The sequence below is a fragment of the Streptomyces sp. NPDC085944 genome (assembly GCF_040686295.1).
GTDB lineage: Bacteria > Actinomycetota > Actinomycetes > Streptomycetales > Streptomycetaceae > Streptomyces > Streptomyces salinarius.
This window is the reverse complement of the sequence record NZ_JBFBJX010000010.1, coordinates 57,219-166,059: the sequence shown is the minus strand read 5'-3', so window position 1 is coordinate 166,059 and position 108,841 is coordinate 57,219. Positions and strand designations below refer to the sequence as shown.

General features: G+C 71.9%; 96 protein-coding genes, 2 pseudogenes and 1 riboswitch (1 of these 99 running past the window's edge). Of the genes and pseudogenes, 35 read left to right on the top strand and 63 right to left on the bottom strand.

Annotated features, from left to right (window positions below):
* Window positions 1–2,621 (bottom strand): nitrate- and nitrite sensing domain-containing protein (locus AB0P07_RS21180; RefSeq protein ID WP_365552692.1); only part of this gene is annotated, 2,621 nt, incomplete at its 3' end.
* A gap of 462 nt (window positions 2,622–3,083) precedes the next feature.
* On the opposite strand from AB0P07_RS21180, the gene AB0P07_RS21175 reads away from it, so the two are divergent.
* On the top strand, window positions 3,084–3,875 hold the full coding sequence (locus AB0P07_RS21175; RefSeq protein WP_365552690.1) for a hypothetical protein: 792 nt from the start codon (window positions 3,084–3,086) through the stop codon (window positions 3,873–3,875).
* 21 nt (window positions 3,876–3,896) lie between these two features.
* On the opposite strand, the gene AB0P07_RS21170 is transcribed toward AB0P07_RS21175, so the two are convergent.
* A complete protein-coding gene (locus AB0P07_RS21170; protein WP_061442572.1) occupies window positions 3,897–4,391 on the bottom strand; it encodes a MarR family transcriptional regulator in 495 nt (164 codons plus the stop codon).
* Window positions 4,392–4,650: 259 nt separating this feature from the next.
* Between AB0P07_RS21170 and AB0P07_RS21165 the strand changes: the two genes are divergently transcribed.
* On the top strand, window positions 4,651–5,478 hold the full coding sequence (locus tag AB0P07_RS21165; RefSeq protein WP_365552688.1) for a lysozyme: 828 nt from the start codon (window positions 4,651–4,653) through the stop codon (window positions 5,476–5,478).
* A 59-nt stretch (window positions 5,479–5,537) separates the two neighbouring features.
* On the opposite strand, the gene lon is transcribed toward AB0P07_RS21165, so the two are convergent.
* Window positions 5,538–8,009, bottom strand: coding sequence for an endopeptidase La (gene lon / locus AB0P07_RS21160; protein WP_365552686.1), 2,472 nt, complete (start codon window positions 8,007–8,009; stop codon window positions 5,538–5,540).
* Between the two features lie 184 nt (window positions 8,010–8,193).
* On the opposite strand from lon, the gene AB0P07_RS21155 reads away from it, so the two are divergent.
* The 4 genes from AB0P07_RS21155 (at window position 8,194) to AB0P07_RS21140 (ending at window position 14,933) form a co-directional block, all read left to right on the top strand.
* Entirely contained in the window at window positions 8,194–8,892 is a 699-nt protein-coding gene (locus tag AB0P07_RS21155; RefSeq protein ID WP_365552684.1) for a spermidine synthase, read from the top strand.
* A gap of 113 nt (window positions 8,893–9,005) precedes the next feature.
* The gene (locus AB0P07_RS21150; protein WP_365552682.1) at window positions 9,006–9,740 is read left to right on the top strand and encodes a response regulator transcription factor; all 735 of its coding nucleotides are present in this window, start codon (window positions 9,006–9,008) and stop codon (window positions 9,738–9,740) included.
* A complete protein-coding gene (locus AB0P07_RS21145) occupies window positions 9,737–10,861 on the top strand; it encodes an ATP-binding protein (protein WP_365552680.1) in 1,125 nt (374 codons plus the stop codon). The genes AB0P07_RS21150 and AB0P07_RS21145 overlap by 4 nt, the downstream gene beginning before the upstream one ends.
* 280 nt (window positions 10,862–11,141) lie before the next feature.
* A complete protein-coding gene (locus AB0P07_RS21140; protein ID WP_365552678.1) occupies window positions 11,142–14,933 on the top strand; it encodes a multifunctional oxoglutarate decarboxylase/oxoglutarate dehydrogenase thiamine pyrophosphate-binding subunit/dihydrolipoyllysine-residue succinyltransferase subunit in 3,792 nt (1,263 codons plus the stop codon).
* 99 nt (window positions 14,934–15,032) lie between these two features.
* Here AB0P07_RS21140 and fxsT (AB0P07_RS21135) read toward each other — a convergent pair whose 3' ends face one another.
* The 13 genes and pseudogenes from fxsT (AB0P07_RS21135) to AB0P07_RS21075 all read right to left on the bottom strand — a co-directional run bounded on the left by fxsT (AB0P07_RS21135) (window position 15,033) and on the right by AB0P07_RS21075 (window position 37,746).
* A complete protein-coding gene (fxsT, locus tag AB0P07_RS21135) occupies window positions 15,033–18,479 on the bottom strand; it encodes an FxSxx-COOH system tetratricopeptide repeat protein (RefSeq protein WP_365552677.1) in 3,447 nt (1,148 codons plus the stop codon).
* Window positions 18,476–19,798, bottom strand: coding sequence for a CHAT domain-containing protein (locus AB0P07_RS21130; protein ID WP_365552675.1), 1,323 nt, complete (start codon window positions 19,796–19,798; stop codon window positions 18,476–18,478). Before AB0P07_RS21130 ends, fxsT (AB0P07_RS21135) begins: the two co-directional genes overlap by 4 nt.
* Window positions 19,791–21,767 carry a magnesium chelatase gene (locus AB0P07_RS21125; protein ID WP_365552673.1) on the bottom strand — a complete coding sequence of 659 codons (1,977 nt, stop codon included), beginning with the start codon at window positions 21,765–21,767 and terminating at the stop codon, window positions 19,791–19,793. Before AB0P07_RS21125 ends, AB0P07_RS21130 begins: the two co-directional genes overlap by 8 nt.
* A 5-nt stretch (window positions 21,768–21,772) precedes the next feature.
* On the bottom strand, window positions 21,773–22,714 hold the full coding sequence (locus tag AB0P07_RS21120) for an AAA family ATPase (protein ID WP_365552671.1): 942 nt from the start codon (window positions 22,712–22,714) through the stop codon (window positions 21,773–21,775).
* Window positions 22,711–23,082, bottom strand: coding sequence for a CU044_2847 family protein (locus AB0P07_RS21115; RefSeq protein ID WP_365552669.1), 372 nt, complete (start codon window positions 23,080–23,082; stop codon window positions 22,711–22,713). Before AB0P07_RS21115 ends, AB0P07_RS21120 begins: the two co-directional genes overlap by 4 nt.
* Before the next feature lie 185 nt (window positions 23,083–23,267).
* Window positions 23,268–26,291 (bottom strand): FxSxx-COOH system tetratricopeptide repeat protein, encoded by a 3,024-nt coding sequence (gene fxsT, locus AB0P07_RS21110; protein ID WP_365552667.1) that lies wholly within the window; start codon window positions 26,289–26,291, stop codon window positions 23,268–23,270.
* A gap of 129 nt (window positions 26,292–26,420) precedes the next feature.
* On the bottom strand, window positions 26,421–28,046 hold the full coding sequence (locus tag AB0P07_RS21105; protein WP_365552933.1) for an HEXXH motif-containing putative peptide modification protein: 1,626 nt from the start codon (window positions 28,044–28,046) through the stop codon (window positions 26,421–26,423).
* A gap of 698 nt (window positions 28,047–28,744) precedes the next feature.
* Window positions 28,745–29,902: pseudogene (locus tag AB0P07_RS21100) on the bottom strand (FxsB family cyclophane-forming radical SAM/SPASM peptide maturase); the annotation flags it as partial.
* Window positions 29,903–30,123: 221 nt separating this feature from the next.
* A complete protein-coding gene (gene fxsA / locus AB0P07_RS21095; RefSeq protein ID WP_365552665.1) occupies window positions 30,124–30,330 on the bottom strand; it encodes an FxSxx-COOH cyclophane-containing RiPP peptide in 207 nt (68 codons plus the stop codon).
* An 89-nt stretch (window positions 30,331–30,419) separates the two neighbouring features.
* Window positions 30,420–33,650, bottom strand: a complete 3,231-nt coding sequence (locus tag AB0P07_RS21090; protein ID WP_365552931.1) for an SAV_2336 N-terminal domain-related protein — start codon at window positions 33,648–33,650, stop codon at window positions 30,420–30,422.
* 208 nt (window positions 33,651–33,858) lie between these two features.
* Complete coding sequence (locus AB0P07_RS21085) at window positions 33,859–34,881, bottom strand: MoxR family ATPase (RefSeq protein ID WP_102928373.1); 1,023 nt, start codon at window positions 34,879–34,881, stop codon at window positions 33,859–33,861.
* Window positions 34,882–35,050: 169 nt separating this feature from the next.
* Window positions 35,051–37,279 (bottom strand): trypsin-like peptidase domain-containing protein, encoded by a 2,229-nt coding sequence (locus tag AB0P07_RS21080; protein ID WP_365552663.1) that lies wholly within the window; start codon window positions 37,277–37,279, stop codon window positions 35,051–35,053.
* A complete protein-coding gene (locus AB0P07_RS21075) occupies window positions 37,276–37,746 on the bottom strand; it encodes a CU044_2847 family protein (protein WP_365552661.1) in 471 nt (156 codons plus the stop codon). The genes AB0P07_RS21080 and AB0P07_RS21075 overlap by 4 nt, the downstream gene beginning before the upstream one ends.
* 179 nt (window positions 37,747–37,925) lie before the next feature.
* On the opposite strand from AB0P07_RS21075, the gene AB0P07_RS21070 reads away from it, so the two are divergent.
* A complete protein-coding gene (locus tag AB0P07_RS21070; RefSeq protein WP_014176503.1) occupies window positions 37,926–38,108 on the top strand; it encodes a DUF6104 family protein in 183 nt (60 codons plus the stop codon).
* Window positions 38,109–38,260: 152 nt separating this feature from the next.
* Here AB0P07_RS21070 and AB0P07_RS21065 read toward each other — a convergent pair whose 3' ends face one another.
* Window positions 38,261–39,199 carry a hypothetical protein gene (locus AB0P07_RS21065; protein WP_365552659.1) on the bottom strand — a complete coding sequence of 313 codons (939 nt, stop codon included), beginning with the start codon at window positions 39,197–39,199 and terminating at the stop codon, window positions 38,261–38,263.
* Between the two features lie 137 nt (window positions 39,200–39,336).
* On the opposite strand from AB0P07_RS21065, the gene AB0P07_RS21060 reads away from it, so the two are divergent.
* Both AB0P07_RS21060 and AB0P07_RS21055 read left to right on the top strand, forming a co-directional pair.
* Window positions 39,337–40,287 (top strand): hypothetical protein, encoded by a 951-nt coding sequence (locus AB0P07_RS21060; protein ID WP_365552930.1) that lies wholly within the window; start codon window positions 39,337–39,339, stop codon window positions 40,285–40,287.
* 1 nt (window position 40,288) lies between these two features.
* Window positions 40,289–41,362 (top strand): helix-turn-helix transcriptional regulator, encoded by a 1,074-nt coding sequence (locus AB0P07_RS21055; protein WP_365552657.1) that lies wholly within the window; start codon window positions 40,289–40,291, stop codon window positions 41,360–41,362.
* 95 nt (window positions 41,363–41,457) lie between these two features.
* On the opposite strand, the gene AB0P07_RS21050 is transcribed toward AB0P07_RS21055, so the two are convergent.
* From AB0P07_RS21050 to AB0P07_RS21035, 4 genes are all read right to left on the bottom strand, one after another.
* A complete protein-coding gene (locus AB0P07_RS21050; protein WP_365552655.1) occupies window positions 41,458–42,024 on the bottom strand; it encodes a Clp protease N-terminal domain-containing protein in 567 nt (188 codons plus the stop codon).
* Window positions 42,024–42,233 (bottom strand): helix-turn-helix domain-containing protein, encoded by a 210-nt coding sequence (locus AB0P07_RS21045; RefSeq protein WP_061442592.1) that lies wholly within the window; start codon window positions 42,231–42,233, stop codon window positions 42,024–42,026. Before AB0P07_RS21045 ends, AB0P07_RS21050 begins: the two co-directional genes overlap by 1 nt.
* Before the next feature lie 145 nt (window positions 42,234–42,378).
* Window positions 42,379–43,344, bottom strand: coding sequence for a zinc-binding dehydrogenase (locus AB0P07_RS21040; protein WP_365552653.1), 966 nt, complete (start codon window positions 43,342–43,344; stop codon window positions 42,379–42,381).
* A 435-nt stretch (window positions 43,345–43,779) separates the two neighbouring features.
* A complete protein-coding gene (locus AB0P07_RS21035) occupies window positions 43,780–45,009 on the bottom strand; it encodes an NADP-dependent malic enzyme (RefSeq protein WP_365552651.1) in 1,230 nt (409 codons plus the stop codon).
* 639 nt (window positions 45,010–45,648) lie between these two features.
* Here AB0P07_RS21035 and AB0P07_RS21030 point away from each other — a divergent pair.
* Genes AB0P07_RS21030 through AB0P07_RS21020 form a run of 3 tightly spaced genes read left to right on the top strand, consistent with a single transcriptional unit; the run spans window position 45,649 to window position 48,350 of the window.
* A complete protein-coding gene (locus AB0P07_RS21030; protein WP_365552649.1) occupies window positions 45,649–46,611 on the top strand; it encodes an ABC transporter substrate-binding protein in 963 nt (320 codons plus the stop codon).
* A 30-nt stretch (window positions 46,612–46,641) separates the two neighbouring features.
* Window positions 46,642–47,592: an amino acid ABC transporter permease gene (locus tag AB0P07_RS21025; protein ID WP_365552648.1), complete on the top strand. Its 951-nt coding sequence runs from the start codon at window positions 46,642–46,644 to the stop codon at window positions 47,590–47,592.
* Window positions 47,589–48,350, top strand: a complete 762-nt coding sequence (locus tag AB0P07_RS21020) for an amino acid ABC transporter ATP-binding protein (protein WP_365552646.1) — start codon at window positions 47,589–47,591, stop codon at window positions 48,348–48,350. Before AB0P07_RS21025 ends, AB0P07_RS21020 begins: the two co-directional genes overlap by 4 nt.
* A 62-nt stretch (window positions 48,351–48,412) precedes the next feature.
* Here AB0P07_RS21020 and AB0P07_RS21015 read toward each other — a convergent pair whose 3' ends face one another.
* Complete coding sequence (locus AB0P07_RS21015; protein WP_365552645.1) at window positions 48,413–49,231, bottom strand: class I SAM-dependent methyltransferase; 819 nt, start codon at window positions 49,229–49,231, stop codon at window positions 48,413–48,415.
* A 98-nt stretch (window positions 49,232–49,329) separates the two neighbouring features.
* Here AB0P07_RS21015 and AB0P07_RS21010 point away from each other — a divergent pair, with 98 nt between their 5' ends.
* Window positions 49,330–49,959, top strand: coding sequence for a CGNR zinc finger domain-containing protein (locus AB0P07_RS21010; RefSeq protein ID WP_102928404.1), 630 nt, complete (start codon window positions 49,330–49,332; stop codon window positions 49,957–49,959).
* On the opposite strand, the gene sodX is transcribed toward AB0P07_RS21010, so the two are convergent.
* Window positions 49,863–50,297: a nickel-type superoxide dismutase maturation protease gene (sodX, locus tag AB0P07_RS21005; protein WP_365552643.1), complete on the bottom strand. Its 435-nt coding sequence runs from the start codon at window positions 50,295–50,297 to the stop codon at window positions 49,863–49,865. The two genes, AB0P07_RS21010 and sodX, sit on opposite strands and share 97 nt — an antisense overlap.
* A gap of 145 nt (window positions 50,298–50,442) precedes the next feature.
* Here sodX and sodN point away from each other — a divergent pair, with 145 nt between their 5' ends.
* The gene (gene sodN / locus AB0P07_RS21000) at window positions 50,443–50,838 is read left to right on the top strand and encodes a superoxide dismutase, Ni (protein WP_003973716.1); all 396 of its coding nucleotides are present in this window, start codon (window positions 50,443–50,445) and stop codon (window positions 50,836–50,838) included.
* Between the two features lie 155 nt (window positions 50,839–50,993).
* On the opposite strand, the gene AB0P07_RS20995 is transcribed toward sodN, so the two are convergent.
* From AB0P07_RS20995 to AB0P07_RS20975, 5 genes are all read right to left on the bottom strand, one after another.
* Window positions 50,994–51,215: a hypothetical protein gene (locus AB0P07_RS20995; protein WP_365552641.1), complete on the bottom strand. Its 222-nt coding sequence runs from the start codon at window positions 51,213–51,215 to the stop codon at window positions 50,994–50,996.
* A gap of 26 nt (window positions 51,216–51,241) precedes the next feature.
* Complete coding sequence (locus AB0P07_RS20990) at window positions 51,242–51,826, bottom strand: dihydrofolate reductase family protein (protein WP_365552639.1); 585 nt, start codon at window positions 51,824–51,826, stop codon at window positions 51,242–51,244.
* Window positions 51,827–51,918: 92 nt separating this feature from the next.
* The gene (locus tag AB0P07_RS20985; RefSeq protein ID WP_365552637.1) at window positions 51,919–52,545 is read right to left on the bottom strand and encodes a GNAT family N-acetyltransferase; all 627 of its coding nucleotides are present in this window, start codon (window positions 52,543–52,545) and stop codon (window positions 51,919–51,921) included.
* Between the two features lie 216 nt (window positions 52,546–52,761).
* Window positions 52,762–53,943 (bottom strand): family 2 encapsulin nanocompartment cargo protein polyprenyl transferase, encoded by a 1,182-nt coding sequence (locus tag AB0P07_RS20980; RefSeq protein WP_365552636.1) that lies wholly within the window; start codon window positions 53,941–53,943, stop codon window positions 52,762–52,764.
* Window positions 53,944–54,028: 85 nt separating this feature from the next.
* Window positions 54,029–55,435: a family 2B encapsulin nanocompartment shell protein gene (locus AB0P07_RS20975; RefSeq protein WP_365552634.1), complete on the bottom strand. Its 1,407-nt coding sequence runs from the start codon at window positions 55,433–55,435 to the stop codon at window positions 54,029–54,031.
* Window positions 55,436–55,806: 371 nt separating this feature from the next.
* Between AB0P07_RS20975 and AB0P07_RS20970 the strand changes: the two genes are divergently transcribed.
* Window positions 55,807–56,385, top strand: coding sequence for an N-acetylmuramoyl-L-alanine amidase (locus tag AB0P07_RS20970; RefSeq protein WP_365552928.1), 579 nt, complete (start codon window positions 55,807–55,809; stop codon window positions 56,383–56,385).
* A gap of 94 nt (window positions 56,386–56,479) precedes the next feature.
* On the top strand, window positions 56,480–57,394 hold the full coding sequence (locus AB0P07_RS20965; RefSeq protein ID WP_365552632.1) for a pyridoxal-phosphate dependent enzyme: 915 nt from the start codon (window positions 56,480–56,482) through the stop codon (window positions 57,392–57,394).
* Window positions 57,395–57,423: 29 nt separating this feature from the next.
* Here AB0P07_RS20965 and AB0P07_RS20960 read toward each other — a convergent pair whose 3' ends face one another.
* Window positions 57,424–59,016, bottom strand: coding sequence for a Na+/H+ antiporter (locus tag AB0P07_RS20960; RefSeq protein WP_365552630.1), 1,593 nt, complete (start codon window positions 59,014–59,016; stop codon window positions 57,424–57,426).
* 62 nt (window positions 59,017–59,078) lie between these two features.
* On the opposite strand from AB0P07_RS20960, the gene AB0P07_RS20955 reads away from it, so the two are divergent.
* The 3 genes from AB0P07_RS20955 to AB0P07_RS20945 all read left to right on the top strand — a co-directional run bounded on the left by AB0P07_RS20955 (window position 59,079) and on the right by AB0P07_RS20945 (window position 61,085).
* Complete coding sequence (locus AB0P07_RS20955; RefSeq protein WP_059300643.1) at window positions 59,079–59,339, top strand: UBP-type zinc finger domain-containing protein; 261 nt, start codon at window positions 59,079–59,081, stop codon at window positions 59,337–59,339.
* Window positions 59,340–59,589: 250 nt separating this feature from the next.
* Window positions 59,590–60,003 carry an anti-sigma regulatory factor gene (locus AB0P07_RS20950; RefSeq protein WP_003973726.1) on the top strand — a complete coding sequence of 138 codons (414 nt, stop codon included), beginning with the start codon at window positions 59,590–59,592 and terminating at the stop codon, window positions 60,001–60,003.
* Between the two features lie 17 nt (window positions 60,004–60,020).
* A complete protein-coding gene (locus AB0P07_RS20945; protein ID WP_365552627.1) occupies window positions 60,021–61,085 on the top strand; it encodes an RNA polymerase sigma factor SigF in 1,065 nt (354 codons plus the stop codon).
* Between the two features lie 19 nt (window positions 61,086–61,104).
* On the opposite strand, the gene AB0P07_RS20940 is transcribed toward AB0P07_RS20945, so the two are convergent.
* Entirely contained in the window at window positions 61,105–61,563 is a 459-nt protein-coding gene (locus tag AB0P07_RS20940) for a hypothetical protein (protein WP_365552626.1), read from the bottom strand.
* 133 nt (window positions 61,564–61,696) lie between these two features.
* Here AB0P07_RS20940 and AB0P07_RS20935 point away from each other — a divergent pair, with 133 nt between their 5' ends.
* Together AB0P07_RS20935 and AB0P07_RS20930 are read left to right on the top strand one after the other, a co-directional pair.
* Window positions 61,697–62,665, top strand: a complete 969-nt coding sequence (locus AB0P07_RS20935) for a diacylglycerol kinase family protein (protein WP_365552624.1) — start codon at window positions 61,697–61,699, stop codon at window positions 62,663–62,665.
* Between the two features lie 320 nt (window positions 62,666–62,985).
* Window positions 62,986–63,243, top strand: coding sequence for a WhiB family transcriptional regulator (locus tag AB0P07_RS20930; RefSeq protein ID WP_003973730.1), 258 nt, complete (start codon window positions 62,986–62,988; stop codon window positions 63,241–63,243).
* Between the two features lie 211 nt (window positions 63,244–63,454).
* Here AB0P07_RS20930 and AB0P07_RS20925 read toward each other — a convergent pair whose 3' ends face one another.
* Complete coding sequence (locus AB0P07_RS20925; RefSeq protein WP_365552621.1) at window positions 63,455–64,930, bottom strand: PAS domain-containing sensor histidine kinase; 1,476 nt, start codon at window positions 64,928–64,930, stop codon at window positions 63,455–63,457.
* A gap of 630 nt (window positions 64,931–65,560) precedes the next feature.
* Between AB0P07_RS20925 and nagB the strand changes: the two genes are divergently transcribed.
* Entirely contained in the window at window positions 65,561–66,346 is a 786-nt protein-coding gene (gene nagB / locus AB0P07_RS20920; RefSeq protein WP_365552620.1) for a glucosamine-6-phosphate deaminase, read from the top strand.
* A 328-nt stretch (window positions 66,347–66,674) separates the two neighbouring features.
* Here the strand turns inward: nagB and AB0P07_RS20915 are convergent, their stop codons facing one another.
* The 4 genes from AB0P07_RS20915 to AB0P07_RS20900 form a co-directional block, all read right to left on the bottom strand.
* Complete coding sequence (locus AB0P07_RS20915; RefSeq protein WP_365552618.1) at window positions 66,675–68,165, bottom strand: glycoside hydrolase family 3 N-terminal domain-containing protein; 1,491 nt, start codon at window positions 68,163–68,165, stop codon at window positions 66,675–66,677.
* A gap of 6 nt (window positions 68,166–68,171) precedes the next feature.
* On the bottom strand, window positions 68,172–69,047 hold the full coding sequence (locus tag AB0P07_RS20910) for a carbohydrate ABC transporter permease (RefSeq protein ID WP_365552616.1): 876 nt from the start codon (window positions 69,045–69,047) through the stop codon (window positions 68,172–68,174).
* The gene (locus AB0P07_RS20905; RefSeq protein WP_365552614.1) at window positions 69,044–70,036 is read right to left on the bottom strand and encodes a sugar ABC transporter permease; all 993 of its coding nucleotides are present in this window, start codon (window positions 70,034–70,036) and stop codon (window positions 69,044–69,046) included. The genes AB0P07_RS20910 and AB0P07_RS20905 overlap by 4 nt, the downstream gene beginning before the upstream one ends.
* A 138-nt stretch (window positions 70,037–70,174) precedes the next feature.
* Window positions 70,175–71,476: a sugar ABC transporter substrate-binding protein gene (locus AB0P07_RS20900; protein ID WP_365552612.1), complete on the bottom strand. Its 1,302-nt coding sequence runs from the start codon at window positions 71,474–71,476 to the stop codon at window positions 70,175–70,177.
* Window positions 71,477–71,929: 453 nt separating this feature from the next.
* Between AB0P07_RS20900 and AB0P07_RS20895 the strand changes: the two genes are divergently transcribed.
* The 6 genes from AB0P07_RS20895 (at window position 71,930) to AB0P07_RS20870 (ending at window position 79,085) form a co-directional block, all read left to right on the top strand.
* Window positions 71,930–72,694 carry a GntR family transcriptional regulator gene (locus AB0P07_RS20895; protein ID WP_003973740.1) on the top strand — a complete coding sequence of 255 codons (765 nt, stop codon included), beginning with the start codon at window positions 71,930–71,932 and terminating at the stop codon, window positions 72,692–72,694.
* A gap of 158 nt (window positions 72,695–72,852) precedes the next feature.
* Complete coding sequence (locus AB0P07_RS20890; RefSeq protein ID WP_365552610.1) at window positions 72,853–73,140, top strand: DUF3311 domain-containing protein; 288 nt, start codon at window positions 72,853–72,855, stop codon at window positions 73,138–73,140.
* Window positions 73,137–74,747, top strand: coding sequence for a monocarboxylate uptake permease MctP (gene mctP / locus AB0P07_RS20885; RefSeq protein ID WP_365552608.1), 1,611 nt, complete (start codon window positions 73,137–73,139; stop codon window positions 74,745–74,747). Before AB0P07_RS20890 ends, mctP begins: the two co-directional genes overlap by 4 nt.
* Window positions 74,748–74,820: 73 nt before the next feature.
* Window positions 74,821–75,327 (top strand): GNAT family N-acetyltransferase, encoded by a 507-nt coding sequence (locus AB0P07_RS20880; protein ID WP_365552606.1) that lies wholly within the window; start codon window positions 74,821–74,823, stop codon window positions 75,325–75,327.
* Between the two features lie 93 nt (window positions 75,328–75,420).
* Window positions 75,421–75,518, top strand: a riboswitch (cobalamin riboswitch).
* Between the two features lie 145 nt (window positions 75,519–75,663).
* A complete protein-coding gene (locus tag AB0P07_RS20875) occupies window positions 75,664–78,072 on the top strand; it encodes a ribonucleoside-diphosphate reductase subunit alpha (RefSeq protein ID WP_365552605.1) in 2,409 nt (802 codons plus the stop codon).
* Window positions 78,072–79,085 carry a ribonucleotide-diphosphate reductase subunit beta gene (locus AB0P07_RS20870; RefSeq protein ID WP_365552603.1) on the top strand — a complete coding sequence of 338 codons (1,014 nt, stop codon included), beginning with the start codon at window positions 78,072–78,074 and terminating at the stop codon, window positions 79,083–79,085. The genes AB0P07_RS20875 and AB0P07_RS20870 overlap by 1 nt, the downstream gene beginning before the upstream one ends.
* On the opposite strand, the gene AB0P07_RS20865 is transcribed toward AB0P07_RS20870, so the two are convergent.
* Window positions 78,998–79,261 carry a hypothetical protein gene (locus tag AB0P07_RS20865; RefSeq protein WP_365552601.1) on the bottom strand — a complete coding sequence of 88 codons (264 nt, stop codon included), beginning with the start codon at window positions 79,259–79,261 and terminating at the stop codon, window positions 78,998–79,000. The genes AB0P07_RS20870 and AB0P07_RS20865 overlap by 88 nt on opposite strands.
* Window positions 79,262–79,353: 92 nt before the next feature.
* On the opposite strand from AB0P07_RS20865, the gene AB0P07_RS20860 reads away from it, so the two are divergent.
* Window positions 79,354–80,322, top strand: coding sequence for a helix-turn-helix domain-containing protein (locus AB0P07_RS20860; RefSeq protein WP_365552599.1), 969 nt, complete (start codon window positions 79,354–79,356; stop codon window positions 80,320–80,322).
* A gap of 15 nt (window positions 80,323–80,337) precedes the next feature.
* Here AB0P07_RS20860 and AB0P07_RS20855 read toward each other — a convergent pair whose 3' ends face one another.
* The 10 genes from AB0P07_RS20855 to AB0P07_RS20810 all read right to left on the bottom strand — a co-directional run bounded on the left by AB0P07_RS20855 (window position 80,338) and on the right by AB0P07_RS20810 (window position 90,941).
* Window positions 80,338–81,723, bottom strand: a complete 1,386-nt coding sequence (locus AB0P07_RS20855; protein ID WP_365552597.1) for a cytochrome P450 — start codon at window positions 81,721–81,723, stop codon at window positions 80,338–80,340.
* Window positions 81,720–82,805 carry an epi-isozizaene synthase gene (gene cyc1 / locus AB0P07_RS20850; protein WP_365552926.1) on the bottom strand — a complete coding sequence of 362 codons (1,086 nt, stop codon included), beginning with the start codon at window positions 82,803–82,805 and terminating at the stop codon, window positions 81,720–81,722. The genes AB0P07_RS20855 and cyc1 overlap by 4 nt, the downstream gene beginning before the upstream one ends.
* A 259-nt stretch (window positions 82,806–83,064) precedes the next feature.
* A complete protein-coding gene (gene def, locus AB0P07_RS20845) occupies window positions 83,065–83,715 on the bottom strand; it encodes a peptide deformylase (RefSeq protein WP_365552595.1) in 651 nt (216 codons plus the stop codon).
* Window positions 83,716–83,795: 80 nt separating this feature from the next.
* A complete protein-coding gene (locus AB0P07_RS20840) occupies window positions 83,796–84,776 on the bottom strand; it encodes a hypothetical protein (RefSeq protein ID WP_102930966.1) in 981 nt (326 codons plus the stop codon).
* 113 nt (window positions 84,777–84,889) lie between these two features.
* Window positions 84,890–86,104, bottom strand: coding sequence for a metal-dependent phosphohydrolase (locus tag AB0P07_RS20835; RefSeq protein ID WP_365552924.1), 1,215 nt, complete (start codon window positions 86,102–86,104; stop codon window positions 84,890–84,892).
* Window positions 86,105–86,714: 610 nt separating this feature from the next.
* Window positions 86,715–88,037 (bottom strand): HD-GYP domain-containing protein, encoded by a 1,323-nt coding sequence (locus AB0P07_RS20830; protein ID WP_365552593.1) that lies wholly within the window; start codon window positions 88,035–88,037, stop codon window positions 86,715–86,717.
* A 127-nt stretch (window positions 88,038–88,164) separates the two neighbouring features.
* On the bottom strand, window positions 88,165–88,476 hold the full coding sequence (gene rsrA, locus AB0P07_RS20825; RefSeq protein WP_102928303.1) for a mycothiol system anti-sigma-R factor: 312 nt from the start codon (window positions 88,474–88,476) through the stop codon (window positions 88,165–88,167).
* Window positions 88,473–89,156 (bottom strand): RNA polymerase sigma factor SigR, encoded by a 684-nt coding sequence (gene sigR / locus AB0P07_RS20820; RefSeq protein ID WP_003973756.1) that lies wholly within the window; start codon window positions 89,154–89,156, stop codon window positions 88,473–88,475. The genes rsrA and sigR overlap by 4 nt, the downstream gene beginning before the upstream one ends.
* 311 nt (window positions 89,157–89,467) lie before the next feature.
* On the bottom strand, window positions 89,468–90,124 hold the full coding sequence (locus AB0P07_RS20815; RefSeq protein ID WP_365552591.1) for an alpha/beta family hydrolase: 657 nt from the start codon (window positions 90,122–90,124) through the stop codon (window positions 89,468–89,470).
* Between the two features lies 1 nt (window position 90,125).
* On the bottom strand, window positions 90,126–90,941 hold the full coding sequence (locus AB0P07_RS20810) for an SOS response-associated peptidase (protein ID WP_102928306.1): 816 nt from the start codon (window positions 90,939–90,941) through the stop codon (window positions 90,126–90,128).
* Between the two features lie 104 nt (window positions 90,942–91,045).
* On the opposite strand from AB0P07_RS20810, the gene AB0P07_RS20805 reads away from it, so the two are divergent.
* The 4 genes from AB0P07_RS20805 (at window position 91,046) to AB0P07_RS20790 (ending at window position 94,805) form a co-directional block, all read left to right on the top strand.
* On the top strand, window positions 91,046–91,768 hold the full coding sequence (locus AB0P07_RS20805) for a M50 family metallopeptidase (RefSeq protein ID WP_125628917.1): 723 nt from the start codon (window positions 91,046–91,048) through the stop codon (window positions 91,766–91,768).
* Between the two features lie 165 nt (window positions 91,769–91,933).
* Window positions 91,934–93,250: a 3-phosphoshikimate 1-carboxyvinyltransferase gene (aroA, locus tag AB0P07_RS20800; protein WP_365552589.1), complete on the top strand. Its 1,317-nt coding sequence runs from the start codon at window positions 91,934–91,936 to the stop codon at window positions 93,248–93,250.
* 12 nt (window positions 93,251–93,262) lie between these two features.
* Window positions 93,263–94,276, top strand: a complete 1,014-nt coding sequence (rsgA, locus tag AB0P07_RS20795; protein ID WP_365552587.1) for a ribosome small subunit-dependent GTPase A — start codon at window positions 93,263–93,265, stop codon at window positions 94,274–94,276.
* Window positions 94,277–94,481: 205 nt separating this feature from the next.
* Window positions 94,482–94,805: a multidrug efflux SMR transporter gene (locus AB0P07_RS20790; RefSeq protein ID WP_030400671.1), complete on the top strand. Its 324-nt coding sequence runs from the start codon at window positions 94,482–94,484 to the stop codon at window positions 94,803–94,805.
* An 11-nt stretch (window positions 94,806–94,816) separates the two neighbouring features.
* On the opposite strand, the gene AB0P07_RS20785 is transcribed toward AB0P07_RS20790, so the two are convergent.
* Window positions 94,817–95,428 carry a TetR/AcrR family transcriptional regulator gene (locus tag AB0P07_RS20785; protein ID WP_365552586.1) on the bottom strand — a complete coding sequence of 204 codons (612 nt, stop codon included), beginning with the start codon at window positions 95,426–95,428 and terminating at the stop codon, window positions 94,817–94,819.
* 194 nt (window positions 95,429–95,622) lie between these two features.
* On the opposite strand from AB0P07_RS20785, the gene hisN reads away from it, so the two are divergent.
* The gene (gene hisN / locus AB0P07_RS20780) at window positions 95,623–96,423 is read left to right on the top strand and encodes a histidinol-phosphatase (RefSeq protein ID WP_125628920.1); all 801 of its coding nucleotides are present in this window, start codon (window positions 95,623–95,625) and stop codon (window positions 96,421–96,423) included.
* A 31-nt stretch (window positions 96,424–96,454) separates the two neighbouring features.
* Here the strand turns inward: hisN and AB0P07_RS20775 are convergent, their stop codons facing one another.
* The 16 genes and pseudogenes from AB0P07_RS20775 to AB0P07_RS20700 form a co-directional block, all read right to left on the bottom strand.
* Window positions 96,455–97,696: a site-specific integrase gene (locus tag AB0P07_RS20775; RefSeq protein ID WP_365552583.1), complete on the bottom strand. Its 1,242-nt coding sequence runs from the start codon at window positions 97,694–97,696 to the stop codon at window positions 96,455–96,457.
* Window positions 97,697–97,775: 79 nt separating this feature from the next.
* Entirely contained in the window at window positions 97,776–98,012 is a 237-nt protein-coding gene (locus AB0P07_RS20770; protein WP_365552581.1) for a helix-turn-helix domain-containing protein, read from the bottom strand.
* Window positions 98,013–98,443: 431 nt separating this feature from the next.
* Window positions 98,444–99,919 (bottom strand): ATP-binding protein, encoded by a 1,476-nt coding sequence (locus tag AB0P07_RS20765; RefSeq protein ID WP_365552579.1) that lies wholly within the window; start codon window positions 99,917–99,919, stop codon window positions 98,444–98,446.
* 2 nt (window positions 99,920–99,921) lie between these two features.
* On the bottom strand, window positions 99,922–100,773 hold the full coding sequence (locus AB0P07_RS20760; protein WP_365552577.1) for a bifunctional DNA primase/polymerase: 852 nt from the start codon (window positions 100,771–100,773) through the stop codon (window positions 99,922–99,924).
* Between the two features lie 88 nt (window positions 100,774–100,861).
* Window positions 100,862–101,116: a hypothetical protein gene (locus tag AB0P07_RS20755; RefSeq protein WP_365552576.1), complete on the bottom strand. Its 255-nt coding sequence runs from the start codon at window positions 101,114–101,116 to the stop codon at window positions 100,862–100,864.
* Window positions 101,062–101,508: a hypothetical protein gene (locus tag AB0P07_RS20750; protein WP_365552574.1), complete on the bottom strand. Its 447-nt coding sequence runs from the start codon at window positions 101,506–101,508 to the stop codon at window positions 101,062–101,064. Before AB0P07_RS20750 ends, AB0P07_RS20755 begins: the two co-directional genes overlap by 55 nt.
* 15 nt (window positions 101,509–101,523) lie before the next feature.
* On the bottom strand, window positions 101,524–101,991 hold the full coding sequence (locus AB0P07_RS20745) for a hypothetical protein (RefSeq protein ID WP_365552572.1): 468 nt from the start codon (window positions 101,989–101,991) through the stop codon (window positions 101,524–101,526).
* A gap of 207 nt (window positions 101,992–102,198) precedes the next feature.
* Window positions 102,199–104,319 carry an FtsK/SpoIIIE domain-containing protein gene (locus AB0P07_RS20740; RefSeq protein WP_365552570.1) on the bottom strand — a complete coding sequence of 707 codons (2,121 nt, stop codon included), beginning with the start codon at window positions 104,317–104,319 and terminating at the stop codon, window positions 102,199–102,201.
* A gap of 107 nt (window positions 104,320–104,426) precedes the next feature.
* Entirely contained in the window at window positions 104,427–104,744 is a 318-nt protein-coding gene (locus AB0P07_RS20735) for a hypothetical protein (protein WP_365552568.1), read from the bottom strand.
* Window positions 104,745–104,776: 32 nt separating this feature from the next.
* The gene (locus tag AB0P07_RS20730; RefSeq protein WP_239081349.1) at window positions 104,777–104,965 is read right to left on the bottom strand and encodes a hypothetical protein; all 189 of its coding nucleotides are present in this window, start codon (window positions 104,963–104,965) and stop codon (window positions 104,777–104,779) included.
* Complete coding sequence (locus tag AB0P07_RS20725) at window positions 104,953–105,519, bottom strand: hypothetical protein (protein ID WP_365552943.1); 567 nt, start codon at window positions 105,517–105,519, stop codon at window positions 104,953–104,955. Before AB0P07_RS20725 ends, AB0P07_RS20730 begins: the two co-directional genes overlap by 13 nt.
* Window positions 105,503–105,871 (bottom strand): annotated as a pseudogene (locus tag AB0P07_RS20720) (DNA cytosine methyltransferase); the annotation flags it as partial. The gene AB0P07_RS20725 and the pseudogene AB0P07_RS20720, both read right to left, overlap by 17 nt.
* A gap of 47 nt (window positions 105,872–105,918) precedes the next feature.
* The gene (locus AB0P07_RS20715; RefSeq protein WP_365552566.1) at window positions 105,919–106,809 is read right to left on the bottom strand and encodes a DUF2637 domain-containing protein; all 891 of its coding nucleotides are present in this window, start codon (window positions 106,807–106,809) and stop codon (window positions 105,919–105,921) included.
* Window positions 106,806–107,075: a DUF6284 family protein gene (locus AB0P07_RS20710; protein ID WP_365552564.1), complete on the bottom strand. Its 270-nt coding sequence runs from the start codon at window positions 107,073–107,075 to the stop codon at window positions 106,806–106,808. Before AB0P07_RS20710 ends, AB0P07_RS20715 begins: the two co-directional genes overlap by 4 nt.
* Before the next feature lie 184 nt (window positions 107,076–107,259).
* Complete coding sequence (locus AB0P07_RS20705; RefSeq protein WP_365552562.1) at window positions 107,260–107,688, bottom strand: protein kilB; 429 nt, start codon at window positions 107,686–107,688, stop codon at window positions 107,260–107,262.
* An 89-nt stretch (window positions 107,689–107,777) separates the two neighbouring features.
* Window positions 107,778–107,957, bottom strand: coding sequence for a hypothetical protein (locus AB0P07_RS20700; protein WP_365552560.1), 180 nt, complete (start codon window positions 107,955–107,957; stop codon window positions 107,778–107,780).
* A gap of 742 nt (window positions 107,958–108,699) precedes the next feature.
* Between AB0P07_RS20700 and AB0P07_RS20695 the strand changes: the two genes are divergently transcribed.
* On the top strand, window positions 108,700–108,841 hold the 5' portion of the coding sequence (locus AB0P07_RS20695; protein WP_365552558.1) for a GntR family transcriptional regulator. 671 nt of this gene lie beyond the right edge of the window; only the first 142 of its 813 coding nucleotides appear in the window; it begins with the start codon at window positions 108,700–108,702; its stop codon lies beyond the right edge, outside the window.

Sequence of the window (108,841 nt, the reverse complement as noted above, 5' to 3'; positions counted from 1 at the left end):
CGTACGGCTTCCTCCGCCGACGCCACCAACGGGTCGGCGCCGGGCACCTGCGGGTCCGAGCCCGGGTCCGTGGGCGACACGGGCGACGTGTCCGGGCCCGGTGCGCCAAGTGACGCGTCCGTGTCCACCCCGGCGCGGCGTACGGCTTCCTCCGCCGACGCCACCAACGGGTCGGCGCCGGGCACCTGCGGGTCCGAGCCCGGGTCCGTGGGCGACACGGGCGACGTGTCCGGGCCCGATGCGCCAAGTGACGCGTCCGTGTCCACCCCGGCGCGGCGTACGGCTTCCTCCGCCGACGCCACCAACGGGTCGGTGTCGGGCTCCGGGCCGGGGCCGGCGTCCTTCGGGGCGTCCGGGTCCGCCTGTTCCGACTTCTCCGCCCGCCCGTGCAGGACGTTGGAGTTGGCCTCCGCGTCGGCGCCGGGCAGGGTGAAGGAGCCGGTGCCCTCGGAGACCGGCACGGTCGGGGCCAGCGCGGCCGGCGGGGCCGCCGCGAGCAGGGGGGCCGGGAGCACGACGACGGCGGCGACGCCGCCCTGCTTCTGCTCCCGCAGCCGCACCCGCGCCCCGTGCCGGTGAGCGAGCCGGGCGACGACGTAGAGGCCGAGGCCGAGACCGCCCTCGCCCTCCTCGCCCTCCCGCTCGTACGGCGCCTCCGGGTCGAAGTCGGTGAGGCGGGCATTGAGCCGCTGGAGGCGTTCGGTGGCCATGCCGATGCCCTCGTCCTGGACGGAGAGCATCACCTCGCCGTTCTCCAGCAGCCAGCCGGAGACCTCGACGGGCAGGTCCGGCGGCGAGAAGGAGGTGGCGTTCTCCAGAAGTTCGGCGAGCAGGTGGGAGAGGTCGTCGGCGGCGAACCCGGCCACGTGGGCGTGCGGCGGCAGTGCGGCGATGCGTACCCGCTCGTACCGCTCGATCTCGCTGACCGCGGCCCGGACCACGTCGACCAGCGGCACCGGCGAGGCGCTGTGCTGGACGTGCTCGGTACCGGCCAGGACGAGGAGGTTCTCGCTGTGCCGGCGCATGACGGTGGCGAAGTGGTCGAGCTTGAACAGGGTGGCGAGCCGGTCCGGGTCCTGCTCGCGCTCCTCCAGGCTCTCGATGACGGCGAGTTGCCGCTCGACCAGGCCGAGGGTGCGCAGCGCGAGGCTGACGAAGGTGGAGCCGATGCTCTTGCGCACCACCTCCAGCTGGGCGGCGGATTCGGCGAGTTCGGCGCGCAGTTCCTCGCGGGCGTCGGCCATCTTCTGCCGCTGGCCGACGAGGTGCTTGCGGTCGGACTCCAGCGTGGCGACGCGCCCGGCGAGCGTGGCGGCGTGCGTGTGCAGGGCGTTGACCGACCGGACGACCTGGGCGAACTCGTCGTTGCGGCCGGTGAAGGCGACCGGCTCCTCGGCCGTCGGGTCCTCCGCTCCGGCGAGCCGGGCCGAGCCGCGGCGCAGGACCGACAGCGGGCGGGTGAGGGTACGGGCCAGTGCGGTGGCGATGCCGACGGCGAGCAGAATCAGGGCGCCGAGGACGGCGATCCGGATCTCCAGCGCGGTGACGTCGTCGTCGCGCAGCTGCTCCAGGGCCTTGACGCGCTTCTCGTACAGGGCGGCCTCGGCGCCGCGCATGGCGTCGACGCGGGCGGAGAGCGCGGCGTCGAGGCGCTTGGTGCTGGTGCGCAGGTCGCCGTCGGAGAGCGTCGGCTCGTCGGTGAGGCCGGCGAGGTACTTCTCGGCGGAGTTGACGTCGGGTCCGGCGACGGTGGCGTCGAAGCTGCTCCGCGCCTCCTTGGGGGCGCCCTCGCGGAAGTCGGCGAGGGCGGCGTCGGAGCGGACCCGGGCCTGCTGGGCGGCCGCGGAGAGCGCGTCGCGCTGCTCGGCGTCGGCGTCCGAGGTGGTCGACGTCTCGGTGGGCAGGCCGGTGATCGGGTCGATGACGGTCTGGGTGGTGCTGGGCACGTTCAGGGCCGCGAGCAGCAGTCCCCGGGTGGCGGCGGCCTGCTGGACGGCGGTGTCCAGCTCGGCGAGGGCGTAGGCACCGGAGCCCGCGCGGGGCGGCATCTGTTCGCCCAGCTTCTCGGCCAGGGCGTGGAGTTCGGTGATCGCCTCCGAGTACGCCTCGTGGGCTTCCAGCGCCGTGCTCTTGCCGGTGAGTGCGGCCCGGCGCAGCGCGGCGACGGCGTCGAGGTCCTCGCGCAGGGAGGCGGGCGTGTCGGGGTCGGCGCGCAGTTCCTCGACCTGGCGGTCGACGCGGGCGCTGCGCTGCTCGGAGGGCGCCTTGGACTCGGGACGGCCGGCCGCGATGTACGGGGTGACCTCGTCGCGTTCGTCGGCGAGGGAGTGGGCGAGGGTGAGCGCGCCCTGGGTCTGCTCGGCGAGCGTCACCAGTTCCTGGGAGTCGTGCAGTTGGCCGGAGGCGGCCACGACCGACGGCGCTCCTGCCCCGGCGACGGCGGCTGCCACGACCGCCACGGCGACGATCAGGCGGTTGCGTACGTGGGTGGGGCGGCCCTTGCCGACGGGGGCCTGCGGCGGCGGAGGAGGGGTGGAGCTTCCGGCGGTGCCGGAGGTGTGCTCCGCGCTCCCCGCGGGGGCCGTCTGCTTGCCTGTGCGACGAGGCCGCGTCTTCTGCACCGGTGCTCGCATTCCTGACTCGTGTACCCGTGGGCCCGGGTGGCGCTCCGTCAACTGGCCGGTCGGGGGCGCGGGCACCCTCCGCCGGACGTCGGCACGTTCCCCGGCCGGCAGCGCGTCGGGCGGGGAGACCGTGTGAGCGGGGCAGGCCCCCCACCGATTCCCGACCCTCCCAGTGCCGGTGGGCGGTGAGCGCGCATCATCCGACCCGCCACCCGAAGGAGTGAACCCCGGAGGGGAGTTGAGGGGCAAGTTCTCCTGGCTCGTGCCGCACGGTCGCGCGGCAAGCCGGTTGGACGTCTGCGACGGGCGGTGGCACTATGTGCCGCCGCGCGCCGCCGCAGGATGGAATTCCCTCCCAAATCCGGCGCCTGACCTGCGTCGCCTCGCCGATTCCGGGAGAAGTCGCGGAAGGTGCCAGCCTTTTGCGAACGCTGTGAAGGGGTCGTGCAGACTGGCCGGATGCGTACGGAACTCGTCTCGGAACCAGGCCTGGCCGACCGGCCCAACGAGGACTTCGCGAGCGTCGGACTACCGGCCTCGGGGCAAGGCGGTTCACTCGTCGTGCTGGACGGCGTGACCCCACCCCGGACCGCGACGGGGTGTCTGCATTCCGTGCCCTGGTTCACGGCGCGCCTGGGTGGAGCGCTGACCGAACTGACCGTTTCACTCCCGGATCTTCCCCTCGCCGACGCCCTGTTCCGCGCCCTCGCTCGTACCGCGGCGGCCCACGGGGAAACCTGTGACCTTTCTCACCCGCGTACACCGCAGGCAACCGTGGTTCTCGCCCGCTGGTCCCCGGCCGCGGTCGAGTACCTCGTCCTGTCCGACTCGACCCTGCTCCTGGAGGCTCCGGACGGCACGCTCACGCCCGTCCTGGACGACCGGCTGGCCCGGCTGCCCCGCTCGGCCCTGGCGACCGACGCGATGATCGACGCCCGGCTGCGCAACAAGGAGGGCGGCTTCTTCACGGCGGCGGCCGATCCCGGGGTGGCGGCGCGGGCCGTGACGGGGACGCTGCCGCGCGAGGGGGTGCGGTCGCTGACGGCGCTGACGGACGGGGCCGCGCGGTGGGTGGAGACGTTCGGGGAGGGCGACTGGGCGGACTGCCTGGCGCTGGTCCGCAAGCAGGGCGCGCAGGCCCTGGTGGACCGGGTACGGGAGCTGGAGCGCGCGGACGCGGCGGGCGGCCGGGCGTTCCTCGGGCGCGGCAAGGCGCACGACGACGCGACGGTGGTCTACGCCGAGCTGTGAGAGGGGCGGAGCGCGCCGGTGCTACTTCTCCATTCCCCGGTTGAGTTCGTGCAGCAGCCGGGCCAGTTCGGTCACCTCGCGCGGGTCCCAGTCGGCGAGCCGGCGGGCGTACCGGGCGCGGCGGGCCTCCCGGACCCGGCCGACGCGTTCCTGGCCCTCGGGGGTGAGCTTGACCAGCCAGGCCCGTCCGTCGGCGGGGTCGGGCTCGCGGGCGACGAGGCCGAGTTCCTCCAGGGCGCGCAGCTGGCGGGACATCGTGGCCTTGCCGACGCCGATGAAGGCCGCGAGGTCGGTGGCGCGCTGGCCGCCGCACTCACCGAGCCGGACCAGCAGGCCGTACGCCGACGACTCCAGGTCGGGGTGGACCTCCCGGGCCATCTCGCCCTGGTTGGCCCGGGCCCGCCGCAGCAGGACCGTCATCTCCCGCTCCAGGGCCAGGAACTCCGGTTGGTTCACACCACTGCCGGACAGGTGGGATTCAGCTCCGCGACCGCCGCCGTTCCCGTCTTCGTGCACGTCAGCCCCTGCCTCGATTTTCCGGTCCTGAAAGTTTCCGCCACCGGGCGCCATCGCCGCAGCTCGCCAAGTATTTCGCAGGCTTAGACCAACGGCGGCTCCCGGCCCCTCTTCCCACCCCCGGTTCTACGTGCGTAGCGTCTTCACCGGACCCTCGAATGGCATGTGCACGCCATCCCGGTTTCCTCCCTGTCATCCATGGGTCCTCCCCACTCGCGCATCCCCCACCGAGCACCACCGAGCCATCGGAGGGCACGTCATGCTCGTGCACAGATCCGGACCGGCCCGCGGACGGCGTTTCGCCGTCACCGGGATCCTGCTCGCCGCGTTCTCCCTCGTGTTCACCCTTCCCGCCGACGCGTCGTCGTCCGCCGACGTCCCGCCGCGTGGCTCCGCCCACATGGGCATGGGCGTCGCGGCCCACGACGGCGAACACGGCACCCCGGTACCGGGCCGCGCCGTCCAGACCGAGGGCGTCGACGTCTCCAGCCACCAGGGCAACGTGGCCTGGTCGACCCTGTGGAACAGCGGCGTCAAGTGGGCCTACGCCAAGGCCACCGAGGGGACGTACTACACCAACCCCTACTTCGCCCAGCAGTACAACGGCTCCTACAACGTCGGCATGATCCGCGGCGCGTACCACTTCGCCACCCCGGACACGACGAGCGGCGCCACCCAGGCCAACTACTTCGTCGACCACGGCGGCGGCTGGTCCCGGGACGGCAAGACGCTGCCGGGCGCGCTCGACATCGAGTGGAACCCGTACGGCGCCGCCTGCTACGGCAAGTCGCAGAGCGGGATGGTGTCCTGGATCCGCGACTTCCTGAACACGTACAAGGCCCGTACCGGCCGGGACGCCGTGATCTACACGGCGACCAGCTGGTGGACCCAGTGCACCGGCAACTACGGCGGCTTCGCCTCGAACAACCCGCTGTGGATCGCCCGGTACGCCTCGACGGTGGGCACGCTGCCGGCCGGCTGGGGCTACTACACGATGTGGCAGTACACGTCGTCAGGACCGACGGTCGGCGACCACAACAAGTTCAACGGCGCGCTGGACCGCGTCCAGGCGCTCGCCACCGGCTGACGGGCCCGCAGGCACAGACGAAGGCCCGGACTCGGCGGAGTCCGGGCCTTCCCCTTTTCTCATCCGGCCGCGCCCTCCCCCAGTGCCGAAAGCCTGCGAGGTACCCCCGTCGCCGCGACCGGAACCTCACGCTCCGCACCGTTGGTCGCCGGTGCGAGCGCCAGTTCCAGCACCTGGCGGACGTCGGTGACGGCGTGGACGTCGAGCTTGTCCAGCACCTGGGCCGGGACGTCGTCCAGGTCGGGCTCGTTGCGCTTGGGGATGATCACCGTGGTGATCCCCGCCCGGTGCGCGGCGAGCAGCTTCTGCTTGACCCCGCCGATCGGCAGCACCCGCCCGGTCAGCGAGACCTCGCCGGTCATCGCCACGTCGGTGCGCACCAGCCGGCCGGACAGCAGCGAGGCGAGGGCCGTGGTCATGGTGACGCCGGCGCTCGGGCCGTCCTTGGGGACCGCGCCCGCCGGGAAGTGGATGTGCGCTCCCCGGTCCTTGAGATCCCCCACCGGCAGTTCCAGCTCGGCGCCGTGGCTGCGCAGGAAGCTCAGCGCGATCTGCGCCGACTCCTTCATCACGTCGCCCAGCTGACCGGTCAGGGTCAGCCCCGCGGCGCCGGTCTCCGGGTCGGCCAGCGACGCCTCGACGTACAGGACGTCGCCGCCCGCGCCGGTGACCGCGAGGCCGGTGGCCACGCCGGGCACCGCGGTACGCCGCTCGGCCGGGTCCTGGGCGGACTCGGGCACGTGGTGCGGCCGCCCGATCAAGGCCCGCAGGTCGGCGTCGGTGACGGTGAACGGCAGCTCCCGCTCGCCCAGCTCGTGCTGGGCCGCCACCTTGCGCAGCAGCCGCGCGATGGACCGCTCCAGGGTGCGCACGCCCGCCTCGCGGGTGTACTCGCCGGCCAGCTTGCGCAGCGCGCCCTCGTCGACGGTGACCTCGTCGGCGTCGAGGCCGGCCCGCTCCAGCTGGCGCGGGAGCAGGTGGTCACGGGCGATGACGACCTTCTCGTCCTCGGTGTAGCCGTCCAGGCGGACCAGTTCCATGCGGTCGAGCAGGGCCTCCGGAATGGCCTCCAGAACGTTGGCGGTGGCGAGGAAGACCACGTCGGACAGGTCCAGCTCGACCTCCAGGTAGTGGTCCCGGAAGGTGTGGTTCTGGGCCGGGTCCAGGACCTCCAGCAGGGCCGCGGCCGGGTCGCCCCGGAAGTCGGAGCCCACCTTGTCGATCTCGTCGAGCAGGACGACCGGGTTCATGGACCCCGCCTCCTTGATCGCCCGCACGATCCGGCCGGGCAGCGCGCCGACGTACGTACGCCGGTGGCCGCGGATCTCGGCCTCGTCGCGGACGCCGCCGAGGGCGACGCGGACGAACGTGCGGCCCATCGCGTGGGCGACGGACTCGCCGAGCGAGGTCTTGCCGACGCCGGGCGGGCCCACCAGGGCCAGGACGGCGCCGCCGCGCCGGCCGCCGACCACGCCGAGGCCCCGGTCGCCGCGCCGCTTGCGCACGGCCAGGTACTCGGTGATGCGCTCCTTCACGTCCTCCAGGCCCGCGTGCTCGGCGTCGAGCACGGACTGGGCGCCGCGGATGTCGTAGGCGTCCTCGGTGCGCTCGTTCCAGGGCATCTCCAGGACCGTGTCGAGCCAGGTGCGGATCCAGGAGCCCTCGGGCGACTGGTCGGAGGACCGCTCCAGCTTGTCGACCTCCTTGAGCGCGGCCTCGCGGACCTTCTCGGGCAGGTCGGCGGCCTCGACGCGGGCGCGGTAGTCGTCGGACTCCTCTCCCTCCTGCTCGCCGTTGATCTCGCGCAGCTCCTTGCGGACGGCCTCGAGCTGACGGCGCAGCAGGAACTCCCGCTGCTGCTTGTCGACGCCCTCCTGGACGTCCTTGGCGATGGTCTCGGCGACGTCCTGCTCGGCGAGGTGGTCGCGCAGCTGCTGGGTGGCGAGCTTGAGTCGGGCGACCGGGTCGGTGGTCTCCAGCAGCTCGACCTTCTGCTCGGTGCTGAGGAAGGGCGAGTAGCCGGAGTTGTCGGCGAGCGCGGACACGTCGTCGATGGCCTGGACGCGGTCGACGACCTGCCAGGCGCCGCGCTTGCGCAGCCAGGCGGTGGCGAGCGCCTTGTACTCCTTCATCAGCTCGGCCACCTGGCCGGGCAGCGGGTCGGGGACGGTCTCGTCGACGCGGGTGCCCTCGACCCAGAGCGCGGCGCCGGGGCCGGTGGTGCCGGCGCCGATGCGCACCCGGCCCCGGCCGCGGATCAGGGCGCCGGGGTCGCCGTCGGCCAGGCGGCCGACCTGCTCGACCGTGCCGAGGACGCCGGTGGCGGCGTGGGTGCCGTCGATGCGCGGGACGAGGAGGACGCGGGGCTTGCCGGGTTCGGACCTGGCGGCGGCCTGGGCGGCCTCCACCGCGGCCCGTACCTCGGCGTCGCTCAGGTCCAGGGGGACGACCATTCCGGGCAGGACCACTTCGTCGTCGAGCGGCAGCACGGGCAGGGTGAGCGGTGTGAAGGCGGCGGACTCAGCAGCCATGATCTCCCCTTCGGCAGTCAAGTTGAGTTACATCGACTCAATGAAAGGGGGTCCGTGATTGTTCCCCACGGGGTGTTCGCTCTCAGCGATCAAGGCTCCGGGCCTGTGCAGGCCGGTCACCCGTCGGGTCAGCACCCGCGGACCGTCCGGCATTCCGCCGCCCGGCGGGTGCCAGGATGGGCCGATGCCCCTCACTACCCACGACTTCCCCGAGGCCCCCGAGGTGCTGGACCGGCGCGACGGTCCGTACGGCGAGGTGGTCCTGCGCCGGCACGGGACGCTGTTGCAGATCATCGCGAACGGCTGCTTCCTGATGGACACCTCCGACGGACGTTCGGAGCGGCGTCTGATCGACGCGGCGGCCGACGCGCTGGCCGCCGACGGCGGGCGGACGGGGCCGCATCTGCTGGTCGGCGGACTCGGCGTCGGTTTCTCCCTGGTCCACGCGGCCGCCGATCCCCGCTGGGGCCGGACCGCGGTCGTCGAACGCGAGGGCGCCATCATCGACTGGCACCGCACCGGACCACTGGCCGCGCTCTCCGCCGACGCACTGGCCGATCCCCGCACGGAGATCGTCGAGGCGGACCTGGTCGCGTACGTCAATGAGACTTCCGACACGTACGACGCCCTGTGCCTGGACATCGACAACGGCCCCGGCTGGACCGTCACCGAGGGCAACGACGGCCTGTACGCGCCGTCCGGACTGGCGGGCTGCGCACGGCTGTTGAGGCCCGGCGGGGTGCTCGCCGTATGGTCCGCGCAGCCCTCTTCGGAATTCGAAGAAACCTTGCGTAATGCCGGTTTCCAGCAGGTGCGTACCGAAGAGATCCCCGTTGCCCGGGGCGTTCCGGACGTCGTGCACATCGGCGTCGGGCCTGGATAGCAAAGGCGCGGTGACTCCCCGTACGCTGCTGCCCTGACGCGGATCATTCAAGCGTCAAGCGCAGTCATGGGATCACCCCACGGATTCCGGAAAGCACACCTCAGGGGCGGGCGATGGAGCAGACACAGACCTCCCACAACGGCACGGCCACCCAGGGCGCCCAGCGCCGGGTCCTGGTGGTCGAGGACGATCAGACGATCGTGGACGCCATCGCGACCCGCCTGCGCGCCGAGGGGTTCCTGGTGCAGACGGCGGGCGACGGTCCGTCCGCCGTCGACACGGCCGAGGCGTGGCAGCCCGACCTCCTCATCCTCGACATCATGCTGCCCGGCTTCGACGGCCTGGAGGTCTGCCGCCGCGTGCAGGCCCAGCGGCCGGTGCCGGTGCTGATGCTCACCGCGCGCGACGACGAGACGGACATGCTGGTCGGCCTCGGCGTCGGCGCCGACGACTACATGACCAAGCCGTTCTCCATGCGCGAGCTGGCCGCCCGCGTGCACGTGCTGCTGCGGCGGGTGGAGCGGGCCGTGGTGGCCGCCTCCACCCCGCGCAGCGGCATCCTGCGCCTGGGCGAGCTGGAGATCGACCACGCGCAGCGCCGGGTGCGGGTGCGCAGCGAGGACGTCCACCTCACGCCGACCGAGTTCGACCTGCTGGTCTGCCTGGCGAACACCCCGCGCGCGGTGCTCTCCCGCGAGCAGCTGCTCGCCGAGGTGTGGGACTGGGCGGACGCCTCCGGCACCCGGACCGTGGACAGCCACATCAAGGCGCTGCGCCGGAAGATCGGCGCCGAGCGCATCCGCACCGTGCACGGCGTGGGCTACGCGTTGGAGACGCCGACGTCATGAGCCGGGGACGGGAAGCCGCGCGGAGGAGCCCCGGCCCCCGCAGAACCGGGGATCCCTGGGGTGGCGTACGCCCGTTCTCGATCAAGACCAAGCTGGGCGCGCTGGTCGTCACGTCGGTGCTGATCACCACCGGCCTGTCGGTGATAGCGGTGCACACCAAGACCGAGCTGCGCTTCATCACGGTGTTCTCGATGATCGCCACGCTGCTGATCACGCAGTTCGTGGCGCACTCGCTGACCGCGCCGCTGGACGAGATGAACGCGGTCGCCCGCTCCATCTCGCACGGCGACTACACCCGGCGGGTGAGTGAGAACCGCCGCGACGAGCTGGGCGCCCTGGCCGTCACCATCAACCGCATGGCCGACGACCTGGAGGCCCAGGACCTCCAGCGCAAGGAGCTGGTGGCGAACGTCTCGCACGAGCTGCGCACCCCCATCGCGGGCCTGCGCGCGGTGCTGGAGAACATCGTCGACGGGGTCACCGAGGCCGACCCGGAGACCATGCGCACGGCGCTCGGGCAGACCGAGCGGCTCGGCCGGCTGGTGGAGACGCTCCTCGACCTCTCCCGCCTGGACAACGGCGTCATACCGCTGCGCAAGCGGCGCTTCGAGGTGTGGCCGTACCTCGCGGGCGTGCTGAAGGAGGCCAACATGGTGGCGTCGGCCCGCGCGGGCATCGCCTCCGGCTCCGGCAGCCACACCCGCACCGACGTCCATCTGGCCCTCGACGTCTTCCCCGCGGACCTGACCGCGCACGCCGACCCCGAGCGCATCCACCAGGTGGTCGCCAATCTCATCGACAACGCCGTCAAGCACAGCCCGCCGCACGGCCGCGTCACCGTCCGGGCCCGGCGCGGCGAGCTGCCCGAGTCGCTGGAGCTGGAGGTGCTCGACGAGGGGCCGGGCATCCCGCGCTCGGAGTGGCGCCGGGTGTTCGAGCGGTTCAACCGGGGTTCGGTGTCGCGGCCGCACGGTCCGGGCAGCGACGGAGGCACCGGTCTGGGGCTCGCGATCGCGCGCTGGGCGGTGGATCTGCACGGTGGCCGGATCGGAGTGGCCGAATCCGAGCGGGGCTGCCGGATTCTCATCACTCTTCCGGGCCTGCCGTCGCGGTCCGGTTGACGTAGGGTTCGAAGCGGAGCATCAAGATCCACCGCATCCGCGCTGGCGGACACGTGTGATCAGGCGCAGGCCCGCGTTTTCGAGGCGCCGGGCCGCGGTCTCCCCATCCCTCACGCAGCGGAACCTCGCTTGTTTCCCGCCATTTCCAGCGCCGAAACGCGGTCTGCGATGTGACTTACGCGACGATGAACGGGCCCGGTCTGACCTTCGGGGTCGTCAAGGCGTAGCCTTGATTCCCGCTGTCCACCATCTTGTGAAGCGGAAGAGGGCGGTTCTCGCCGTGTCGCCACAGTCCCCCAGTAACTCGAGCATCTCGACCGACACCGACCAAGCGGGCACCGCGGGAAAGAACCCCGCGGCCGCGTTCGGTGCCAATGAGTGGCTCGTCGACGAGATCTATCAGCAGTACCTCCAGGACCCGAACTCCGTGGACCGAGCCTGGTGGGACTTCTTCGCCGACTACAAGCCCGGAGCGGCGGCCCAGCCGACCTCCGGCGCGGTGACCACGGACTCCGGCAGCACGCCGCAGGCCGCGCCCGCCCCGCAGGCGCAGGCGTCCGCCCCCGCCCAGCCGAAGGCGGCCGCGCAGCCCGCCGCCGCGCCCGCCGCTCCGGCGGCGAAGCCCGCCGCCGCCCCGGCCAAGCCCGCCGCCAAGCCGCAGGCGAAGGCCGCCGCGCCCGCCAAGGACGCCGGCGCCGCCCCCGAGGGCCCCGAGCTGGTGACCCTGCGCGGCCCGGCCGCCGCGGTCGCGAAGAACATGAACGCCTCGCTGGAGCTGCCCACGGCCACGTCCGTGCGCGCGGTCCCGGTGAAGCTGCTGTTCGACAACCGCATCGTCATCAACAACCACCTCAAGCGCGCCCGGGGCGGGAAGATCTCCTTCACGCACCTGATCGGCTACGCGATGGTGCAGGCCATCAAGGCCATGCCGTCGATGAACCACTCGTTCGGCGAGAAGGACGGCAAGCCGACCCTGGTCAAGCCGGCCCACATCAACCTCGGCCTCGCCATCGACCTGGTCAAGCCCAACGGCGACCGCCAGCTGGTCGTCGCGGCGATCAAGAAGGCCGAGACGCTGAACTTCTTCGAGTTCTGGCAGGCCTACGAGGACATCGTCCGTCGCGCCCGCGACAACAAGCTGACGATGGACGACTTCACCGGCGTCACGGTCTCCCTGACCAACCCCGGCGGCCTCGGCACCGTCCACTCGGTGCCGCGCCTGATGCCCGGCCAGTCGGTCATCCTGGGCGTCGGCTCCATGGACTACCCGGCGGAGTTCCAGGGCACCAGCCAGGACACCCTGAACAAGCTCGGCATCTCGAAGGTCATGACGCTCACGTCGACCTACGACCACCGGGTCATCCAGGGCGCCGCCTCCGGCGAGTTCCTGCGCCAGGTCGCCAACCTGCTCCTCGGCGAGAACGGCTTCTACGACGAGATCTTCAAGGCGCTGCGCATCCCCTACGAGCCGGTCCGCTGGCTCAAGGACATCGACGCCTCGCACGACGACGACGTCACCAAGGCCGCCCGCGTCTTCGAGCTGATCCACTCCTACCGGGTGCGCGGCCACGTCATGGCCGACACCGACCCGCTGGAGTACCAGCAGCGCAAGCACCCCGACCTGGACATCACCGAGCACGGGCTCACCCTGTGGGACCTGGAGCGCGAGTTCGCGGTCGGCGGCTTCGCCGGCAAGTCCCTGATGAAGCTGCGCGACATCCTCGGCGTGCTGCGCGACTCGTACTGCCGCACCACCGGCATCGAGTTCATGCACATCCAGGACCCGAAGCAGCGCAAGTGGATCCAGGACCGCATCGAGCGCTCGCACACCAAGCCGGAGCGCGAGGAGCAGCTGCGCATTCTGCGCCGCCTGAACGCCGCCGAGGCGTTCGAGACGTTCCTGCAGACCAAGTACGTCGGCCAGAAGCGGTTCTCCCTGGAGGGCGGCGAGTCCGTCATCCCGCTGCTGGACGCGGTCATCGACTCGGCGGCCGAGTCCCGCCTGGACGAGGTCGTCATCGGCATGGCCCACCGCGGCCGGCTGAACGTGCTGGCCAACGTGGTCGGCAAGTCGTACGCGCAGATCTTCCGCGAGTTCGAGGGCAACCTCGACCCGAAGTCGATGCACGGCTCCGGCGACGTGAAGTACCACCTGGGCGCCGAGGGCACCTTCACCGGCCTGGACGGCGAGCAGATCGCGGTCTCGCTGGTCGCCAACCCCTCGCACCTGGAGGCGGTGGACCCGGTCCTGGAGGGCGTCTCGCGCGCCAAGCAGGACATCATCAACAAGGGCGGCACGGACTTCACCGTCCTGCCGGTGGCGATCCACGGCGACGCGGCCTTCGCGGGCCAGGGCGTGGTGGCCGAGACCCTGAACATGTCGCAGCTGCGGGGCTACCGCACCGGCGGCACGGTCCACGTCGTCATCAACAACCAGGTCGGCTTCACCGCCGCCCCGGAGTCCTCCCGCTCGTCCATGTACGCCACCGACGTGGCCCGCATGATCGAGGCCCCTATCTTCCACGTGAACGGCGACGACCCGGAGGCCTGCGTCCGCGTGGCGCGGCTCGCCTTCGAGTTCCGCCAGGCGTTCAACAAGGACGTCGTGATCGACCTCATCTGCTACCGCCGCCGCGGTCACAACGAGACCGACAACCCGGCCTTCACCCAGCCGCTGATGTACGACCTGATCGACAAGAAGCGCTCGGTGCGCAAGCTGTACACCGAGTCCCTCATCGGTCGCGGCGACATCACCCTGGAAGAGGCCGAGCAGGCGCTGCAGGACTACCAGGGCCAGCTGGAGAAGGTCTTCACCGAGGTCCGCGAGGCCGTCTCGCAGCCGGCGTCCGCGGAGCCCGCGGAGCCGCAGGCGGAGTTCCCGGTCGCCGTGAACACCGCGATCACCGCCGAGACCGTCAAGCGGATCGCCGAGTCCCAGGTCAACATCCCCGACCACATCACCGTGCACCCGCGGCTGCTGCCGCAGTTGCAGCGCCGCGCGGCGATGGTCGAGGACGGCACGATCGACTGGGGCATGGGCGAGACGCTCGCCGTCGGCTCCCTCCTGCTGGACGGCGTGCCGGTCCGGCTGACCGGCCAGGACTCGCAGCGCGGCACCTTCGGCCAGCGCCACGCGGTCGTCATCGACCGTGAGACGGGCGACGAGTTCACCCCGCTGCTGTACCTGTCCGAGGACCAGGCCCGGTACAACGTCTACAACTCCCTGCTCTCCGAGTACGCGGTGATGGGCTTCGAGTACGGCTACTCGCTGGCCCGCCCGGACGCGCTGGTGATGTGGGAGGCGCAGTTCGGCGACTTCGTCAACGGCGCGCAGACGGTCGTGGACGAGTTCATCTCCTCGGCCGAGCAGAAGTGGAACCAGACCTCTGGCGTCACCCTCCTGCTCCCGCACGGCTACGAGGGCCAGGGCCCGGACCACTCCTCGGCCCGCCCCGAGCGGTTCCTGCAGCTGTGCGCGCAGAACAACATGACGGTCGCGATGCCGACCCTGCCGTCGAACTACTTCCACCTCCTGCGGTGGCAGGTGCACAACCCGCACCACAAGCCGCTGGTGGTCTTCACCCCGAAGTCGATGCTGCGCCTGAAGGCGGCGGCCTCGAAGGCGGAGGAGTTCACGACGGGTCAGTTCCGCCCGGTCATCGGCGACGACTCGGTCGACCCGGCCGCCGTCAAGAAGGTCGTCTTCACCGCCGGCAAGGTCTACTACGACCTGGACGCCGAGCGGAAGAAGCGCGGCCTGACGGACACGGCGATCATCCGCATCGAGCGCCTGTACCCGCTGCCGGGCGCCGAGCTCCAGGCGGAGATCGCCAAGTACCCGAACGCCGAGAAGTACCTGTGGGCCCAGGAGGAGCCGGCGAACCAGGGTGCCTGGCCGTTCATCGCGCTCAACCTGATCGACCACCTGGACCTGGCGGTCGGCGCCGACGTCCCGCACGGCGAGCGTCTGCGCCGCATCTCGCGCCCGCACAGCTCGTCCCCGGCCGTCGGTTCCGCCAAGCGGCACCAGGCCGAGCAGGAGCAGCTGGTCCGCGAGGTGTTCGAGGCGTGAGCCTCTGACGCCGCCCACGGCCGCGACGCCGAAGGGCCCGGCCCCGGAGAGTTCCGGGGCCGGGCCCTTCGGCGTTCCCCGGCGCACGCGGGTGCCCGGTCAGGTGCGCTGGGGTTCGAAGTCCCAGAACGGAGCACGCCGGGCACGGGCGGACAGGGTGCGCGGGTGCTGGGGGCCGAGGACGGCGACCAGTCCCTCCAGGGCCTGGCTCTGCACGGCGTCGGCCTGCCCGCGCCGACCACGCACGCGCAGTTCGGCCGCGAGGGCCACCTCTGCGAAGCGCGTGAATGGATGGGTGGATCCGAGGACTCGCGCCGCCGTGCCGGCCGTGTCCCGGCTCAGGGCGAGGGCACGGTCCGCGTCTCCGGCGTCCCCGTGCAGGATCGCCGCGTTGAGCGCGCAGCCCAGCGTCCAGGGGTGGTCGCGGCCCACGGCGGCGTCCATGTCGGCCAGCGCGGCGTCGGCGAGGGCAGGTGCCCGGTCGTGCTCGCCCGCCCGGTGCAGCAGCAGGGCGTGGTTGGCGCGGGCGCCCGCGGCGTAGGGGTGGCCGGCGGTGAGCGTCTCCTCGTAGCGGCCGACGACGCGCTCGCTCAGCGCCCGGGCCAGGTCCAGGTCGCCGTGCTCCCGGGCGAGGCAGCTCCGGCCGGCGAGGAGCATCAGCACCAGCGGGTCGCTGTCGCCGAGCACCCGCTCACCCAGTTCCAGCGCCTGGCCGACGTGGTGGGCCGCCTCGCCGGTGTCGCCCACGGCGTAGTGGCACAGCGCAAGGTTGTGCGCGGCGAGCAGCGTCTGCCGGTTGTGGGCGCCCAGCGTCTCGCGCGCCAGCCCCCAGTTGGCGTCCTGCCTCGACAGGGCCTCCTCGTGGCGGCCGAGCAGTCGGAGGTCGACGGCGCACGCGGTCTCCGAACTCAGCGTCCACGGGTGCCGGTCCCCGAGCAGCCGACGGCGATCCCGGAGGGTGGGCAGGTCGACACTCAGGGCGTCTTCGTAGCGGCCCAGCAGCCGCAGTGAGACGGCCACGTTGTTCCGTGCGTTCAGGGTGCGGGTGTCCTGGTCGCCGAGGAGTTCGCGGTACGTGCCGTGCACCCGCTGTGAGATCTCCAGCGCCTCCGCGTAGTGCCCGAGGCCGCGCAGGTCGGCGGCCAGTCCGCCGAGGGCCCGCAGCAGGTCGGGGTCGCGTTCCCCGCGCTGCTCGCTCAGGTGCCGGACGGCCGCCCGCTCGATCTCCATCGTGCGGTGGAAGTCCCCGGCCGCGCGCAGCAGGTTGGCGTAGTGATAGGTCAGTTCCCAGACGAGGGGGTGCTGGTCGCCGAGGAGCGAACGCCAGATCCGGGTGGCGTGGCCGCCGAGCCGCACGCCCGCTCCGTACTCGCCCGACAGGTACAGGTAGCGCAGGCAGTCGAGGACCAGTGTCTGCACGGCCTCGTCGGTGGTCGCGAGGACGTCGGCGTACTTCAGGTGCGGCACGATCTCGGCATACCTGGGCCACTGTTCGGGGGCCGCGGGCCGGCCGCGGCCGGCCGCGGCCAGTGCCCGCCGTACGACGCCGACGAGTTCGCACCGGATCTCTTCCGGCATGGCCTGGTGCGCCATCTGGTGGACGACCCGGTGCACGTACAGGTTCTCGCGCTCCGCTTCCGCCGGGTCCGGTTCCACCCGGACGAGGGAGTGCCTGTGCAGGTGACCGAGGGCCCGGTCCCAGCGCCGCGGGTCGCTCAGCAGTCCGGCCACAGAGTCGGGCAGCCCGTCGTGCGGCATGCTCCGCAGCAGGTGGACGGGGACGAGGCCCGGGGCGAAGAAGGTGCACAGCCGGAGCAGGACGACGGACTCCGGGGCGGTCTCGCGCAGTTCGGCCAACAGGATCGACCAGGCCGTCCGGAAGGCCGGCGGGAAGTCCTCCGACACGTTCCGCGCCTCGCCGTCGGTACCGTCGCCGTCCGCCAGCAGGGCCAGGTACTCGTCCACCGAACGGTCCGAGTCGTTCAGCCAGCCCACCGTCTGGGCGAGCAACAGCGGCAGGTCGCCCAGGGCGTCGGCGAGCCGGTCGGCCTCGGCCGGTGTCGGACCGGGCGCGCGGCGGCGGATGAAGGCGATCGACTCGTCACGGGTGTACACGGGGACTTCGAGCAGTCCGCTGCCGTAGCGGCCCCACTCCGGGTTCCGCGAGGAGACCAGGACGTGTCCCGGGCCCGTCGGCACCAGGTCCTCGATCTCCTCGGGCTCGTCGGCGCCGTCCAGGACCAGCAGCCACCGGGAGCAGGGCTCGCCGCGGCGCAGCGCGTCCCGCACCGCGCGCAGCCGCTCCCCGTACTCCTGGCCAGTCCGCAGGCCCAGTCTGGGGGCGAGTTCGGCCAGCTGGCGGCGGCAGTCGGCCCGGTCCTGCGCGTTGACCCACCAGACCACGTCGTACTCGGGGCCGAGCCGGTGCGCGTACTCGGCGGCGAGCTGCGTCTTGCCCACTCCCGACATGCCGTGCAGCGTCAGCATCCCCGTGCCCGGCCGCGCACCGCCCAGCAGGTCGTGGATCTCGTCCAGCAGGGTCTCACGACCGGTGAAGCGGGTGTTGCGACGCGGCACGGCGCCCCACACCCCCGGCGCGTCCGCCGGAAACCGGGGCCCGGTCCTGGCCTCGGCTTCCTCGGTGACCGGCTCGGTCGGCAGGCCGAGCCGGTCCAGCAGGCTCCGCTCGGCCTCCTCGGCGCTCAGGCCGTGGAGGGCGACGGGCGCCAGCAGGGAGACCTCCGAGGGGAGCGTGGCCCCGGTGACCGACACGGCCGCGAACCGGGCCGGGTTGGGGGCGACGACCTCACGCAGAACCGCGTTCCACTCCTCGTGCTGGTGCGTGCCGTCGCCGAAGTAGGGGGCGTTCAGGATGAGCAGGGCCCGCCCGGGCGCGAGGGTCAGGTCGCGCAGCAGGGCCGCCGGGGGGACATCTGCCGGTGAACCACGGCGCAGCGGCACCACCCGCACCCCACGCCGCTCCAGCCGGTCCCCGATCCAGGCCGCCCAGGCCCGGTCGAGACCGGCGAAGCTGATCGTGACCGTCTGCCGGTCCGGGTCGGGACGCACGGTGGCCAGGGACGGGCGGGGCAGGGGCCTCCGGGGGAGGTTCGGCGCCGTCGGTCCGCCCCGGGCCAGTGCGGCCGCGGCGCCGGTGGCCGCGTGGATCTCGCAGCGCAGCTCCGCCTTGCGGACCGGCACGCCCCACTGGTTGCTGACGGTCAGCCAGAGCGAAGCGGGTCCGAGGTCCGTGCCCGCGGAGACCCGGAACCGCGCGGGTCCGTAGGTGCCGCCGAAGCGGTGCAGGACGACGTTCGGTTCGCCCAGGGCGGAGCAGTCCAGGTGCGGGGCACCGTCCAGGGTGACGGTGAAGGTGAACTCCTCCTCGGGGTGGGGCCACTGGGCCGGCGCGCCGTCCGCGGAGGAGAGGGGGCCGCGCAGATCGACGGTGACGAGGTAGTCGGCCCCCGCCTCCGCCTGCCGGGGCCACGCGACGACGGGCTCGATCAGCAGCGGTTGCCCGGCCGACCGTCCGGCGGCGCTCACCGGCCACCTCCCCCCTCGGTGCCGAGCGCGTCCACCGCGGTGAGCCGCAGCGCCGTCCCCGGATGCCCGTAGTAGTGGAACATGAACGCGTACAGGAGCCGCAGTACCCGTTTCTGGCCGACGACGTCGACCTGTCCGTCATCGTTGCGGACCCGGGGCAGCTCCGCCAGGGACCCGAACTCCTCCAGTGCCCGCACCCGGAAGTCCCGCAGCGTCCGCACCACCGGACGGCGCGGGTGCTCGGCCACCTCGCGCACCAGGCGCCGCGCCATCGCCCGGGCCTCCAGGTCACCGACCTTCCCGGAACTGACGATGCAGCCGCCCGCGCCCTTGCGCAGGAACAGCTCCGCGAATCCGCGCAGCGCCTCCTCCCCCTGGGCCCTGTTGTCCACGAACCGGCCGGAGTCGCAGGCGTTGAGGCAGACCAGCGAGCCGTCCCGGCGCAGCACCGACATCGACTCGCCGTTCAGCTCGGCCCAGGTGCGATCACCGAGTGTGAGGCCCGGCACGGCCTCGCCGTAGGTGCCGTGACAGCCCAGGTAGACCAGTCCGGTGCGGTCGTTCTGGCTGTCGAGGTCTCTGAGGAAGGGCGTCATGCGCGGGTGCAGCCGGTGCGCGTACGAGGTGAAGACACGGCCGTCCTCCGCCATGTCCTGGTGGAGGTAGCCGAGCACCCGGCCATGGCAGTCCCCGGTCTCGGCGGGCAGGCCGCCTTGGCTGAGGTCGCGCACGGTGGTCCAGCGGGCCACGGCGACCAGCGCCCCCAACGGGCCACCCGCCAGGCCGACCGCGGCGTCCCCGGGCAGCAGGAGCAGCTCCCAGGGCAGGTCGTATCCGGTGTCGTCCCACACGACCAGCCGCAGGCCGTCGCCGTGCCGGGCGCGGATCCGATTGATCCAGCCTGCGAGTTCGTACTGGTTGTCCGACCACAGGCGGATACCCCGCAGCACCTCCGAGGGGTAGTGCCCCTCGCCGTCCTGCCGCAGCCGGGCGAGGCTGACGGCGGGAGCGGGTCGGCGGGTGGGCCCGGCCGCGCAGCTCACCGACAGGTCGCCGCACCAGCCCTGCAGCCGGTATCCCGGCAGTCCGTCGGCCCCGTCGGCGCGAAGGACGCGCAGCACGGCGAAGCCGTCCTCCAGGCGCGCGCCGGTCCGTGCGTCGGTGCCGCCGAGTCCGGCGGGCGGCTCCTGGGCGCGGCGCAGGTTCAGCACCGAAGTGGCGGGGCGGCGGGCCACGGCCTTCAGTCCCGGCAGGGCCGCCCGGAGTCCGGCGGTGCCGTTGCCCGGGAGTCTGCGGGTCCCACGGCGCGGATCACTCACCGGCGGCCTCCGCGCCGGGCGCGTGGCGCCCGTCGACGACGATCGCCCCGAGCCTGTCGGCGAGGACGTACGGCAGGTCGCCGTACGGTTCCCGGCCCGGGTCGACGACCGCCACGTGCAGCCGCGTCCGGTCCATGGCGCCGATCCGGGCGGCGGCCTCCACCGCGTCCTCGACCCCTGCGGCGGCGACGGGGCCGGCGAGCCGTCCGGTGTGACTGCCCCGCAGCGGAACGTTGCCGCGGCCGTCGGTCACGACCACCAGCCACGCCTCCGCCGGCCCGGTGCCCTGCCTGCGCAGCAGCCGGCGCAGCGTGTGCGCCGCGAGTTCGACTCCGTGGGCGAGCGGCGTCGCCCGCCCTGCCCGCCGGTTCAGCGCGCCCGGCACCCGGGGGTCCAGGACACCGCGGGCCGTGAAGGACCCCGCGCGCAGTTCGTCGGCCGCGTCCGCCGCGCCGACCTCGATCACCTGCACCCCGGCCCGGCTCGTGTACGCCCACTGCAGGAAGGGGGCGAGGACCTCAGGCCAGTTTCCGTCCCCGGTGCCGCCCCGGCAGGTGTGGTCCAGGAGCAGTACCAGGACTCGCTCGGGGGCGGCGGCGCGCACGTTGCTGTGCAGATCGACGGGCAAGACGGTGAACCGTTCGGCGCCCCGGGCCCGTTGGTGCACGGCGGCCTCGCGCACCGTGCGGACGTGGGCGATGTCCCGCAGACCCGTGGCGCGACGGGTGCCGATCACGGTGCCTCGGGTGGAGACCGGCCCGGTGGTGCGCCGCCGGGGACCGCTCAGCGGCACGGCGTCCCGCGCCGCAGCCGGCTCGTCCTCCGGGTAGGGGCTCCCCTCGGCCGGGGAGAGCCCGGCTCCGGCTGCGGTGCCGATTCCCTCGGCGGGTCCGGTGTCCAGCAGCCCCCGGTCGCCCTCGTGCGTCCGGAGTCGCCCGTCCCCGTCGGCGGCGCGACGTTCCGGGAGGGTGCCGGGCGGCCCCGACGGTTCCGACGCCGGGCCGGACGGCTCCGGGCCGCTCTCCGGGCGGCCCGGCGCGCTCCGAGGCACGGCCACCCCGATGAGCCGGGCCGCGGCGTCGCTGTCGTCGGCCGAGGCCGACGGGCGGCCGCGCAGCGCCGCCAGTGTGCGGGCGAGCCGCAGGAGGGCCAGCTCCCGGCGGACCCCGGCGTCGGGCCCGAGCAGCTCCCGTGCCCGGACGATCGCCGTGTCGCCGACGGGCACGGGCCGGATGCCTCCTTCGGCCGCCGAACGCCAGGCGGCCGGGAGCCCCGCGAACAGTTCCTCGCGCGTCTCCCCCTCGCTCGCCACCCCCGCCTGCGGTCCCGGTCCTGGATCCAAGAGCGCCTCGCGCAGGCCGGGCAGCCGCAGCCCCGCCACCGACAGTCGCACGGCGAACCGGTCCAGCAGGTGCCGGCTGACCCGTCCCACGTCGGCGCTGCGGCATACGCCCAGCCAGCGGGCCCGGGGCCGGACCGTCCGGCGCGGTCCGCCGCGTTCGACGGCCACGACGTCGGCGCCGAGCAGCTGCACCGCGGCGCGCATCCCGGCGACGCTCAGCCGCGCGAGGTCGGGCACCACGACCAACGGCGGCGCTCCGTCGGCGTCGTCCCCCTCGGTCAAGGGGCCGGGTTCGGTGCGGACGGTGATGCCGTGCTCGCCGCCGCGGATCCTGGTGCGGGTCCACAGGTCCTCGTCCCGGTCCGAGGCACCCAGTACGAGCGGTGGGCGCGCCGGTTCGGCGGCTCCGGCGAGGACGGCGCCGAACAGCCGGGCGACCGGGTCGACGAGCCGGGGATCCAGGTCCAGGAGCAGGATCCCGGAGAGAGCCGGATCGGCCGTCGCGCAGACCAGTGCGAGACCGAGCCGCTGCGCCGGGTCGTCGAGCGGGACCGCTCCGGTGCGGGCGGTGCCGCTCTCCGGCGGTGGGTCGGGCGACGTGGGCGGGAGGGGCGGGACGGATGCCATCTTGGTCAGACCTCGAAGAGGTCCTGGAGACGGGCCTCGTCGTCCGGCTCCCAGTCGAAGGTGTCGCCGTGCACCGCTTCCGGCCGCCGGTGCCGCAGGGCCATCGGCAGGATCCGCCGCAGATGCCCGGGGGTCACCCGGTCCGCGTCCTCCAGGGCCGCGAGTGCCCGGGCCGCCAGCACGGCCACGATCTCCCCCCGCTGCCCCACCGCCTCGGTCCGTTCCGCGGCCCGGGCGCACAGCTCCAGGACCTGGTCGGGGACATCGACGTCACGCACCCGGCGCCGGGCAGCCGTCAGCCGGTCCCGGGTCCGCGCGTCGTCCCGCCGGGCGGCGGAGAGCCACGCGGAGTCCTCGCGCCCGAGTTCCTGCTCGAAGTCGAGCACCGTGCGCAGCAGCCGGTGTCGCGCTGTCGCGTCCAGGGTCTCGGCGGTGACCATCAGTCCGAAGCGGTCCAGCAGTTGGGGCCGCAGCCCGCCCTCTTCCGGGTTCATGGTGCCGACCAGCCCGAACGACAGGTACTTGGCCGTGTCCAGCCCCTCGCGCTGCACGGACAGGACGCCGGTGGCGGCGACGTCCAGGATGATGTCCACGAGGTGGTCGTCGAGGAGGTTGACCTCGTCGACGTAGAGCAGGCCCTTGTCCGCCGCGTCCTCCAACAGCCCGGGTTGCGGCCGGGGGTCGCCCCGGATGAGCGCGTCCAGGTCCCAGCCGCCGACGACGCGGTCGTCAGTGGCGTTGATGGGCAGGGTGACCGGCAGCTCGCCGTGGGCCATCAGCGCGAAGGCCCGTACGAGGGTCGACTTGGCAGTGCCGCGCGGTCCGGCCATCAGCACGCCGCCGATGCGAGGGGCGACGTGGTGGAGCTCCAGTGCCAGCTTGAGCTCGTCCTGGGCGACGACACGGGAGTACGGCAGGATGCGCGGCTCCGGCACCGCGCCGCTCACGAACCGGCCCCGTCCGCCGCGCCGGTCCCGTGGCCGTCGGGAGCGGCGGCGGGGGAGGGAGCGGGAGCGGTCTGCCAGCGGAGCGTGATCTGGAGCTGGGCCTCGGCCCCGCTCTTGACGAGGGTCGCCACCCCGGCGTCGATCTTGATGGCGAGCTGCATCTCGATCTCGTCCGGCCGCAGCCCCTCCTGCAGCTCGCCGAAGCGCCGTACGGCCTGGGCGGCGCATCTGCGGGCGAGGTCCAGCCCGTCGGTGTAGACGTCCCGGGCCACCCGGACGACTCGCTGTCCGGCGCCGGCCCGGGTCTCCTCGTCGCCGTAGACGAGGTCGAGCGCTCCGGCGGCGGACGGGTCCGGGTGCGCGTCCACCTCGACCGGTATGGGCCCGTCCCCGCCTTCCGGCACGGGTCCCAATAAGATCACCACACGCTCCCCCTGGCCCAACTCATTTGTGTTACAGGTGTGTTGAGTGGACCCGTGTTCTTCCCCGGTGCGCGGGGGGTTATGCGCCCCGGGGCAACGAACGTCACCGACCGGTCCCGCCCTTCGCGCCGTCAGGTGGTCTGGGGCTCGAAGTCCCAGTACGGACGGTTGCGGGAACGGGCGGAGACGGTGTGCGTGTGCTTGCTGCCCAGTGTCGCGTCGAGGTCGGACAGTGCCTCCTGCTCGACCTTCTCCGCCTGGCGGCGGTCCCGCAGGCCGCGCAGGTCCGCCGCGTACGCGACACGGCTCGAGAGCGTGAGCGGATGCGTCCGCCCCAGTGACTCGATGGCGCGCGCTGCCGTGTCCCGGCTGAGTTCGGCGGCCCCCTCGGTGTCGCCCACCAGATTCCGTAGCGCGGAGGCGTTCAGGGCGCAGCCGAGTGTCCAGGGGTGGTTCTCCCCGACGGCCTGCGTCATCTCGGCCAGCGCCTGCTCCACGAGGACGTGTCCGTGCTCGCGTTCGCCGACGTTGCGCAGGATCAGTGCCTGGTTGGCTCGGGACCCGGCGATGAACGGGTGCCCGGCGGGAAGCATCATCTCGTAGCGGGCGACGACGGCCTCGCTGAGTTCGCGCGCCTGGTCGATGTCGCCGTGTTCGCGGGCGTAGCAGCTCTGGCCCGTCGCGAAGATCAGTGTCAGCGGATGGGTCTCGCCCAGTACCCGCTCACCGCGCTCCAGAACGCTGCTGAGCATCGTCCCCGGTTCCTCGCCGCGAGGGGCCCGCTCGCCGAGGCGGTACCGGCACAGCGCCAGGTTGTACTCGGCCTTGAGGGTCTGTGGGTTGTCCGGACCCATGACGAGACGGTTCTCACGTACGTTCTTCGCCTGGAGGGACTCGGCGTCGGCGTAACGGCCCAGCAGGCGGAGATCGATGGCGTACGTGATCTCGGAGCTGAGCGCCCACGGATGGCGGGCGCGCAGCAGCTGGCGACGCGCCTCCATGGTGCTCCGGTCGGTTTCCAGCGTCTCCTCGTAGCGACCGAGGAGACGGAGGGAGACACCCAGGTTGTTCTGCGCGTTCAGGGTCCTGGAGTCCTGGTCGCCGAGGAGTTCGCGGTAGGCCGCCAGGACCCATTGGGACAGTTCCAGTGCCTCGTCGTAGCGGGCCAGGCCGCGCAGGTCGCCGCCCAGGCCCGCGGCGGCGCGCAGGTGGTCCAGGTCCTGCGGCCCGCGTTCCTCCCTGAGGTGCTCGACCGCGTCGCGGCTGAGGGACTCGGTGCGGGCGTAGTCGCCCATGGCACGCAGCAGGTTGGTGTAGTGGTAGGTCAGCTCCCAGATGCGCGCGTGGGTCGGACCGAGAAGGCGGCGCCAGGCGGTGAGGGCGCGCTCGCCCAGTTTGATGCCGGCCCGGTACTCGCCGGAGAAGTACATGTAGCGCAGGCAGTTCAGGACCAGGCGCTGGACCTTCGCGTCCTTGCTCTTGAGGACGTCCGCGTACTTGAGGTGCGGCACGATCTCCGCGTAACCGGGCCACAGCCTGGTCTCGGTGGGCCGGCCCGGGTCGGCAGCGGCGAGGGCGCGCCGTACGACGTCGATGAACTCGCTCCGGTCGGCGTCCGGCATGTCCTTGTGCACGATCTGGTGGACCATGCGGTGCAGGTAGAGCGACTCCCCGGCGGAGACCGGCTCGTCGAGGGAGGCCTCGTGGGACTCCAGCCGGACCACCGAGTAGGTGCGCAGCTGGTTGATCGCCTTGTTCCACAGCAGCGGGTCGTTGAGCAGTCCGGCGAGTTGCTCGGGAAGCTCGTCGACGGGCATCTCCTTCAGCAGGCGCACGGGGATGAACCCCGGTGCGAAGAAGGTGCACAGGCGCAGGAGGTCGACGGACTCCGGGACGGTCTCCCGGAGCTTGTTCAGCAGTATCGACCAGGCGGTCTGGAAGGCCAGCGGGAAGTCCGCCGACACCTTGACCACATCGCTGTCGATACCGCCCTCCAGCAGGGCGATGTACGCGTCGACCGACAGGTCGGAGTCGTTGAGCCAGCCGGCCGTCTGGTCGAGCAGCAGCGGCAGGTCGCCCAGCGCCTCCGCCAGTTGGTCGGCCTCGGCCTCCGACAGGCGGGGGGCGCGGCGACGGATGAACGCGACCGACTCGTCGCGGGGATAGACCCGGACTTCCAGCAGCTTGCTGTTGTGCTCGCTCCACTCGGGGTTGCGCGACGTGACGATGACGTGGCCGGGGCCGGTCGGCAGCAGGTCCCAGATCTGCTCCGGCTCGTCCGCCCCGTCGAGGATCAGCAGCCACCGCGAGTACGGCTCCCCGCGGCGCAGGGCGTCGCGTACGGCGCGCAGCCGCTCGCCGTACTCCTGACCGGTGCGCAGGCCCAGTTTCGGTGCCAGCTCGGCCAGTTGCCGCCGGTAGGTGACGCGCTTCTCCGCGTTCACCCACCAGACCACGTCGTACTCCGAACCGAACCGGTGCGCGTACTCGGCGGCGAACTGGGTCTTGCCCACCCCCGACATGCCGTGCAGGGTCAGCACTCCGGCGCCGGGCTCGGCGCTCTGCAGGAGGTGGTAGGCCTCGTTGAACAGCGGCTCGCGGCCGGTGAAGCGGGTGTTGCGCCGTGGCACCACGCCCCACACGTCCGGCATCGCGGCCGGGAACCGCGGCCCGCGGCGTGAATCCGCCACGCTCTCGGCGGGCGCGTCGGGCGACAGGTCGAGCCGGTCGAGCAGGCGGCGCTCCGCCTCCTCGGCGCCCATGTTGGTCAGGGCGACCGGAGCCAGGACGGCCGCGGCGGCCGGGACCGCCGCCGTGGTGACCGACACGGCGGCGAAACGGGACGGGTCCGGGGCGACGATCTCGCGCAGGGCCGCGTTCCACTCCTCGTGGGTGCGCGGTCCGAGCTGGAAGTACCACTCGCTGACGATGATGAGGACCCGGCCCTCGGCGAGCGTCAGGTCGCGCAGCAGGTCCACCAGCGGGACATCGGCCGGGGAGTCCCAGCGCAGCGGCACCACCCGTACGCCGCGCCGCTCCAGCCGGTCCCCGATCCAGGCCGCCCAGGCCCGGTTGAAGCCTGCGAAGTGGATCGTGACCGTCTGCCTGGCGGTCCCCCTCTCGGCCGTCTCGACCGGCTTGCGAGCTCCAGACATGCAGTGGCCTCCAGCACGTAGTACCACAAAATCCTAGGACTCCGGAGCGTCGCGCGTAAGTCCGTCGACCGACGGCAACACCCCCTGTACGGACGATCTTTCCGTACCCGGCACGCGGTGTGTGGGCATTCATCCGTTAGAGGGCGGGAGCGCGGAGGCGTGACGCTGGGCCCACAGTGCGCGCGCGGAGGCCACGTACGCCTGTGCGCGGGCGACATGGCCCCGGGGCGCGGGGTGTTCGGCCATCCGTTCGTGGGCTGCGGCCATTTCGTCGACGAACCGGCGCCCGCGCACCGTGAGGTCGGGCGAGCCGACCAGGGCGGGCAGGGCGGCCCCTACCTGGGCGCGGTAGCGCGCGTGCTGGGCCCAGGCCCAGTCCCGGTCCGGCAGCCCGCCGACGAGCGCCCGGCGCTGGTAGAACGCGGCCATCGCGAGGTGGGAGTACGCGCCCTGGAGCAGGCCGTCATAGGGCCGGGGGTCGGTGCGCCAGGGGGCGAAGTACCGTGCCGCGGGACCGGCCCGGTGCAGTGTCACCAGGTCGCTGAGGGCGGCGAGTTTCGCGTGCTGCAGTTCGTGGACGAGGGTGGCGGCGAGGGTCACGGCGTCGGGCGGGGTACTGCTGAGGAGGCCGCCGAACGCCTCGCGGCGGGTGGCGCTGCAACTGCCGCGGCCGGTGCCGACGTCGGGCGGCGTCTCCAGCGGGACGAGGCAGCGCAGCAGCGCACCGGCCTCGGCGAGGCGTTGAGCGCCGCCCGAGCGGAGCGCGAGGGCCGTGCCGGACCAGGCCTGGAGCCACCTCTTGCGCTCCGCGTCGTCGAGGGCGAGCGGGGTGCGCAGATTGCCGTGGCCGGGGCCGTCGGGCAGCTCGCGGTACGGGTCGAGGTCGTCGAGCGGCAGGGGCGGGGCGGTCCGGGTGAGGCCGGGGAGGGCGTGTGCGGGCGTCCAGGCGAGGGCGCCGGACCAGGCGCCGACGCCGCTCTCCAGGTGGACGGTCACGTCGGGGGCGTCGGCCTGGCGCAGGACCAGGCGGCCCTCGGCGCAGGTGACGTCGACGGGTACGTCCCCGGACCGTGCCGTGTGCAGCGCGCCGAGCGACGGGAGGGCGAGGACTCCGGCGCGGGCCGTGAGCCGGGTACGGAAGGGGATGCCCGCCCCGGCCGCGACGACCGCGGCGATCGCGCTGAAGTGCGCGAGGTCGCGCCGCAGCCGCCGCGCCCGCTCGCCGTCCGCCGGCCCCGGGGCGGCGTCGAGGCCACGCAGACAGGAGCGCGCCCAAGGGCCGGTGAGGGGATGGAACAGGCGGGCACGCGCCGGGTTCGCGGACCGAGCGTCGCCACCGGCCGGGACCGCGCCGGCTCCCGCCCGGCTACGCCGCACACCCGGCGGGGTTTTGTCGGCGGCCCCGGTGCTCCACCCGCCGGGCGGGCCGTCGGCCGCGGCGCTCGTGCCCCGCGCACCGGGCGGGTCGTCGCGGTCGTTTCGCGTTGCCGCGCGGCCGGGTCGCTGCCCCGAGGTCGGCGCACCCGGCGCCGGGAGTCGGTCCGCCTCGGTCAGCAGCGCCCAGTCCTCGCGCAGTCTCGCCTTCTGCGCGGCGGTGCAGACGGACCGCTCGGCCGCCTCGGCCGCGTCGAGCACGGCTCGCAGCAGCAGCAACCGCCGCGTGTCCTGGTCCCGTACGAGGAGGGTCAGGGTGTCGGGTCCGCCTTCGGTCCGGGCGAGTTCGAGCAGGGCCCGCTCGGGAACCACCGGAAACATCACGAAGCACCCCCTCCGGTCGAGACCGTCCCGGCGCAGGACGAACCGCTCGCGACCGGCCGTGCGGAAGCCCCACCGACCGAACCGTGACCGGCCGACGCCCCACCGACCGAACCCTGACCGGCCGACGCCCCACCGACCGAACCGTGACCGGTCGATGCCCCACCGACCGACGCCGGAGCGACCGAAGTCGGAACGACCGGACTCGAAACGGCCGACGCCGGAGCGACCGGAGCCGCACCCGTCCCGGTCGAAGCGGCATCCACCACCGGCGTGCCGCCCATACCACCTGAGCCGGCCGAGCCTACGGACCCGCCTGAACCATCGGAACCATCCGACCCGACCGATCCGACCGATCCGGCCGACCCGGCTGACCCGGCCGCTCCGGCCGACGTGGCTGGTCCGACCGAACCAACCGACCCGGCCAATCCGGCCGACCTGGCTGATCCGACCGAACCAACCGACCCGGCCGACCCAGCTGACCCGGCTGGCCCTTCCGAGGCCGGGCCGATGGCGATCCGACCGGCCGCCGCCGCAGCGGTCGCGACCGGGTCGGTCCCGGCCGGGTCGGTCCCGGCCGGGTCGGTCCCGGCCGGGCCGGTCCCGGCCGGGCCGGTCCGGGACTGGTCCATCGCGGACTGCCCCGCCCGGGATGCACCGGCCGGCCCCCTCACGGACGAGCCACCCGCACTCCCCGCACTCGCGGCCGCGGCGAGTCGCGAGGACACGTGGCGGATGAAGCGCTGGAGGTCCGCGCAGTACACCGACGGGTTCCTGAAGCCGTGCCCGGCACGGTAGCGGTGCGCGTAGTGCCCGCCTCCGCAGACCCGCAGCAGCGGGCAGGCCAGGCACTGCTCCGCGAGCGACGCGGGACCCGCCTGCCGGGCGGCCACGCCCGGGTGCCGCAGCGCATCGTCGAACGTGTGGCGGAACACGTCGAGGCCGGTCCGCGCGGCGCCGGGATAGGCCGACTTGAGCGAGTCGACCTGCTCGATCGACCCGTCGGTCTCCACCACGACCGCGTCGAACGGCGCGAGCCCCAGCGCCTCGGTGGCCGCGGGCAGCCCCAGCAGAAGCGCCACGCACTCCTCGAAGAGCCGTACCCGGACCTCGCGCCGCCCGGCGGCCCACCAGCGGTCGAAGACGGCGCACAGCCAGTCGCCGTACCGTACGCCGGTCCGACCGGGCGGCGGCGCGGACCAGTTGCCGTGCGGCAGCAACAGGTCCAGCGCGGGCGGGCGCAGGCCAAGCAGCGACTCGTACGTCTCGACCGGGTCCAGCGTCGGGTCGACGACGGTCAGCAGGCCCGCGTACGCCTTCGGGAAGCGCTCGGCGGCCAGACGGGCTCCCCGTGCCGCGGCGGGCCAGGACGGGCGGCCCGCGTGGTCCACCCGCCGTCGGTTGTGGGCGGCGGTGCCTCCGTCGAGGCTGATGCCGACGCGGACGCCGGCGTCGGCCAGCACGGCAAGGCGTTCCTCGGTGAGCAGGGTGGCGTTGGTCTGGACGGTGGCGTGGACCTGACAGCCAGGCGGGACCAGTTCCCGCACCCGTCCGGCGAGCGCGGCGAGCGGTCCGGCCCCCGCGAGCAGCGGTTCGCCTCCGTGCAGCACCACGGCCAGGTCGCGCAGCGCGTGCCGGGCGGCGTGCTCGGCGATGCGGGTGGCGGTGCGGTCCAGGACGGCGGCGGAGGCGGCGGCGGGACGGTCGCGCCAGCCGCTGTCGGGGCCTTCGTAGAGGTAGCAGTAGGTGCAGGCGAGGTTGCAGCGGCCGTGCATCTTGACGATGAACTGGCGGAAGGGAAAGGGGCCTTCGGGACCGGTCCGCAGGCCGGGAACAGCGGGAGCCGGATCGGTCATGGCTTGTTCCGACACTCCAGCACCCCCCATGCCGTATCGGTCCGGCCGTGCCGCCGTGAGTCGGCGCCACGGCCCCGTGCCGCACGGAGCCGCATTCCCGGCGCGGCGGGTGCCCGAAACTCGACGCCGCGGAAGTTGTCCTATTCACATGTCCTCAGGCACCAAGATGACCGCGGCCGCGGGCTGAACGAAGCAGACGGATCAAAGGGAATCGGAGGCAGTCAGAAGGAGTTGTCGAAGCCCCACAGCATCTCGCTCGGCTCCGCGGCGCGTGCCCTCAATTCCCCCAGCACCTCGCGCAGCACCGGATGCTCGATGGTGCCCAGCTGTGCCAGGTCCAGTTCCAGCAGGTCCGGCAGGGGCTCCCCCGCCGGCTCCCCGGCGCCCGTGAGCGCCTGCTCCGCCCCGGCCTCGTCCCGTGTGTCCATCCCCGTTCCTTCCTTCCGCCGCCATGCAGCTGCGCTGCCCCTTCAGATCGGGTCTGCGGCCCCCTCGTCCGGCTTCCGGGCGTCCGCCCTCACTCCAGGTCGGCGAGCCGCTGCGCCGTCTGCCGTGCGGTCGGTTCCCCCGTGGCCAGCCGGTCGTCCGGCAACCGGTCCCACTGCGCCCGCGCCGCCGCGTAGGCGTCCCGGGCCGCGCGGGGCCGGCCGGCCGCCTCGAAGGACATACCCCGCCAGTGGTGCGCCTGTGCGGCCAGCTCCACGGCTTCTTGGCGCCGACGCTCGGTTTCGGCCTCCTCCTCGGCCCGGCCGGACGACTCGGCGGCCGCCCGGAAGGCGTCGACCGCCACGTCCAGGCGTGCCGCGCGGCCGAGGCTCTGGAACGCCTCGAACTGGGCCTGTCCCAGCTCCAGTCGGCAGCGCGCCGCCAGCAGCGGGTCCTCCGCGTCGGCTGCGGCGAGTCCGAAGAGATGCTCCGCCTCCCTGAGGTCGACCCGGTCGCCGCGCGCCTGGTACCGGAGCATGAGCGCCTGTCCGAGGAGCAGCAGCCGGTGGGCGACGCGCGGGCTGCCCGCCGGGGTCTCCATCCGGCAGTCCCGCAACACCCGTATCGCGCGGGACAGCCGGTCCTGGCGCCGGTGGGCCGGCTCCAGCGTGGCCAGCCGGAGCAGTACGCTGCCCCACTCGGCGAGGACGTCGGCGTGCGCGGGCGCGTCCCGTGACATCCAGTGCGCCGCCTGCGCGAAACGATCGGCGGCCCCGTGCAGTTCGGGCGGCTCCCCCGACTCGGCGTAGCGTGCGAGGGCCACCCGCCCGGCGCGGACCAGCAACGCCGCGCGCTGCGCCTGCTCGCGTACGCGGCCGAGAGCCTCGTCGGTCCGGGCCTCGGCCTCGGCCAGCGGGCCGCCCGCCGACAGCAGCGCGTCGACCAGGTCGATCAGCACTCGTACCCGGTCGCGGACGGACTCGGCGGTGTCCTGTTCCGGGCCGGAGTCCAGCCCCCGGCGCAGCGACCGCGCCGACTGCTCCGCGTACAGCCGGGCCTGGGCCGGGTCCGCCGTCACCTGCGACAGACGCAGCAGGGTGCGGCCGTGTGCCAGCAGCAGCTCGGCGGGGCACTCGCTCCGGTCGGGCCAGGCGTCGGCGAACGCCTCCAGCATGCCGACGGCACTCTGCAGGAGCGCGCTGTCGCCGCCCAGGCGCCACTGCGTCTCCAGGGAGGCGACCCGTTCCAGGGTGAGCCGCAGCGCCTCCCCCTCGTCCAGGCCGGGTGCCGCGCACGCGACCGCGTACTCCCGGTCGGCGCGGCGCAGCAGGTCGAGCGCGCCGGACCGGTCTCCGCGCCGTCGCGCGTCGGTGGCGGCGGCGTGCAGCACGCGCGCGAGGACGGCGCGTTCGCGCAGGGCGTGCGGGGGCGCGGCGGCCCGTTCGGCGGCCCGGGTGGCCTCCTGCAGCAGTGCGGCACCGCCCTGCACCTCCCACAGTCGCAGGGTGCAGCGTGCGTACTCGCCCCACAGCTCGGGGTCGGCGCCGGCCGGCCGTTCCTGCTCGGTGGCGCCGCGCAGCAGCTGCACGGCGTCGATGACGTCCTGGACCATGCCCTCGCCGTCGAACCGGGCGAGCAGGGCGCGCGCCCGGACGACCGCGCGGTGCGTGGGCCGCTCCGCGTTGATCTGCACGCCGGTCCGGCCGTCGTAGGTCGCGAACTGCTCGGGCAGCGGCATGAACCGCTCCAGGATCCGGGCCGCGACCTCCGCGAAGGGCTGCGGCACCGGGGCGGCCCCGCCGTCGCCGCCGTTGTCGCCCGCGTACCCGGGCTCGGCGCCGGAGGCGTGCGGGTGCGGGCGTGCGGGGCCGTCGTCGCCGAGCTGGGCGAGCGCGAGCGCCGGGAAGTTGGGTCCGCCCTTGCCGAAGTGCTGCTCGATGTACTCCGAGCAGTGCTTGAGGACCAGCATGGCCTCGTCCCGGCCGAGTCGGGACAGCAGGGCCTCGCGCACCTCGGGGTCGATGTCGTACCACTGGGAGCCGTCCTCGTCGTGGTCCGCACGGGCCCGGGTGACCAGGCCGCCGACCAGCACCTCGGCGAGTTCGGACGGGCCGGACCCGGGCAGCATCGTCCGCTGGACCAGTTGCATCACCGGGAGGCAGAGCGGGGTAGCCGCGAGATAGACGGCCAGGCGCGCGGCGGCCGGAGACGCTCCGGCGCTGAACCTGCTGACCCGTTCCAGCGGCGAGCGGCGGCGGTCCGGGCGGGCCGCAGGTGCGGCCGGCTGATCGGCACGCACCCAGCCCACGGCGCCCGGGACCGGCCCGGCACCGGACAGCAGACGCGCCCAAGCCCCGAGGGCCACCGGCTCCGGCGGCAGTACGGGGACGGCCAACGCGCCCCGGCGGGCCTCGGCGGAGGTGCCGGACGCGGTGCGCACCCGCAGCACGGCGCCGCCGCCCAGGGTGTCCCCGCGCGACAGGCCGCCGAAGGTGACGGGCAGCCGGGTACGGTTCCACATCCGTTGCGGCAGTGGCTGGAGTACGGCGACGGGGCCCTGCCGGGAGAGGTGGTGGAGCAGCCGGTGGGCGTGGCCGCTGTGCCACAGCGGGCCGGCGCAGTCGCTGACCAGGACGACGATCCGGCGTCCGGTCGGATCGCTGAGCCGGTCGGCGGCGTGCAGCGGCGCACCGTGCGGGTCGGCACTGCGGCTGACGGCCGGACCCCCGTCCGGCCCCTGGTGCAGGTGGCTGACCTGGACGTCCGAGAAGGCTCCCAGCCGGCTGAAGATCTGGGCGAGTTCGGCGAACAGCCGGCCCCACACGCGCATCGAGGAGGAGGCGTCCAGCACCAGTTGCAGCCGGGCGTCGCGGCGGGACAGATACCGGCGGACGGGCAGGATCAGTCCGCCGGCGCGGGCGCTCACCTCCGCGGTCGCGACCTCGTCCAGTTCGGACCGCAGCGGTGTGGCCGGGCTCCGGTAGCCCTGCAAGGGGCGCAGGGAGCGCTGGAGTTCGAGCGGCGCGGGCAGCACCGGCGCGACGGGCACGCCCACCGGCAGCGCGCGGGCCCGGCCGGCTCCGTGCACCCCGGGTCCTTGGCCGGAGGGCAGCGGATAGAGGGCCACCCGCCGGGCGGCCGGCGCCTCGGGCACGGGCATCCGGGTCGCGCCCGGTGGCAGCGGGAGGGGCCGGACGGGCGGCCCGACCACCGGGGGCGCGAGGCGGGGGCCCGGGTCGGGCGGAGCGTCCGCGGCGTCGGCGGACCGGGTCCACCGGGCCAGCCAGAGCGCGTCGCAGAGCTGCTCGGCGTCGGGTTCCATGCCGATCTCCCGCAGCCGCAGGACGAGTCGGGCGAGCGGGTCGTCGGCGGGGTGCGCTCCCCCGGAGCCCTCCTCCGCGGGCACGGCGGCGCGCCTTCCCCCGGCCCCTTCGTCCGCGGGCACGGCGGGGCGCCCTGCGCCGGAACCCTCGCCGCCGGGGGTGCCGCGATGGCCGGGACCGTGCCGCGCCGTCTCGTCGGGCATCGCGTCACCTCGGGCGATCGAGCCGCTGGATGAGCAGGTCGGCCAGGCGGTCGCGGCTGGGCGTGGCGGCGGCATCGGTGAGGTAGATGGCGTTGAGCAACTGGTCCGTGGCCAGCAGCTCGCTGCGGGACCGCTCCAGGAACCGGGTGACGAGGTCGTCGCCCGCGCGGGCCGCCTCGTCGCCCAGGTGGGCCCGTACGAAGGTGGCGAGCCGGTTGTGGTCCGGGCGGCCGAGCTCCAGGTGGATGCAGCGCCGCATCAGCGGGGCCGGGAAGTCGCGTTCGCCGTTGCTGGTGAGTACCACGAACGGGAAGGCGCGGCAGCGCACGCGGCCGTCGCGCACCGGCACCTTCACGCCGTCCGCGGTGAGCACCTCGGCCGTGCGGTCCGGCAGCCGGTCCGCGATGCGTTCCAGCTCGGGGATGGCGAACTCGCCCTCCTCCAGCACGTTCAGGAGGTCGTTGGGCAGGTCGATGTCGCTCTTGTCCAGCTCGTCGATGAGCAGGACGCGCGGCTTGTCGGAGGGCAGCAGGGCGGTGCCGAGGGGGCCGAGCCGGATGTAACCGCCGATCCCGTCGACGGCGCCCGGCGCCCCGGATCCGGGGCCGTGGTCCGCCTGCGCGGCGATCTGCACGTCCTGCAGGCGCGCGATGGCGTCGTAGTGGTAGAGGCCGTCCTGGAGTTCGGAGCGGCTGACGATGGACCAGCGCAGTACGTTGCCCAGGCCCAGTTCGTAGGCCACCGAGTGGGCCAGGGTGCTCTTGCCGGCGCCGGGGCTGCCGGTGACGAGGAGTGGCCGGCGCAGGTACAACGCGGCGTTGATCATCTCCAGTTCCTCGGCGCCCGGCCGGTGCAGTTCGGCCAGGTGCCGGTGGGCGCCGAGCCTGCGGTCCTGCGACCCGTCGCCGGACCCCGCCGCGTCCCGGCTGGTGAAGTCCCGCCACGGGGGCGGGTCGGGAAGCCGGTCCAGGCCGTCGTGGGGTTCGCCGGCGCCCCGGTAGATGAGCCACTCGCTGGATTCGGTCATGATCCAATCCTCGTCGTCACTCGTCCGGGGGCGCGGTCGTCGTGGGGGCGTCCATCACGGTATCGATCCTGAACGGGACTGGTAAGAGGCACATCACCCAACGGGTCCCTCGGCAAAGGGACTTGAAACACCGGGGCGGGCCGCCGACGGAGGCACGCGCGGGCCGCGGTCACGGTGCCTCCAGCAGGTCACCGGTGCCGGGCAGGGGCTGGTGCGGATCGTCGTACAACAGCGCTATGCCGTGCGCCCAGAAGGTCTCGGGCCGTCCCGATCGCAGTTTGCGGCGCAGGTCGCGCACGGCCTCGGGCAGTCGGTGGGCGCCGAGGGGGCCCGCGATCTGGTCCAGGGTGCCGCGGTGGAACTCGCCGCAGACCGCCTCCGGCAGCCCGTGCCGACGGCGCCACAGCGCCACGCCGAAGCCGCCGCGCACGAGCCGCGCGAGCCCCTCCGCGTCGCCCTCGCGGCCGTGGGTGTCCAAGCGGCACAGCACCGGGACCGTGCCGTGCGACAGGCCCCGCAACTCCTCGACCGGCGGCACCGGTTTGCGCAGGCCGTCGTCGCAGTCGAGGACCGCGGCGGTCACGGGGTGTGCGTGCAGCCAGCGCCAGCGGGCTCTGCGTTCCTCGTCGATGTCCAACCGGTGGTCGCCGTCGAAGGCGGCCGCCGGCTGCGCGCCGCCTGCGCCGGTTTCACGCCTCCCGCCGATTCCGCCGCTCTCCCCGTGGCCGCCTTGGCCCACTTGGCCCACTTGGCCCACTTGGCCGCCGTACTCGCCGTACTCGCCGTTCTCCGTCAGCCGGTCGCGGTCGGAGCAGCGCAGGACGACCGGGCGCTGGGTGCCGATTCGCTCCTCCTCCGGGCCCAGCCGCCATTCGTCCACGTCGAGTGCCAGCAGCGAGTGTTCCGTCGCCACCTGCAGGACCGCCGGCCGGCCCGGCGTGTCGCACTGCCGGAACGCTTCCTTGAGGGGCGCGGACAGATGGGTGGCGAGGTCGGCCAACGGGACGCGTTGGACCTCCTCGAGGCGCTTCGCCTCTCCGTCGGCGCTCACGACGAAGACCGACCAGTCGCAGTGGTCCGGCTCCCAGCCCCTCCGCACGATCTCGACCAGCACGGACGACTGCCCGGTCGCCGCCCGTCCCGGACCACCGGCTAACGCTCCGGTCCCCCGGCGGTCCCCCACCCGGGTCGGCCGGCGCGCCTCCAACCTGGCCTTCCACCGCTCGACGAGGGCCGTCCGGCGGCCGGGGCCGAGCCGCTGGGCGGCCTGCCGCACCCCGGCCCACAGAGCCTCCTCCGCGGCCGGCGTGCTGGACGCGAGGTACGGGCGGTCGGCGGTCATGGCGTGCACCGCGTAGTCGAGCACCAGGTAGAGGGCGCCGTCGTCGCGCGCGTGCTCGTACAGGGCACCGAGCCCGTCGCGCCAGCCGCGCGGGGCGGGCAGCGGGGCCGGGGCTTCGAAGTCCGACAGCGAGTCGAGGATGTCCAGCAGGGAACGGGTGCTGGCCGGGGGCGGCAGGTCCGCGAGGCGCCCGAGCAACTGGACGCGCTCGTCGGGGCTCAGCGTCCGACCGGGCCGGGCACCGAGCTGGCCCTGCACGTCGGCCCAGGTGTGCCGGCGCGCGTCCGGATGACGCTGCCGGTCACGGTGGTAGCGGTCGTGGGCGTGCACCACCGCCTGGTACAGATCGTCGGCTTCCGTCTTCAGCTCCCCGGACGGCGGGGGCAGCGTCCGCAGTTGTTCGAGCCCGGTGGAGGTGCCCCCGCGCGCGTGGTCGGAGCGCGACTTCAGTACGCCGATGACCTCGCCGCGCTCCGGATCGATCACGGGGCCGCCGGAGACGCCGTCCGGCAGGTCGTTGTCCCCGAGCCGCATCTGGACGTCCGTGGTCCAGCCGCCGATGGTGCCCTGCACGGTGAGGGTGCCGTCGAGCATGCTCAGCCGCCCGTCGACCACCGTCCAGCCCGCGTACAGGACCTTGCCCTCGCCGAAGTAGGCCGCCGGGCGCTCGGAGAGGTACACGCACTCGTGGTCGACGGGCTCGCTCAGCCGCACCAGCGCGAGGTCGGGGGCGGGCCAATTGCCGGGCACGGGTCCGGCGACCTCGGGCAGCGCCGCCGCGACGTGGCCCGAGACCGCGGACATGCCGCGGCCCGGTGCGGGCTCGTACACCACCACGACCTCGTCCCCCTCGCCGCCGCATGCCACGTGTGCGCAGGTCAGAACCCAGCTCGGCGCCACGAAGTAGCCGCTGCCGAGGAACGTCCCGGGTTCGTCGAGGGCATACCCGGCGTCCGGCCGATGAATGCGGACGGTCGCGGCCATGACGAGGCCACGCAGCGCACGGCGGGCCGCGTCGTGGGGCCCGGGTGCGCCGGGGGCGCGTCCGTGCATCACGCCCCGCTCCCGGAAGCGGTGTCACCGGCCCCGCCGTGCCCCGGAGCGCGGGCGGACGCGTCGGCCGTGGCATCGGGGGGCTCACCACCCGGAGCGCCGGAGCCGGGCGCGGGCGGGTCCGGCGGGCCGCCGTTCCAGGTGAGGGTGACCGAGATGCCCGTCTTGGCCTCACCGTCGGCGAGGAGGCCCACGACCTTGCCGGCCTTGGCCGTCAGCTCGATGCCGAACTGGACGCTCACCTCGTCCGGCCGCACCGCGCGCAACGGTTCCGCCAGCGAGCGCGCGACACCGGTGACGAGCGCGTTCAGACTCTCGACACTCGCCTCGACCCGCTCGGTGAAGCCGGTGTCGCTGAACGACAGCTGCCCGGACGGTGCCGGCAGCTCCGCCGCGCCCGAGATCCGGGCCCAGACCGGTGTCCCGTCCGGCAGCACGATGCGCGTGACGCGCGTCGCTTCCTGTCCCATGCGTTTCCCCCGTCCCCGCGCCCCCTCGACGGTCCCGGAAGGCCCGACCCCGTGGACGCCTATCCTTGTGCTGTCTTTTCACAACCGACGGAAAGACCCCACCTCTCCACCCCGCAGGCACAGGTTTCTTCCCGCGCGGGAGACTCTCAACCCTGCGAAGACCCGACGGAGCACGATCCATGTACTTCACCGACCGCGGCATCGAGGAGCTGGAGAAGCGGCGCGGCGAGGAGGAGATCACCTTCGAGTGGCTCGCCGAGCAGCTGCGTACGTTCGTCGACCTGAACCCGGACTTCGAAGTTCCGGTGGAGCGCCTGGCCACGTGGCTGGCACGGCTGGACGACGAGGACGAGGACGAGTAGCACGCCGGGAGGCGAGGAGAGCGGGGGCGCACAGGCGCCGGGCTTCGGGAAGCAGCGCGTAGGCGCGGGCAGGCGCTCGGGGTCGCCCGGACTCCACGGCGGGGCCGGCTCGGCTGCCCGGCGGGGCCCGCGCAGGCGTCGGGGCGCAGACGTCAGGTGCGCCCGGGGAGCCCGTGGGCCACGCCGAGCGCGCCGTGTCCGACCAGCAGCGCCCCCGCCACGGTCCAGCCTCCGCTGTGGCGCCGCAGACCCCAGACGGTGAGCGGCAGGCCCACCGCCATCTGGGCCAGGGCCGGCGCGCGGGTCCCCGGGCCGCCCGTCCAGGGCATCCAGCCGGCCAGGCGGCCCCCGGCGGCGGTCGGGCGGGGCCCCTCGGCGGCCGGGCGAGTCCAGTCGGCAGCCAGGCGGCCCCCGGGGGCGGTCGAGCGGATCCCCTCGGCGGTCGGGCGGGTCCCGTCGGCGGGGCGGCGTCCGGCGGTGCCGGTCCGGCGCACGCCGGGCAGGGCGCGGGCGGCCGCGCCGAGACGCTCGGCGCCCTCACCGGGGTCGAGTCCGGCGGGGAGGGCGATCCCCGCGCGCGTGAGCACCGCCAGCAGTCCGCGCAGCCTGGCCCTGGCACCGGCACCGGCCGGCCCGGACGCGCGATCGCCGTCCGGCTCGGCCCGGGTCAGCCGGTTCAGCGACTGCACGTCCAGGACCGGGTCCAGACCGAGCCGGGCGGCGAAGGTGCGCATCGCCTCGTCCTCGCCGGCCGGCGTGCCGTTCGCGAGCCACACGTAACCCACCGGGCGGCGGAAGCCGGACGCGAGGGTGTACCCGGCCCGGTCGGCGTCCCACCACAGGGCGAGTACGGGCCAGGAGGTGCCGACGGCGAGTGCCGCGGCCCAGCCGGTGACGACACGGTCGACCGGTTCGCCCCCGTCCCGCCAGGGCCCGCCCTCCGGCACGATCACGCTCCATCCCTCGCCGGCCCGGAGCAACGGCATCCGTTCGCCCAGCAGCGGGGCGACCGCGGCGACGGCGTCCGGCTCGGCGCGGCAGAGCAGCAGGGCACCGGGGGCGAGACCACGCTCGGACTTTTCCGTCGACACGACATCAAACTAGGGCGGGTCGACCCGCCCAGCCCACCTTTGATCACCAGAACGGGTGTCTTGACTTTTCCCTACCGCGATATATCGTGAATTTCGGAGGACGCGATATGGCGCGTTCGGTCGAGGAGGTCGTCACCATGTCCGAGTGGTCCGTCGCGGAGCCCAGGAAGCTCACCTTCGACGAGTCCGTGGACCGGCTCCACGTACGCATCGTCGGTGGAACGGTGAACGTGGTGGGCACGGACGAAGGTTCCGCCCGTCTGCAGGTCTCCGAGATCGAGGGACCGCCTCTGGTCGTGACCCACCGGGACGGCGTGCTCACGGTGGCGTACGAGGACCTGCCCTGGAAGGGCTTCCTCAAGTGGCTGGACCGCAAGGGCTGGCGCCGCAGCGCGGTGGTCTCCCTGGCGGTGCCGACCGGCACCCGCGTGGAGGTGGGCGCAGTCAGCGCCGCGGCCGTGGTCTCCGGCCTGGACGGCCCCGCCGAGGTGAAGGGCGTCTCCGGCGACACCACGCTGGTGAGCCTCGCGGGCCCGGTCCGCGCCGACACCGTCTCGGGGAACGTGGAGGCCCAGGCCCTCACCGGCGACCTCCGCTTCAACTCGGTCTCCGGCGACCTGACGGTGGTGGAGGCGGGCTCCTCCGTGCGGGCCGACTCGGTGAGCGGGTCGATGATCGTCGACCTGGACCCGGCCGGCGGGCCCACGGACATCAGCCTGAACAGCGTCTCGGGCGAGATCGCCATCCGGCTGCCCCAGCCGGCCGACGCCCGGGTCGAGGCGAACACGGCCAGCGGCACGGTCAGCAGCGCCTTCGAGGATCTCCGGGTGGGCGGCCAGTGGGGGGCCAAGCGCATCACCGGCAGGCTCGGCGCGGGCAACGGCCGGCTGAAGGCCACCACGGTCTCCGGCTCGATCGCCCTGCTCCGCCGTCCGGCGACGGAGGACACACCGTGGGAGCGGGAGCCACAGGACACCGGCCCGATGGACCACGCACAGAGCGACTCGGGGGACAATTCCGCTTCCGTCCGGGACCAGGGCGCCACCGGTACCCCTTCCGACGGCACGACCGACAAGAAGGTGCTCTGACATGCCCCCCGTCTTCGCCCACGGCCGACTCCGCCTCTACCTCCTCAAGCTCCTGGACGAGGCCCCGCGCCACGGTTACGAGGTGATCCGGCTCCTCGAAGAGCGCTTCCAGGGCCTCTACGCCCCCTCCGCGGGCACGGTGTACCCGCGCCTGGCCAAGCTGGAGGCGGAGGGCCTGGTCACCCACACCACCGAGGGCGGCCGCAAGGTGTACGCCATCACGGACGCGGGCCGCGCCGAGCTGGCCGACCGCAGCGGGGAGCTGGCCGACCTGGAGCTGGAGATCCGGGAGTCGGTCGCCGAGCTGGCCGCCGAGATCCGGGCCGACGTGCGGGGCGCGGCCGGCGATCTGCGGCGGGAGATGCGGGCCGCGGCCACCGCCGCCCGCCGGGGCACCGGCTCCGGGGCGCACGAGGAGTGGAGCGGCTCCGCGGGTGGTGCCGGGGACACCGACGAGAAGGAGGCGTGGCGGGCGGCCAAGGAGGAGATGCGGCGGGTCAAACAGGAGTGGAAGGATCAGGCCCGTCGCGCCAAGGACGAGAGCCGCCGCGCCCGTGACGAGGCACAGCGGGCCCGGCGCCAGGCCAAGGAGGCCCAGGAGCGGGCCCGGGCCCAGGCACAGGAGGAGGTCCAGCGCATCGCCCAGCGCGTACAGGAGCAGGTGCAGGATCACTTCTCGCGGGGCGACTGGCCGACGGGGCTGCGCGAGGGCCTGAGCGAACTGGCCAAGGAGGTCGGCGACTTCGGGAAGGACTTCGGCAAGGACTGGGGCTTCGGCCGCACCGACACCGGGAGCGCCGGCCCGCGGACCGACCGCTCCCCCGGCGCCGAGTACTCCGTCACGCCGGAGGACTTCCCCGCCGGATACGCCCCGAGCTGGGCCCACGAGGACGCCGCGGAATCCACCGGCGACCCTGCGCGCGACCTGGACCGGCTGCTCGACCGCTTCCGGGACGACATCCGCGACGCCGCCCGGGACCACGGTGTGACGGCCGACCAGTTGCGCGAGAGCCGCCGCCGACTGTCGGAGGCCGCGGCACACATCGGCGCGATCCTGCGGACTCCGAAGGCCTGAGCCCGGCACGGCACTGCGCCCCCTGATTCTCCCGGGGGGCGCCCTACGCCGGTGGACGCCCGTGGACGACCGGTCGCGCGCAGGCGGAGCGCCGGTCAGGCGCAGGCCTGCCCGCCTCCGTCGCCCAGCACCCTGGTCAGCGACTCGTGGGTCACCCCGTGGCCGGCGAGCACCTCGGCCGGCACACCGGGGCGCAGGATCAGGGCGAGGAGGAGGTGCTCGTCCCCGATGCGCCGGTCCCGCCGGGCGACGGCGACGCGGAGGGCCTTCTCCAGGACCTCCTTGGCACCCCGGCTGAGGCTGCCGTGTCCGGACCAACGGCGCCCGCCCTTCCGGTCGTCGGCGGACAGCGCACCGACGCCATGTGCCTCCTCCACCCGGGCGACGATCTCCGCGACGTCGACCCCCAGCCCGGCGAGGGCCTCCGTCTCGGCCTGGGACAGACCGGCCCGGCGCCGCGCGTCCCGCAGCTCCTGCCGTACCGCGTCCCGGTGCTCGCCGGCGCCGAGCGCCGCCAGCGCGAAGGAGGCGCGACTTCCCTCCCGGTCCAACAGGGCGAGCAGCAGGTGCTCGGGCTCGACGGTCCCCGCCCCCGCCGCTTCGGCGTGTTCGACGGCCCCCTGCACGACCACCCGGGCGTCCTTCGTGAATCGCTCGAACATCAATGCCTCCCGTACTTCTTGTGCACGGCCTGCCTGCTGACTCCCAGCTCCGTGGCGATCTCCTGCCACGACCACCCCTGATGGCGCGCACTGCGCACCTGCACGGCCTCCAACTGCTCCACCAGCTTCCGAAGGGCGGCGACGGCCCGCAGCCCGATCCGGGGATCGCGGTCACCCGCACGCGTGGCGAGATCCGTTGCTTCACTCATGCTGTCAACTTAGGTTGACAATGGGCATCCGTCAACCACGGTTGACAGATGAGGGGACGGAACGGGAACGAGTACGGCACACGCGAACGGCGGGCCCGGAGAACCGGACCCGCCGCAGGCGGAGGAAGGCGTCGCAGGACAGGGCTCAGGAGTTGCGGAGCACGATCTTGCCGAACTGCCCACCGGAGGCCATCCGCTCGAACCCCTCGCGGGCCCGGTCCATCGGCAGCACCTCGTCGATCACGGGCCGCACACCGGTGGCCGCGCAGAACGACAGCAGGTCCTCCAGCTCGTCCTTGGAGCCCATCGTGGAGCCGACGACCTTCAGCTCCAGGAAGAAGATCCGGGTCAGCTCGGCGTGGGAGGGCCGGTCTCCACTGGTGGCACCGGAGATGACCAGCGTGCCGCCGGGCCGCAGCGACTTGATGGAGTGCGACCAGGTGGCGGCGCCCACGGTCTCGATCACGGCGTCGACCCGCTGCGGCAGCCGAGCCCCGGTCTCGACGGCCTCCACGGCACCCAGCTCCAGGGCCCGCTTGCGCTTGCCCTCGTCCCGGCTGGTCGCGAAGACCCGCAGCCCCGCCGCCTTGCCGAGGACGATCGCGGCCGTGGCGACCCCGCCGCCGGCGCCCTGCACCAGGACGGAGTCACCGGGACGCACTCCGGCGTTGGTGAACAGCATCCGGTACGCCGTCAGCCAGGCGGTCGGCAGACAGGCGGCCTCTTCGAAGGAGAGCTCCTTGGGCTTGGGCAGGATGTTCCAGGTCGGCACGGCGACCTGCTCGGCGAACGTCCCCGGGTAGCGCTCGGTCAGGATGGAGCGGGGCTCCTTGGGGCCGACCCCGTGGCCGGTCTGGCCGATCACGGAGTGCAGGACGACCTCGTTGCCGTCCGCGTCGACCCCGGCGGCGTCGCAGCCGAGGATCATCGGCAGCCGGTCCTCGGGGAGGCCGACGCCGCGCAGGGACCACAGGTCGTGGTGGTTGAGGGAGGCGGCCCTGACATCGACGACACTCCAGCCGGGCCGGGCCTCGGGAGCCGGAAGCTCTCCCAACTCCAGGCCGGCCAAGGGCTGGTCGCGGTCGATTCGGGCGGCGTAGACAGCGAACATGACCTTGACGATAGGTTCCCCACCGCCCAACGGGAACCACAGCCCCGTGTGACACACCCCCTCTTGCACTCAGCCGCACACCCTCGCGGCCGCGGACAGTCACTGTGCCGCCATAGCTGCATGCCCGCATCCGCGGACAGCCGCTGCGCCGCACAACCGCGGGCAGTCGTGCCTCCCCCAGTGCCTGAACGGCCTGGCAGGCACCCCCAGGGCGGCACGGGTGGGCGCAGCGGCACCCGTCCAGCGCCGGCCGGCGCCCCCACCCCCGCCCAAGCGCACCCGCACCGCCCCGACACCAGCACCCCCAGCGGCACCGCACCGGCACCGCCCCCACACCGCCCCCAAAGCCAAGCGGCCCCGCCCACCAAGGACGAGGCCGCTCACCACACCCGCGGGGAATCACACCGCAGGGATCCCACCGAAGGCGTCACACCGTCACCGGCGCGCAACCCCTTCCGCCCGAGCCGCCGCGGCCACCGCCGCCGTCACGGCCGGCGCCACCCGCTCGTCGAACGGTGACGGAATGACATAGTCCGCGGCGAGGTCGTCCCCCACCACGGAGGCCAGCGCCTCCGCCGCCGCGAGCTTCATGCCCTCGGTGATCCGCGACGCCCGCACCTGCAGCGCGCCCGCGAAGATGCCCGGGAACGCCAGCACGTTGTTGATCTGGTTTGGGAAGTCCGAGCGCCCCGTCGCCACGACCGCCGCGTACTTGTGGGCGACCTCCGGATGCACCTCCGGGTTCGGGTTGGCCATCGCGAAGACGAACGCACCCTTCGCCATCGAGGCCACCGCCGGCTCGGGCACCGTACCGCCGGAGACGCCGATGAAGACGTCGGCGCCCGCGAGGGCCGCCTCCAGCGAGCCGGACACCCCGGCCTTGTTGGTGAAGGAGGCCAGCTCCTGCTTGACCGGCGTCAGGTCGTCCCGGTCGGCCGAGACGACGCCCTTGCGGTCGGCGACCGCGACGTCCCCGATGCCGGCCTCCACGAGCATCTTGGCGATGGCGACGCCGGCCGCGCCCGCGCCCGAGATCACCGCCCGCAGCTCGCCCAGCGTCCGCCCGCTCAGCCGCGCCGCGTTGCGCAGCGCCGCCAGCGTCACGACCGCCGTACCGTGCTGGTCGTCGTGGAAGACCGGGATGTCGAGGCGCTCCTGGAGCTTGCGCTCGATCTCGAAGCACCGCGGTGCCGAGATGTCCTCGAGGTTGACGCCGCCGAAGGAGGGCGCGAGCCGGACCACGGTCTCGACGATCTCGTCGGCGTCCGTGCAGTTCAGGGCGATCGGGACCGCGTCCACACCGCCGAACTGCTTGAAGAGGATGGCCTTGCCCTCCATCACGGGGAGGGAGGCCTCGGGCCCGATGTCCCCGAGCCCCAGCACCGCCGTACCGTCCGTCACGACGGCGACGACCGACGACTTCCACGTGTAGTCGTGGACGAGGTCGGGCTGCTCGGCGATCGCGCTGCACACTTTCGCGACGCCGGGCGTGTACGCCAGGGACAGGTCTTCCTTGTCGCGGACCGGCACGGTGGCCTGCACGGCCATCTTGCCGCCGCGGTGCAGCGCGAACGCGGGGTCGAAGGAGTCGAGCGGCTCGGCGCCCTCCCCCTGGTCCGCACCGGCGTCGCTGTCGCTGCGAGGATTGACGATCTCCGCTGCCACTTTGTCTTACCCCTTAAGAGTTCATGGATTGAGGGTTTGTCCACTCCTGGTGAGGAATGGGCGGGCACCGCACAGGGAGATGGCTGTCCGGGCCACGAGGCCCCTGCACGACGGGCGCGCCGCACACGCGCCCTGAGCCCCTGATGAGGGGTGTAAAGAACCTTCTTACCCGACGGACGGCCCTCGCGACGAGTCCGATAAGCGCAAGCTCACATGCCGGACCGCGAACGCCGCATGTCGGTGACATGGCTCATAGCCGCGGTTCCGGACAACCTCCCGGAACCCCTTGACAGACCCGCAAGCGTCACCTTCAACGACCTTGATCACTCGCCATCCATGTTCGGATAACAAGAAATTCCGTAGATCTTCCGGCCGGAAGGGCAGATTCCCGCAAAGGTTCGGTCGTGATGTACCGACCTGGTGCGGTTCGGGGGGTGACCCGTTATCCGATTTTGACATGACGGCCCCCCTGAATGGCCGAGTCCGAATGGCAAGATGCCGTAATCGCACGAGGTCGCGGCGCTCGAAGGTGTGTGCTCTCGTCGCCTCACGATGCCGGTCGCCACCCGGCCGGCGTTCCGTCCCACCGGAACTCACCCGTCCCCATCGGCCACTCCCTCATCCGCCGGAGGAACCACCATGACCGCACGCTCCACCCGTCGTACGACCGCCGCGCACTCCCGGCTAGCAGCGGTCGGTGCGATCGCGGTCGCAGGCGCCCTGCTGCTCACCGGATGCGGCGACCAGACGGAGAGCAGTGGCTCGGGCAGCAGCGACAACCAGTCCTCGGGCGGCGCCCCGCTGGCCGACAAGCTGCCGCAGTCGATCCGCGACAAGGGCGTCGTCAAGGTCGGCTCCGACATCGCGTACGCGCCGGTCGAGTTCAAGGACGACTCCGGCAAGACCGTCGGTATCGATCCCGACCTCGCGGACGCCCTGGGCAAGCAGCTCGGCGTGAAGTTCGAGTTCGAGAACGGCACCTTCGACACGCTGATCACCGGTCTGCGCTCCAAGCGGTACGACATCGCCATGTCCGCGATGACCGACACCAAGGACCGCCAGGAGGGCATCGACGCCGACACCGGCAAGAAGGTCGGCCAGGGCGTCGACTTCGTCGACTACTTCACCGCCGGTGTCTCGATCTACACCAAGAAGGGCGACGACCAGGGCATCAAGACCTGGTCCGACCTGTGCGGCAAGAAGCTGGTGGTCCAGCGCGGCACCGTCTCCGAGGACCTCGCCAAGGCCGAGAACGAGAAGTGCCCGGCCGGCAAGAAGATCTCCATGGAGGCCTTCGACAACGACCAGCAGGCCCAGACCCGCCTGCGCGCGGGCGGCGCGGACGCCGGTTCCTCCGACTTCCCGGTCGCGGCGTACGCCGTGAAGACCTCCGGCGGCGGCAAGGACTTCGAAATCGTCGGCGAGCAGGTCGAGGCCGCCCCGTACGGCATCGCGGTCGCCAAGGACAACACGCAGCTGCGCGACGCCCTGAAGGCGGCGCTGGACGCGGTGATCGCCAACGGCGAGTACAAGAAGGTCATCGACAAGTGGGGCGTCGCGGAAGGCGCCGTCACGGAGGCCACCATCAACGGCGGCAAGTGACCGCGCGGCGGGCACTGAAAGGCAACATCCGTGACTGTTGACATCGACAAGACGGCGGGCGGCCCCTCCGGCACCCCGCCGACCCGCCCGGAGGCCATCAAGGCGATCCCGGTCCGGCACTACGGGCGGTACGTCTCCGCGGTGGTCGCGATCGCGCTGCTGGCCGCGGTCGTGTACGCGTTCTCCCAGGGCAAGATCAACTGGGGTGCGATCCCGGACTACTTCTTCGACGACCGTGTCCTGACCGGCATGGGCAAGACGCTGCTGATCACCGTCCTCGCGATGCTGATCGGCGTCGTCGGCGGCATCCTGCTCGCCGTGATGCGGTTGTCGAAGAACCCGGTGACCTCGTCCATCGCGTGGTTCTACATCTGGTTCTTCCGCGGCACGCCGGTCCTGGTGCAGCTGGTCGTCTGGTTCAACCTCGGCCTGGTCTTCGAGTACATCAACCTCGGCCCGTTCTACCGCGACGAGTGGTCCGACTTCATGACGCCGTTCCTGACGGCGCTGCTCGGCCTCGGCCTCAACGAGGCGGCGTACATGGCGGAGATCTGCCGCGCCGGTCTGCTCGCGGTGGACGAGGGCCAGACCGAGGCGGCGCACGCGCTCGGCATGAGCCACACCAAGACGCTGCGCCGGATCGTGGTCCCGCAGGCGATGCGCGTGATCGTGCCGCCGACGGGCAACGAGGTCATCAACATGCTGAAGACGACCTCACTGGTGTCGGTCGTCCAGTACGCCGAGTTGTTCCGGGTCGCCCAGGACATCGGCCAGACCTCCGGCGCCCCGGCCGAGATGCTGTTCCTGGCGGCGGCCTGGTACCTGCTGCTCACCTCGGTCTTCAGCGTCGGCCAGTACTACCTGGAGCGGCACTACGCCCGCGGCTCCAGCCGGAGTCTGCCGCCGACCCCGCTGCAGAAGATCAGGGCGAACCTGTTCTCCCTGTCGAACCGCTCCAGCACGACGGGAGGTGCGGCATGACCGCCATGGTCAAGGCCGAGGGCGTCCACAAGTCCTTCGGCGCCGTCGAGGTCCTCAAGGGCATCGACCTGGAGGTGAAGCAGGGCGAGGTGTTCTGCCTCATCGGCCCCTCCGGCTCCGGCAAGTCGACGTTCCTGCGCTGCATCAACCACCTGGAGAAGATCAACGCCGGGCGGCTGTACGTCGACGGCGAGCTGGTCGGCTACCGCCAGAAGGGCGACAAGCTCTACGAGCTGAAGGACAGCGAGGTCGCCCTCAAGCGCCGGGACATCGGCATGGTCTTCCAGCGCTTCAACCTGTTCCCGCACATGACGGCCGTGGAGAACGTCATGGAGGCGCCGGTCCAGGTGAAGGGCATGAGCAGGTCCCAGGCCCGGGACCGCGCACGGGCCCTGCTGGAGCGGGTGGGCCTGGGCGACAAGGCCGGCAACTACCCCTCGCAGCTCTCCGGCGGCCAGCAGCAGCGCGTCGCCATCGCGCGGGCCCTGGCGATGGACCCGAAGCTGATGCTGTTCGACGAGCCGACCTCGGCGCTCGACCCGGAGCTGGTCGGCGACGTCCTCGACGTCATGCGCGACCTCGCCGAGTCCGGCATGACGATGGTCGTCGTCACCCACGAGATGGGCTTCGCCCGCGAGGTCGGCGACAGCCTGGTCTTCATGGACAACGGCGTGGTGGTCGAGTCGGGCAACCCGCGCGACGTCCTGACCGACCCGCAGCACGACCGGACGAAGGCGTTCCTGTCCAAGGTCCTCTGAGGCCACGTACGCGGCAGGGGCGGTACGGATCTCCCGTACCGCCCCGGCCGGCTTTCAGCGGCTCACTTCACGGCCAGCAGCAGGGTGTCCGACGGCGAGCACCACACCGGCCGCGCCTCGCCGAAGCCCTTGTCGCGCAGTACGCGCGCGTGCCACTCCGCCGAGGGCATCTCGCCGTCGGCGTGCTCGCCGTAGAGCTCGAAGCGGCGGGCGGTGGGCCCGGCGAGCACCGGGTCCTCGGCGGCGAGCTGCCACCACTGCGACCAGTCCAGCGCGCCACCGTCCTTGGCGGCGTCCATCCGCGCGTGCCGCTGCGCGCGCTCGGCCGCGTTGATCCGGGGCGTCGTGTCGTCGATCATGTGGTCCGCGTTCATGAAGACACCACCGTCACGGACCAGCTCCGCGACCCGACCGTAGAGATCCGCGAGGGGCTCGGCGTGGAACCAGTGCAGGGCCGTGGCGGTCAGCACGGCGTCGTACGTGTCGTACGGCAGCTTCGCCGCCCAGTCGGGGGCCTTGAGATCGGCGGTGACGAAGGAGACCCGGTCGTCCTCCGCGAAGGTGCCCTCGGCGATGGCGAGGAGCGCCGGGTCGAGGTCCACGCCGGTGCTGGTGGCCCGCGGGAACCGGGCGAGCAGCCGGGCCGTGATGGTGCCGGTGCCGCAGGCCAGGTCGAGGACGCGCGGCGCGGGTCCGACGAGCGCCTCGACCATGTCGAGCATGATCCGGAACCGCTCCTCGCGGTCCGGCATGTACCACTCCTGCTGCCGGTCCCAGCTCTCCTGCCAGGCCTGCCAGTCGGTACCCGTCGCGGCGGCCGTCGTTGTCGTCACCGTGCTCACCGTGGTCTTCGTAGTCGTCGTGGCGTCCGCGTCCGTCATCGAGCCCCTCCATGCCTGCGTCACGTAATACCCTGGAACCACGATCAGCCATTACTGACCGCAGGCACGACCCTAGAGCCCCTTCGTAAGGACTACAAGTGGAACTGGCCTATTACTCGGACTACGCCGTACGTCTCGTCAACACCGAGGAACCCTCGCGGGGCCAGGACTCCCTGACCTCGGTGGAGGCCGTCCGTGAACTCTTCGGCGCCAACCAGTCGGCGGCCCGCCGCGCGTCCGACGCCGACGTGACGCGGTTCCGCTCGGTACGGGGACGGCTGCGCGCCGTCTTCGAGGCGGCCGACGGCGGCGACGAGACCCTCGCCGTGGACCTGCTGAACTCACTGCTCCTGGAGTTCCCGGTGAGCCCGCAGATCTCCGGGCACGACCAGCGCGCCGACGACGGCAGCCCGCTGTGGCACATGCACCTCGCGGACCACCCCTCCAACGCGACCGCGGGTTTCGCGGCCATCGCGGCGATGGGCCTGGCCTTCCACCTCACCGAGTACGGCGTCGACCGGCTGGGCCTGTGCGAGGCGGCCCCGTGCCGCAACGCCTACCTGGACACCTCGACCAACCGCTCCCGGCGCTACTGCTCCGACCGCTGCGCCACCCGCGCCAACGTGGCGGCCTACCGCGCCCGCAAGCGCCTGGAGGCGGACCGGTCGGCCAGCACCGGCCTGACCGCCGACAGCGCCCAGCGGACCACGGCGAACGGCGAGCGCTGACCCGCCCGCGGCCGGTACCGGAACCGGACCCTGCCCAGGACGAGGTCCTGCGGGACGATCCCGTAGTCGGTGCTGTCCCCGCCCGCGAAGGCGTTGTCCCCGAGCACCCACCAGCCGGCCCCGCGCCGTTCGGCCGCCCGCTTGACCACGAGCAGGTCCTGCTGGAAGGGATGCCGCAGCACCACCACGTCACCCGGCCGGACCCGCGCCCCCCAGTGCACGAGCAGCACGTCACCGTGGTGCAGCGTGGGCACCATCGACGGCCCGGTCACCTCGGCCGGCCCGAAGGGCAGCGCCCCTCTGGCGCGCTCGGTCTCCTGCGACAGTTGCTCCGGCATCACCCGGCACCTCCCCGGTCTTTCCTCCACCAGTCTCAGTCTCACCCCGGACTTTTGTCCTAAGCCCACGGGGGCACTCGCGAAATCGGGCCTCCCAGGGAGTAATGTCCCCCCTGAGAAGACGATCACGAGGAAGGAACGCTTCATGCTTTCCCGCCTGTTTGCCCCCAAGGTCACGGTCAGCGCCCACTGCGACCTGCCCTGCGGCGTGTACGACCCGGCCCAGGCCCGCATCGAGGCGGAGTCGGTGAAGGCCGTCCAGGAGAAGATGGCCGGCAACGACGACCCGCACTTCCAGACGCGTGCCACGGTCATCAAGGAGCAGCGCGCCGAGCTCGCGAAGCACCACGTCTCCGTGCTGTGGAGCGACTACTTCAAGCCGCCGCACTTCGAGAAGTACCCGGAGCTGCACCAGCTGGTCAACGACACCCTGAAGGCCCTGTCGGCCGCCAAGGGCTCGAAGGACCCGGCGACCGGCCAGAAGGCCCTGGACTACATCGCCCAGATCGACAAGATCTTCTGGGAGACCAAGAAGGCCTGACCCGGGTCAGCACCCCGGGGCCGGCGATCGGTGCACCATCGCAGGCCGCGGGCGACCCCGAAGGGGCCCGGCCGCGATGCGGCCGGGCCCCTTCGGCGTCGCCCCGGGGCAGGCGTTCTCTCCGGCCCGTTCCCTCCGGCCGGACTTCCGTGCGCTCAGGGCGTCTCCGTGGTCGCCCCGCGACGGTGTCGCACCGGCTCAGGCCGCGCCCCGGCCTCGGCGATCCCGGCGTCCGGCTCGGAGCGTGCCGTGCACTTCGGGTTGCGGCACGGACCGGGGGCCCACTTCGGGACCCACGCGCCCAGCGTCTTGTGGCGCCGGACGACTGCTTCGACTGGCTGTCCGCACTGGGGACAGACATACGTGTCGCTGTCCATACCCCCAGGCTAGGCCGGACGGCGGCTCAGCGCTTGCGGTGGTACGTGCGCACCACGACGCCGTTGCCGAAGGTGCGCACCGAGTCGGGCCCGAACTCGGACACCTCGAAGCCGGAGGCGAACATCGGCATGCCGGAGCCGAGGAGTACCGGGTAGGTCTTGATGACCAGTTCGTCGATCTCGTCGACCAGTTCGCCGGCGACGGCCGACCCGCCGCACAGGTAGATGCCGAAGGCACTGTCCTCGGCCTTCAACTCCCGGACCCTGCCGACCAGGTCCGTCGCGATGATCTCGACGTTCGGGTCGGGCGACTCGGTGAGCGTGCGCGAGGCTACGTACTCGCGCAGATGTGCGTACGGGCTGGTGATGCCCTCCTTGAGGGCCAGGTCGTAGCTGGCCCTTCCCTGGACGATCGTGTCGAACCGATTGTTGGGCAGGTCGTCGATGCCGAGTGCCCGGCGGCCGTGGGTGGCCACCGTCTCCGGATACTCCGCCTTCAGGAACTCGAGGAACTCCCCGTCGACGAACGGGAGCATGAACGACGCGTCGCCGTCCGGGCCGCCGATGAAGCCGTCGATCGAGCAGGCGACGAAGTACGTGAGCTTGCGCAAACCGGTCTCCCTTTCACATGGACCCCAATGACCACTACGCTCACAGTACTCCGTCTGTAGTTATTTGACAGGGATGGGGCGCGCTCGAGCGATCAACCGGTACGGGGCTCACGCCACATGGGCCACATCCGGGGGCCGTCCGGCAGATCGAGGGCCCGACCGGTGAACTCGAAGCCGAGGCGTTCGTACAGCACCTTTCCGCGGGCGCTGCTCGCCTCCAGGTAGGCGGGCAGGCCCTCGCGGTCGCAGCGCTCCAGGACGCTCTCTATCAGCGCGGTACCCAGCCCCTCGCCCTGCCGTTCGGGGACGACGCCGATCATCCACAGGTACTCGTGGGCTCGGCCGGAGGGGTGGATGCCGTCCGTCAGCCGGGCTATCGACTCCACGCGCTCGTTCTCCGGGTCGACGGCCTCACGGATCCGCGCGGGCATGCCCTCGACGTCCTCGCCGGACCCGTCGTCCGGCTCGGCGCCCGCACGCTCGTCGGCCGGTACGGACAACCACAGCGCGCAGGCGGCACCGTCCTCGGTGAGGTCGATGCGCCCGTCGGCGAGGACGGCGTCGGTGAACGCGGCCATGAGCCGGTGGTGCGTCCGGCGGCGGTACTCCTCGCCGGGGAACACCCAACTGCTCACCGGATCGTTCTGGAAGGCCTCGTCCAGCAGCCGGACGACCAGCTCCCGGTCGCCCTCGCCCGCCGTCCGGATCACCACACCCATGCCTCGCCCCTTCGACTCAACATCGCCAGCAAGTACGGCGGTTGAGCCTATCCGGTGAGTCCGCTCACCCGGCGGGAGAGACAGGGAGGCGGGCCCCGCACACCGTGGGGAAGTGCGGGACCCGCCGGACCGGAGCCGCCGGCGGTGCGGCCGTACGTCGGTCAGGTGCCGTACGGCCCTGCACGGGCTCCGGGGTCTTGCGCGGCCGGGTGGCCGTCAGGTGCTGCGCCGCGTCACGAACTCGGCCAGCGCGAGCAGGCCCCCCGCCCCCTCCGGGTCGGGTACGGCACGGGCCAGCTCCTGCATGGCCCTCGCCATCCGGTCGGCCGCCTGGGCCTGCGCCCAGTCCCGGCCGCCGGCCCGCTCCACGGCCAGGGCGGTGCGCTCCAGGTCCTCCTTGTCCTTGTCGTACGGCGCGGCGTAGAGCTCGGCGAGTTCGGCGGCGGCCGGGGTGCCGGAGGTGAGGGCGGCGACCACCGGCAGCGACTTCTTGCGGGCGGCCAGGTCCGCACCGGCCGGCTTGCCGGTGCGGTGCGGGTCGCCCCATATGCCGATGACGTCGTCGATGAGCTGGAAGGCCAGCCCGGCCTCGCGGCCGAAGGCGTCCAGGGCCTCGACGTCCTCCGTGGCGGCGCCCGCGTACAGCGCACCGAGGGCACAGGCGCAGCCCAGCAGGGCCCCTGTCTTCGCCTCGGCCATGGCGAGCGTCTCGTCGAGGGTGACCTGGCCGGGCGGGCGCCCTTCCATGGCCGTGTCCGCGTGCTGGCCCTCGCACAGCTCCATGACGCAGTCCGCGAGCCGGGTGGCCGCCGCCGCGGACGCCGGGTGCGGGTCCGCGGCGAGCAGCCGCAGGGCGAGCGCCTGCAGGGCGTCCCCGGCCAGAATCGCGTCGGCGTCGCCGAACACGGTCCACGCGGTGGGCCGATGCCGCCGGGTGGCGTCCCGGTCCATCACGTCGTCGTGCAGCAGGGTGAAGTTGTGGACCAGCTCCACCGCTGCCGCGGCCCGGCCGGCCGCCGCACGGGCCGCCGGCCCGCCGAGCGCGGTCGCCGCGGTGAGGACGAGAGCCGGGCGAATCGCCTTTCCCGCGTTGCCCGTCGCCGGCGTGCCGTCCGCGTGCTGCCAGCCGAAGTGGTAGAGCGCGATCCGGCGCATCGAGTCGGGCAGCGAAGCGATGGCGGAGCGCAGTTCCGGGTCGACCGACGCACGTGACTCCCTCAGGAGCACGGCCGCCTCGTGCCCTTCGGCCACCTGCCCCTGCCCTTGGCCCTGCCCCCGTCCCTGCCCCCCGGACGACTCCCCCGGCTCGTTGTCCCGCTGTGTGCCGATGGGTCCGTGCCTTTCCGGCGTTCCGGTGGAACGGCGCGTCACGGTGGCGCCGTGCCGGATCTCCGTCATGGACTCACCTTCCCCCTGGGCCCGTCCGTACCCCGGGGGTGTACCCGCCCCGAGGGGCGGGAACACGGCGCCGCGGACAGTGGCGTCACCGCCAGCGGCCGATCTCGACGTTCTCCAGGACGCCGAGCGCGTCCGGCACGAGGACCGCGGCCGAGTAGTAGGCCGTGACCAGGTACTTGATGACGGCCTGTTCGTTGATGCCCATGAAGCGCACCGACAGACTCGGCTCGATCTCGTCGGGGATGCCGGTGGCCCGCAGACCGATGACGCCCTGGTCCTGCTCGCCGGTACGCATCGCGATGATCGAGGACGTGCGGGCCTCGGTGACCGGGATCTTGTTGCACGGGTAGATCGGCACACCGCGCCAGGTCGGGATGCGGTTCCCGCCGACGTCGATCGTCTCGGGGACGAGTCCGCGCTTGTTGAGCTCGCGGCCGATGGCGGCGATGGCACGCGGGTGGGCGAGGAGCAGCTTGGTGCCGCGCCGACGGCTGAGCAGTTCGTCGAGGTCGTCCGGACCGGGCACACCGTCGTGCGGCTGGATGCGCTGGTCGTACTCGCAGTTGTGCAGCAGACCGAACTCACGGTTGTTGATGAGTTCGTGCTCCTGGCGTTCCTTCAGCGCCTCGACCGTCAGCCGGATCTGCTGCTCGGTCTGGTTCATCGGCTGGTTGTACAGGTCGGCCACGCGCGAGTGGATGCGCAGCACCGTCTGGGCGACGCTCAATTCGTACTCGCGGGGCCGGGCCTCGTAGTCGACGAAGGTGTGCGGGATGTCCGGCTCGCCACTGTGACCGGCGGAGAGGTCGATCTCCTTCTCACCGTGCCGGTTGGTGCGCTGCTCCGGGATCGCACGGCGCTGTTCCAGGTGTGCGCGCAGGGAGTCGGCGCGCTCCGCCACCTGCTCCACCTCCTGGCGGGGCAGCACGAGCACCGTGCAGGCGGTCACCGTGCGGGCGGTGTACTCCCAGATGGCGTCCCCGTCGAGCAGCGCCTGGTCGCCGAAGTAGGCGCCGTCGGCGAGGACGCCGAGCACCGCGTCGTCGCCGTAGGGGCCGGTGCCGACCTTCTCGATCTTGCCGTGCGCCAGCAGGTAGACCTCGTCGGCACGGCCGCCGAAGGAGGCGATCACCTCACCGGGGCCGAACTCCCGCTGCACGCAGCGCTGCGCGAGCTCCGAAAGGACCTCGTCGTCCTCGTACGAGCGCAGCGCCGGCAGCTCGCCCAGCTCGGCGGGGATGACCTCGACGCGGTCTCCGGTCTTCACGAACGTCAGGCGTCCGTCGCCGACGGCGTAGGTCAGACGCCGGTTGACCCGGTACGTGCCGCCTTGAATGTCCACCCAGGGGAGCGTGCGCAGCAGCCAGCGCGAGCTGATCTCCTGCATCTGGGGTGCGGACTTGGTGGTGGTGGCCAGGTTCCGCGCGGCCGCCGTGCCGAGGCTCTGCTGCGGCCTGGTCTGCTCGGTGCGGACCTCTTCGCCTACCGACATAAGGAATTGCCCTCCCGGTCGTGCCGGACGACTGCGCCCGGCATCGATGTGCGTGGACCAGCCTTCCTCACGGAGCGTGCCGGTGCTATTACACGAAAGAGCGGGAATGGATCACGTGCGGCCGGGGCAGACATGGGGGCTTGTTCGGCATCTCCGGGACAAGTCCGGCGCGACAAGTTGGGGCGGAGCTGCCCGGTTCGGCGGCGTCGCCCGGGCGGGAGTGTCCGAAACGGCTCGCACACGGACCGAACAGGGAACGCCCGGACCGGAACAAGCAATAGGAGGCACTCCGTTTCGGTACAAGCTCCGTAGGAGGCGGTCGCGTCGGGCGGTCGTCACCGAGCGCGAAGGAGCCGGCCGTGGCCTCACCCATGTCCGCGAGCAGTTTCCTCAAGGCACTGAAGGCGGAGGGCCTCACCGTCGTCGAGGTCGGTGACTGGCGGGACCACAACCGCAACCACAAGGGGCCCTGGGGCCCCGTGCACGGCGTGATGATCCACCACACGGCCACCGGGGGCAGCGCGCGGACGGTGGACGTCTGCCGCGAGGGCCACGAGGCTCTGCCGGGCCCGCTGTGCCACGGCGTCGTCACCAAGGACGGCCGGGTCCATCTGGTCGGGTACGGCCGCGCAAACCACGCCGGCCCGGGCGACGACGACGTCCTGCGCGCGGTGATCGCCCAGAAGGCCCTGCCCCGGGACAACGAGGCCGGCACCGACGGCAACCGGCACTTCTACGGCTTCGAGTGCGAGAACCTCGGCGACGGCGACGATCCGTGGCCGGCGGAGCAACTGGAGGCGATCGAGCGGGCCGCCGCGGCCGTGTGCCGCCACCACGGCTGGAACGAGCGGTCCGTCATCGGCCACCTGGAGTGGCAGCCGGGGAAGGTGGATCCGCGCGGGTTCACGATGGCCTCGCTGCGGGAGCGGGTCCGCGACCGGCTGAAGTGACCGAGGACCGCCCGCAGTGGTCCGGGAGCGGCCGCGCCCCCGGGACCGGCCGACGCGAGGTGTCCGCCGCGCACGGCGGCGCGACAATGGCGGGGTGACCGGCACCGACACCGACATCCGCGGCCTCGCCGCCCTGCGGCCCCGTCTGCCCTCTCCCCTGCGGGAGGTGGCCGACGGACGCTTCGAGCGGCACGGCGTCCGGTTGCTGCTCAAGCGGGACGATCTGATCCACCCCGAGCTGGTCGGCAACAAATGGCGCAAACTTGCGCCGAATCTCGACGTGTCGGACGGCCGTACGGTCGTCACGTTCGGCGGCGCCTACTCCAACCACCTGCGGGCCACCGCCGCCGCCGGGCGCCTGCTGGGGCTGCCCACGGTGGGTGTCGTCCGCGGTCAGGAGCTGGCGGACCTGCCGCTCAACCCGTCGCTGGCCCGGTGCGCCGCCGACGGCATGCGGCTGCACTTCGTCGACCGCTCGACGTACCGCCGCAAGACCCTGCAGGAGACCCTGGCCGCCCTGCTGCGTGCGGTGGAGGCCGAGGACGCCGTAGTCGTCCCCGAGGGCGGCAGCAACGCCCGGGCCGTCCGCGGCTGCCGCGCCCTGGGCGAGGAACTGGGCGAGCACGCCGACGTGGCCGCTCTCGCCTGCGGCACCGGTGGCACGCTGGCCGGGCTGGCCGCCGGGCTCCCTCGGGGACGGCGGGCCCTCGGCATACCCGTTCTCAAGGGCGGTTTCCTGGCGGACGACATACGGCGGCTCCAGGAGCGCGCGTTCGGCGGGCAGCGCGGCACCTGGAGCGTGGACGACCGCTTCCACCACGGTGGCTACGCCCGCACGACGCCCGGCCTCGACGCCTTCGCCGACGATTTCGAGCAGCGCCACGGTCTGGCCGTCGAGCGCGTCTACGTCGCCAAGCTGCTGTACGCCCTGCTCGCGCTCACCGAGGAGGGCGCCTTCCCGCGCGGGACGACCCTCGCGGCGGTCGTCACCGGCCGGCCCTTCCCCTGAGCGGCCCACCACCGCGTCGGCGCACCGGTTCAGGTGGTCTCGCGGTAGGCCGCCGCCTCCTCCAGGTCCAGCCGGCGCAGCAGCGTCCGGAGCATCTCGTCGTCGATGTAGCGGCCGTCCCGCAGGCGGACGAAGACCTCGCGCTCGGCGCTGATCATCTCCCGGGAGAGCCGCCGGTAGGTGTCGTCGACGGTCTCGCCCGTGACCGGATTGACCTGGCCCAGCCGTTCCCAGACGGCGTTGCGACGGCGCTCCAGGACCGTGCGGAGGCGGTCGGCGAGGGGGGCCGGCAGCGTGTTGCGCTCGTCGGCGAGCAGGTCGTCCAGGCGCTGCTCGGCGACCCGCGAGGCCTGGGCCTGTGCGTTGGCCTCCGCCAGCGTCTCGGCCTGCACGTCGTGCGCGGGGAACTTCAGCAGGCGGATCAGCGGCGGCAGGCTGACGCCCTGGACGACCAGCGTGCCGATGACCGTCGTGAAGGTCAGGAACAGGATGAGGTTGCGCTCGGGAAAGGGTTCGCCGCCGTGCACGGTCATCGGAACGGAGAAGGCGATGGCCAGGGAGACCACGCCCCGCATTCCGGCCCAGCCGATGACGAACGGCCCCTTCCAGGAGAGGTCGCCCTCACGCGCGCGTACGCGTGCCGACAGCCGGGGCAGGAAGGTCGCCGGGTACACCCACACGAACCGCGCCACCGCGACCACCAGGAAGAGGACGAGGGCGTACCAGGCGGCGTCGGCGCCCTCGTACTCGCCCAGGCCCCTGAGGACGACCGGCAGCTGGAGTCCGATGAGGGCGAACACGGCCGACTCCAGGACGAACGCCACCATCTTCCACACCGCCTCCTCCTGGAGCCGGGTGGCGAAATCGACCTCCCACGCGCGGTGGCCCAGATAGAGCGCGACGACGACCACCGCGAGCACCCCCGAGGCGTGCACCTGTTCGGCGACCGCGTAGGCGACGAACGGGATCAGCAGGGAGAGCGTGTTCTGCAGCAGCGCCTCCGCGAGGTGGGTGCGCAGCCAGTGCAGCGGCACCATCAGGACCAGCCCGACACCCACGCCGCCCACCGCGGCGATCAGGAACTCGCTGATGCCGCCGGCCCAGGTGGCGCCCTCCCCGACGGCCGCCGCGAGCGCCACCTTGAAGGCGGTGATCGCGGTCGCGTCGTTCACCAGGGACTCGCCCTGCAGGATCGTGGTGATGCGGGAGGGCAGCCCCACGCGGCGGGCGACCGCCGTGGCCGCGACGGCGTCCGGCGGTGCCACGACCGCGCCGAGCACCAGGGCCGCGGTCAGCGGCAGGCCCGGCACGACGAGGTAGGCCGCGCCGCCGACGACGAAGGTGGCGAACAGGACGTAGCCCACGGACAGCAGCGCCACGGGCCGGGCCTGCGCCCGCAGGTCGAGGTAGGAGCTGTCGGTGGCCGCCGTGTAGAGCAGCGGGGGCAGCAGCAGGGGCAGCACGATGTGCGGGTCGAGGGCGTAGTCGGGCACACCGGGGACGTAGCTCACCGCCAGGCCCGCCGCGACCAGCAGCAGCGGCACCGGTACCGGTACCCGCCGTCCCGCCGCGGCGACCGCGGCGCTGCCGGCCACCAGCAACAGCAGCGGCATCACGTCCATCGTCCTCGCCCGCCCTCGTTCTTCCGCGCGGTCTTCCGCGCAGCCGTCGTAACCTGGCAATCATGAAACAGTGCACGCACGCCGACGCGCTGCCGCACCCGGAACCCGAGCCGTGCGGCGAGACCTGCCCGGAGTGTCTGGCCGAGGGCACGGACCCGGTGCAGTTGAGGCTGTGTCTCAGTTGCGGCCATGTCGGCTGCTGCGACTCCTCGCCGAGGCAGCACGCGACGGCGCACCACAAGGAGACCGGACATCCGGTGATGCGGACCTTCGAGCCCGGGGAGAGCTGGCGTTGGTGCTTCGTCGATCACGTCCTCGTGTGACCTCGGCCGGGGACGGTTCGAACGTCTGACGTCTGGGTACGTCAACCCGGCGCGCGCTCTTCCGATTTGGGCCCGCCCACCCCCTAGCCACTGTGCGTGTTCGCGTGTTTACTATGAGTGACAGCACGGGGTTGGGGTCTTGGGGACAGGAAACTTCGGAGCGCGATAACGTCACCGCTGAACCATGCATCGCGTTGTCCCGAGGGGCGTCCCTCGGCCCTGTAACGCTTGTACCACCTTGGAGGTGAGGGTGTCCCAGATCGCAGGCGAGCCCGCGACCCAGGACTTCGTCGAAGTCCGGCTGCCGGCTGCGGGTGCCTACCTGTCGGTGCTGCGTACGGCGACGGCCGGCCTCGCAGCTCGTTTGGACTTCACCCTCGACGAGATCGAGGACCTGCGCATCGCAGTCGACGAGGCCTGCGCGATCCTGCTCCAGCAGGCCGTGCCCGGCTCGGTGCTCAGTTGCGTCTTCCGCCTCGTCGACGACTCGCTCGAGGTCACCGTCTCGGCGCCGACCACGGACGGCCACGCCCCCTCGCGGGACACCTTCGCCTGGACGGTGCTCTCCGCCCTCGCGGGCAAGGTCTCCTCCGCCGTGGACGAGGACAAAACCGTTTCGATCAGCCTCTACAAACAGCGCGGCGCGGGACCCGGGCCGACGTGAGGGACGGGGACGGGCCGGTGCGGGACGAAGAGCGCGGTACACGGGAGCTGCCGACCGAGGGCGCACGTGCTGAGAACGAGGCGCGACGCACGGCGGACGGCATCGACGGCATCCCTGAGCAGGCCCGGCCGCATCCGGAGGACGAGACCTCGCCCGAGGCCATCGTTCCGGGCGACGGGCCGCGGACCGGGGGCACCCCCGTCCGGCCCGTCCGAGCGGAGGCGCGGGCTCGGGAAAGGGCGACGGGCGGGACGATGAGCGAGCACGAGCGACACGCCGACGGCCACGCGCCGGGTGCACGGGGCACGCAGGGCACACGGCACGACCCGCAGGACCGCAGCGGGGCGCGTCTCCTGTTCGCCGAACTGCGCACGCTGGAGAAGGACAGCCCGGAGTACGCGGAGCTGCGCAATCGGCTGGTCCGCATGCACCTGCCGCTCGTCGAGCACCTCGCGCGCCGCTTCCGCAACCGCGGCGAGCCCCTGGACGACCTCACCCAGGTCGCCACCATCGGCCTGATCAAGTCGGTCGACCGCTTCGACCCGGACCGCGGGGTGGAGTTCTCCACGTACGCGACGCCGACGGTCGTCGGGGAGATCAAGCGGCACTTCCGGGACAAGGGCTGGGCGGTACGCGTCCCGCGCCGGCTCCAGGAGCTGCGGCTGGCCCTGACGACGGCCACGGCGGAGCTCTCCCAGCTGCACGGCCGCTCCCCCACGGTGCACGAGCTCGCCGAGAAGCTGTCGATCTCGGAGGAGGAGGTCCTGGAGGGCCTGGAGTCGGCCAACGCCTACTCCACGCTGTCCCTGGACGTCCCGGACACCGACGACGAGTCCCCGGCGGTCGCCGACACGCTCGGCGCCGAGGACGAGGCGCTCGAAGGGGTGGAGTACCGGGAGTCGCTCAAGCCGCTGCTCGAGGACCTGCCACCGCGGGAGAAGCGCATCCTGCTGCTGCGCTTCTTCGGCAACATGACCCAGTCCCAGATCGCGCAGGAGGTCGGGATCTCGCAGATGCACGTGTCCCGGTTGCTGGCCCGCACGCTGGCGCAGCTGCGGGAGAAGCTGCTGGTCGAGGAGTAGCGACCGGTCGGCGGTCGTCCTACGGCCGCTTGCCGGCGTTGCCCGGTCCCCGGATGCCGAGGGCCAGGGTGGTCTCGGGGTTGATGAGCAGATACAGCGCGGTGAGCGCCGCGACACCGAGCACGACGCCCGCCGGGACGGCGAAACTGTCGGCCCCCGCCATGTTGTAGGCGACGGGCAGCGCCATGATCTGCGTGATCACGGCCGGGCCCCGGCTCCACCCCCGCAGTCGGATCAGTCCGCGGGCGGCGAGCAGCGGCAGCAGGGCGAGGACGAGCAGGGTGACGCCGCCGGTGAGGGCCGACGTCCGGTCGTCGGGGTGGCCGGTGAGCCCCCCCACGAGCATCCAGGCGCCGCCGACTGCGAGCGCCAGGCCCTCAAGTGCGGCGATCGCGGCCGCGGCGGTCACCCGGACGGGGCGAGGCTCCGCCCCCTCGGCGGCTGCGGAGGCGGGGTCGGGGGTCTGCTCACTGCTCACCCCTGCAGGGTAGCCCTCGGCGCACCTGTGCCCGCGCCCGCCCGGATGTCGGGCGTATCACGCGCGGCGGGCCGGGGTGGCGATCTTCACTCCGGTCTGGGCCGAGTACCGCCCGGTAGGTACGCTGCACACCATGCGTGCACTTCTCGTGGTCAATCCGGCGGCAACCACTACGAGTGCGCGTACGCGCGACGTGCTGATCCACGCGCTGGCGAGCGAGATGAAGCTGGAGGCGGTCACCACCGAGTATCGCGGCCACGCACGCGACCTCGGACGGCAGGCGGCACAGAGCGACGAAGTCGACCTGGTGGTGGCCCTCGGCGGCGACGGCACGGTGAACGAGGTCGTCAACGGCCTCCTGCACGCGGGCCCCGACCCGGAGCACCTGCCCGGTCTCGCGGTGGTCCCCGGAGGTTCCACCAACGTCTTCGCCCGCGCCCTCGGGCTGCCCAACCACGCGGTGGAGGCCACCGGAGCACTGCTGGACGCGCTGCGCGAGGGCAGCGAGCGGACCGTCGGCCTCGGCCTGGCGTCGGGTACGCCGGGCACGGAGGACGAGGCGGTCCCGGCCCGCTGGTTCACCTTCAACGCCGGACTGGGCTTCGACGCCGGCGTGGTCGGCCGCGTCGAGCAGCACCGTGAGCGCGGCAGGAAGTCGACACACGCCCTCTACGTCCGTCAGGTGGTGCGCCAGCTCATCGGCGAGCCGCACCGCCGCAGCGGGACGATCACGCTGGAGCGGCCGGGCGAGGACCCGATCACCGATCTGGTGCTGTCCATAGTCTCGAACACCTGTCCCTGGACGTTCCTCGGCAACCGCCCGATCTACGCCTCCCCCCAGGCCTCGTTCGACACCGCGCTCGACGTCTTCGGCCTCAGCCGGCTGTCGACGGCCGCGGTTGCCCGGTATGGCACCCAGTTGCTCACTTCGTCCCCCGAGCGCGGGCCGCGCGGCCGGCACGCGGTCTCCCTGCACGATCTGACCGAGTTCACCTTGCATTCGAAGGTGCCCCTGCCCCTTCAGATGGACGGTGACCACCTGGGGTTGCGTACCAGCGTGACGTTCACAGGCGTACGCCGTGCACTGCGTGTGATTGTGTGAGCAGAAGGGGCGAAAGTCCTTTCACTCGAACGTTTAGACCAGGATCCACCCCATGGAAGTACGGCTGTGACCTAGTCGACACCGAAGAATCAAAAAAAACTTTCCGGAAGGGGTTGTATCCGCCGCCGAGGTTTGCGAGTCTCTTCTTGGCGATCGGGACAGCCCGCAAGACCGGCATCCACAGATCACCGGAACCCCTCTTCAAACCACAGGACCACGCCAGGGAACCTGGCGATAGGCCCTTCCCTTGTTGAGGGTTTCGTGAAAGCGTTCACATTCACAAGCATCCCAGCATGTAATACCAAGGAGAGGTAGCAGCCATGGACTGGCGTCACCGCGCCGTTTGCCGCGAGGAAGACCCCGAGCTCTTCTTCCCCATCGGCAACACCGGTCCCGCGCTGCTGCAGATCGAGGAAGCCAAGGCCGTCTGCCGTCGCTGCCCCGTCATGGAGCAGTGCCTGCAGTGGGCGCTCGAGTCCGGTCAGGACTCCGGCGTCTGGGGTGGTCTCAGCGAGGACGAGCGCCGCGCAATGAAGCGCCGTGCCGCCCGCAACCGGGCTCGTCAGGCCTCCGCCTGACAACCCACCCCTACTGACAGCCTCAGCTTGGCGGCGCGTACAGCGAGTACGCATCCCCCGCTCCCGAGCCGCAGCGCGCAGTACCCCCGATGCGCATCGGACGATGTAGCGCACGAGCACAGGCCTCGGACCTTCACCGGTCCGGGGCTTTTTGCTGTGCCCGTCGCACGGCCGTGCCCACCACCCGGCCGTGCCCCTCACCCGATGGGCGCTACTTCTCGGCGGGCACCGGAATGTCGAGGATCACCCGGGTGCCGCGCTCCGGAGCCGGGACCATGTCGAAGGTGCCGCCCAGCTCACCCTCCACCAGGGTGCGGACGATCTGCAGGCCGAGGTTGCCGGAGCGGTGCGGGTCGAAGCCCTCGGGCAGGCCCACGCCGTCGTCCTGGACGGTGACCAGCAGCCGGGCCTCCTTGGTCGTACCTCCGCGGACCGCCGAGACCTCGACCGTGCCGGTGTCGCTGTCCCGGAAGCCGTGCTCCAGGGCGTTCTGCAGCACCTCGGTCAGCACCATGGACAGTGGGGTGGCGACCTCGGCGTCGAGGATGCCGAAGCGGCCGGTGCGCCGGCCGGTGACCCTGCCCGGGGAGATCTCGGCCACCATCGCCAGCACCCGGTCGGCGATCTCGTCGAACTCCACGCGCTCGTCCAGGTTCTGGGAGAGCGTCTCGTGCACGATCGCGATCGAACCGACCCGGCGCACGGCCTCCTCCAACGCCTCGCGCCCTCGGTCGGACTCGATGCGCCGGGCCTGCAGACGCAGCAGGGCCGCCACCGTCTGGAGGTTGTTCTTCACCCGGTGGTGGATCTCCCGGATGGTGGCGTCCTTGGTGATCAACTCGCGCTCGCGACGGCGCAGTTCCGTCACGTCGCGCAGGAGGACGAGCGAACCGATGCGCGGGCCCTTGGGTTTGAGCGGGATGGCGCGGAACTGGATCACCCCGTCGTGCGCCTCGATCTCGAACTCGCGCGGCGCCCAGCCGCTGGCGACCTTGGCGAGCGCCTCGTCCACCGGGCCGCGGGAGGGGGCGAGTTCGGCGGTGGTGCGGCCCAGGTGCTGGCCCACCAGGTCGGCGGCCAGGCCCATGCGGTGGTAGGCCGACAGCGCGTTCGGGGAGGCGTACTGGACGATGCCGTCGCCGTCGACCCGGACCAGGCCGTCGCCGACACGGGGCGAGGCATCCATGTCGACCTGCTGGTTCTCGAACGGGAAGGCGCCGGCCGCGATCATCTGGGCCAGGTCCGAGGCGCTCTGCAGGTAGGTCAGCTCCAGCCGGCTCGGAGTGCGCACGGTGAGCAGGTTGGTGTTGCGGGCGATGACCCCGAGGACGCGTCCCTGGCGGCGTACGGGGATGGACTCGACGCGGACGGGGACCTCCTCGCGCCACTCCGGGTCGCCCTCGCGCACGATGCGGCCCTCGTCCAGGGCGGTGTCCAGCATCGGGCGCCGACCGCGCGGGACGAGGTGGCCGACCATGTCGTCCTGGTACGAGGTGGGGCCGGTGTTGGGTCGCATCTGGGCGACGGAGACATAGCGCGTGCCGTCGCGGGTGGGGACCCACAGGACCAGGTCGGCGAAGGAGAGGTCGGACAGCAGCTGCCACTCCGAGACCAGCAGATGGAGCCACTCGAGGTCGGAGTCGTCGAGTGCGGTGTGCTGGCGTACGAGTTCGTTCATGGAGGGCACGGGGCTGAGCGTACCTGGCGGTACGGACGCCGACGGAAACCAGCCGCGCTCCGCGGATCCCCGCCCTGGCCCACGACGCGGTCCGGACGGCCCCCGGAAACACCCGCGGGCCGCGGCGCCTGAGAGGGACCCTCAACCCTCCCGGCACCGCAGCCCGGAGCAACATCGGCCGTGGGGTGTGCGGTCCCGGTCGGCCGAAGGATGAGGAGCCGGGGCAGTCAGGGCAGAGAGCTCCGGATCCTCGGTCCGTCCTCCTGTGCGGGGAGGACGGAAGTTCGACGATCACCTTGCGTGAGTGACTCGGTCAGTGTCTCAGTGACCATTCTGGACTAGACCACTTGCCGTGTCCATGCGGTGGACGTTGTTCGTTGCCGTTCGTTGTCGGTGACTTCCGTGGGCCGCACCGACGTCCGGGCAGCCGTCAGAAGCCTAACCCTGTTGGCCCAGCCTCGGGGCCGCACCGGAGGGGCAATTTCCACGAGCATCGCCGGCCGGCCTGCCCCCGGCGTGCGCCGCCACCCGCCCGATCGTTTCGGCGCGACCGCGGGGCCACACTCTGTTAGATTGGTCTAAACCACATAGCCAGTCCCGGACCCCGGGTGAGTCCTCTCTTCGAAACGGCAGGCCAGCGTGGAAGTTGTCATCGTTCCCGATGCCAGGGCGGGCGGCGAACTCATAGCCGAAGCCATGGCGCAGCTGCTGCGGCGCAAGCCCGACGCCCTGCTCGGGGTGGCCACCGGCTCGACGCCGCTGCCCGTGTACGAGGCGCTGGCGGCCAAGGTGCGCTCGGGTGCCGTGGAGACCGCGCGGGCCCGGATCGCCCAGCTCGACGAGTACGTGGGGCTGCCCGCGGACCACCCGGAGTCCTACCGTTCGGTGCTGCGGCGCGAGGTGCTGGAACCGCTGGGCATCGGCATAGACGCGTTCATGGGCCCCGACGGGACGGCCGCGGACGTGCAGGGCGCGTGCGAGGCGTACGACCGGGCGCTGAGCGGGGCCGGCGGGGTCGACCTCCAGCTGCTGGGCATCGGCACCGACGGGCACATCGGCTTCAACGAACCGTGCTCCTCGCTGGCCTCGCGGACGCGCATCAAGACGCTGACCGAGCAGACCCGCGTCGACAACGCGCGCTTCTTCGACGGCGACATCGAGCAGGTGCCGCACCACGTGATCACCCAGGGCATCGGCACCATCCTGGAGGCGCGGCACCTGGTGCTGCTCGCCACCGGCGAGGGCAAGGCCGACGCGGTCGCCGCGAGCGTCGAGGGCCCGGTCGCGGCGGTGTGCCCGGCCTCCGCGCTGCAGCTGCACCCGCACGCCACGGTCGTCGTCGACGAGGCCGCCGCGTCCAAGCTGAAGCTCGCCGACTACTTCCGGCACACCTACGCCCACAAGCCGGACTGGCAGGGCATCTGACCCGTTCCGTCCCCGGTCCACGGGGCGGAAACCCCCCGTGCGCGGAAGGCGCCGGATCCCGTCACAGGGCCCCGGCGCCTTCGTCGTACCCGCACCGACACCGGCACGGCGCGCCCCATCCCGGCCACACCGCCCCGGGTACCGGCACCGGCACCCGTACTCCCGTCGGCCCCGGCCTGCGCCCCGCGCCCGCCGCGGCGACGGCCTGTCTCTCGCATCGTCCGGACCCGCACACCCGCCCTTCGCCGGAGGCGACACGCGGCCACGCATGCCGAAGGCGCCGGCCCCGTCGGGAACCGGCGCCTTCGGTACGACGTCGGTGCGTTGGTCAGACGCCCACGACGGCCTCGGCCGCCGCCCGGCCGCAGACGCGTGCCGCGCCGTGGGTGGCCAGGTGGAGGGCGCCACGGGCCTCCGCGCGCGGGACGCCCATCTCGACGACGATCGTGTCGGGGCGGGCCGCCAGCAGGACGTCGAGTGCCGCCGCCATCCACGGGTGCCGGTGCTCGTCGCGGACGACGGCGACGATGCGCCGGGAGCCCGCCGCCGCCAGTGCCTCGCGGCCCGCGTCGGCACCGTTGAAGCTGCCGGTCTCGGTCCCCGGGAGCAGGCGGCCCAGCTCGGCGGCCACACCCCAGGGGGTCTCGTCGCCGACCGCGATGTTCGCCACCGGGGTGAACGCGGCGACGTACGCGGGCTCGGTGAGCGGCGCGGACTCCCCCGCGACGGTGACCCGCAGCGCGCGGCGGGCCGCACGCAGGCCGACGTCGCCGTCCGCGATGTCCGAACCCTGCGCGCCGGGCCGGTTCGCCGTGGTCCAGCGGGCCAGCGCCCTGACCCGCTCCGCTGCGTCGGCCAGGCGCTCTTCGGGGAGTTCGCCCGCGCGGACCGCCTCGACCAGCGCGTCGCTCAGCCGCCGTACGGTGCCCTCGTCGGACAGGCCGCCGCCCACGCAGATGGCGTCGGCGCCGGCCGCAATGGCCATGGCGGTGCCGCGTTCGATGCCGTAGGTGCCGGCGATCGCCTTCATCTCGATGCCGTCGGTGACGATGAGCCCGTCGTAGCCCAACTCGCCCCGGAGCAGGTCGGTCAGGATGCGGCGGGACAACGTCGCCGGGAGGTCCGGGTCCAGGGCCGGGACCAGGATGTGGGCGCTCATCACGGCGCGGGTGCCGGCCGCGACGGCCGCGCGGAACGGGGCCAGGTCGCGCCCGGCGAGCACGTCCGCGTCCACGTCGATGCGCGGCATGGCGTGGTGGGAGTCGATGCCCGTGTCGCCGTGGCCCGGGAAGTGCTTGGTGCAGGTGGCCACGCCCGCGGACTGCATGCCGGTGACGTAGGCCGCGGTGTGCCGGGCGACCAGGTCGGTGTCGGCGCCGAAGGAGCGTACGCCGATGACCGGGTTGTCCGGGTTGGAGTTCACGTCGGCGGACGGGGCCCAGTTGAAGTCGACACCCGCGGCGGCGAGCCGTCGGCCCAGTTCCGCGGCCACCGCCCGGGTGAGCCCGACGTCGTCCACCGCGCCGAGGGCGTGGTTGCCGGGGAAGGAGGAGCCGGTGCGCACCTCCAGTCGGGTGACGTCACCGCCTTCCTCGTCGATCGCGACCAGCACGTCCTCGCGCTCGGCGCGCAGTTGTGCGGTCAGCGCCGCCACCTGCTCGGGCGAGGTGACGTTCCGCCCGAACAGCGCGACGGAGGCCAGCCCCTCGCCGAGTCGGCGCAGCAGCCAGTCGGGGGCGGTGGTCCCGGCGAAGCCGGGCTGGAGGACGGTGAGCGCGTCGCGCGTGAGCGTGTCGGTGGCCCTGGCGAGGGTCGTCATGGGGCGCTATCCCTTCACGGCGCCGGAGGTGAGGCCGGCGGCCATCTTCTTCTGCACGATCATGAAGAAGGCCACGACGGGGATGGCGATCATCGTCGAGGCGGCCATCAGCGCGCCGTAGTCGGTGCCGTGCGAGGTGGTGAAATTCATGAGCCAGACGTTGAGCGTGTACTTGTCGTTGTCCTGCAGCACGATGTAGGCGAGCAGGTATTCGTTCCAGGCGTTGATCAGGGAGAAGATCGACGCGGCGGCGAGACCGGGGGCGAGCAGCGGGAACACCACGCGCCAGAAGGCGCCCATGCGGGAGCAGCCGTCGACCATCGCGGCCTCCTCCAGCTCCAGCGGGATGTTCACGACGAACCCGCGAATCATCCAGGTGGCGAACGGCAGCGTGGTGACGAGGTAGATGACGATGACGCCCCAGTACTCGTTGATCGCCCCCAGGTCGTTCAGCTGGATGTAGAGGGGGATCAGCATCGCCGTGGGCGGCAGCAGCTGCACCACGAGCAGCACGATCATGAACGCCTTGCGGCCGGCGAACCGGAACCGGCCGATCGCGAAGGCGGCGATCGTGGAGAGCACCATGGCACCGAGGACGGCGGTCACACAGATGATGAGGCTGGACTGGATGGCGGTGCCGAAGTTCGGCGCGTCGATCGCCCGGCGGAAGTTGTCGAAGGTGACGGAGTTCGGCCAGAGCTTCTGGTCGTAGGAGCGGATCTCGTTGTTGGGGCGCAGCGCGCTCACCACGAGCCAGTAGACCGGGAAGGCCATCACCACGAAGGTGACGACACCCACGAGGTTGTAGACGTGCCGGCTGCGCTTCTTGCGGTCGGGCCGGTACTCGGGCGCCGTGGCGCCGGGGGCTGTCGTCTCGCTCACTCGACCTCTCCGATCTTGAGCAGCTGGCGCAGGTAGTAGACGGCGACGCCGGAGAGGAGCAGCACGGTGATCAGGGCGATGGCGGCGCCCTGGCTGAAGCTGTTCGACTCGAAGGCCTTCTCGTACGAGTAGAGGCCGAGCAGGTTGTACTCCTCCTCCGGCTTGTTGCCGCGCATCAGGAAGACCTGGCCGAAGACGTTGAAGTCCCAGATCACCGAGAGCGTGGCCACCATCTGGAAAACGGGCTTGATCACCGGCCAGGTCACGTAGCGGAACACGCCGATGCGCCCGGCGCCGTCCAGCTCCGCGGCCTCCTCCAGCTCGCTCGGCACCTGGGTGAAGGCGGCGTACAGGGTGACGGTGACGAACGGCACGGCCCCCCACACCACCACAGCACCGATCATGAGGAAGCCCTGCTTCGGGTCGAGCCACCAGTTGTGGCCCTGGAAGTCGAGGCCCAGGTACTCGGTGAGCACCATGTTGGCGACGCCGTAGTCGGAGTCGGCGAACCAGCGGAAGATCGAGGTGGCGACCAGCAGGGGCAGCGACCAGGCCGCGATCAGGGCGCCGGTGAGCAGCAGGCGCACCGCCTTGGTCATGCGCTGCATGGAGTGGGCGAGGAAGAGGCCGATGGCCAGCGTGCTGACGACGCACACCACCATGAACAGCACGGTGCGCCACACGACGTCGTAGAACTCGCCGTCGCCGAGGATGTTGGTGAACTGGTCGAAGCCGACCCAGTCGGCGGCCTGACCGGTCCACAGTTCCCGTCGGCCCACGTCCTGGAAGGACATGATCACGGTCTTGATCAGCGGCCAGACGAACACCGCGGCGAGGGCCACGACAGCCGGCGCGATCAGCAGATAGGGCAGCAACGGCCCGTTCGTCCACCGGCTCCGCCGGGGTGCGGACGGTGCCGGGCCGTCACCGCGAGGCGGCCGCGAGGCGGACACCTCCGGGCCGGCTGTCTTGATGTCGGCGGCACTCACTGTGCTGGCCTTCCGTTCGAAGGGTTCTGCATCGAGTCGGCGGCCGGCACGCCCAAGGCGGCCGGCCGTCCAACCGGCCTTGTCCGGCGGCGCGGCCGGACAAGGCACCGGAGGTCAACGAGGTTCGAGCGGGGAGGCTCAGGAGGCCTCGTTGATCAGAGAGTTGATCTCCGCGTCGGCAGCCTTGGTGGCGTCGGCGACCGACTTGCCCTTGAGGATGTCGAGGAGCATCGTCTCGAGCGTCTCCTTCTTCTCGATCGCGGACCAGCCCGGCGCGATCGGGGTGAACCAGGCGTCCGGGACCGCGTTGGCGATCGGCGCCGTCTCGGGCTTGGCCTTCAGCGGCTCGAGCTGCTTGGTGTTGTTCGGCAGGATGTTCTTCTCGGCCAGGGCGGCCTGGGACTTCTCGTTGGTGAACAACGAGATCCACTCCTGACCCAGGTCCTGCTGGTCGGACTTGGAGACGGTCGCGAGGTCGGAACCGCCGATGAAGGACGGAAGGGCCTTGCCCTCCGGACCGGGCATGCCGGCCGTGGCGATCTTGTCCTTCAGCTTGGGGTTGCCGTTCGTCTTGGAGTCGACGACGCTGCCGGCTTCCCAGGCGTTGCCGTAGAGAAGAGCGGTCTTCTCGTTGGCCATGACGTTGGCGTGGTCCTGCTCGTCCTTCGTCTGGTCACCGTGGTTGTACTTCTTGACCAGGTCGATGAAGTGCTGGATGCCCTTCTGCGCCTCGGGCGTGGACAGGGCGGCCTTCCACTCCTTGCTGCCCTCGTCGTAGGTGGCGATCTCACCGCCGTAGGCGGCCACGTAGGACATGGCGGCGTACCAGTAACGGCCCGGCAGGTACAGCGCGGAGAACGCGTTGTCCTTCTTGTACTTGTCCTGGACCTTGTCGAGCGCCTTGAGCAGCTCGTCCTCGGTCTTCGGCAGCTGGTCGGAGCCCGTGCCGGCCTTGAACATGTCCTTGTTGTAGATGGCCACGCGGGCACCCGCGTAGTACGGGACGCAGTAGAGCTTGCCCTCGTAGGAACAGGTGTCCTTGAGGCCCTCGATCCAGGTGTCCGAGTTGTCGTACTTCTTGGCGTCGATCTCGCCGAGGGCGCCGTTGAGGATGTACGTCATGGTCTCGGTGTTGCCGAGTTCGACCACGTCGGGGAAGGAGTCGCCGGAGAGGGCGGCGTCGAGCTTCTTGGTCTTGTCGCCCCACTGCTGGTACTGGACGTTGACCTTGACCCCGGGGTACTTCTTGTTGAACTCGGTGTTGGCCTGCTTGACCAGCTCGGGCCAGCTGCTCTGAGCGTCCACCATCAGCCAGACGGTGAGTTCGCCCTTGCGGTCCTTCGGGTCCTGCTTGGACGCTTCGTCGTCCGAGCCTCCGCACGCCGCGATGCTTGCCATCATGCCCGCGATACCGATCGCGGCTATCAGCTTGCGCTTCACGCCACCCTCCTCAGGGATGCCACAAACCCCCCTGCCTCCCTGCGGTTCAAGCGTGAACGCGTACCGCTCCTGGGGCCGGGACCTGGACCAATGGTGTAGACCAGTAGGGGGAGCTTGGCCCAGACCAATAGGCCTGTCAAGGGTGTTCAAACCCAGTCGGTCCGTCCGTGATGCGACCGAGATATGCAGGGACCTTTCATTGCGCAAGCGACAGAACGGGCGCACGGGGACCGGGTGTACCACCCCCCACCGAATGGCGCGCCGACTGCCCTCCGAACGCGCGTACCAGCGGCGTCCGGCCCCGCTATGGACTAGACCAAGGGTGTTCCCGCGGGTATACAGAAGGGATCACGGAGCGTGCGGGGGCCATCCCGGCACGAAGCCGTGCCACGATGTGAGCCGTGGCCGACAGGGAAGCGGTCGCTTCGGCACCCGGAGCCGGGAAGGCAGAGCATGAGCACCGACGTCAGCAGTGCGGAGAACGAGGGTGGGGCGACCGTCCGTACCGCGCGCGTGCCCAAGTACTACCGTCTGAAGAAGCATCTGCTCGACATGACCCGGACCCAGACGCCGGGTACACCGGTCCCGCCCGAGCGCACGCTGGCCGCCGAGTTCGACACCTCGCGCACGACGGTGCGCCAGGCCCTGCAGGAACTGGTCGTCGAGGGCCGCCTGGAGCGCATCCAGGGCAAGGGCACCTTCGTCGCCAAGCCCAAGGTGTCGCAGGCGCTGCAACTCACCTCCTACACCGAGGACATGCGGGCCCAGGGCCTCGAACCCACCTCGCAGCTGCTGGACATCGGCTACATCACCGCCGACGACCGGCTCGCCGGGCTGCTGGACATCACGGCCGGCGGCCGGGTGCTGCGCATCGAGCGGCTGCGCATGGCCAACGGCGAGCCGATGGCGATCGAGACCACCCACCTCAGCGCGAAGCGCTTCCCGGCACTGCGCCGCTCGCTGGTGAAGTACACGTCCCTCTACACCGCGCTCGCCGAGGTGTACGACGTCCACCTCGCCGAGGCCGAGGAGACCATCGAGACCTCCCTGGCCACCCCGCGCGAGGCCGGCCTGCTCGGCACCGACGTCGGCCTGCCCATGCTGATGCTCTCCCGGCACTCGCAGGACCGCACCGGTCAGCCGGTGGAATGGGTCCGCTCGGTGTACCGGGGCGACCGCTACAAGTTCGTGGCCCGCCTCAAGCGCCCCCAGGACTAGGAACCGCTCCCGGCGCATACCCGGTATTTCCCCCCACGCGCGGGCGCGAAGTTGCGGTTGAGGACCGATATACGGACGAGGTCTTCCGCTGTCTTGACGCCGTCACCTACATTTCGTGCGCACTGCACGAGGTGATCAGCGAGGGGACGGAGCCGCGCATGTCAGAAGACACAGAAGTGAGCAGAGAGCCGGTGGTGACGCCGGTGCGCGTCGTCATCGGGCTCTGTCTCGTCGCACCGTTCGTGGCCATGCTCTGGGTCGGTTCGTACACGAAGACGGACCCGGCCTTCATCGGCATCCCGTTCTTCTACTGGTACCAGATGGCCTGGGTGCTGATCTCCACCCTGCTCACGGTCACCGCGTACAAGCTGTGGCAGCGCGACCAGCGCGGACGCGCCGCCGCCCACTCCGCTCCCACTGCTTCGAAGGGCGGTGAGTCGCGATGAACGACGGCGTGAACGGCGTCGCACTCGCCGTCTTCATCTTCTTCTTCGTCCTCGTCACCGCCATGGGCTTCCTGGCCGCCCGCTGGCGCAAGGCCGAGAACGAGCACAGCCTCGACGAGTGGGGCCTGGGCGGCCGCTCGTTCGGCACCTGGGTCACCTGGTTCCTGCTGGGCGGCGACCTGTACACCGCGTACACCTTCGTGGCCGTTCCGGCGGCGATCTACGCGGCGGGCGCGTCCGGCTTCTTCGCGGTGCCGTACACGATCCTGGTCTACCCGCTGATCTTCACCTTCCTGCCCCGCCTGTGGTCGGTCTCCCACAAGCACGGGTACGTGACGACCTCGGACTTCGTGCGCGGCCGGTTCGGCTCCAAGGGCCTGTCGCTGGCGGTGGCCGTGACCGGCATCCTGGCGACCATGCCGTACATCGCGCTCCAGTTGGTCGGCATCCAGGCCGTCCTCGACGTGATGGGCGTCGGCGGCGGCGAGGACACCAACTGGTTCGTCAAGGACCTGCCGCTGCTGATCGCCTTCGGTGTGCTCGCGGCGTACACCTACTCGTCGGGACTGCGCGCGCCCGCGCTGATCGCGTTCGTGAAGGACACGCTGATCTACATCGTCATCGCGGTGGCGATCATCTACATCCCGATCAAGCTGGGCGGCTTCGACGACATCTTCGCGTCGGCGAGCGAGAAGTTCACCGAGTCGGGCAAGGGCGGGGTGGTACCGGCCGCGGGGGGCCAGTGGACGTACGCGACCCTGGCGCTCGGCTCGGCACTGGCGCTGTTCATGTACCCGCACTCGATCACCGCCACGCTGTCCTCGCGCAGCCGTGAGGTGATCCGCCGCAACACCACGATCCTGCCGCTGTACTCGCTGATGCTGGGCCTGCTGGCACTCCTCGGCTTCATGGCGATCGCGGCCGGGGTCAAGGTGGAGAACGGCCAGCTGGCGATTCCGCAGCTGTTCGAGAACATGTTCCCGGACTGGTTCGCGGGCGTGGCCTTCGCGGCGATCGGCATCGGCGCCCTGGTTCCGGCGGCGATCATGTCCATCGCGGCCGCGAACCTCTTCACCCGCAACATCTACAAGGACTTCATCAAGCCGGACGCCACGCCGCAGCAGGAGACCAAGGTCTCCAAGCTGGTGTCGCTCCTGGTGAAGGTGGGCGCGCTGATCTTCGTCCTGGGCATGGACAAGACCGTCGCGATCAACTTCCAGCTGCTGGGCGGCATCTGGATCCTGCAGACCTTCCCGGCCCTGGTCGGCGGCCTGTTCACCCGCTGGTTCCACCGCTGGGCGCTGCTCGGCGGCTGGGCGGTCGGCATGGTGTACGGCACGGCCGCCGCATACGGTGTTGCCTCGCCGACGCAGGCGCACTTCGGCGGCTCCTCCAAGGAGATCCCCGGCATCGGCGAGATCGGCTACATCGGCCTCACCGCCTTCGTGTTGAACGTCCTGGTCACCGTGGTCCTGACCTTCGTCCTGAGGGCGGTCAAGGCGCCGGACGGCGTCGACGAGACCCAGCCGGGCGACTACACGGCGGACGCCGGCGACCCTGGCGTCCAGGTGGAACTGCCGCCGGCCACGGCGGGCAGCTCGCACTAGCGGCGCTCTCTTCAGCGGGCCGCCGGAGAAATCCGGCGGCCCGTTGTCGTATCCGTGGGGCACACTCGGCGGCATGGACTTCGTGATCCGGCAGGCGACGGCCGAGGAGTACGACACCCTCGGCGAGATCACCGCGCAGGCCTACCTGCGCGACGGGCTCCTCGACTTCGGGGAGAGCGACTCGTACCTGGACGAGCTGCGGAACGTGGCAAAGCGCGCCGCGGCCGCGGAGGTGCTGGTCGCCGCGACGGACGGCCGGGTGCTCGGCGGCGTGACCTTCGTGCCGCCCGGCGGCCCCATGGCGGACATCGCGCGCGCCGGCGAGGCCGAGATACGCATGCTCGCCGTCGCCCGCGAGGCACGCGGCCGCGGGGCCGGCGAGGCCCTCGTACGGGCCTGCGTCGACCGCGCCCGGACGGTGGCCGGTTGCACGGGCCTCGTGCTGTCGACACAGGCCGCCATGCGCACCGCGCACCGCCTCTACGAGCGCCTGGGCTTCGTCCGCACGCCCGACCGCGACTGGAACCCCCTGCCGGAGCTGGACGACATCATGCTGCTCGCCTACGAACTGACGCTGTGAACCCGAAGCGGTGAACTGACGCGCTGGCACAACATCTGGGGGTGCTGGCGAAGCCCGGCACAAGATGTATGCTCATGCTCGCTGTCGCCGCAGGGGAATCCGGTGCGAATCCGGAACTGTCCCGCAACGGTGTACTTGCGTGCATCCGTACGTCTCCGCGCGTGCGCGCACGCCTGTCCAGTCCGAGGACCTGCCGACAGTGCGCCCGGCCGCCTTGGCCCGGGTGCCATGACGTCCGGGCCTCGTGGAGTGGGCCGGTGGACGCGACGCCGTGCGCGCTCGTGAGCTGCCCCCTGCCCTCCCTGAGGCCCCGTGCCGAGCGAGGGAGTGCTCCACGTGACCATCGCGCCAGCGGACCCGGCTTCAGCGAAAGCGGTGACGGCTCCGGCCGCCCCTGGGTCCGACGACCCCACCACCGGGGAACCCGACGGACCCGGTGCCACCCTGCTGCGGACCCTGACCGGGCTGACCGCCGACCTCCCCGGCGCCGACCCCGGCCGGGTGGCCGCCGCCGCGCTGCGCGGCCGGTCCGCCCACGCCGACGAGGCCGAGCTGCGCGAGCTGGCCACCGAGGCGGCCGCCGGCCTGATCTCCGAGGACCCGGTCTACTCCCGGCTGGCCGCCCGGCTGCTGACCATCGGCATCCGCGCCGAGGCCGCCTCCCAGGGCGTCGTGACGTTCACCGACTCGGTCGCCACCGGCCATCGCGAGGGCCTGATCGCCGACCGCACGGCCGCCTTCGTACGGCAGCACGCGGACCGCCTGGACGCGCTGATCGACCCGGACGCCGACGACCGCTTCGGCTACTTCGGACTGCGCACCCTGTACAGCCGCTACCTGCTCCGCCACCCGATCACCCGCAAGGCCGTCGAGACGCCCCAGCACTTCCTGCTCCGGGTCGCCGCCGGACTCGCCGAGGACGACACCGCGCGGTCCGTGGACGAGGTCGCCGCCCTGTACGGCCTGATGAGCCGCCTGGACTACCTGCCCTCCTCCCCCACCCTGTTCAACTCCGGCACCCGGCACGCCCAGATGTCGTCCTGCTACCTCCTGGACTCCCCCAAGGACGAGCTGGACTCCCTCTACGACCGCCTCCACCAGGTCGCCCGCCTGTCCAAGCACGCCGGCGGCATCGGCATCGCCTACTCCCGCGTCCGCGCCCGGGGTTCGCTGATCCGCGGCACCAACGGGCACTCCAACGGCATCGTCCCGTTCCTGAAGACGCTGGACGCCTCGGTGGCCGCCGTGAACCAGGGCGGCCGGCGCAAGGGCGCGGCGGCGGTCTACCTGGAGACCTGGCACGCGGACGTCGAGGAGTTCCTGGAGCTGCGGGACAACACCGGCGAGGACGCCCGCCGGACGCACAACCTGAACCTCGCGCACTGGATCCCGGACGAGTTCATGCGCCGCGTGGACGCGGACGGGACCTGGTCGCTGTTCTCCCCCGCCGACGTGCCGGAGCTGACCGACCTGTGGGGCGAGGAGTTCGACGCCGCCTACCGCAGGGCGGAGGAGGCCGGGCTCGCCCGCCGGACGCTGCCCGCCCGCGAGCTGTACGGCCGCATGATGCGCACCCTCGCGCAGACCGGCAACGGCTGGATGACCTTCAAGGACACCGCCAACCGCACCGCGAACCAGACCGCGACGCCCGGTCACGTCGTCCACTCCTCCAACCTCTGCACGGAGATCCTGGAGGTCACCGACGACGGGGAGACGGCGGTCTGCAACCTGGGCTCGGTCAACCTCGGCGCCTTCGTCGACCCCGCGGGGGGCGACATGGACTGGGAGCGCCTGGACGCCACCGTGCGCACCGCGGTCACGTTCCTGGACCGGGTCGTCGACATCAACTTCTACCCGACCGAGCAGGCGGGCCGCTCCAACGCCCACTGGCGCCCGGTCGGCCTCGGCGCGATGGGCCTCCAGGACGTCTTCTTCCGGCTGCGCCTGCCCTTCGACTCCCCCGAGGCGAAGAGCCTGTCCACCCGCATCGCCGAGCGGATCATGCTCGCCGCGTACGAGACCTCCGCCGACCTCGCCGAGCGGAACGGTCCGCTGCCGGCCTGGGAGAAGACCCGCACGGCCCGGGGTGTGCTGCACCCGGACCACTACGCCGTGGCGCCCGCCTGGCCGGAGCGCTGGGCCGCGCTGCGCGAGCGCATGGCGACGACCGGGCTGCGCAACTCCCTGCTCCTGGCCATCGCGCCGACCGCGACCATCGCCTCCATCGCCGGTGTCTACGAGTGCATCGAGCCGCAGGTCTCCAACCTGTTCAAGCGCGAGACGCTGTCCGGCGAGTTCCTTCAGGTCAACTCCTACCTGGTGGACGACCTCAAGCGGCTCGGCGTGTGGGACGCCCGCACCCGTGAGGCGCTGCGCGAGGCGAACGGCTCGGTGCAGGGCTTCTCCTGGATCCCCGAGGACGTGCGCGCGCTGTACCGCACCGCCTGGGAGATCCCGCAGCGCGGCCTGATCGACATGGCGGCCGCCCGCACCCCGTACCTCGACCAGGCCCAGTCGCTGAACCTTTTCCTGGAGACGCCGACCATCGGCAAGCTCTCCTCGATGTACGCCTACGCCTGGAAGCAGGGCCTGAAGACCACGTACTACCTGCGCTCCCGCCCGGCGACCCGGATCGCCCGCGCCGCGTCCCGAGCCACCGCCCCCGTCCCCGTGCAGGCCGCCGCGGACCCCGCTGCGGTCGCCTGCTCCCTGGAAAACCCCGAGTCCTGCGAGGCCTGCCAGTAATGAACGAGACCACGAAGAACCTGCTCGACCCGGGCTTCGAGCTGACCCTGCGTCCCATGCGCTACCCCGACTTCTACGAGCGCTACCGGGACGCCATCAAGAACACCTGGCACGTCGAGGAGGTCGACCTCCACTCGGACGTCGCCGACCTGGCGAAGCTCAGCCCCGAGGAGCAGCACCTGATCGGCCGGCTGGTGGCCTTCTTCGCCACCGGCGACTCGATCGTCGCGAACAACCTGGTGCTGACGCTGTACAAGCACATCAACTCCCCCGAGGCGCGGCTGTACCTGTCCCGCCAGCTCTTCGAGGAGGCCGTGCACGTCCAGTTCTACCTGACTCTGCTGGACACCTACCTGCCCGACCCGGACGACCGGGCCGCCGCCTTCGCGGCCGTGGAGAACATCCCGTCCATCCGGGAGAAGGCCGAGTTCTGCTTCACGTGGATGGACTCGGTCGAGTCGATCGACCGGCTGGAGAGCCAAGCCGACCGGCGCCGTTTCCTGCTGAACCTGGTCTGCTTCGCCGCGTGCATCGAGGGCCTGTTCTTCTACGGTGCCTTCGCCTACGTCTACTGGTTCCGCAGCCGCGGTCTGCTGCACGGTCTGGCCACCGGCACCAACTGGGTGTTCCGGGACGAGACCATGCACATGTCCTTCGCCTTCGACGTCGTCGACACCGTGCGCAAGGAGGAGCCGGAGCTGTTCGACGACCGGCTCCAGGAGCAGGTCACCGGCATGCTGCGGGAGGCCGTCGAGGCCGAGCTGCAGTTCGCGCGCGACCTGTGCGGCGACGGCCTCCCGGGGATGAACACCGACTCGATGCGGCAGTACCTGGAGTGCGTGGCCGATCAGCGTCTGACGCGGCTCGGCTTCGCCCCGGTGTACGGCTCCGAGAACCCCTTCTCCTTCATGGAGCTGCAGGGCGTTCAGGAGTTGACCAACTTCTTCGAGCGGCGCCCCTCGGCGTACCAGGTGGCGGTGGAGGGCACGGTCGACCTGTCCGAGGACTTCTGAGTCTTCTGGGTCTCCTTCCCGTGGCGGGTCCCGGCCTCCCCCTCCTGGGCCTCCCTGATCCGGCGATCGATGCGCCGGTCGCGCACGATGCCGATCACCGAGGGGAGGATCATCAGGACGAGGAGTCCGAAGGTCGCGAGCATTCCGACGAGGCCTTCCATCTGGTTTCCGGTCATGACACCACTGTCACGCCGAAGACTCCTTACCGTCAGTGGCAGGACTGCCGTAAGACCTCGATTTCCTGCCACCACCGAGGCACACTGGCAGCATGCTGCAGAACGTGGCGGCCGTCCTGCTGGACGGTGCGCATCCCTTCGAACTCGGCGTGATCTGCGAGGTCTTCGGCATCGACCGGAGCGACGAGGGTCTGCCGGGGTACGACTTCGCGGTGGTCTCCGCGGAGGGCCCCACACTGGGCACCCACGTCGGCGGGCTGACCGTCTCCACGCCGTACGGTCTGGAGCGGCTGGAGGAGGCCGACCTGATCGCGGTCCCGGCGGGCAGCGACTTCGTCCGCCGGGAGTACCCGCCCGAGCTGCTGGACGCCCTGCGCAGGGCGACGGACCGGGGCACACGCGTGCTGAGCGTGTGCTCCGGCGTCTTCGTGCTGGGCGCCGCCGGTCTGCTGGACGGGCGGCGGTGCGCGGTGCACTGGCACCACGCGGCCGAGCTGGCCCGGCAGTACCCGCGGGCGCGGGTACTGCCCGACGTGCTCTACGTCGACGAGGACCCGGTGATCACCTCCGCCGGGACCGCCGCCGGCATCGACGCCTGCCTGCACATCGTGCGCAAGGAGCAGGGGCCGGAGGTCGCCAACCGCATCGCCCGGCGCATGGTGGTGCCGCCGCACCGGGACGGCGGCCAGGCGCAGTACATCGAACGGCCGCTGCCACGCTCCTCCTGCGACACCGTCGGCGAGGTGCTGGCCTGGATGGAACAGCACCTCGACGAGGAGGTCACCGTCGAGCAGCTGGCGGCCCGGGCGCACATGTCCCCGCGCACCTTCGCCCGCCGCTTCCAGCAGGAGACGGGCACGACTCCCTACCGCTGGATCCTGCGCCAGCGGGTGCTGCTGGCCCAGCGGTTGCTGGAAGCGACGGACGAGACGATGGACACGATCGCCTGGCGCGCCGGTTTCGGCACCGCGGCGGCCCTGAGACACCAGTTCGTCCGGACCCTGGGCACCACCCCGCACGCCTACCGGCGCGCCTTCCGGGGCCCGGAGGCCGCCGCCTGATCCGTCCCGGTCGCGTCATCGCGCCACCGGCCTGACCAGCAGGTCGTGCGGGCGCAGCGTGATGCCGACGCGTACCGCGTCGTTGGATCCCGCCACCTGCTCGAAGCGGTACTTCGTGGCGAGTGCGGCCGTGATCAGCGTGAGCTGGGCCATCGAGAAGTGGTCACTGGGGCACTTCCGCTTGCCCGCACTGAAAGGCTTCATGGCGTATTTCGGCACATTCTTCGCTCGTTCCGGGAGCCAGCGGTCCGGGTCGAACTCCAGGTTGTCGTCGTACGACTTCGGATCGCGCTGGATTGCGTACGGACTGTAGATGATGTCCGCACCGGCCGGAATGCGATAGCCACCGAGTTCACTCTCGGCCACCGCGCGCCGCGTCAATACCCATACGGCAGGGCGCAAACGCATGGCCTCCACGATGACATTGCCGGTGTGCCTGAGCTTCCGGACGTCCTCGAATGCCACGGGACGTCCGCCGGTGACCGCTTCGACTTCGTCGCGTATGCGGTCGGCATGTTCCGGATGGTCGGCAAGTGCCTGGAGCAACCACATGATCGTGGACGCGATGGTTTCACTGCCGGGGGTGAGTATCGCGACCACCTGGTCGTGGATCTCCTGTTCCCCGATCGGATCGCCATTGTCGTCCTTCGCCTCCAGCAATGCCGTGAGCAAATCGTCCGGCTTTTGACCGGATGCACGGCGCTCGGCGATGATCTCGTCGACCACCCGATGCAGATCGGCCAACGCGTCGTTGAATCGGCGGTTGGCCGGAAGCGGCAGCCGGTACAGCGGTCCGAGCGGGACCACCATGCGCCGGTACATGCCCCGGAAGACGGTGGCGAGCGCGACGCACAGCCGCTCGGCCCGCTCGTCCATGTACTGCCCGCGCAGCAGGCAGCGCGCCGCGACGCGCACGGCGACCCGGAAGGACTCGGAGGTCGCGTCGACGGTCCGTCCGGGCTGCCAGCGCTCGGTGAGCGCGTGCGCCTCCTCCTCCATGATCGGCCCGTAGGCGGGGATGGCGTCGAGCCGGAAGGCCGGCTGGATGGTGCGCCGCTGGCGGCGGTGGAGCGGGCCGTTGGCGGTGGCCACGCCCTCCTTGCCGAGCAGCCCCTCCAGCGACTCCCACAGCGGGCCGGCGATGTGGTAGTCGGGGTTCAGGGCGAGGGCGCCGGTCAGCTCCGGGTTGGTGACCGCGTAGACGGTCTTGGGGCCGAGCTTGATGCGCACGATGTCGCCGTGGTCGCGCAGCTGGGACATGAAGGCCAGCGGGTCGCGGGCCAGCCGCCAGCCGTGGCCGAGCAGCGGCACGCCGCCGCCCGCGACGGGCGGTTCGCGCAGCTCCGTTGCTCCGGGTACCGCGGGTGCGCGGGTTTCGGGGTTGACGGACTCGACGGTCATTTCTCACCTGCCGCTTCGTTGTTGACGTACGGGGGCGTGGACCGGTCGTCCCAGCTGTCGACCATGTACCGGCCGGACTCGTGGTGGAACCAGTAGACGGAACTGAACCAGTTCCGCATATTGCCGACGTTGGCCCGCACTGCGCCGCTCAGTTCCTTTCCGCGTACGGTTCCGTCGGCGAGCGAGTCGGCGAACCGTAAGGCGTCCTGCTCCACGGCAATGAATTCGGTGATGCATTCCTCGACGCGTCGCCGGACTTCTCCGATGGCTTCTTCGAGCGTGAGTGAATGATGGGTGATGAGACTGATGCCGAGATTGTGGACCTCGTCTCCCGCTATTTCCTTCGGCAGCGAGCAGAGGTCGTTGTACCAGGCGGCGAATTCCTGACTCAGCAGCGCCGCCCGGCGATATGTCGGGTGTTTCCGTACGCAGTCGGGGAGTTCGCAGCCCGAGCTCGGCTCCAGCAGGTCGGTCCAGATCCAGTGCGCGAAGGTGAGCCGGCGCAGTTCGAGGTACTCCTCGACGCCGGGCACGATTCCGCGGGTGCGGTTGTGGAATTCCCGGTCGTACGCCTCGATCACCGCGTGGAAGTGCCGGGCGAACCGGGCGTTCCAGGTGGCCGGCAGGAAGGCGTAGAGCCGCCGCACGCTGTCGGCGAACCCGGCCACCAGGGTGTCCTCGTGGTGCAGGTGGTCACCGGGTGAGTCGAGTGCTGTGTGCAGCCGGGCGCGCAGCCGCCGCCAGGCGCCGGGACGACCGTGGACGATGTCGCGGTCGTGCCGGTCGTCCCAGACGAAGAACCACGCGCTGTAGTCCGCTATCGCCTGCATGACCTCGTCGGGGGCGCCCAGGTAGTAGCCCGCCATGAGGTCCGTGTAGCACAGGCCGTCGGCATATTCCTCGACCTTGTCCGCCGGCATGAGCCGCTTTTCGAGCAGCCAGGCGCGGGTGGCCTCCTGAAGCCTGGGCCAATACGGGTGCAGTTGCCGGGGAAATGCCGCCTCGATCACCGGAAGACGAAGCGATGACGGTACTGCGATCGCGGTCGGTGTCGCTGTGGTGCCGTGTGAGAAAGCATGCACGAACAAACCCCTCTCAGCCGCCGGTGGCGCACCCCTCTCCCTGAGCGGGGCGTGCGCCGTTGCGTATCCCCGCACTTCCCATTCAGCACCACAAGTGACCGTTCTGGGAACGGATTTGCTTCATTCACTACCCCCCGGTGCCGGAATTCTCCTGTTGTGTGGCGGCTTTCCATGCGCGTGCACAGACGAACGGCGCCCGCTCGGGGAAGACCCGAACAGGCGCCGCGCGCAAGGGAGATGTGGGGCAGGTGGGGCGGTGTCAGTCGTTCGCGACCACGGGGTAGCGGGGCTCGTTCTCGGCCATCTGCCGCAGCGCGTCCTTGCGTTCGCGCTTGGAGAGCCGGTCGATGTACAGGTACCCGTACAGGTGGTCCGTCTCGTGCTGCAAACACCGGGCGAAGTACCCGGTGCCGCGCACCTTGACCGGGTTGCCCTTCTCGTCCTGCCCGGTCACCTCGGCGTAGTCGGGGCGGGCGAGCGGTGCGTAGGCGGTCGGCACGGACAGGCAGCCCTCGTTGCTGTCGTCCAGGCGGCGGCGGTCGGCGGGCAGTTCGACCAGCTTGGGGTTGCAGACGACGCCGACGTGGCGGACGCCCTCGTCGTCGGGGCAGTCGTAGACGAAGACCTTCTTGGAGACGCCGATCTGGTTGGCGGCCAGGCCGACGCCCTCGGCGGTGCGCTGGCTGGCGAACATGTCGGCCACCAGCTGCTGGAACTCCTCGCCGAAGTCCGTGACGTCCTCGCACTCCTTGTGGAGCACCGGGTTGCCGACCACCGTGATGGGGCTCGAGGTGCCGCGCCCGCGCCACTCCGCCTCACGCTCCTCGCAGTCCTGGGTGTCGACGACGAACCCCTCGTCGTCCACGGGGAGCACGCCAGGGTGCTGCTGATCGGTGTCCTGCTGGGCCATGACCGACGTATGCCTTCCTCGTACAACCAAGGGTGATGCCGACTACTGCTGGAGTGTCCTGACAAAGACTACGGGGCCGCTCAGCAGACCTCTTCCAGGTCCCGCCAGTCCCGGGAATCAGGACTGTCCGCCACCCACCCGTCGAGCAGCCCCTTCACCAGCCCCGCCGGCGCGGCCACCCCGCACTCCCGCTCCGGCACCCACAGCTGCCCGTCGGTGCGGTGCCCGAGGGGCCCGGGGTGTCCCGGCTCACTGTGGTCGTGCGGGTCCAGGTGCTCGCCCTCGCCCTCGTCGGACGGCATCCGGGACTCCGAGCACATCCGGCACAGCAGCCGGACGGAGGAGGACCAGTCCTCGGCGGCGAACCCGGCGTCGGCGGCCAGCTGCTCCAGGGCGTCGCGGTCGGCCTCGGTGGCGGCCTCCAGGAGGACCACCCAGGTGGGCACGGGCGACGGCGCCCACAGCTCGATCTCGTCGAAGACGGGATAGGAGTGCCCGGCGCTGGTCGTCCGCTCCCCGTGCGGCACGCCGTCGTGCAGGACGACCTCGCCCCAGCGCCGGCCCGAGGACGGCAGCGGGATGGACAGCACCTCGACACGGGCGGGATCGAGCCGCCGCCCCCACACCACTTCGGCCTCGCCCTCCGGGGAGAGCCGCACGGCCGCGCTGCCGAGGTCCATGCCGAGCGGCTCACCGGCGTCCGTGGCGTCCCCCGGGGTGCGCAGCCCGTAGGCCTGCCAGGCCCGGCGGGCCAGCGGCCAGTCCTGGAGGGCGGTCGCGGCGATGCCGACGTTCCACCAGTCGGGGGCGCCGGCGTCCCGGTCGAGCAGCGCGACGGCGCGCAGACCGGCCGCCCTGGCCTGCTCCCAGTCGTGCCGGAACTTGTGCAGCAGAGCCAGGTTGAACCAGGACTCCGACAGCCAGGGCTCCAGGTCCGCCGCCCGCGTCAGCAGCGCGCCCGCGTCCTCGTAGCGACCGTCGCCGATCAGCGTGAACGCGCGGTCGGTGGCCTGCCGCCAGGAGGCGGAGGGCCGGTGCCGTGCCTTGCCGAAGATCCTCACGATTCCCGCCTGCCAGTTCCGTTCAGTGGGCTGGCTGTGCCTTTCGCGCCCCCGGACACCCTCTCCCGGGCATCAAACCACGTACGGCTGCGGAGGCGCTCATTACCCATGGGTTACCCAGCCGAGGGCTCGGTAAGGCTGCCCCGGGAAAGGACCCGGGCCAGCGCTTCCACCACTTCGGGAGCGTAGTCACCCGCGGTGGCCAGACGCAGCTCCTCCAGCGCCGTCAGCACACCGCCGGGGCCCGCACCCCGCGCCTTCTCCTCGTAGGCGTTCACGACCCGGACGATCCGCGCGGCGACCGGCTGCTCCCGGCACGGGTCGGCCTGCCGCTCCACCACCACCGCGACCGCCGCGTCGACGCCGGTCTGGCGGACGACGGCCCCGCCGAGCAGCGCGATCCGCCGCTGTTCGGTGACGGGCAGGTCCGCGGTGGCGCCCGCCGGGACCGGATCGACCAGGCTCAGCTGGCCGATGTCGTGCATGAGGGCCGCGTACTCCAGCACGGTCAGCTCGGCCCCGGAAAGCCCCAGGTCCCGCCCGACGGCCACCCCGAGTCCGGCGACGCGGCGGGCGTGCCCGGCCGGGGTGTACCCGGCGATCTCGGTGGCGCGGGCCAGGGAGGCGATGGTCTGCCGGTAGGTGGCCCGGACGGCCGCGTACCGGCGGTAGGAGAGCTGGGCGAGCAGCAGGGGCACGGAGAAGACGGGCAGCGCCCACAGTCCCGCGACGCTCACCGCGAGCGCCATCACCGCGCCGGTCGCGCACACCGCGGAGGTGATCCCGACCATGCCGCGCAGCTCTTCGCGCAGCAGGGGACCGAAGGGCCAGCCGGTGCGCGCGTGCGCGGGCGCGGCGGCGAGCACCGCGTCGCACAGCGTGGTCAGGGCGAGCAGCGCGATCAGGAGCAGCGCGTAGGCGGGACCGCTCCAGTAGTCGAGGACGCCCTGGTTGGACAGCGGCCGGAAGCACACCGCGGCGAACGCGACGGTGAGTACGCGCCGCGCCAGGTGGTCGAGGACGGGACCGCTGCCGCGGGCGACGTAGGGCACGCTGCCCAGCAGTGAGGCGGCGAGCACGACGGTGACGGTCTGCGCCACACCGTGGTGCGCGGGCTGCCCGGCGACGTCCCCGAGCAGCGCGTACGCCAGCGCGCCCGCGGCCCCGAGCGGCGCCGCCTCCCGGGCCTCGGCGCCGGTCCGCCGGGTCAGCTCGCCGAGGGCGACGAGGCCCCCGAAAGCGAGCGCCACGGGCCGCTGCACGGGCCCCGAGCCCAGCACGGCGGCCAGACACCCGAGCGCGACCAGCCCGGCGCAGCCGGGTACCAGGAGCAGCGCCGCCGGAGCCGGGGAACGGTGCTGTCCTCCGCTCCCGGGCCCCGGGAACGCGGCCGGGCGCCCCCGCCGCGGCGGTGACGGCGGGGAGGAGGAAGTGACCCGTGGCCGGAAGGACGTCACGGCACACCCCCACCCGCGCGCACCCCGCGCCCCGTCGCCGGGAACCGCCGGCCCGCGGGCCCCGTGCGCACACGGACGTCCCGCGCCGCCGCGCCCGCCGGGCCCGGCCCCCGACCGTGTGCGGCCGGCACCGTCCCCCGGTCACGCCCCGGCCGCCGAACGCACCGGAGACGGCCGACGGCACGCGTACGACGGGCGCGGCCCGGGTGACCGACCCGGCCAGGACGGCGGCCTTCGGGGCGGCGGGCCCGCCGGCGGCCGTCCGCAGGACGCCGGCCGCCCTCCGCAGGACCCGGACTCAGGACCGGGCCGAGGCACCGGACGGGCCGCGGACGCCAGACCCGGCGCGGGCGGCAGGCCCCCCGGAAGCGCTCGGCAGAGCACGGCCGAAGGACCGCACCAAGGCGCCCAACAGGTCGCACGCGGCAGACCCGGCACGGGCGGCAGGACCGGCGCAGGCCCGCCGAGGGCCCCGCCGTCCTCACGACGCCCCCCTGCCGACCCGGTCCCGCGCGCTGCCGCCCCCGCCCGGCACCGGATCGACGCGGGCCGGTGTGCCGTCCGCCGTCACCGACGGGCGCCAGCCGTGGCGGCCGAGGGCGTGGACCAGCGCCCGCACCATCCGCGGATCGAACTGCGCCCCGGCGCACCGCTGGAGCTCCTCCAGCGCCACCGCGACGGGACGGGCTCTGCTGTAGGAGCGCGTGGAGGTCATCGCGTCGAAGGCGTCGGCCACGGCCACCACCCGGGCCGACTCGGGGATCCGGTCACCGGCCAGTCCGTAGGGGTAGCCGCTGCCGTCCAGCCGTTCGTGGTGGTGGAGGACGGCGGCGCGGGCCTCTCCGAGGAAGCGGATGCCGCGCACCATCTCGTGCCCGTACTCGGGGTGCAGTTCGATCACCCGCCGCTCCTCGGGCGTCAGCGGCCCGTCCTTGCGCAACAGCCGGGTGGGGACGCCGAGCTTGCCCACGTCGTGCAGGATGCCGGCGAAGCGGAGGGTCTCGACGCGTTCGTCGTCCATGCCCAGCTCGCGGGCGATCATCATGGAGGCCTGGCCGACGCGTTCACTGTGGCCCCGGGTGTACCCGTCCTTGATGTCGACGGCCTGCACCAGCGCCCGGATGGTCGCCTGGTGCGCGGCCCGCTCGCGGTGGTACTGGGCGAAGGCCCACCACGCCACGCACATCGGCAGCAGCACGAGCAGGGCGGCCACCGGACCGTACGGGCTGCGCCACAGGACCGCCATCATCAGCCCGGCGAGCCCGTGCACGGCGATCGGCGCGAGCGACCGGGAGAACAGACCCCGCCAGGCCCGGCTCGGCGGCACGCGGTCGGCCAGGGTGAGGATCCCGCCGTCCAAGGCGGTGAGCACCAGGCAGAACGCGAGGACGGCGGCCCCGGCCGGCACGAGGGCGTAGGGGAAGGCGGGCTCCACGACCGCGTCCCGGCCGCCGAGCCGCCAGTGGACGCAGGCGGCGGCCCACACGGCGAGGGTCAGCTGCGTGGCCCGCCACACGCGCCGCAGGCCGAACGGCCGCCGGGGCACCGGGGACATCAGGGCCCCGGGCAGCGCCACGAGCGCGGCGGCGGGCGGCGGCAGCAGGAAGGCACCGGCGAGCAGGACGGGGTAGCAGGTTCCCACGAAGCGGGACCGCGCGACCAGCTCGGATCCCGCGTACAGCCCGGCCAGCAGCAGCACCGCCCACCAGGGCGCGCGCACCGACGGCAGGGGCCGCAGGCAGAGCAGGGCGACGAGGGCGACGCAAACGACGTACGCACGCGCGCGTGCGGGTACCGCGTCCATGAGCCCCTCCCCGGCCACGCCTGTAAGGCTCGGAGCCTAGGGCGGCGACGGGGAGGTCGCGGGCAGATAACCCGCGGATTAGCACGTACGAGTGAGGTACGAAGGACTCGCAACGGCTGAGGGCGGCTCAGGACTCCTGCGGTGCCGAAGGTGTGGCCGTGACGTCGTGCTCGGGCACGGACTGCCCGGACCGGATCAGGTCCAGCCGTCCCATGACCTTGGAGCGCAGGTCACCCGGCACGTCGTCCTGGCCGCAGCACCGCTTGACCAGCTTCTTCACGGCCTGCTCCAGCCCGTACTTCTCCAGGCAGGGCGAGCACTCCTCGAAGTGGTGCTCGAACTTCACGCAGTCCGAGTCCGGCATCTCTTTGTCGAGGAACTCGTAGAGATGATCGAGGATTTCGCTGCAATCCGTCTCGTGCGGCTCTCCGCAGCTCATGACCCCGAGCCTTTCGCTTCGTTCGACTCTCCGGCGCCGGCGGGGACCAGACCGCGGTCGCGGGCGTAGTCCTCCAGCATGCCGCGCAGCTGACGGCGTCCACGGTGCAGCCGGGACATCACCGTACCGATGGGTGTCCCCATGATGTCCGCGATCTCCTTGTAGGCAAAGCCCTCGACGTCCGCCAGATACACGGCGATACGGAATTCCTCGGGGATCGCCTGGAGCGCCTGCTTCACGTCCGAGTCGGGCAGGTGGTCGAGCGCCTGCGACTCCGCGGAGCGCAGACCCGTCGACATGTGCGACTCGGCACGCGCGAGCTGCCAGTCCTCGATCTCCTCGGCCGCGCTGCGCTGGGGTTCGCGCTGCTTCTTGCGGTACGAGTTGATGAAGGTGTTGGTGAGGATGCGGTACAGCCACGCCTTGAGGTTGGTGCCCTCGCGGAACTGGTGGAAGGACGCGTACGCCTTGGCGTAGGTCTCCTGCACCAGGTCCTCGGCGTCGGCCGGATTACGCGTCATGCGCAGCGCTGCCGAGTACATCTGGTCGAGGAACTCCAGCGCGTCCCGCTCGAAGCGCGCACTGCGCTCGGCGGTCGACTCCGCGCCCGTACCCCGGCCCTCGGGCTGCTCCGCCTGGCCGTGTTCGGTCCCTGCGTCGGTCCCAGTGACCGGACCCACCTCCTCCAGTGTTGTCGTGAAACCGAGAGCGGTCTCACTCGAATCGGAGGATAGACGACGATCCGGTCCGCCCGCCGCCCGAATAGGGGCGGTCTTGGCAGCATGCAGCACGGTCCAGTCCAGGTCGGCGCGGCTGCTGCGACCCGAATCCGACGCTTCCGGGCGCAGCCCGTCCACGGGGTGGTGGTGGGAGACGGGAGGGCAGAAGGCTGAACCCATGCGGCGGACTTCCTCTCCTACGGCGTCGGTGCTGATTCTCAGCAACGTATGCACCGCACAACAGCGGCCGTCCGCCGGTCATTCCCGGGTGTTCAGCCGAGTGAGCGGGTCCACTTCAGGACGCCGTCGGTGATCAGCTCCAGCGCCTGTTCCTGGCTGATCTCCGCCCGCTTGGGCACGGCGAAGCCGTGGTCCGCGTACGGCACCCCGACCAGGTCGTAGGCGCCCTCGGGTGCCGCCGGGAACTCCGCCGGCTTGCCGAAGGGGTCGTTGCCGCCCTGGACGACGAGGGTGGGCACCCCGGCCCCGAGCAGCTCGGCGGCGCGGGACTTCTCCGGCCTGCCCGGCGGATGCAGGGGGAAGCCGAGGGCGAGCACGGCCTGGGCGCCCAGTTCGGCCGCGGTGCGGCAGGCGACCCTGGCTCCTGCGCTGCGGCCGCCCGAGATCACCGGCAGGCCGGGCGCGGCGAGCGCGGGCCAGATGCCCCGCCAGCCGCTGTCCAGGGTCTTCGGTGCGGGCGCCAGCTTCTTGCCGGCCACCCGCCAGGGCTGCTCCACGAGGGCGACGCTCACTCCGTGGGCCGGCAGGGCGCCGGCCAGGGCTTGCAGGCCGCGCGCCTCGATGCCGCCGCCGGCGCCGTGGCTCACGGCGAGGACGAGCCGGGGCCGCCTCGCCGGGTGCCAGGTGATGCGGGCGGAACCGGCCTCGGTGTCGATGGTTTCGGTGGTGGCGGTGGGGTCGCTGGTCACGTCAGAAGAGTGTGCCCTCTTCCGGTGCCTCCAGCTCCTTGAGCAGCTCCGGCCCGTTGTTGCGGACGTTGCTCACGGCCGTCGAGACGGGGAAGGCACGCATCAGACCGGTGGGCGGCGGCGCCAGGAGGGAGGTCAGCTCGTCGGGGTCGGTGCGCGCCGGGTCGAGCCAGTCGTCCCAGCGGTCCGGCGTCAGCATCAGCGGCATCCGGGGGTGGATGTCGGCCAGGGCGTGCGGGCCGTCGGCCGGGGCGACGGCGAGCGGCGCGGTCTCGGCCTCGGTGGTGATCACCGAGCACGTCACCCACCAGGCCTGCGGGTGGTCGTCGGGAAGGGTCCGGTCCCGCCAGAACTCGTAGAGCCCGGCCATGGCGAACACGGAGCCGTCGGCGGGCGTGACGAAGTACGGCTGCTTGCGGGGCCGCTTCTTGCGCCCTTCGACCTCCAGGTCCCGCTCCTGCTTGCCGGTGACCCACTCGTAGTAGCCGTCGGCGGGCAGGATGCAGCGCCGGGTGCTGAAGGCACGGCGGTAGGAGGGCTTCTCGTGGACGGTCTCCGCGCGGGCGTTGATCATGCGGGCGCCGCCCTCGGGCGTCTTGGACCAGGAGGGGACGAGGCCCCACTTCAGCTTCCGAAGCTGGCGAACCGGCTTCGGGTCCTCGACGTCTTTCAGAGGACGGTCCAGGACCGCGTAGACCTCCTTGGTGGGGGCCACGTTGTAGTCGGGCTCCAAGCTCTCCTTGGGCTCCCACTTCTCGATCTCGAAGATTCCCGCGAGATCCTCGGGTCGACGACTCGCCGCATACCGTCCGCACATACGTGCCACACTGCCAGGCCCACCCGTCTCCCGACCACCACCCCTCGATGAGGCGCTGCGCGCCACACCCGCAAGTCTGCTAGTACGAGGAGCCCTCCCCGAACATGGACCACCTCGCGACGGCCTCGCTCACCTCCCTGTGGGACGAGGTCTCCGGCACCCAGCCCGATCCCGACCTGTGGGTGGTGATCGCGACCCTGGTGGCCGCGCTCGCCGTCGTCGTGACGCGCGGGTCGTGGCGGATAGCGCGCAACGCGATCACCATCGCCCACGAGGGCGGTCACGGACTGGTGGCCCTGCTGACCGGGCGCACCCTGACCGGGATCACCCTGCACTCGGACACCAGCGGCCTGACCGTGAGCCGGGGCAAGCCGCACGGCCTCGGGATGATCCTCACCGCCGTCGCGGGCTACACCGCTCCCCCGCTGCTCGGGCTCGGTGGCGCCGCGCTGCTGGCCGCGGGGCGCATCACGCTGCTGCTGTGGCTGGCGACGGCGCTGCTCGTGGCCCTGCTGGTGATGGTCCGCAACGCCTACGGGGTGCTGACGGTGGTGGTCACCGGCGGCACGTTCGTCCTGGTGTCCTGGCTGGCCGGGCCGCAGGTGCAGGCGGCGTTCGCGTACGCGGTGGTCTGGTTCCTGCTGCTCGGCGGGGTGCGCCCGGCGTTCGAGCTGCAGGCCAAGCGGGCGCGGGGCGGGGCCGGGGACTCGGACGCGGACCAGCTGGCGCGGCTGACACACGCGCCGGCGGGGGTGTGGTTCTTCCTCTTCCACGCGGTGTCGCTGTGCTCGCTGATCGGCGGCGGACGCTGGCTGCTGGAGCTGTGAGGCGTGAACCTCCGGTGGCGCCCGAGAGGAAGCCCCCCGGCGACCGCAGAGGAAACGTCCCGGCACCCGCATATATGCACGGCAAGTGCACTGTCGTGGTTTCGGTCAGGTTTCGCCGCTTTTGATCAAGATCTCCGGCCGTCCCCAGCCATTAAAGTGGGGCCCATGACCGTGAATCCCGCGCACACCGCCCTCTGGCCCGCCCCGCACGCGAGCGGAGCCGTCGACGCGACCGTCCACGTGCCCGGGTCCAAGTCGGTCACCAACCGCGCCCTGGTGCTGGCCGCCCTCGCCTCCGAGCCCGGCTGGCTGCGCCGCCCGCTGCGCTCCCGCGACACCGTGCTGATGGCCGAGGCGCTGCGCGCGATGGGCGTCGAGATCGAGGAGGGCGTCGGTCCGGACGGCACCGGCGAGTTCTGGCGGGTCATCCCGGCGGGCCTGCGCGGCCCGGCCACGGTCGACGTCGGCAACGCCGGCACGGTGATGCGCTTCCTGCCTCCGGTCGCCACGCTCGTCGACGGTCCCGTCCGCTTCGACGGCGACCCGCGTTCGTACGAGCGTCCGCTGCACGGCGTGATCGACGCGCTGCGCGTGCTGGGCGCCCGGATCGACGACGACGGGCGGGGTTGCCTGCCGCTGACCGTGCAGGGCGGCGGCGCCCTGGAGGGCGGTCCGGTCGAGATCGACGCGTCGTCCTCCTCGCAGTTCGTCAGCGCCCTTCTGCTGTCCGGGCCGCGCTTCAACCAGGGCGTCGAGGTGCGCCACACCGGCTCCGCGCTGCCGTCCATGCCGCACATCCGGATGACCGTCGACATGCTGCGCGCGGTCGGCGCCCAGGTCGACACCCCGGAGTCCGGCGGCGAGCCGAACGTGTGGCGGGTCACGTCGGGCGCCCTGCTCGGCCGGGACCTGACGATCGAGCCGGACCTGTCCAACGCCCAGCCGTTCCTGGCGGCGGCCCTGGTGACCGGCGGCAAGGTCCTGATCCCCGACTGGCCGTCCCGCACCACGCAACCCGGGGACCGGCTGCGCGAGATCTTCACCGAGATGGGCGGCTCCTGCGAACTGACGGACTTCGGGCTCGTGTTCACCGGATCGGGCGCGGTCCACGGCATCGACGTCGACCTCGGCGAGGTCGGCGAGCTGACTCCGGGCATCGCGGCCGTCGCCGCCCTCGCGGACTCCCCCTCGACCCTGCGGGGCGTGGCCCACCTGCGGCTGCACGAGACGGACCGGCTGGCCGCGCTCACCAAGGAGATCAACGAACTCGGCGGTGACGTCACCGAGACCGCCGACGGCCTGCACATCCGCCCGCGCCGACTGCACGGCGGCGTGTTCCACACCTACGAGGACCACCGCATGGCCACCGCCGGCGCCGTCATCGGCCTCGCGGTCGAGGGCGTGCAGATCGAGAACGTGGCGACCACCGCCAAGACCCTGCCCGACTTCCCCGACCTGTGGACCGGGATGCTCGGGGCGTAGGGACGGTTCGCCATGCGCCGCTACGGCAAGCACACCGACGAGGACGACATCCGCACCCGCCCGAACCGCAAGGGCAACCGGCCGCGCACCCACATCCGCCCCAAGCACGAGGACGCCGCGGCGGGCCTGGTCCTGACGGTGGACCGCGGCCGGCTGACCTGCCTGGTCGAGGACCGGGTCGTCATGGCGATGAAGGCCCGTGAGCTGGGCCGCAAGGCCGCGGTGGTCGGCGACCGGGTGGCCCTGGTCGGCGACCTGTCCGGCAAGAAGGACACCCTCGCGCGCATCGTCCGCATCGAGGAGCGCACCTCGGTACTGCGCCGTACGGCGGACGACGACGACCCGTACGAGCGCGTCGTCGTCGCCAACGCCGACCAGCTCGCCGTCGTCACCGCCCTCGCCGATCCCGAGCCGCGCCCCCGCCTCATCGACCGCTGCCTGGTCGCGGCGTTCGACGGCGGCCTCACCCCGCTGCTCGTGATGACCAAGTCGGACCTGGCACCGCCGGACGAACTCCTGGAGCTCTACGGCGCCTTGGACATCCCATACGTCGTCACCAGCCGCGAGGAGCTGGAGAACGGCGCGGCCGCGGACCTCGTGCGCGAGCACCTGGACGGGAAGATCACCGCTTTCGTCGGCCACTCCGGCGTCGGCAAGACGACCCTGGTCAACACCCTGGTGCCGGAGGACCGCCGCCGGGTGACGGGGCACGTCAACGCGGTGACGGGGCGCGGCCGGCACACCACGACCTCGGCGCTCGCCCTGCCGCTGTCCTCGGCGGAGGGCGGCTGGGTCGTCGACACCCCGGGCGTACGGTCGTTCGGGCTGGCGCACATCGACCCGTCCCGGGTGATCAACGCCTTCCCCGACCTGGTGCCGGGCACCGAGGGCTGCCCGCGCGCGTGCAGTCACGACGAGCCCGACTGCGCGCTGGACGCCTGGGTCGCCGAGGGGCACGCCGACCCGGCCCGGCTGTACTCCCTGCGCCGGCTGCTGTCCACACGGGAACGCAAGGAAGGCGACTGACCACCGCGTTGTTTGCCATGCGGTGCGGCCGGTAAGTGCATAATCGCACCAAGCCGCAACCAAGCCCGAGCAAAACCCGGCGAAGTCGTTGCCCGGCGAAGTCGTTTGCCGGGCGGGGGCTTTGCCGGACGAAGCCACTGATCGACATCTGAGCGACACCGATCGACACAGCGGTCACGGTAACGGGACTACGGGAGGACGAGACATGGCGTGGCTGCTGGTCATAGTGGCCGGAGTGCTCGAGACCGGCTTCGCCGTCTGTCTGAAGCTGTCGCACGGATTCACCCGGCTCTGGCCAACCATCGCCTTCTGCGCCTTCGCGCTGGGCAGTTTCGGCCTGCTGACCATGTCCCTCAAGAAGCTCGACGTCGGTCCCGCCTACGCGGTGTGGACCGGCATCGGCGCGGCGGGCACCGCCATCTACGGCATGGTCTTCCTCGGCGACCTGGTCTCGACCCTGAAGATCGTCTCGATCAGCCTCGTCATCATCGGTGTGATCGGGCTGCAACTGTCGGGCTCGGCCCACTGAGCCGAGCGCCGCTACGCCGTCGGCCGGGGAGGCAGGGCGGCGCGCAGCAGGTCGGTCACCCCGCCCCGGGCCGGCGGCGCCGCGACACAGGACAGGGCGAGCCGGACGGCCAGTTCGCAGGAACGGGCCAGCTCGGCGACGTCCGGCGGCGGAGGCTGGCCCGCCGCGTGGAGCACGGCCACGGCACGGTCGCGGACGAGGCTCACGAAGTCGCCGGGCGAGGGCAGCGGACCGTCGGCCCGCCGCTGGGCCGGCACGGCAGAGGAGGAGGGCACCGCCGTCAGGGCCGGCGAGGGCAGCCGCTCGCTCCAGCAACCGGTGAGCATGGCACGGACCAGGGCGTTGTCGTGAGCCGCCGCCATCATCCACTCGGCGGTCGCGGCGAGCCGCTCGCAGGGGTCACCGGCCCCGGACAGCGCCCGGTCCACTCCGGCGAGATAGCCGTCGGCCTCGCGCCTCACCAGCGCCCGGGCGAGGCCCTCCTTGCTGCCGAACTCGTTGTAGAGCGTCTGCCGGGACACCCCGGCGGAGGCGGCCACGTCCACCATCCGCACGGCGGACCACGGCCGGCGCGCCAACGCCGTACGGGCTGCGTCGAGCAGGGACTCCCGGGCTGCAGGCACCCTCGCCTCCCTCGGGCCGAGCGACTTGCCGCCAGTCATACCGAGCGACTCGTTGCCAGATTTGACGGGTATGGGGGCACTGTCAAGGGTTGTCGCACCCGCTGAGCGGGGTCCCCGCACCGCCTTCCCGCGCTCCGCCACGCCCGCCAAAGCCCTGGTGGCCCCGGCCCGCCCAGGACAGATAGCGTGACGGCATGCCCGATTACCTCGACGACCTCCGCCTCGCCCACGTACTCGCCGACGCCGCCGACGCCGCGACGATGGACCGCTTCAAGGCCCTCGACCTGAAGGTCGAGACGAAGCCGGACATGACCCCGGTGAGCGAGGCGGACAAGGCCGCCGAGGAACTCATCCGCGGTCACCTCGCCCGGGCCCGCCCCCGTGACTCGGTCCACGGCGAGGAGTTCGGCGTGGCGGGCACCGGCCCGCGCCGCTGGGTCATCGACCCGATCGACGGCACCAAGAACTACGTGCGGGGCGTCCCCGTCTGGGCCACCCTCATCGCGCTGATGGAGGCGAAGGAGGGCGGCTACCAGCCGGTCGTCGGTCTCGTCTCGGCGCCCGCCCTCGGCCGTCGCTGGTGGGCGGTGCAGGACCACGGCGCGTTCACCGGCCGCAGCCTGACCTCCGCCTCCCGGCTCCACGTCTCCCAGGTCTCCACGCTCTCCGACGCCTCCTTCGCGTACTCCTCGCTGAGCGGCTGGGAGGAGCAGGGCCGGCTCGACGGCTTCCTCGACCTGACCCGCGAGGTGTGGCGCACGCGCGCGTACGGCGACTTCTGGCCGTACATGATGGTCGCCGAGGGCTCGGTCGACATCTGCGCCGAACCCGAGCTCTCCCTCTGGGACATGGCGGCGAACGCGATCATCGTCACGGAGGCCGGCGGCACCTTCACCGGCCTCGACGGCCGCCCCGGCCCGCACAGCGGCAACGCGGCGGCGTCGAACGGCCGGCTCCACGACGAGTTGCTCGGGTATCTCAACCAGCGCTACTGAGCGTGATTACGGCTTGACCTGCGCGTTCCCCTCATTTCGCAGACTCATGGGCCGTCGTGGGGCCGTCATCAGGGTGAGAGTCGCCCTCGAACGCCCGGTTCACCGCCTCCCGCGTCCGCTTCTCACTGCTCGGCATCAGGTGCGTGTAGGTGCGCAGGGTGAAGCCTGGGTCATGGTGGCCCAGGTACTCCGACAGGGCTTTGATGCTCTCTCCCGCGTCCAGCAGAACGGACGCGTAGAAGTGCCTGAGTGCGTGCATGCCGTTCTCACGGCCGCGCGGCACACCGGCCGCGTCGAGAGCGGGCTGCCACGCCTTGGTGTTGAAGACGGTACGGATCACGGCCCGTCTCTCGGCGTTAGGGAAGAAGACGGTTGCCGTGGTGGGCGGTCCATCGACTGACCGCCACGGCAACGTCACAGCAGCAGGCGGATGCTGCACGGAGTGAGTTTCAAGGGCCCGAGCGACCGATTCCGGCAGAGGTACCGTGCGGGTTTTGCCTCCCTTAGGCAGGGCGAACACCGGCCGTCCGTTGATGAGCTTTACCTGCCGGACGACATGAATCACGCCCTCGACGAAATCCACGTCTTCAACTGACAGCCCGAGCACTTCGCCCTGCCGCATGCCACACCCGCCGGCAACGTCCACCATGGCCCGGTACCGTCCGGGCAGCGCCGAACGCACCGCCAACACGCGCTCGCGGGACCACGGAACGAGGCGCCGGAGTTCGGGCTTTGGCGCCTTCACGGATGACGATCGGCACGGATTTTCGGGGATCAGCCGATCATCGACAGCCGCTCCCAGCATCGCGTTCATGTTCGCGAAAATCACCCGCTGATAGGCGGGGGCAACTCCGCCATCCTGAAGTTTCCTCAGCCACTCACGAATGTGGACGGGCCTCAGCGAGTCGAGCGATCGGCTGCCGAGGTGCGGCAGGACGTGCAGGCGGATGCGCTGCTTGGTACCCACGAAGGTTCCAGGGTCCTGAGTGAGCGACGCCAACCAGCGATCGGCATGCTGCCGGACTGTGAGCCGCCCGGCGCGCGGGTCGATGTACTGGCCGCGTGACATATCCGCCTCAATCTGGGCCAGCCACTTCTCGGCGACGCGCTTTTGTCCATCTGGGAAGCTCTTCGACTTCTCGGTGCCGTCAGGGCTGACGTACCGGGCCCGGTAGCGCATGCCGGTCCCGTGGCGGTCGGTCTTGACGCGGGCGGTCTTGCCGTCGGAGCGGGTCTCAGTCTTGTACCAGCGGTCTTGAATGTGGCCTGCCATGCGGCGGCGGTCCTCTCTCGACAGGCAGCAGGGAGAGCCGCGGGCGGCGGCTCTCCCTGCTGTGTCCGGCGGTGACGGGTCAGGCGGCGGTGCCGATGTTCTTGCAGCTGGTGACGTACGCACGTACGTCGGCGGGGTCGTAGCGGACGTACTTGCCTATGCGGAAGCCGGGCGGGCCGATGCGCTTCTTACGCCACTGGTAGACGGTTTCCTTCGGAACCTTGAAGATCACCGCGATGTCGTCGGTGTCGAGGTACCGGTCCGGAAGGCCGCCCCGGAGAGTGGCGCGGGGGTCTAGGTCGGTCGGCTTTGCCATAAAGACTCCAAGCGGGAGGGCATGGCTGCGTGTGTCCGAGGTCTGGATTTCTGCGTCACTGCGTCAAACGCGTCATGCGGGCCTGTGACCTGTGGGTTTGCGTGACTCGGCGGTGTCGGGTGTCTGTCACGGCCGGGTGCGTGTGTCACTCGGCCGTGACGCGGGTGACGTGGTGTGACGCAGGTTTCGGGCGTCTGTGTCACGCTCGTTCGCGCAGGTCAGGGGCCGTCATGGGGGTGACGGATGACGCGGTGACGCAGGGGCTCTCTCTTAGGACAAAAGAGAGGGGGTGGTTGCTGTTGTGTGCGGCTGCGGTGTTGAAGAAGGAGCCGCTTCGCGGCGCGTTCTTGGGCGGCTGTCGCCGAACAGCAAGAGGAGCACCAGGGCGGCGGGTGCTCCTCTTGCTGTTGGTGCGGCCGAGAGCGCCCGTGTCAGTGCAGGGAGCCCTGTTGGTGCAGGGGCTCGGGCACGGGCCGGGTCATGGAGATGTAGCGGGCGGCGCTGGTGCGTCCCCAGTCGATGACCACGCCACGGGCGGCGAAGGTGGGCTGGAGGCGCTTGAGCCGGTCGGAGAGGACTTTGCCGGTGGTGGGCCACCCCTTGGGCAGGGGGCGGCAGTCCTCCCCGCTGTGGAGGCGGCTGAGGCAGTCCAGCCATTCCGAAGAGGTCATGCGCTGCTCTGCGCCCGGTTCGAGCCCGGCGGCGTGGTGCAGCACGGTCTGTGCCAACAGGTCGCCCTCGATCACGTCGTCGTTGAGGTCGTCGAGGCTGGCCCGGTAGGCGGGCAGGGAGGCGAGGCCGGTGGCCGTGTCGAACTGCGCGCACAGGTGGGCGAAGTCGGCCATGCGCAGGTCGGTGGGCGTGGGGGCGGTTGCGGCCCGGACCTTGACGGTGAGGTCGAGGAGCGAGCCGAGGATGACGGGCAGCGCGGCGGTGAAGTCGGCCCACAGCTCCGCCTCGGTGCGCCGCACCGTCGGCCGTTCCAGACGAAGCGGCAGGAGGCGTTCGGCGAGGTCGGGCCGGATGACACCGACGTCGATGCCGGTCAGCAGGAGGGGGCGGCGGTAGCGGGAGCGGTACACGTCGCCGTCGCTGAACAGGGCGCGCTTGATGGACTCGGCTCCGGTGACGATGCAGCACATGAGGTCGGACAGGTCGGGGGCCAGGTGGGAGAGGTTGTCCAGGGCGGTGATCCAGCCTGCAGCCACGGCGGTGATCAGGCTTTCCTCGTCCTTGGGGGCGCGGCGCAGGTCCCCGGTCATGCCCTCGATGATGCGCACGAGCATGCGGCCCGCGGTGGACTTGCCGGCGCCCTGGGGGCCGGTGAGGAACGGCGCGGGGACGGGAACGCCCGGCTCCAGGCAGCCGACGAGCCAGGCCAGCGCCAGGCATTCGGTGTCCGGGGTGGCGAAGTTGGTCAGCCTCAGCAGGGCGTCGATGCCCTGCCCGGCCGTGTCCGTGGCGGGCAGGGGCAGTTCGCCGGTGAGCTGGGTGCGCCGCCAGCAGACCTCTGCGGGGTCGGGGACGGCGATGGTCCAGCCGGTGGGGTGGATGCGCACGGACTGGCCGTCGTCGCGGCCGAGGTCCAGCCACGTGGCCCCGTCGGCCCCGGGGGCGACGCGGATGTGGGTGGCCTGCACGTCCTGGGAGAGGGCGAGTGCTTCGATCAAGTCCAGTGCCTCCTTCAAGGCAGTGCCGTTGAAAACGCCGACCCCGTCCCTGAACAGGCCCACCATGAGTTCCTGCCGGTGGCTTCCTGTGGTGCCCTGGGAGCGGATGGGGCGGGCCACGGGGTGGCCGTTGCGCTGGGCGTAGACGGTGCCGTCGACGGTGCGGAAGTAGCGGAAATGGGACTGCGCGTACTCGGTGATGACCTCGCGGCCCGGCGTCTTCTCGTCCTCGGACACGGTCACATCCCCAAAGCGGTCAGGGCGTTGGTCCACGCGTCCGTGCAGTGCCGGGCCGTCTCGCCCTTGGCCTGCGCGGCGGTGAACAGCCGGGCGACGTGGGTGTCGGTGAGGCAGCCGCACCGGCCGTGCCTCGACAGCACCGCGAGGAACGTCCGGTACACGGTCGCGTGAACCGCGCTGGACGCCTCCGTGATGCGCTGCTCCGCCATCGCGACGCCCCGTTCCAGGAAGACGGGCGTACGGTGCGGACACTCCCCCTGCCCGCCCCTCACGAGCCCTGGAAGCGCCTGAGGCGCCCGGAGGGCGGGGGACGGCTCCTTTACTGCCAGGGCGCGCACCGCGTCGGGGAGAGCGGCGGCGGTGCCGGTGCCGGGTCCGAGCCAACGGGCGTATGCCATGGTCGACTTGATGTCGACACCGGGCCGTACCGCGTTCAGGGACCGCATGGCGCCCCGGTAGATCCAGTGTTCGCCGCGCGTCGTGGGCACGATGCGGGTGGCGGGCAGGGCGGTACGGGCCCAGGCGATGGCGTCCGCGTCGTCGAGGTCGAGGACGGTCAGTCCGGCGCCGCCGGGGTGGTAGGCGACGCACACCGCCTGCCGCCATGCAGCAGCCCACGCCGGGGAGACGATGACGGCCGGATCGGTGGTGGCGGCGGCCCATCCGTGGCAGGGGGCCGCGCACCGGCACGGGCCGGGCACCTTCATGTTCGGGCGGCCGTCGCACGCGTTGTCCGCGCAGGCGGGGCAGTTGCCGAACGGGACCTTGCCCCGGCGCAGGGGCAGCACCGGCACGCCGGACGCGGCGAGACTCAGCGCCGCGTGCTGCGGAGAGAGCGTGGGTTGCGTCATGCTGGGGTATCTCCAGTTCCTTGATGGGTTCTGGCGAGCAAGGGCGGCCCCGTCTTCATTGGCGTGAGGGGGGCCGCCCTTGGCGTAGCTAGAAGGGCGGTTCGTCGCTGTAGCCGGTCGGTGTGCGGCGCGGCCAGCGCGGCAGGGGCAGGAGGATCACGGCCCACTGCGTCCAGCACGGGCAGGACTCCCACTCGGTGCCGGCGTACTCGCCGGTGTGGTCGCCGTAGTGCCGCGCCATGCCGCCCTCTCCCAAGCAGTCGGGGCAGTCGGGGCGGGGCGTGTCGGTCAGAGCCAGAGCCCGGCGGGGGCAGTGAGTGACCTTGATGCGGAGTCGGAACACGGGCTGGTCTCCTCGGTCGGCCGTAGAGGGCAGGGGATGCCTGCGCGGGGGCAGGTGATCAGGGCCCGCGCGATGTAGAGCCCGGCGGCCGACCAATAGCCCCACACCACATCCGTGGCCCGGTCGAGACAGCCACGGGCATAGGCGAGTTGGACGCTCGCGGGCAGGTCCCGGGGGCTGCGGGGGAAGGCGTCCAGTTCCGCCCGCAGCCACCCGTAGGCGTCCTGGCCGGTATCGGGGGCGGGGTAGGTGGCGAGCCGGAGCCGGGCGGGTTTGAGCAGCCAGTGCCCGACGTCCATGGGAGGGAGGGGAAGGGCGGGCTTGCGGCGGTCGTTGTCCGGCGGCCGTTGCCTGCCGTTCCACGCGTAGGCGTGCCAGTGGAGCCCGGACATGCGTCCTGCCCCCGGTCAGTGGTGGAAGTGGTTGCGCTTGATCACGGCCTTGCGGATGTTCACCGTGGTCCCGCCGCCCCGGTGACCGCTCGCGCTGAAGATCTGCACGGCGATCCATCCGCCGAAGATCACGGCGGCCAGGATGATGAGCTGGGTGATGAACGCGGTGAGTGCGGCGATGAATGAGGTGAGCAGGACCAGGCCGCCGCACACCGCGAGGAACCCGGCGCCGCCGAGGGCGACATTCACGGCCGTGCGGGAGACGGCCGGTTTGGCGGCGGCCGGTTCGGGCTGGGCGGGGTTGATGGCGTAGCCGGTGACGACGCGGCCGTCGGGCAGGACGATGCTCGCCACGGCCGGGACCGTGCCCGGCTGGACCGGCACGACCGGCGCCGACACCGGCGCGGCGGGCGGGTATGGGGTGGGCTGGTGGACTTCCACGGCCTGCTGTGCGGGCACGTGCGGGGTGTGCTCGGGGTACATGCGGAATCCCTTCCGGCCGTTGGCCAGGGAGGCAGAGACACCCCCTGCCGGGGGCGCTGTGGAGGGGTGCTCGGGGGGTGTGACCTGCGTGCCTCCCTGACTCCCTGGACGATCATTCGTGCAGGTCAGGGCCAGGGAGGCGGGTCAGGGAGGGGGTCAGGGAGTTCTCCCTGCCTCCCTGCCCCGCCGGTCGTTCGCTCCCTGCCGTCAGTCGGCGGAAGCGGAACCATCCGTGTCGCGGTTGGCGAGGGCGCGCACCACGCGGTCGCGGGCCACGCACATGACGCCGTCGGACTTGTACGGGCTGGCGTCGGCGTCGTCGAGGACGCGCTTGAGGTCGAGGAACGACCAGTCGCCGTAGGCGCCCGCGTTCCGCGCGGCGAGCCGCGCGAGCACGTCCTTGGTGCGCACCCGCGGGGCGTCGCCGATGACGGCGGCGATGTCGGCGAGCGGGTCGTGCTCCGCGCTGCGGTCGAGGGCGTGCAGGGTGGTGACGCCGTCGCGCAGTGCCTTGGCCCGGTCGGTGATCGCGGCGGCGGCGTCGTCGTCGATGTAGTGCGTGCGGACCGTGATGGAGGACTGGCCCGCCGGGATGCTGATGCCGTCGGAGGCGACGACCAGGGTTCCCCGGTCCAGCCCCGGACGCAGCAGGTTCGGCGCCGCCCCGCCGTCGACCGCCTTGTCTCCGAGGGCCATGCGTGCCTGGGACTCGGTGCCCAGGGCGAGGGAGGCGCGGGTGTGGGCGCCCTCCCGCACGAGCTTGGGGAGGTTCTCGTTGGTCGGGTCCTGCGTGCCCTGCCACATCAGCACGTTGACCGCGCGGCCCTGGTTGTGGATCTTGCGGACGGCCATGAAGTACCGGGAGTCGGCCTTGGCGCCGCCGTAGGGCCGCTTGTCCTTGCCCGTGCCCTTGGCGGGGCACATGAACGCGACCTGCGCTTCGTCGACCAGCACGATGAGCGGCGGGAACACCGTGCCGGGCGGCGCCTGGAGCCGACGGTTCATCTCGTCGACGGCGCCCTCGACCATCTCGGTCACCTGGATGACGTGCTCATCGGTCGGGCCCTGGATCAGCGTGGTGGCGAGGCCGTCGAACATGTTCCAGTCGCCCGCGCCCTTGAGGTCGCCCATGAGGAACTGCACGGACTTGTCCAGGGACAGCCACAGTGCGAGGGAGCGCAGGGCCACGGTCTTGCCCTGGTTCGACAGGCCCGTGATGAGCAGGTGGCGCTGATACAGGCTCAGCGCAGCTGCGTCGCCGCGCAGGTCCTGCCCCCACGGGGCCTTGCCCTTGGTGTAGTCGGCGGTCATCGTGTCGTCGGTGACCAGCGGCGACGGGCCGATCGGCTCATCGAGCGCTCCGGAGTCGGCCACCCACAGCCGCACTGTCCGGGCGGCCTGGGGGATGGTGATGAACACCTCGTGTTCGTGCCGGGTCAGGTTCTCGGCGAGCTTGCGCCGCTTGGCCTGCACCTCGTTCGTGGCCACGCCGGAGGGAAGGGTCACGTCGACCTCGACACCGCATCCGGCGATGCGGATCGGGCCGAGCATCGAGGCGCCGGCGTCGCCCATCTCCTTGATGGCCCGGGCCAGGGCCGGGACTCCGAGGTCGCGCAGGGCCTTGACCACGATGGACGGCGTGATCGGCTCGCCCTCGCCCGACCGCACGTTGGCGGGCAGGGCCCAGTTCGGGGCGGCGTGCTGCTTGCGGCCGACCGACCACAGGGCGAGCAGGGCGAGGAACGGGCCGATCGACAGGGCCGGACCCCAGACGACCTGGACGATGCGGATGAGCAGGGCGATGAAGTCGACCGTTGCCGACAGCGGGGTGATGACGTCTCCGACGTGGCCGGTGCTGATGGCCATGACGACGCCGAGGGCGACCAGGCCACCGATGCTCATGCCGGCGCCTACGGCGACGCCCTTGGCGGCGTCGACCGGGGAGTGCAGGAGGTCCATGCGGCGGTGGTGGCGGGCGGCGCGGAAGCGCTGCAACCGCTCCTCCCACTCCTCGGCCGCTTCCAGGTTCCCGGCGGCTTCCGCCGCACGGATCATCCGCTCGTACCGCGAGCCGGTACGGCCGTCCCACGCCCGGCGGGCCACGATCCGCCCGCCGTTGAAGGTGTAAAGGCCGTGCCGGGCCGTCGCCCGCACGGTGGCCCGGGTCGATTCGTGCCTGGCGGCCGACTTCACGGCGCGGCCGGAGCGCACCCACAGCGGCACCGGGCGAGCAGGCGGCGCGTCCGGCACCACGGTGAGCACGGTGGGGGCGGTGTCGGCGGTCGGGGGGTCGGTGGGCTTGTGGAGGTGAACGACGTTCTCAGACATGCTGAGAGTGCTCCTGACTGCCCTGATCAGGGCGGGAGTAAGGGAGTGAGCCGGGGTGGCCGTGTCCGTGGAAAGTCCCGGTCACCCCGGCGCGGGAAACGGGCTGGTCAAAACCAGCCGGACGACTTCTTGGCGGCCTTGCCCTTGGCGGCCTCGGTGAGGAGCCGCTGACGCTCGCCGTGCAGAGCGGTCAGTTCCGCGTTCAGCCGGATCTCGGCCGAACTGGCGGTGGTCTCCAACTGCCTCTCGGCGCGGCCGGTGCTCCGGCCGCGTACGACGCGGTAGGAGCCGCCGACGGCGGCGCGGGCCATGGCCCGGCGCTCGCTGCCGTTGAGCGGCCACCACTCGCCCCGGCGGACCGCGTCGAGCTTCTTCTGTGTCGCCTGGATCGCGCGGTCCAGGCGGCGGATGTCGGCGTTGCGCATGGTCGGCTTCTCCTCGAAGGGTTCGGGACGCCTCAGGCGGCCGTGCGGGAGGGGAGGGCGGCGGGGGCGAGGAAGCGCAGCGCGGCCGTGGCCTGTTGCGGGACCACGCCGTTGCCCAGCGCTTTGAGCTGTGCGGAGCGGGACAGGCCGGGGACGTCGGTGACGTGCCCGGCGGGCAGGCCCATGAGCCATTCGACGAAGGCGGGGCTCAGCCGTCCCACAGCGTCAACTGGCCCGGGGGCGGGGCGCTGGAGGACCGCCTCCCACCGCGCGACCGCCTCGCCGTACTCGCCCCACCCGACGCCACCGTCGGGAACGCGCTCACCGCCACCTCCGGCAGATTCGCCGTTCCGGACTGCACCCGCCGGTCCGTCGCTTCCGTGCGCGAGACCGCGCCGTTCGAGCCGTCCGTGGCCCGCGGGGTCGGCAGGAGCGAGCCCATCTCGGCGGCCAGGCTCTTGCCATGCGTGCCCGCTTCCTGCGAGGGGCTGCGTTTGGTCTGCCGGTTCTCGTTCTCCGACGCGCGCGGGGTCGGCAGCAGCGAGACGACGTGGCGCAGGTTCATCCCGCCCTGCGCCGCGTGTCCGGCTCCGGTGTTCTCCGAGGTCGACGGGGTCGGCAGGAGCGAGCCGACGGCGGTCGGAAGCTGCCCGCGCTGCCCGCCGCCCCTCCAGTCCCGTGCCGCCGGAGTCGGCAGGCCAGGCGAGGACGAAGAGCCGTTTGCGCTGGTGAGCCGCTCCCACGTCAGATGCGCGAAGAGTGCACCACCGCGCATCGAACCCGAGGGCGGCAAGATCTCCAAGCACGGTGTCGAATCCGAGAGAAAGGTGCCCTGCGACGTTCTCAAACACCGCGAGACGGGGTCGTAGAACCCCAAGGGCACGGGCGATGTCGGGCCAGATGTGCCGCTCATCAGCGACTCCCTTCCTCTTGCCGGCAGAACTGAACGGCTGGCACGGGTAGCCGCCCGTCACGACGTCGACCGGCTCCACCTCGCCCCAGGAGGCGGCGGTGACGTCGCCCAGGTTCGGCACGTGCGGGTGGTGGTGGGCGAGGATCCGGCAGGCTCCAGCGTCGTTGTCCGCGACCCACGCCAGCGAGCCCCCGAAGACCGCCTGGACGGCCATGTCCAGGCCGCCGTAACCGGAGCAGAGCGAACCGATCCGCAGCCCGCTCACGCCGCCGCCCCGGCGCGCTCCGCCCGCAAGGTGTCCCGCAGCGCCCGCGCGTTGACCGGAGACGTACGCACCGCCCGCCGGATGCCCTCGGCGGTCACCTTCGCGTCCGGCCAGTCGGCCGTCACCGCCCGCGCTTCGGCGAGCAACTGATCCGGCGTGCGCTTCGGCCGACTCGACTTCGCCACCGCCGGGACACGGCCCGTCGCACGGCGCGGCCGGGCCGACTCCGCCGCCACCGCACGCCGCTCGACCGGCGCGACCGGGGCCGGGGCGATCGAGGGGGACGGCTTGACCGGGAGAGTCGACTTGAGGAAGCCGACGGCCACCGGACGGGGCAGCGCCACCGCGTTCGGGGCGATCGGCGCGGGAGTCGATACCGGCAGGTCAGCCGTAGACCGTTTCATTGCGATCTCGGTAGATTCCTCCGCATTCGTGCTCACGGTGGGGATCGGGGCGGGGCGGTGGTGCAGCACCTTGGCCACGAGGTCGGAACCGAAGTAGATCGACCCGACCGGCAACGAGGTGGCGAGCAGGACCAGGGCCCAGTTCGCCGGGTCCCAGTTGGCCAGTCGCCCCCAGTCGACCGTGCGGCCGTGCAGCTCCGGGACCAGACCGTGCACGTAGTTGAGGACCAGCGACGCGACCGTGTACGCCCCCAGCACGCGCAGGGCGAACGTGCGGTCGCGGTCGGCCAGTACCAGGGTGGCGATCAGGGCGAGTGCCATGAGGCCGTCGACCACGAACGGGTACAGCATCGCCGCCGTGTCGTCCGCACCGACCGCGCCGGCGATGTCCCGCAGCGCGTTCCACGACACCCGGAACGCCATACCGACCACGGCGACCAGGGCCAGCACCAGGGCGGCACGCCCCTTGCGGTGAAGGTTCATGCCGCACCGCCGGGCAGGCGCGTGCTCGCCGTGCGGTTGACCAGGGCGGCGCGGGCGGCGAGCGCGCGGCGGCGGGCCCGGCGGGTGCGGCGGTCGTCCAGCTCGGTCGGCGTGCGGTCGAGGGTGACGATGTACGCGTCCAGCAGGTCGACGTCCGCGAGGATCACGGGCATCTCCTGCTCGATCGCGTCCAGCTCCGCGTTCGTCGGCTCCATGAAGTCGGCGAACGCGGTAACAGCGTCCTGAACAGTGACGATGGGATTCATGGGTCGTGGTCTCCCTAGCAGGTGAAACGGCCCGAACAGCACCCCCGGAGTTGCCTCTCCGGGGGTGCGCGCCGTTGTGGTGGGAGCCGCACGCGAGTGGTGCGGCGGGCGCCCCGGGCCGGATTCGATCCGGCGCCGTCACGGCCCCGCCAGGTGCGGCGGGACGGGGGCAGGGGGAAGGAGGTCAGAAGAGCTTGGAGGCGTCGGCGACCAGCCGTTCGCATGCCGTGATGGCCTCATCCCGCGCGCCGTTCAGCGCCTGCGGGGACGCGGCGCCGCGCATCCGGTAGGTGGCCGTCGCCGCTTCCTGTGCCGACCGGGTGAGCCCCGGAGCCAGGATCGCGAGCGTCGTCAACGGCGCGGTCAGTGCGCTGCGGGTGCCGTGACTCTCCGCACGCGCTACCTCGTAGGCGGAGGTGTCCGCGCCGGACAGGCGCAGGTCCTCACGCATCCACATCGCACGGCGGTGATCCGCCAGCGCCACTGTCAGCGCCGTTACAGCGGTCAGCCGGTCACGGCGTGCCGCCGTGCGGTCGGAACCACGCTGCTGCACCAGGTGAGTGGCCATGGACCCCAGCAGCGTCCCTATTACCGCGATCACGCTTGTCCACATGAGAGCCCCCTCCGGGTCTGAAGTAGTCGATGCGCGCCCCGGCCGGGAGTCGAACCCGGCCTTGCGACCATCGGGGCTGTGGGACGGGATCAGCGCTGGCCGCGACGCTCCAGCTCGCGGGCAATGTCGTTCTGGTCGGCGATGGCCCCGAGAGAGTTGGCGCCGCCGGCCCGCTCACGGTTGATCAGCTGGTACTCGTTCCGCAGGTCGTCAGTGCTGCGGTTCTTCATGGCGGCCACGGCGAGGGAAGGGCTGGTTCGGAAACGCATTTGAACTCCTCTTGGACTGACTGATGTGGGTCGTGCGTGCCCCGGCCGGGAGTCGAACCCGGCCTTGCGACCATCGGGGCGATAGATCAGCGGACCGCCCCCCGCAGGTACGGGTGCGGACCACGGGGGCGCTGCGGGAGCGGTTCCTTCGTCTTCTCGTGCTCGGAGTCGGCCATCACCGGCCGCCCCGGGCACGGGCGTTGTCCTCGCTGCGCTTGTTCGCCTCAGCCGCCCTACGGGCCAGTTCCGCCCGCTCCGCGTCTGTCAGACTGGTAATCACAGGTGCCTCCAACACAGGTGCCTGTACCGCGCCGCCCGGAGTTACCGCTCCGGGCGGCGCTCTCGTGTGGAACCCCTCCGGTTCCCTCATCGCTGCACGTTCGAGACGTGCAGCGGAGGCAACCGGCCGCAACAACCGTGCTGCGGAGAGGTCGATGCGCGACGTTGGCCACGCGGCCGTCTTTTCGACTCGGGGAGACGGGGCCCACCTATGCAGTTCTCAATGAACGACCAGCTCAGGGCCCCAACTGCACGAGCTATCCCGAACCGACACCAGACCAGCCCGAATGGGCCGTAGGCCTGACACACCACCCCGACCAGGCCCGTTTGTCCCGGGACTGCGAGCGGCGCAAGATGAGAGTGACACGATGTCCTGGGACTGTCAACAGTCCCGGGATAGCAGTCAATCCCGGGACTGTGATTCACTGGCTGGGTTGATAGGCGAGGCGAGAGGGGTTTCCGCATGGCACCCAAGACACCGCAGTGGCGTGGGCTGGCAGATGAGATCGCGCGGGAGATCGCAGCCGGCACCGCCGGGTACCGGCCCGGCGACCAGCTGCCGCAGATTCGTGACCTGGTGGCCCAAGGCAGGGGATCGAAAACCA

Coding starts and splice junctions, on each gene's coding strand:
- sodX (WP_365552643.1), bottom strand. CDS start 50,297: ATGCCGGAGCAACTGTCGCAGGAGACCGAGCGCGCCAGAGGGGCGCTG.
- AB0P07_RS20790 (WP_030400671.1), top strand. CDS start 94,482: ATGGCGTGGCTGCTGGTCATAGTGGCCGGAGTGCTCGAGACCGGCTTC.
- lon (WP_365552686.1), bottom strand. CDS start 8,009: ATGGCTGCTGAGTCCGCCGCCTTCACACCGCTCACCCTGCCCGTGCTG.
- AB0P07_RS21165 (WP_365552688.1), top strand. CDS start 4,651: ATGCTCGTGCACAGATCCGGACCGGCCCGCGGACGGCGTTTCGCCGTC.
- AB0P07_RS20830 (WP_365552593.1), bottom strand. CDS start 88,037: ATGGACGCGGTACCCGCACGCGCGCGTGCGTACGTCGTTTGCGTCGCC.
- AB0P07_RS21155 (WP_365552684.1), top strand. CDS start 8,194: ATGCCCCTCACTACCCACGACTTCCCCGAGGCCCCCGAGGTGCTGGAC.
- AB0P07_RS21150 (WP_365552682.1), top strand. CDS start 9,006: ATGGAGCAGACACAGACCTCCCACAACGGCACGGCCACCCAGGGCGCC.
- AB0P07_RS20980 (WP_365552636.1), bottom strand. CDS start 53,943: ATGACGGAGATCCGGCACGGCGCCACCGTGACGCGCCGTTCCACCGGA.
- AB0P07_RS21070 (WP_014176503.1), top strand. CDS start 37,926: ATGTACTTCACCGACCGCGGCATCGAGGAGCTGGAGAAGCGGCGCGGC.
- AB0P07_RS21015 (WP_365552645.1), bottom strand. CDS start 49,231: ATGACGGACGCGGACGCCACGACGACTACGAAGACCACGGTGAGCACG.
- def (WP_365552595.1), bottom strand. CDS start 83,715: ATGGCCCAGCAGGACACCGATCAGCAGCACCCTGGCGTGCTCCCCGTG.
- AB0P07_RS20985 (WP_365552637.1), bottom strand. CDS start 52,545: ATGGGTGTGGTGATCCGGACGGCGGGCGAGGGCGACCGGGAGCTGGTC.
- AB0P07_RS20890 (WP_365552610.1), top strand. CDS start 72,853: ATGTCAGAAGACACAGAAGTGAGCAGAGAGCCGGTGGTGACGCCGGTG.
- AB0P07_RS21175 (WP_365552690.1), top strand. CDS start 3,084: ATGCGTACGGAACTCGTCTCGGAACCAGGCCTGGCCGACCGGCCCAAC.
- AB0P07_RS20770 (WP_365552581.1), bottom strand. CDS start 98,012: ATGGCAAAGCCGACCGACCTAGACCCCCGCGCCACTCTCCGGGGCGGC.
- AB0P07_RS20960 (WP_365552630.1), bottom strand. CDS start 59,016: ATGGACGTGATGCCGCTGCTGTTGCTGGTGGCCGGCAGCGCCGCGGTC.
- AB0P07_RS21045 (WP_061442592.1), bottom strand. CDS start 42,233: ATGAGTGAAGCAACGGATCTCGCCACGCGTGCGGGTGACCGCGATCCC.
- rsgA (WP_365552587.1), top strand. CDS start 93,263: ATGCGCCGCTACGGCAAGCACACCGACGAGGACGACATCCGCACCCGC.
- sodN (WP_003973716.1), top strand. CDS start 50,443: ATGCTTTCCCGCCTGTTTGCCCCCAAGGTCACGGTCAGCGCCCACTGC.
- AB0P07_RS20975 (WP_365552634.1), bottom strand. CDS start 55,435: ATGTCGGTAGGCGAAGAGGTCCGCACCGAGCAGACCAGGCCGCAGCAG.
- AB0P07_RS21090 (WP_365552931.1), bottom strand. CDS start 33,650: ATGGAACCCGACGCCGAGCAGCTCTGCGACGCGCTCTGGCTGGCCCGG.
- AB0P07_RS21085 (WP_102928373.1), bottom strand. CDS start 34,881: ATGACCGAATCCAGCGAGTGGCTCATCTACCGGGGCGCCGGCGAACCC.
- AB0P07_RS20915 (WP_365552618.1), bottom strand. CDS start 68,165: ATGACGACCCTCGCCAGGGCCACCGACACGCTCACGCGCGACGCGCTC.
- AB0P07_RS21125 (WP_365552673.1), bottom strand. CDS start 21,767: ATGGCATCCGTCCCGCCCCTCCCGCCCACGTCGCCCGACCCACCGCCG.
- AB0P07_RS20745 (WP_365552572.1), bottom strand. CDS start 101,991: ATGTACCCCGAGCACACCCCGCACGTGCCCGCACAGCAGGCCGTGGAA.
- AB0P07_RS20810 (WP_102928306.1), bottom strand. CDS start 90,941: ATGTGCGGACGGTATGCGGCGAGTCGTCGACCCGAGGATCTCGCGGGA.
- AB0P07_RS21020 (WP_365552646.1), top strand. CDS start 47,589: ATGACCGCCATGGTCAAGGCCGAGGGCGTCCACAAGTCCTTCGGCGCC.
- AB0P07_RS21050 (WP_365552655.1), bottom strand. CDS start 42,024: ATGTTCGAGCGATTCACGAAGGACGCCCGGGTGGTCGTGCAGGGGGCC.
- AB0P07_RS20870 (WP_365552603.1), top strand. CDS start 78,072: ATGAACGAGACCACGAAGAACCTGCTCGACCCGGGCTTCGAGCTGACC.
- fxsA (WP_365552665.1), bottom strand. CDS start 30,330: ATGGACACACGGGACGAGGCCGGGGCGGAGCAGGCGCTCACGGGCGCC.
- AB0P07_RS20970 (WP_365552928.1), top strand. CDS start 55,807: ATGTCCGCGAGCAGTTTCCTCAAGGCACTGAAGGCGGAGGGCCTCACC.
- AB0P07_RS20700 (WP_365552560.1), bottom strand. CDS start 107,957: ATGCGTTTCCGAACCAGCCCTTCCCTCGCCGTGGCCGCCATGAAGAAC.
- AB0P07_RS20710 (WP_365552564.1), bottom strand. CDS start 107,075: ATGAATCCCATCGTCACTGTTCAGGACGCTGTTACCGCGTTCGCCGAC.
- AB0P07_RS21030 (WP_365552649.1), top strand. CDS start 45,649: ATGACCGCACGCTCCACCCGTCGTACGACCGCCGCGCACTCCCGGCTA.
- AB0P07_RS20865 (WP_365552601.1), bottom strand. CDS start 79,261: ATGACCGGAAACCAGATGGAAGGCCTCGTCGGAATGCTCGCGACCTTC.
- AB0P07_RS20750 (WP_365552574.1), bottom strand. CDS start 101,508: ATGTCCGGGCTCCACTGGCACGCCTACGCGTGGAACGGCAGGCAACGG.
- AB0P07_RS21075 (WP_365552661.1), bottom strand. CDS start 37,746: ATGGGACAGGAAGCGACGCGCGTCACGCGCATCGTGCTGCCGGACGGG.
- AB0P07_RS20935 (WP_365552624.1), top strand. CDS start 61,697: ATGCGTGCACTTCTCGTGGTCAATCCGGCGGCAACCACTACGAGTGCG.
- rsrA (WP_102928303.1), bottom strand. CDS start 88,476: ATGAGCTGCGGAGAGCCGCACGAGACGGATTGCAGCGAAATCCTCGAT.
- hisN (WP_125628920.1), top strand. CDS start 95,623: ATGCCCGATTACCTCGACGACCTCCGCCTCGCCCACGTACTCGCCGAC.
- AB0P07_RS20740 (WP_365552570.1), bottom strand. CDS start 104,319: ATGTCTGAGAACGTCGTTCACCTCCACAAGCCCACCGACCCCCCGACC.
- AB0P07_RS20805 (WP_125628917.1), top strand. CDS start 91,046: ATGGACCACCTCGCGACGGCCTCGCTCACCTCCCTGTGGGACGAGGTC.
- AB0P07_RS21105 (WP_365552933.1), bottom strand. CDS start 28,046: ATGTTTCCGGTGGTTCCCGAGCGGGCCCTGCTCGAACTCGCCCGGACC.
- mctP (WP_365552608.1), top strand. CDS start 73,137: ATGAACGACGGCGTGAACGGCGTCGCACTCGCCGTCTTCATCTTCTTC.
- AB0P07_RS20880 (WP_365552606.1), top strand. CDS start 74,821: ATGGACTTCGTGATCCGGCAGGCGACGGCCGAGGAGTACGACACCCTC.
- AB0P07_RS20715 (WP_365552566.1), bottom strand. CDS start 106,809: ATGAACCTTCACCGCAAGGGGCGTGCCGCCCTGGTGCTGGCCCTGGTC.
- AB0P07_RS20895 (WP_003973740.1), top strand. CDS start 71,930: ATGAGCACCGACGTCAGCAGTGCGGAGAACGAGGGTGGGGCGACCGTC.
- AB0P07_RS21040 (WP_365552653.1), bottom strand. CDS start 43,344: ATGTTCGCTGTCTACGCCGCCCGAATCGACCGCGACCAGCCCTTGGCC.
- AB0P07_RS20725 (WP_365552943.1), bottom strand. CDS start 105,519: ATGCGCGGTGGTGCACTCTTCGCGCATCTGACGTGGGAGCGGCTCACC.
- fxsT (WP_365552667.1), bottom strand. CDS start 26,291: ATGTCTGGAGCTCGCAAGCCGGTCGAGACGGCCGAGAGGGGGACCGCC.
- AB0P07_RS20955 (WP_059300643.1), top strand. CDS start 59,079: ATGAAACAGTGCACGCACGCCGACGCGCTGCCGCACCCGGAACCCGAG.
- AB0P07_RS20705 (WP_365552562.1), bottom strand. CDS start 107,688: ATGTGGACAAGCGTGATCGCGGTAATAGGGACGCTGCTGGGGTCCATG.
- AB0P07_RS20930 (WP_003973730.1), top strand. CDS start 62,986: ATGGACTGGCGTCACCGCGCCGTTTGCCGCGAGGAAGACCCCGAGCTC.
- AB0P07_RS21145 (WP_365552680.1), top strand. CDS start 9,737: ATGAGCCGGGGACGGGAAGCCGCGCGGAGGAGCCCCGGCCCCCGCAGA.
- aroA (WP_365552589.1), top strand. CDS start 91,934: ATGACCGTGAATCCCGCGCACACCGCCCTCTGGCCCGCCCCGCACGCG.
- AB0P07_RS21060 (WP_365552930.1), top strand. CDS start 39,337: ATGTCCGAGTGGTCCGTCGCGGAGCCCAGGAAGCTCACCTTCGACGAG.
- AB0P07_RS20760 (WP_365552577.1), bottom strand. CDS start 100,773: ATGACGCAACCCACGCTCTCTCCGCAGCACGCGGCGCTGAGTCTCGCC.
- AB0P07_RS20775 (WP_365552583.1), bottom strand. CDS start 97,696: ATGGCAGGCCACATTCAAGACCGCTGGTACAAGACTGAGACCCGCTCC.
- AB0P07_RS20855 (WP_365552597.1), bottom strand. CDS start 81,723: ATGACCGTCGAGTCCGTCAACCCCGAAACCCGCGCACCCGCGGTACCC.
- AB0P07_RS21055 (WP_365552657.1), top strand. CDS start 40,289: ATGCCCCCCGTCTTCGCCCACGGCCGACTCCGCCTCTACCTCCTCAAG.
- AB0P07_RS20735 (WP_365552568.1), bottom strand. CDS start 104,744: ATGCGCAACGCCGACATCCGCCGCCTGGACCGCGCGATCCAGGCGACA.
- AB0P07_RS20860 (WP_365552599.1), top strand. CDS start 79,354: ATGCTGCAGAACGTGGCGGCCGTCCTGCTGGACGGTGCGCATCCCTTC.
- AB0P07_RS20995 (WP_365552641.1), bottom strand. CDS start 51,215: ATGGACAGCGACACGTATGTCTGTCCCCAGTGCGGACAGCCAGTCGAA.